This is a genomic window from Bacillus piscicola, assembly GCF_022458745.1.
In the GTDB taxonomy this organism is placed as follows: domain Bacteria; phylum Bacillota; class Bacilli; order Bacillales; family Marinococcaceae; genus Alteribacillus_A; species Alteribacillus_A piscicola.
This window is the reverse complement of record NZ_JAJJJF010000001.1, coordinates 1-115,343: the sequence shown is the minus strand read 5'-3', so window position 1 is coordinate 115,343 and position 115,343 is coordinate 1. Positions and strand designations below refer to the sequence as shown.

Below are 115,343 nucleotides of genomic sequence, written 5' to 3'. Positions count from 1 at the left end.
TATCTTTCCGCAAATATGGATTCTGTGTGTTTAAGTGTGGATATCCCTGTCCGAAGTCTAGATACTTTTCAATTTAGTATGGATTATTTGCGTGGGGGCACCCCGAAAATCCTCATTTTTCTTTCGCCTTCTTCCTGCAGGCCAGGTTTTCTTTTTTCCAGTAACATGTAGACAAAAAAAACAGCCGCACTGATTTATAGTGAAGCTGTCGAATCTATAAAATGGGGGTAACTCTGTACAACTAGGCCATAATGGATAACAAGACAGTTTGAGAAGAGAGCTAATGGGCATATGGAAGCATTATTTTGTGGATATTTTTAGTGATCGTGCTTGCCTTATTATGCTTTAGCCTGAAAAAGCTGTCTTTTCACAGAGTGGATTATCCTTTATTTAGTAACCTCTTATCTTTCTATTATTGCCGGGGTCGTTGTTGTAGAAGAAAATATGCTTGATTACCCTGTGAAATTTTTGAATGAATATTTCGAGTCTAATTTGCTTTATGAATACCTTTGGCTGCCAATGGCCACTATTTATTTTTACAAGACCAGGGTACACAAACCAGCACATTCGGGTGTTCAGTTTGATATGTCTCTTTCCAGGGAATGTCCATGTTTCTCCAGGTGCGGCCTGTATCGTCTGAGCGAAAGAGGCCGTGGTTGTTGAGGGCGTAGAACACACCGGCTTGGTCTGGGTGCGCGGTTAAGGTGGAAATGAGCATGCCCTCTGGACGGGGCAGGCCGGCGGTTACTTCTTCCCACGGCGCTTCGCCTTCTTTTCGGTAAATCGTGGAATTCGCGCGGCTCGGGACGTGGGCATACCACGGCGCGTCTGCGGCCCCAACGAGCACAATATCCGGATTCCCGGAATCGACCGCTAGTGTGTACAAATAGTGATTGCGAAGCCCTTCGTTTGGATGTTTCCACGTGGCGCCGGCATCGGTGCTTTCTGCGTAGCCGCGTCCTGCTTGGAAAAATCCGTCTCCGGTCGCGGCATAGATACGTCCCGGCGCTTTTTCATGGAGCGCAAACGTATGGGTATCGACGGGACCGTTGAATTTTCGATCCTCCCAGTGGTTTCCGCCATCGAGACTCCGCAGAAATGCGCCGAATTCGATGGCCACAAACAGCTGTTCTGGATCGTTCGGACTGGTTTCGAGCCAGCGAACGTGACTCGTATGCGGACGGGGCGGGTAGCTCCATATCGGCTTCGACGGCAGCGTTTGAATGTCCTTATATTCGTGCCACGTGTCACCGCCGTCGTCCGAATAATAAATCGCGCTCGGCTCCGTTCCCGCATACACGAAGCTGTAGCCTTTTTCGGACTGCTTGGCACTAACAGTCAGCGACAAAATATGCGGGGAATGAATCACGTCATCCTGCACCGGCATCCTAACGTGCGGCACCCCAACCGGCTCCCAGTTATCACCGGCATCCACACTTCGCCACAACCCGTGCCCATACGTTCCGCAATAAAGCCGCTTCGTATCGGAAGGATCCGATGCAAAACTGACCACTTGCAACCCCTTCAGAATCACCTCGGACCTGCCGCTCTCTTCATCCAGTCTGACAAGTTCATCATCCATGGAAAAATAAATCACGCTTCCATCCCGCCTTTCTGCAATTCTATTTAAAACTCGCGTCATCGCTATTCCTAAAGCCCCTTGCCCCAAGAAACAGCGCCCTTTTGGTACAATAGCCCGCCGCAGCGCGTGTCATGAGACCGGTTCTGATGGAAAATCTAGTAATCTTGGTCTTAGGAACCTTCCATAAGACCATTTGTGATGAAAACTCTAGCACTCCTGGTCTTATGAACATCCCATAAGACCACTTTTGACGAAAATGCTAGCAATCCTGGTCTTTTGAACACCTCTTAAGACCACTTTTGATAAAATATCTAGCTGTCTTGGTCTTTTGAACACTTCTTAAGACCATTTTTGATGAAATCTTCAGCTATCTTGGTCTTTTGAACGCTCCTTAAGACCAATTTCTGATAAAAATACCGACAGTTTGGTCTTTTGGCAGCTCCTAAAGACCACTTTCAACGAAAACGCTAGCTTCCTTGGTCTTTTGAACATCCCTTAAGACTGTTTTTCACCTTAGAACTGCCTTTTGCTTGAGCCCTTCATGAAGCCCCCGTGAAAATCCGCGCGTCCCCAGTCTTATGAATCCCGCTCCCCTTAGACCCCTTCTTTTTTCGGCAGGGTGAAGGAGAGGATGGCGGCGAGGACTGGAAAGGAGATGGCTGCTAAAAACATCGTATGCAGGCTGCTTTGGTCGGCGAGCCATCCGAGTGCCGGTGCCATGACGCCTCCTGCTGAGATGGCGATTCCGAGTGTGACGCCGGATGCCATGCCGATGCGGTTCGGTAAATACGACTGCCCCATGACGACCATGACGCTAGTAGGGGCGAACAATAAAACGCCGAGCGGGATGAGAAGGGCAGTAGCCACAAACACGTGAGTGACGGACAAAAATAAAATCAGCATCGGGATCAACAAAAGAAAAGACGCAGATACGACCGTCCTCCGTCCTACTCGATCGGCGAGATAGCCTCCAAGCAGCGTCCCTCCTGCGCCGCTTAACAATAACACCGTCAGGGCGCTGCCGCCGGCCACTTTGGATTGGGATAATTCATTAATCCAATACAGCGGCAAAAAGGTATTCATGCCGTAAAAGAGAATCGAGCGGGAAATGAGCAGGATCGTTAACCGGCTGAAGGGTCCCCATTGATCCTTTTCTGTTTTTTCCGTGACGGCTTGCTTCTGTTTGCTTTTTTCGAGGTTACTCGTTTTAAATCGGATCAACTGGCTGAACAACAGGATCGCGATAACAACTGCGAGCAGGATTAAGAGTAACGATCCGCGTAATCCTACTGCAGCGAGACAAGCGGTGGCAACTAAGGGGCCCGCCGCAAAACCGGCATTTCCGCCGACGGAAAAGATGCTCATGCTTAGTGATTTTTTCTCTCCTGCGACGCGGTTGACATTCCGCGCGGCTTCCGGATGATAAGCGGCAATGCCGACACCACTGATGGCCGTCAGCAAAAGAATAAGCCAATACTCGGAAAATAACCCGGTGAAAGCAAGACCTCCGCCAGCGAGTAAAACCCCTACCGGCATGAGCCAGGGAGCTGGATGCACGTCTGAAAACTGCCCAAACACCGGCTGCACAATGGAAGAAGTAACATTAGCCGCAAAAATCAATCCGGCCGCAGCCGCGTAAGTAAAGTGATGTTGTTCGATGAAAAACGGAATCAGCGCCGGCACCACACCTTGATAAAAATCGACTGTAAAATGCCCGGATGATAAGAGATAAATAGATGAACGTTTCATATCGCAAAATCCTTTAATTATTTTTTCTGAACCTATATGCAATTCTGATCACTTACTGACAGTATAAGAAATCCAGGCCACTTATGCACAGATAGTGACCTGGGTCTATAAAACAACCCATATATGGAAAATTTATTATTTTGATCACAACAACTATTGCACCATCTTATGTTCCACAACACTGAGGTCAATGACTCTTTTTAGTTTTTTACGTACCAAATTGCTTTCTCCAAATACAAAAGCACGGTATGTTTTTTCCCTGGAGTTTTTCAATATCTTTATTCTCTAACACACGTATACGCAGGGCATCTGCGTTGTATGAGGCAACTTTACTGGCGTCTTCGGGGTGCAGCAGGATGTATTCATACTGGCTCGTTCTAGCCGCGTCCTCCAACAGGTAAATCGCTTCGAGCGTACTCCCCTTATCCAGGTAGGTTTGCTGGAAGTTGTACCATTTTATGTATCGCCTCACGATGTACTGAATATCCGCAAAGTGCGGGTGCTTGGTATTGGCACGGTACATCTTTCGGTTTTTCACCTCGGACCGGATCAACAGTCCTGCCTCTGTTAAGCGGGTCAGCTCAACCCGCACCGCGTTCGTGGCATCCCCGAATTCCTTTGTAAGCTCGCGTAAATACGCTTCCATTTCTTCATACACAAAAAACTTAATTAACAGCCGAATTCTTGTTTTCGACGTAATAAGATGATCCAGCATCCCCTGCCACCCTCCATGTAATGGGTATTTTTAGCAAACCTCATTTAGTTCTTTACGCTTAACCATTTATACTTATTATCAGTAGTATCGACCATTTCACATAACTATTTACTAATACTTTTTTATGAAAGAGGGCAAGGACAAAAGAGTGTAAAAAAGACACCCTGCTCAGCAGGATGCCTACTTCCCTTCCTTCCATGATCAAGATTTAGTGAAGTACGCTTGCCGATCAAGCAAACTCTGTTTGGCAGCGGGGTTGCTGCAGAAAACTGGCTTCGTATGGCGCTTATGAGACCAGCATTGAAAAAGAGTACCGTGTCAGCTGTTATAAAAAAGCCAACCCTACGCGCTTTAGATGTAAACAAACGTTTGATTAAGATGGGAGTGCCGAGGGAGATCAAGTATGTTGCAGGTTTTTCTTCGGGATTAGATTCACTGCCAGGCGGCGCTGGAAGTCATGAGACTAAATTAGCTGCGAAACTCACGATATTCGGTCTTATGAGACGTTCATAAGACCAGATATACGAGGATTTTAGGGGAACGTGGTCTTATGACGCATTCATGAGACCTAGTTTGATAGATTTTTCCACAAATCTGGTCTTTTAGGGCGTGCATAAGACCAATTTGGCTGTACAAATCATGAAAAACGGTCTTTGGACGTGCTCATAAGACCGGATACACGGGGATTTAAGTAGATTTTGGTCTTTTGAACCGCCCATAAGACCAAATTTGATAGACTTTCCCACGAAACTGGTCTTTTAGGGCATCCATAAGACCAATTTGGTGGCACAGCTCACGAATATTGGTCTTATAAAGCGTGCATGGTACCTGATACTCGGGGATTCACGGAGGACGACACACATATTTGCAGGACACTCATATATATACCGTGAAACGAAAATTCTTTACGGGAGTGAAACAATTTGTATTATCCATATCCACACAACTATTATCCCCCTTACGCAGGGAGAGCGGAAATGAATATGCCGATGAATGACATGGACGACATGAAGAAAATGATGAGGGAACATATGAAAATGACCCAGGAGATTAAGCAGAAAGTCGATAGGATAGAGGAACGGTTGAGGAGAATGGAAGCACAATGCTGCTGTAGTGACTGAGCGGCTTACCGTTTTTCAGCCATAAACGCAAGGTCACGAAACCTTGGATCATCCACGGTTTCGTGACCTTGATTGTTATGTGTTAGCGTTCTCTTTCTCTTTTAAAATTGAATCGTGCACGTTTTCGTTTGTGTATAAAAATCGAGGGCTGCTTTTCCTTGTTCTCTCAAGTAGGAGCTGGACATCTTCATCCCGCCGAATGGTGCCTGGTATTCCACGCCGGATGTTTCCATGTTGACTCTTACCATTCCTGCCTCGGCTTCGCGTAAAAAGCGGTGGGCATACGCGAGGTTTTCGGTGAAAATAGCGGCGCTTAGGCCGTATTCCGTATCATTTGCGACTTCGGTTGCTTCTTCATAGTCTTTTACTTTATATAAAACAACGACAGGACCAAATATTTCATCCTGCATGAGGGAATGGGTGCGTGGGACACCGGTGACAATCATGGGATGGACGTAATAACCGTTTTCTGTTTCTCCTTCATGCTCCACGACCACTTCCGCCTCCGCGCGCGCAAGTTCAGCAAATTCACTGACTGTCTTGTACTGATCTTCTGAAGCCACTGGGCCTACATAAGTAGAAGGGTCCAACGGAGAGCCAACCTCCAAGGCAGCAACTTCCTTTTTCAAGCGTTCTGCCACCTCGTCGAAAATATCCGCTTCCACGATCATACGGCTCGTCGCTGTACATTTTTGACCCGCTGAACTAAACGAGGCGCTGATGAGTTTCGGTATCGTTTTGTCTAAATTAGCATCTTTCAACACAATCGATGGGTTCTTTCCTCCCATTTCGGTCTGACACTTAATATTCCGGCGCGCGCATGTTTCACTGACCCGTGTACCGGTAGCAGTGGACCCCGTGAAACTGACTCCATGGATATTTGCCTCTTCTAATAAAGGGTTCCCCACATGCCTGCCTCTGCCAATGACTAAGTTAAGCACACCGTCCGGCAAAATACCTTCCAAACACTTTACTAGTTTCACAGCGGTTAAGGAAGCGATATCCGCCGGTTTCCAGACAATCGTGTTTCCGCACAGTAAAGCAGGCGCCATTTTCCAGATTGGAATCGCGACCGGGAAATTCCACGGGGGAATGAGCGCCACCGTTCCTAACGGGGTTTTTGTTGTGAATTGATGGACATCCGCATGAGAGGAAGGGATCACACTTCCCTCTGCTTCGAGTCCCATCGAGGCATAATAGTGAAGCAACTGCACACCCCGCTTGATTTCCCCTCTCATCTCGGTAATGGGTTTCCCTGTTTCTCTCGTACCTAGAGTTGCAATCTCTTCCCCGTTCTCTTCCAGGGCCTGCGCCATCTTTGTAAGGTAAGTGCCGCGCTCCGCCCCTGAAAGCTGGGACCATTCCTTATAGGCAGCATTTGCCGCGGCGGTTGCTTGAAAGACGTATTCCGTATCAGAATAATAAAGCGTCCCCACGGTATCTTCAAGATTAGCAGGGCTTACGACATCCCTTTGACCGTGGTCCGGCTGCATCCATTCTCCGTTAATATAATTTTTGCTATTCATGACGATCACTCCTATTAGATTCCCTTTATATACATAGGCAAGATATTAGTTCACAATTTATGAAGCCGTATAAGTAAGCCATGAGAGAATTGCAGACGGTCCATCACCCGGAAACGTTTCGTGATTTTACAGGATGAGTTGTATTCTCTGCATTTAACTGTTCAATGTGTTGTTTGTCCGTACTTTGGACACCGTAATCTTCCTTCAACCATTTAAAGAGAGACATATTAATCAAGACAAAGATAAATAAAATCGGGAAACCTGTAATAACGGCTAGTGTCTGCAAGGCATCCAATCCTCCGCCATACAATAGAATCGTAGCAACGGAGCAAAGCACTCCTGCCCAAAACAAACGCACCCATCTTGGCGGTTCTTTTCCAACTTCGAAGGAAGGCATGGACACCTGTGACAGTGTGTACGCAGCTGTATCAATCGTTGTTGCCAAAAAGATGAAACAGAAAATGATAAAGAGAATGATGAGTGGTGCGCCGCCAATTGGTAACGCTTTGATAGTGGCAACGATAGCAGCCGGAGCACCCTGCGTATCCATGATATCCATTATCGGTACTATTTTATTTAACTGAAAATAAAGACTTGTGTTCCCAAAAAACGAGAATGCCAACAAACAGCCTATCGATCCTCCCCCACACATTCCCATTACTAATTGACGTATGGTACGCCCTTTGGAAATTCTTGCTGTAAACATTGCCATATAAGAGGCAAACGCGAACCACCAGCCCCAATAGAAAATGGTCCAGTCTTGTGCGAAAGTTGAACCTCCTACGGCGTCCGTTGTAAGACTCATCCGTATAAAATTCTGAAATAGTAATCCTAAGCTATCTACCGTCTTATTAATAATGAACAACGTTGGTCCAAAAACCAAAAAGAGTAAGAGAAATAATATATAAATCCATAAGTTGATATCACTTAAGACTTTCAAGCCTTTTTTAAGACCGAAATATAAACTACCTGAGAAAATCAATGTCCATAGTAAAATAATGCCGATGTCCAGCCATATGGAGCGTGGAATCGCAGTAACGTCAGAAATTGCTTCCGCCAGCATCGGCGTCCCTAACCCCAGGGATGTCCCGACGCCTCCTACAATACCAAACATGAACAAAACGTCGATACCTTTTCCCATCCAACCGTCTGCTTTGTCCCCGAGAACCCCTCTACAAGCAGAACTCAGTCGTAAAGATGGAATTTTCTTTATATATACGGCGTAAGCTAACGCAATCGAAGGGAGACAGTAAATAACGAATCCCATGAAACCCCAATGAAAAATTCCATACGTCGATGCCCAGTTTGCCGCTTCTGTACTTAGCGGTTCAACCCCGAATGGCGGCGGGGAACCATAATAGTGCGCCCATTCAATAAATCCCCAGAAAACTAAGCTTGATCCCGCCGTGGATGTGAAAATCATCGCAATCCAGCTAAGCGTGGAGAACTCTGGTTTGGTATTGCCGAATCTAATGTTACCGTATTTTCCAAACCCTAAATACATGACAATTCCAAATACCACCATCGCTCCGACCAAGTATAGTGCCCCAAAATTGCTGGTTAAAAAAGCTAGAACACTAGACAGCAACTGCGTGCCCTTTTCTGCGTTAATTAACACCGGGACCACGATAATAGCAATAAGCATAAGGGACGCAAAAAATATTCCCTTGTCAATTTTACCGGACTTCATTATATTCCTCCTTTATTCATTTAGTGAAGTTACGCTTTTTTCACAGTATAAAACGCTTTCACAATTTCATAAACGCCATCGTATAAGCGAAGACCACAGCACGAATCGAATGTGTGGCTGACTGACGTCACCTTATCGTCTCAGTTGCCACATGAGCGTCATCCTTCTTGCGACTGGTCATCTGGCATCTGAGACCACCGTGATAAAATGATAAATGATCAATAACGAAAACGTAAGTCTTGAAATAATCATTTCACAGGTTAGACTCCTTCAAAGAGCAAGGAGTCCAACCAGTACGGCTGCCTCTATCTAGAATTCACTGTCATTCTTCTTCATTTCTTTTTCATAATGTTGATGGAAGTGTTTTAACGCATACTCCGTAGGGGAATAGATCCCTTGTTTGAATCCTTCTGTGTCAAAACCGGACTGCAGGAGTTCGACCAGTTCAAAATCTTCTTCGCGAACCTGATCAACAAACCGGACTAACTCCTCTTGTTCTTCCGTCATTTCGTCTTTCTGGAAATAATAACTGTAAATTGCCAAGGAGCGGTTTGGTGAAAGCGGTAAAATTTGACTCGTTGTCATATTCCCGTCTTCCCCCGGGTAGATGCTGACCATCAAGTTCGGCCAAATCCAATAAAAGTTCGCCTGCTCCTCACTTGTTTCGTTCGATAACTTGGAGTATTGGCACGTATAGCCGTCATGCAAATCAATGTGATAGTTTTTCATGTCAAAGGTTTTTGCAAATTCCGGATGGGCAATCTTGCAATGATCACATTCTAAATAGTTGTCGATGATTGCTTTCCAATTGGCATCAATGACCTTCTCCGTCACCCGAATTCTTTTTAAGGAATCTAGAAAATCATATTTCGCGAGATCTTTCATCAGTTCATCATGCGTTTCTTTCATCGGTTTTGCCTCGGGGTCTAAGTTTACAAAGATCATCGACTGATAGACTTCGAGATTCACATGCGTCATACAGCTATGGTCGCCTAGATCATTCGTATCGAAATTCGGTGCTCTATTTAGATTACCATCCAGGCTAAACGTCCATCCATGATAGGAGCACATAAAAAGTTTTTTGTTACCTTGATCCTTCTTTTCTACTTTCGTTCCCCGGTGAGGACAAACGTTGTAAAACGCGTTCAGTTCATTATTTTTATCCCGGCTGATAATTAATGGCTGCCCGGCGATTTCAAAGGTAAAAAAGTCACCAACGTTCGCCACCTGACTCGTATGGCCGGCTAAGATCCAGTTTTTCAAAAAAACCTTATTTTTCTCTTCTGTAAGCGTTTGCGGATCAACGTAGGCTTTATAAGATAGCGTGTGCTCGAGCGCTTCCATTGTATCTGTTTTGTTCATTGTGATCGTGCCCCCTTCTGTTTTAAAGTTCCCAATTGATGAAATAGTCTAATCATATAAAATGCAATTCCCATGCCAACTTAAAATATTCCGTACTTTACGGCATTTTGGCTGAAATAGATAGCGTATTCGCGTAAAAATCCGAGTTTAAAAAAACTCAGTGAGTGTACATACACTCATCTTTTTATCCTGCCTTCGTTTTTTCTACTTGCTCTGCAAAAGGCTGTTCTGCCACCCTAATTGATTCGGTCGGGCATTCCTCATGGGCTTCTTCTACTTCTTCCACAAGACCTTCGGGGACTTCCACCGCCCCGTCATTTTGATCTAAGAGGCTGTAAGAAAGTCCGTCTTCATCATACGCAAACACATCCGGGGCAATCTCACCGCACGCCCCGCAGCTTATGCACGTTTCCTGGTTTACTCTCGTATACAACGTCATCATCCTCACTCCTTTAGTATCTTTAGTTTGCCAAAACCTTTTCTTTTTTCTTGTTTGCTGGCTGTTCCCCCATGACACTTGTACTGTGGGGAGCTTGCACTTTGGCGGTTGGGTCCATGTAAACCTTCGCGTTGCTGACCGCTATCGGCGCTTCCCCGAACCCGGTCGCAATCAAATTTACTTTTCCTTCATACGTGCAAATATCCCCCACTGCGTACATGCCTTCCACGTTCGTTTCCATTTTTGAGTTGACGACGATGGAGTTTTTGTCGATCTCGAGTCCCCAGTCTTTAATCGGGCCGAGCGACGCAACAAATCCATAATTCACCAGTACATCATCGACATCAAGCGCTGTTGTTTCTTCCCCCTTCGTCACCTGCAGAACGACTTTTTCAATCCTCGTATTTCCGACGAGTTCCACCGGTACATATGGGGTCATTTTTTCGACCGTCGATTGGTTCAGCGTTTCCACACTGTGTTCATGGGCGCGAAATTTATCCCGTCTATGAATGATCGTGACCTTTTCAGCAATCGGTTCGAGCATCAACGCCCAGTCAACCGCTGAATCTCCGCCACCAAACACCGCAACTTTTTTCCCTGCAAATCGATCCAAGTTTTGTACCGAGTAATGCAGATTTGCCTCTTCAAACTGCTCTTCATTGTCCAGCTTGAGTTTACGTGGCTGGAAGGCTCCATTGCCCGCTGTAATAATGATTGTTTTCGAATAATGAACGTCTTGATTCGTCACAATCTTGAAGATGCCGTCTTCGTCTTTTTCCACGTGTTCCACCGCCTGACCGAGGCAAGTTTCCACGTCAAATTGATTCATTTGCACAGTTAGATTATCAACAAGCTCTTGAGCTTTTACTTTTGGGAACCCGGCAATATCGTATATATACTTTTCAGGATAAAGCGCGGATAACTGTCCTCCCAGCTGCGGGAGGCTTTCGATAATCTTGACGGATGCCTGGCGCATGCCTGCGTAAAAGGCAGTAAACATTCCGGCAGGGCCACCGCCGATAATCGTCATATCCACTATTTCCTTATTTTCTTCCACGTTATCTTCCTCCTTCTTCTGAACAACACAGAGCGTTAGTAACAGAGTGAATGTACACAATAGTAGTTTTACATTTCTTACAATTTGAATTAGTATTATTTGTAAATATCGTGCCCGCCGCTCTGTTTCTGTTCCTGTTGGTGTGCTGGTTATATGTATTGCAATAACCATGCCAACAAAAAAACAGGGGAAATCCAGCATGGAAACGGTTAAAAGGTTTTATGTTGAACATAAATGAACTCAAATCGAGTTTAAAAAAACTCAATTTTAAAGTGAAGGAGGTCTTCTTATGCTCGGTCATTATGTCGATAACCTCGACCTGGAAACATTAACTCAGATTTTGGACTATTCGTCTGATGAAATTTTTGTCCTGGATGGGGACATGAAAATTATTTATGTAAATGATGCCTGTAAGAAGCACTACGGGTTAACGAAGGAAGAGGTCATCGGAAAACGAAGCAACGAGTTAGTGGAAGAAGGATACTGGACACCTTCCATTTTTCCGGAAGTGTTTGAGAAAAAAGAACCCATTTCGGTTGTCCAGACCACGATTCTCGGGGCAGAATTACTGACATCGGCGATTCCTATATTAAATGAGCGTCAGGAAGTGGAACTGGTCGTAACCACAGCTCGGGAAATACAAAGTTATAAAATGCTCAAAACAAAAGACGACCTCCCCACGCCGTCCGAGGAAGAAAACGATCAATCCACGAACATCATTACGAATAACGAAAAAATGAAAAACATACTGAAATTGTCTAAAAAAGTAGCCACAACAAATTCTAATATTTTAATACTCGGGGAATCCGGGACCGGAAAAGGAATGCTGGCACAATATATTCACGAGCACAGCCTCAGAAAGAACGGGCCTTTTCTTACCGTTAACTGCGCGGCGATTCCCGCTGAATTAATCGAATCGGAATTGTTCGGTTACACACCGGGCGCTTTCACAAATGCAAGCCGTTCGGGGAAGACTGGACTCTTGGAAGCCGCGGATGGCGGCACGCTGTTCCTGGATGAAATCGGCGAAATGCCAGCTTCCCTGCAAGCGAAAATGCTGCAATTTATCCAAGAGAAAAGGTTCATTCCCATCGGCGGCCATAAGGAAAGAAAAGTGGATGTGCGGATTTTATCTGCGACAAACCGCAACCTCGATGAGATGGTGAAAAACCAGACATTTCGAGAAGATTTATTTTACCGGCTCAATGTAGTGGATATTAAAATGCCTTCTCTCCGGGAGCGAAGAGAAGATATCATTCCCATCACCTATCATTTCTTATACAAACTTAATCGGATGTATGAAGTGAATAAACTCATTTCCGAAGACTGCCTGGAGCTGTTATCGCACTACTCATGGCCCGGGAACATCCGCCAATTAGAAAATCTCGTGGAAAGAATGGTGATCACAAGTGATGACGTGATTGACGTGTATGACGTACCAGAAAGAATTTACACAGAAAGTAAAAACGGATTGGAGCAAACCCCTTCCTCTTTAAACGAAGCAGTAGAACTGACAAAAAAAGAACTGGTACAGCGATCCTATAAGCTGCACAAAAGTTCACGCGCGGTAGCGAGCGACCTCGAAATCAGCCAAACTCAAGCATCCAAATTAATTAGAAAGTACTGTCACGGCGATTAAATAAAAAAAGCGCAAACACTCTGCAACACACAGAGCATTTGCGCTAAATCATGGTCTCCGTTGTCGTTCGGTCTACTCCACGACAACCGTAATTTCTTTTGCTTCTTCCCAATCATAAGCGTTTGGGATTATTTTGATATAGCCAGTGCCTCTTTTGATTGGTTTAATCGTTTTTTCATCTTGGAACGATAAAATTTTACCATTTACCAGCACTCTTTCCGTCGTATCATCTAGGAATGTAGGTTTTAACTTAATGGTTTGGTCTTTTTTTACGGTGATTTTGTTCGTATCCGGTGTGATGCTGACTACTTTGCCGTTTTGCATCTGATAGTCGATGACGACGTCTTCAGCTTTTTCTTTTTCATCCGCGGACAAGCGCAGGTCTTCGTTCAGCAGTCTTGACAGAATGATAGAAAATTGTGCCCGTGTTAGCGGCTCGCCTGGTTTGAAGCGAGTGTTGTTGTCATAACCGGAAATGACGCCGAGATTGTACAACTTGTTGATTTCACCGTACCCCGTCGTTTTTGTTGTTACGTCACGGAATGGGCTGGAAGAATCGGTGCCAATTTCAAACGCTTTTCCGATAATCGCTGACATTTGGGCTCTCGTGATAGTAGCGTTCGGACGGAAAGTTCCGTCTGGATAGCCATTAAGAACACCTTCCGAAGCCGCATACGCAATCGCATTCGCTGCATAATAGTCACGATCTACATCCGAAAAGTCAGCAGACGCAGAGGTTGTGTCCCAATCAAGTGCGCGCGCAATCATCGTAACCGCCTGGCCGCGCTTCAAATGATCGTTCGGATGGAACGTGCCATCTGGATAGCCTCCGATAATGCCCTGATCCGTTAAATACGTAATCGCATCAAACGCCCAGTAATCTTTTTTCACATCGAAAAAGGGTGTATCGTACTTCACAGCTCCGCGTACATTTTTCACGCGGAGGCCATCGCTCGTTTCAACAAGCGTCACCGTCCGAGTGCCCGCAGGCCTGATCATCGGACCATCTTCACGCTGAAAATATTCAGACACGACGATCTCTTTCCCGTTGTATTCGACATCCGTATTACGATTGTAACTAAAGTCCGGGATAAAACCGACCAGCGCATCCGTCGGAATCGTTTCCCACTTGCCGTACTGCTTCCAATACATGTGATCCACAAAATAATTGCTGTACTCTCTCAGGAAATGCGAAGAATACGCGTCCAGCAGGTCATCCTTCGTCTTGAACGGACCTGGCGTGTTCCACTGTTTGTGGCTCGCCTCCTGCAAAAACTCAAAAACATCCCCTCTTGAATAGTCACTTGATGCCGCGTACGCCTGCCCTACCGCCGCAAAGGCAATAGCAAACACAAGCGCCAAAACTGTTAAAACTCTCTTCATCCCATGTCCCCCTAGTCTTTTCAAAGTTTCAGAGCCTTTTCGGAGCCTTCGATATGTATAAAAGAAAACCACCAACATGAAGACCCCTGAATGGTTCATACGAAAATATTAGCAAAAAATGCCTACACTCTCAACTTTTTCATCTTTCTGACAGCATATCTTGCCCTTTCTCCCCCCTTGAAAGCCCCTTCAGCGAAAAAACTAGCAAACTTGTTCTTATGAAAGCCCCATAAGACCAATTTCAACCGCTCCTCTAGCATTTCTGGTCTTTGGAACGCTTCTTAAGACCATTTTCAATCGATTCTCTAGCATTTTTGGTCCTTTGAATGCTCCTTAAGACCAATCTCGACGACTCTTCTACCGTTTTTGGTCTTTTGAACACTCCTTAAGACTATTTTCAGCCGATTCTCTAGCATTTTTGGTCTTTTGAATGCTCCTTAAGACCACATTCAGCCGCTCCTCTATCGTTTTTGGTCTTTTGAACGCCCCTTAAGACCAATTCCGACGACTCTTCTATCGTTTTTGGTCTTTTGAATGCTCCTTAAGACCAATTTCGACGAATCTTCTATCATTTTTGGTCTTTTGAACACTCCTTAAGACCAGTTTCAACCGCTCCTCTATCACTTTTGGTCTTTTGAACACTCCTTAAGACCAGTTTCGACGAATCTTCTATCATTTTTGGTCTTTTGAACGCCCCTTAAGACCAATTCCGACGACTCTTCTACCGTTTTTGGTCTTTTGAGCACTCCTTAAGACCAGTTTCACCCACTCCTCTAGCATTTGCGGTCTTTTGAACGCTCCATAGGACCAAGTTGCTGTCTTTTTAACCTAAATGTGGTCTTATGATCCTTCCATAAGACCGGCTTCCTCTCTTTTCTACGAGAAACAGGTCTCATGAACGTTCATGAGACCTGTTATTCCTTCGCTTCCTTCTTTTTCAGTCATATAAAAATTCAAACAAGCTCACTCTCCTGGATGCGGCTTGACGGCACGTGTTTCCTCCTTTTTCCTTACTCTCTTTTCCATCTCGTTTGCCCGAGTCCGAAGAATCCGAATGAGAGAACCGCTAACACGCTCATGGCGATGAACGCGCCTCGGCTTCCTTGTAAAACCGCTTCCGGGTAAGGAACGGATGGATCGTTTGTACTCAGGCTTATCAGCGTCGTTAACAGTGTGACGCCGATTCCCATGCCGAATTGGCGCAGTGTCGTCACAATCGAGGTGCCATGTGCCAGTTCGGTACGCGGCACCCGGTTCATCGCTAGCGTTACTTGCGGCATCATCGTCAGCCCGATCCCGGCCATAAATATACAAAAGATACTGCTGATAAAAATCGAAGACGTCTCTTTATCAAACAAAATAAATAGAAAACAAGCCACTAGTAATAGGATAAACCCACTGGAGATGACAGTCTTGCCGCCGTATTTATCAAACAAGTGCCCTCCTAAAAGAGAAGTGATCGATAAGATGACCGTCCCGGGGAACAAGATCACGCCGGCGACAAAGGCACTGCTTCCTTGCGCATCTTGAGAGAACAATGGCAAAATCGTTTCCGCCGATAACAAAAGCATCGCAATAATAAAAACGGAGGCCGTAATCCAGGTGAATGATTTATTTTTCAGAATGCGTACATTTAATGTAGGAAACTTCAATGTCAACTGTCTCTGGACAAACAGCCACAAGCACAGCACCCCTGCCAACAGCGGAAGCCACACGATCCAATCGACAAAACCGACGACACTGATCATACTGGTACCGAATAAAATTCCCGTCAAACTCACACTGGATAAGACGACCGAGGGAACGTCCAGTTTGGTGGGACGCTGTTCGGTTATATTCCGCATATACACGCTTGCAAGGAGTAGAAAAAAACCAGCAGGCGGGAGAATAATGAAAAAGAGAAACGGCCAGGAATAAAAGTCGACGATCAAACCGGCGATCGACGGTCCAATGGCAGGGGCTACATTCATAACGAAACCAAGAAGCCCCATGGCGCGTCCCCGCTGGTTTTCCGGGTAGACCATTAATAAGATTGTCTGAACGAGCGGAAGCATAATCCCAGCTCCGATGGCTTGAATGATCCGCGCCACGACGAGTACGAGAAAAGAAGGGGCCAGCCATCCGATCAACGTCCCAATCACGAGCATCACCAGGGAGCTGACAACGAGCTGCCGCGTCGTGAATCGATCAATTAAATAGCCGGTCATGAGAATGAAGATAGAAGTCACCAATAAAAAAGCAGTAGTCAGCCACTGAACTTGTGTCGCGTTAATAGCATAGTCCCTCATTATCACGGGATACGCCGTAATGAGAAGAAACTGATTCAATAAAAACAAAAAATTAGCGCCGATGACGATAAAGATGATTAATCGTCTCTGTCTATTCGTTAATGCAGAAACCCCCATCCTCTTCCCCCTTTCCGTAAAAAACGCAAACAATATAATACGAATCTATTGATAAGATATCGCGTAGTTAAGTAATAAAAAGCTGTTCCCAGGCAACAATAACGGGGACAGCTTTTTGCTGTTATGGATTCTGATTTATTTTTTCACACATAGCTTCACAGCTAGCCACGCTGACATCTTTTTTTCTCGGCTTCCTCTCTACCATGATATCTTTTTCACCGCAGTTTTCAAGCGATACCCTTGTGATATACAAGAAATGAGTTGTATGTTACACTCATTTTCAATTATTTTATCGTTACGGCTCTACAGTCGAAAGGGGATTCTTATGAAAGCTCATGAAATCATGATCCGTGATGTATATTACGTGAACGAAACAGATACGTTACGTGCTGTCATTGAGCTCTTTATTCAACACGGCATTAGCGGACTCCCGATAATTAACGACCAAAAAGAAATCGTCGCGTATATCAGTGATGGGGATATTATGCGTTATATCGGCCGGCGCAAAGATATTGTGGTCGATTCCTTTTACATGGTGAACGTCATTCAAGACGCCAACATTCCTTTTAAAGAACGCCTGCAGCAGGTCCTCGAGTTACCTGTCATGGAAATGGCTGAGAAGAAGGTTATTAAAGTGGACGAGGCCGAACCAATTGAGGATGCGGCAGCATTACTCGGAAACAAGAGGATCAAAAAGCTCCCCGTGGAACAGGACGGAAAATTAATCGGCATCATCAGCCGCGGCGACGTGATTCGCAACGCGTTCAAAACGCTTCTATAAGAGACGCAAAAAAGACAGCCCAAAGGAGCAGGAGCTGTCTTTTTTCCAGGGAGGTGATGCATCATTGTCTTGCTTCCGTTATGACATCAGAGACTTCAGCTGCTCTATTCTCGACATGGAAAAGTTCCCGAATTCTTCCTGGCACAACTGCTCCTTGAGAAATTTTAGAACTTTCGGAGCTACTTCTGTGTTTGGATAATCGTTGATCCCTCCCCCTTCTATATGCGGTAAGATAGTAAACCAAAAGTGTCCTTTGTCGGGAACGTTGACCCGCTCCGTGTGAATGCCGGCATGTATCAGTTTTTCAGCAAATGCTTCTGACTGATCGGGTGGCACTACCTTGTCCGTCCCACCCCACGTAAGAAAATAGCTGGTGTCAAAAATCGGATGCTCCAACGCCCCCTCTATTCCATGAATCGGAGAGCCTTTTTTATAGATATCCGGGTCTTTCTCATAGGAAGTACCCATTAATCGGTGTAAGCGAGTGTGGTTGTCCGGGGAAGTCGTCCACAATTTTTCCAGGTCATACACCCCGTATGCTCCTACGACGGCCCTTACTTTAAAACTTGCATTTGTCGCATACGTAAAAGAAAACTGAGCAGCTAGGTGTCCCCCCGCGGAGTCACCCATGATACCGAGACGCTGCGGCTCGACCCCCCATTCATTTGCATGGCTTACAATGAAATTCACGGCCGCGTGTATGTCGTGTAGAACAGCGGGATAAATAGAATAGTCTGGTGTCATCAAACGATAATTCACAGCCATGGCTGCAAAGCCCGCTTCAGCCAGATAATACCCCCACTCTTTATACATTTCTTTCGACCCCGATTGAAACCAGCCGCCATGGATAAGGATGACAACCGGGATGTCTTCCCCTTCTCTAGGGCGGTACACATCAGCCGTTAATAATTCCCTCTCCGTTTTCCCATAGACTACATTTTTTTCCACTATTATTTCCTTACACATCATCTTCTCCTTTAACTAGTTATATCTACACATAACCTTTACGACGAACAAAAGCTAAAATTATTCTAATTAAAATAACGGATAGCAGCATACCTAAACTACTTACACCAATCCCCATTCCTAACCAAGAGCCAATCACAAAAGAGCTTAGGAAGACTGCCAGAAAAGCAACTACACAAATTAGTAAAGATCTTTCATTACTTTGCTTTAAACTTTTAAAAATAATAAAAATCATAAAATTTGCTATAAAACCAATACCAATGGGAATAAGTATATCCATACAACCACCTCTTTTTCCACAATGCACAATTACAACAAGCCGGTTCTTATACGCAAACCCCTTTTTAGACGCGTCGTGCCCAGTCGTATTTTCCCTAATTTGCAGTATATCGCTGAAAACAGTACGTATTCTTCTGATTTTTTGGTAAAATGATTATCTAGAAAAAAAGGGGAAGGGGGTACAAATTATTGACTGTTTATAGTCTTATCATATTAGTACACATTATTGCGGCGGTTTGCGGATTAGGTGCTACCTTTGCTTTACCTGTGTTAATGAATAAGCCCAAAACAGTAACACAAGCCCAATTTGCTTTTACCGTAAATGCGGGCGTTGAAAAACTTGCCAAAGTAGGAAGCATCACACTCCTTATTACCGGTCTTATGTTGGGGATAATGAATCCACATTTATTTACACAGGGTTGGTACATCATTTCCATCATTGTTTTTATTGCCATTCAACCAGTGGTCATCGTTGTTCTTCCAAAGAAAATGGCGAAACAAATGAAAATATTAGAAACACACGATGGTACGGAACTGCCTGAGGCGTACAAACAAATTGGAAAACAGCTAGCTCCTTTCCACAGCATGACCCATATAGCAGCCGTTGTTTTGATTATCTTAATGGTACTGAAACCTTTTTAAGTTCTGGGGGTACCTGTTACACGGGGTTCGTATCGTGATCAACTCACGGCACCGGCCTCTTCTTTTTTAAAAAAATTCCCTGATTTGACAGTCTGAAAGCTTTAATCTGTCTTCCTTTCAAAAATTAACTCAAAATAACTGGCAAGGCCGTAGGAACTAGTTCCAGGCGCAAAAATCTGAACCAACCTCCACCCGTCTTTGGCGTGTTCCCGTATAATATCGTGATAATCCTCTTTGGGCTTCATACGAAAGCCACCTTTCAAGTCCACTTTTTCAAATTTATATTCATACATGGTCATGACGTTCCTCCTTTTGTTTTGAACCTGGAAGGGGCGCGATATTTGTTCCGTTATCGCCTCCGTAGATTAGTCACGAATCTTTAATCCCAACATTGTTGCAAATACGATGGCTTGTTCCGGTGACACGGTACAGCCTTTCAAATTTTCAGCGGTATCCAGGTTGATTTGTTCGAATGAGCAAGTACTGATATCCACTCCATCAAGGGAAGTCTGCGTCAAATCAATGTCGTTCAACTCGCATTGGCGGAACGCAACCATGTGTAACCGACATTCATAAAAGTTAGCACTCTGCAAAGAGGAATGGTCAAATACTACCTGGCTCAACTTCGGTTCTATAAAAGAACTTAAATTCAGAATACAATTCTCAAAGCTAACGTTCTTTAAATAAGCTTTCGTAAAATCGCTGCCAAGCAATTTACAGTTTTTAAAAGTAACCCGGTGTAACGAACCACCCATAAAGCTGGTATTAGACAAGTCGCAGTTCTCAACATGCACATCCACCATGTCTATCTTTTCGAAGGTTGATTGGAGCAGTCTTGTGTTTTTAAAACACATCCTGGATAAAGATAAATTCTCGATTTCCTCATTTTCAATAAATGAATCCGTCACCGTGCCATCCATTAAGTGTGGTTCTTCTTGGTGAAAGACATCTTCAAAGTTGATCGTATGCACATTTTCTTGTTGAATTCTAGGAAGTTCTACTTTCACATTCTTTGCCATACATCCTGACACCCTTTCAATCGTATAGGACGGCTTCATCAGACACCTTTTTATATATTCTAACTGAAAACGGTCTCCTACACGATCCATAAGACCAATTTAATCAGCAATCCTCTCAGTTTTGGTCTTATAACGGCTTCATAAGACCAATTCGCTGAACAATCCCCTCGGTTTTGGTCTTTTGGCAGCTTCATAAGACACTTTTTGCATAAATTCAAACCTAAAACGGTCTTATGAGCGTCTCATAAGACCACTTTATTCAGCAATCCCCCTGGTTTTGGTCTTAAGAGCACTTCATAAGACCAAATTTTCACAACATCCCACTAAAAATGGTTCTATGAGCGCTTCATAAGACCATTTTACCCAGTAATCCCCTAAGTTTTGGTCGTATGATAGTTTCATAAGACGCCTATTTCATAGATTCCAACTGGAATCGGTCTCATGAGCATCCCATAAGACCATTTTAACCAATATTTTCCTGAGTTTTGGTCTTATGGTTTGTGTAAAATGCCTTGAAGGTGGTTCTGATAAACCATTGCCTCCCCCCTCCCTCTCGATTACGGCTGGTAGCCTAGTAAAAGAGAGGGCAGGTAAAGGGAGAGTTCCGGGATTAAGGTAGTTACGATCAGTGTCGGGATCCAGCCGAAAATGATCATAATTAGAGTGGGGGACAGCATCTGGTTGATCGGTGCTTTGCTGATTCTCCCGCTTAAATAAACGAGTGGCGCGGTTGGAGGAGTAACGTTTCCCATTCCTAAGTTCACGGCAATGATCGCCGCAAAGTGAATCGGATCTACTCCGAGGCCGACGACAACCGGGAGTAAGATTGGTGTAGCTAATAGCACGCCGCTAATATCATCCATTAACATCCCAATGATGATGAGGAACACATTGATCATGAGGAGCAGCACGAGTTGATTTTCAGAGATAGCGAAAAGAAAGTTTAGTATTTGGGAAGGCAGGTCTTCCATAATATATAAACGGCTTAAAATCATAACCGAGAATAACATCACCATGACGACACCGGTAGTAGTGGCGGATTCTACTAAGACACTTTTTAACTTCTTCCACGTCAACCCTTTATATACGAAAAAGCCCAGTGGGAGCGCATAAAAAGCAGCAAGACCGGCTGCTTCCGTTGGGGTCATAATCCCGCCGTATATGCCACCCAGTACTAAAAGGGGCAGGGTCAGGGCAAAGGAAGCGGCGTACGTTCTTTTTCCGAATGTCCGTACAAAGGCAGCTGGATCCATTTTCACTGATGTTTCAACAGCGGGGTTTTTCTTCATCATAAAGAAATTGATCACGTTGAGTAAGGTGATTAAAATAATTCCGGGCACTAACGTTGCCAGAAAACTCGCGAGGACCGATTGGTTACCGAGCCAGGCATACAAAATCATAATGGAACTCGGCGGGATCAACATCCCGAGAACCGAGGAATTTGCGACTAATGCAGCCGAGTACCCGAGTGGATAACCAGCCTTCTCGAGACGCGGGAACATAATGGAACCGATACTTGATAACGTGGCCGCCGCGCTCCCTGTAATAGAACCAAAAACAGCGCTGGACAGAATCGTCGCGGAACCTAATCCACCTTTCACCCGTCCCACAAATAGTTCAACTAAATCTACCAATCTTTTCGCAATACCGCCTTTTTCCATAATACCGCCAGCAATGATGAACAACGGAATCGCGAGTAATACGATATTCGTCATTTGGCTGTGCCCATACGGCAGTAAAAAGCTGGGAGCATAATCACCAGCGAAAATGAGATACAGAGCGGATCCGAAAAAAGAAAAGGGAACGGGAACACCTATCACTAATAGAAAACACAACAGGAGCAGAGCAATAACGACTTCCATGCTACAAATCATTCCCTCCATTAATCATTCATTTTTTTCCTTGCTCCTTGTTTGAAAAAACGCGATGACGTCCTGAATGAAGTTAATACTAAGATAAAAGGACATAAGAATAAAACCGATAAATATGGCACTTTGCGGAATATACGCGGGTATGTGAAGGGCTGGTGATTCTGCCCCTTGCTGGATCGCCCATACGATAAATTCCACCGCCCAATACGTGAAAACGAGACAGATGACGAGCGTAATAAGCGATACGACCGCTTTCACAAGCAGGCGAATTTTCTCATTCGTAATATAGGAATTGGTGATGTCGGCTGTAATATGGCTTCTCTCATAACTTCCATACGAACCGCCGATAAAGTAAAGCCAAAAGGCAAACACTACGATGATTTCTTCGATGCCAAATAGACTCTTTTCCAAAATGTAGCGAAAGACCACATTCAAACTAATTCCGATGATGATAAAGAGACTGCAGGTAATGAGGATGGTGCGCTGTATGTTCAGCAGAGATTTCCAGATGACGGTAGCCGCTGATTGCATCGTTTCCTCCTTTCTATAGTCCCCCTGTAAACTCCTTATCTTGGACGTACAGGGGGAATACGCTTTTACTCACACGCCCTGAAGACCTACTTTTGTTTACTGATATTCCTCTGTCAATCCGTTATAAATATCGTCCCCAAGCGTTTCTTTCAATTTCGGCCAGGTCGTTTCCCTTGTGTAGTCCGCGAGTTTTTTCAACTCCTCATCGGAGAAGGTGATGATTTCAATGTCATTTTCCGCCATTTTGTCCCGGTATATTTGATCATTTTCCTCCGCAATATTGAAGCTTTCTTCCATCATCGTTTGCGCAGCGTCTTGAATGATCTGTTGATTCTCTTCCCCGATGCTCTCCCACTTGTCCATATTCATCAGCATCGGTACCATTTCAAAGAAGTCATTGTACTGGTAATAATGGGTAATTAAATCACCGACATCATGATAGTTCGCAACCGGCGGACCCCCGGCCCAGCCATCTGCCACTCCTGTTTGCATCGCTTGGTATAATTCCGCATAAGGAATGCTGACTGTTCGGAATCCCAAGTCTTCGGCGGTTACCTTATACATTTCAATCGGCGGCACGCGAAGCTGAATTCCTTTGTCCACCCCTGGCTCTGTAGGTTTTTCTAACGCTTCCATCGCTCCTATCCCGCCGAAGCCTTCCACGTGAAATCCTAAATACTTAACCCCTGCCTCTTCATTTAATTTCTCGTTTGTTTGATAGAAAAAAGAATCCGGAGCATATACGTCTCTTGCGACATCGTATGATTCAGCCAAATAATTTACCCAGTTAATGGCTAAACGCTCATCGAAGTCGGTTGGAATCGAGATCAAGCCCATATCAATTGTTCCGCGCATGATTTCTTCATAGACCAATGTGTAATCCCCTAATTGTGCTGCCGGGTATAGATCTAATGTGATCGCACCATTGGATTCCTGTTCCACCGTTTCTTTGAATTTTTTTAGTGCCTGAGTATTGGGGTGGTCTTCCGGATACTGACCCGCCACTTTAAACGTAAATGTTTCTTCTGTGTCTGACGCAGTCTCCGCTGTTGCTTCTTCTTTTTCTCCTGTATTGCCGCCGCCACATGCCGCCAGCACAAAAATACAAACTATTCCAAAAACAAATAACATACCCTTCCTCTTCGTATACATAGGAAAACCCTCCTTTAATTATTGAAATCTCGTAAGCGAAAATGGAGACAATTCACAGGGACTATGAGCGCCGGCAATTAAATCAGACATCAGCTTTCCTGTCGAGAGCGACATGGATATGCCGCTCATCGCGTGGCCGGTTGCGATAAATACGTTCTTGTGGTCCGGTACTTTTCCCAATACCGGCAGTCCGTCCGGCGTCATCGGTCTCATCCCGGTCCAGACTCGCTCTTTACCTTCTATCGGGGTGGAAAAATATTTTTGAACAGAATGTCGTAAACCTTGGACTCGTTTTTGATCAATTTTCCCGTTGATCCCGGACAGTTCCATCGTACCTGCAATTCGCACGGCATGTTGGTAGGGACTGATCCCAATCTTTGAATTTCCTAAATAAAGCGGATTTGACACTTGTATGTTTGGTTCTGTAATCGTAATGCTGTAGCCTTTTCCAGCGGTCATCGGGAGTTTGACGTTTAACTCTTTCACTAGCTCAGCTGACCACACTCCTGCCGTTATTAAAAAAGCATCGCCTTCGATCACTTGCCTGCCACATCGCACCTCCTTCACCTCGCCATTCTTTTTCTTGATCTTGGTTATCGGTGTATTGGCTTTTATTTCAACATCATGACGCTTCAACCACTCCAACATTCCCTGTAGATAACTTTCCGGGCGGACGTGCCTTTCCGCCGGCAAATACAAACCACCTACTACGTCCTCTGACACAGTCGGCTCAAGCGCTGCAACCTCCTCTCGTGATTTTATTTCAGGAATCGGATGACCGATATCCGTGATCACTTTCAGTTTTTCATATTTCGCTTTAATCGCCTCTTCCTCCGTAAATAAAAACAGCAAGCCTTTTTGGTGCAACTCAAAGTTCACGTCGCCGTCTTCTTCCATCTCATTAAACAGTGGGAGGGAATTTTTGCTTAACTGCCTCATTGCTTTGTAACCGCTTTCGTAAGAATGTTTATTACAATGCCTCCAGAACTTGTATAACCAGGAGGTCATCGCTGGCACTTTTGTTGGTTTAATATAAAGCGGGCTGTCTCGTTGCAGCATCCATTTCAGGGAAGTCTGTACTAACCCTGGCGCCGGGACCGGTTCTGATAATGTCGGACAAATCCAGCCCATGTTTCCGGCTGAGCAGCCCTCTCCCGGTATACCTTTGTCGATCACGGTCACGTCGTAACCCCTTTTTTTTAAATAATAAGCAGAGGAAAGTCCGATGATTCCCCCACCGATGACTACTATTTTTTGTGTCAAAATCCCACCACCTTCTGCCCTGTTTTGAACGTGTCAGAGTTTAAGCGTTTGCCCAATGCCTTGGTTTGCGGCTGCTTCAAAAATGGCCTTTCCAACCATAATGTCCTCAACAGCCATGCCGATATTATTACCGATAACTAACTCATTTTCATGCTCCCGTCCTTTCTTAAGACCAGCGACTACTTCTCCTAACTCGCCGTTAATCGTGGGAATGCCAGCAGGATAATACCCATATTCTTGAAAAAGCTTGTTTTGTTCAATGCTGTCAACAAAATACTTATCCGCCTTTTTCATCGTTTTATCTTCGTAAAGCGTATGAAGATCACAGAGCAGAATCGTCTGCCCTTTTCGAATCCACTCGTCTTTTATTTGCGGACGAGGCTGCTCGGTAATAACGGTTGCCGATGCTACAATTAAACTGCTTTTCACCACTTCTTCCATCGATGCGGCTTGTATGATCTCGACTTCCATTTGCGGTTGAATCTCTTGGATCAACCGCTCCATCGCTTGCGGTGAGACATCATAGATGAAAATCTTTTTTAATTTCGGCAAGACATTGGCGATGAACTCCACATGTTTCCTTCCTACTTCCCCGCAGCCGATCATCCCGAACGTTTCCGAGTTAGTGTTACTTAAATACCGGGCGGCAACGGCAGTAACAGCAGCCGTTCTTACTGTCGTTATCCACGACGCGTCCATAACCGCTACAGGTAATCCCGTCTCCGGATCGTTAAGCGTGAGTAAGGCGGTAATTTGAGGCAGACCATACAACTCCCTGTTTTCCGGAAAACCCGCAGCCCACTTTATCCCACATGCTTGATGTTCTTGTATGTAGGCAGGCATCGCGTGAATAAATGTATTTTCCTTCGGATGGATGCCAATTTTAGCCGGCATCTCTACTTCTTTCATTCCGTGAATGGACAGGGACCGTTCTATTAAATGAATGATAGTTGTTTGTTTTCGTTCCATTCCTACAATGTCATCCCGACTGATATACAGCAAGTCCCGTCCCACTTCCAACCCGCAAAAATTCCTCATGTTCCTGTCACATCCCTGTATTGAAATGTTTGGTGCCTGTTCATTAGATTATATTTTATTTACTGAATTATTAGTATAGTATTAAGAGTATGAAATAAAAGGAGGGAATTTGTGCAATCTATACAAAATGATTGGTATTGGAATCTCCGGGAGGCTTAGAAACATGTTAGATCATCGTATGGCACAGAGAATTGCCGAAAAGACAACTGACATTTGTGGGTACCCCGTGACGATTATTGATTCGTCAGGACTGATTATCGGTTCGTCAGACAGATCAAGAATCAATACGATTCACGGTGGGATTGATGCAGTTTTTCAACATAAGCAGTTGATTGAGCATGATGAAGAGGAAGTGAAAGATATTCCCGGAGCCTATGCCGGCATTGCCTGCCCGATTGTTTTTACTGATAATGTCATTGGCGCTGTCGGAATACGCGGCAATCCGGACATCGTAAGAGGCTACATTCAATTAATAAAAAATCAGGTCGAAATGATGTACCAGCAGCGCTTGCATTTCGAACTCTCGAAGATCAGGTCCGATGCCTTTGATTTATTTATCCAAGAACTTCTATACGGGCAATTCAACAGTGGGCAAATGAAATCGTTAGCACAGGTGAACAATATCAACTTAGACCTGAGACGGTATGCCTTTGCCATTAAGGTCACCGATAAAACAGCAAGAACGCAACCGGACAACCTCGATCATGAAAAGTTTTTAGAAGTGATCCATAACGTCATAGATTCGATTACGGAGTTTTTACAAGAACCACAAACGATCGTTTGCCATACAAACAACGACATCGTCTCTATTTTTAAACGGCACCACGACGCTTCTACACCTATGGAAGAATTCGAGGAGCTGTATGAGTTTTTAAAAAGAAAACACGATCTGCAGTTCTTAGTGGGGGCAGGAGGAGAGTGCTGCGGAATAACAAGCATGCGATCCGCCTATCAGGGCGCCCATCAAGCGCTATCGATTGCGGATCGTCTCGGATACTCGGAAGGGATCCTATCGATTCAGGACCTGTTTGTGGAAAGAATACTATTGGAAGTAAAAAAAGAGGTGGTAGACGACATCACCCTAGACCCGTCTTTGATACAATTTCTTTCGCCTCGGAATAAAGGGCTCCACGAAACCCTTTACTGCCTTTGTGACAACGACTTAAATATTACCCAAACCGCAAAAAAACTATATATTCACCGCAATACCCTGCTTTACCGACTCAAAAAAATGAAACAAATCACCGGCCTCGACCCACTGACATTCCGCCATGCGATGACGTTACTGCTGTTGCTTCACATGCAAAAACTTTCTTAAGACATTTTCTCATAGATTCTGGCTGAAAAAGGGGCTCATGGCGACTTCATAAGACACTTTTTTCATAGTTTCTAGCTAAAGCCGGTCTTATGGAGGCTTCTTGAGACTTATTTTACACACATTTCAACCAAAAACGGTCCCACGGGTGCTTCTCGTGGGACCGGTTGACGTCTGGTTGATGCAAGCCACCGTATCAAATGGCTTTGAGGGCTGCGATTCCTTTTTTCTTCGCTTTCATCCATTGGAAGAAGACAGTGACTACGATAATGGCAAGCCCGATAGCGTCCTGGATAAGCGCTGGTGTCATGAACATCAGTGCTCCTGCGAATAATAGGATCCTCAGAATTGGATTCATATGGGTCATGAGGTAGCCTTCTGTCGCAGTGCCAAGCATGATGACACCGAGGACAGATGTCACGACAACAAGAATTCCTTCCCCTATCGTTGTATGAATCAAGAGCAGGGAGTCGTTAAAGACGAATAAATACGGTACGATGAATCCGGCAACGGCTAGTTTCATCGATATGAAGCCGGTCCTCATAGCCTGCCCTCCTGCGATTCCGGACGCAGCAAAAGCGGCAAGGGCCACGGGAGGCGTAATGTTGGCAAAGATGCCAAAATAGAATACGAATAAATGAGCCACAAGCGGTTCGATTCCAAGCTGTACGAGCGCCGGTGCTGCCATAGTCGCGGTGATGATGTACGTCGGGATACTGGGGAGTCCCATCCCTAATATAATACAAGCCACCATGGTAAAAAGAAGCGTGAGTAAAATACTTGCTCCTCCAAGAGTTACAATAGCATTGGCAAGTTTAATACCAAAACCAGTCATCGTAGCGACACCGACGATAATACCAACCGCCGCACAGGCAATCGCTACCGCTAAGGCAGTGCGGGCCCCGTCTTCCAGGGCATCCACAATGTCTCTAAACGACATTCTCGTCGTTTTCCGAAACATGGCCACGATAACGGTAACGACAATGGTCAGGAAAGCTGCAAAGATAATCGTGCGACCGCTAAAGAATAACATGTACAGTAAGAATACGAGCGGGATTAACAAGTGACCTCGTTCTTTCATCACTTGCTTAATTTGCGGTAAATTCTCACGAGAAATCCCTTTCAATCCATCTTTTGTGGCGCGCAGATGAATCTGAACAATACTGGCCACGTAAAATAACAGCGCAGGAAGCAACGCGGCTAAAGCTATATCTGTGTACGGGATACCGAGCATTTCCGCCATAATGAAGGCGGAGGCACCCATGATCGGGGGCAAAATCTGACCGCCGACGGAAGCGGCGGCTTCTACCGCACCGGCAAAATTTCTATTGTAGCCGATTTTTTTCATTAATGGGATTGTAAAAGCCCCTGTTGTTACGACGTTGGCAATCGCGGAACCGTTAATACTTCCTAAAAATCCAGAAGCAATAACACTTACCTTTGCCGGCCCTCCCTTAGACTGACCAGCAACCGCTAAGGCAAGGTCATTAAAAAATTGGCCCATCCCCGACTTTCCGAGAAAAGCTCCGAATAGAATAAACAGGAAAATATACGTAGCGGACACTCCGATCGCAGTGCCGTACACTCCTTCGGTTGTCACGTACATAAAACCGACTAAATCTTCCCACGTGTAGCCGCGGTGGCGGAATATTCCCGGCATCATATTTCCGAACATGCCGTACAAGAAGAAAAGCACGGCTAGTGCCGGCAAAGCCCAGCCAGTAACACGTCTTGCTGCTTCTAAGACAAGAAGCACAAGAATGGCTCCGAACAAGAGATCAGTCGAATTCGGCAGACCACCGCGATTCATAATGGCGGTATAATCAATGAAGAAATAGACCGTTGTTGAAAAGGCGATGAGTGCAAACAGGATGTCATATATCGGCACCTTTTTGGCAGTTGATCGTTTAAAAGGCGGGTACAAAATAAAAATAAGCGCGAGTACGACTGCCACGTGAAGAGACCGATGCTGCAATGTTTGCGGTGTTCCCACATACGACGTATATAAATGATAGACAGATAAAAACACAGCCAAAATGGTTACAATTTTCGGAACTACGGGATTCTGGAAGACCCGGAACCTTGATTCACTGTCATATTTTTTCAATACTTCCTCATCGGTTTCCATGTCGGCGGTCAAATGAGGAGTATCATTCCCTTTATACACTTCTTTCTCCACATCCCTCACCTGCTTTCTACACATATTTCTACCGCTTCATGGTGCGGTATTTCTTTACTAAGTTGGCGGTTGTCGTTTATCGTAACCGTGTGTTCGGCTTCATGAGAATGAATCCACTGATAACACGCCAGTTTTTTATTAAGGTTCTTATATACAATGTTCCCGTCTTCCAAAACGACGTCCTCTTTGCTTTCGTGATCCACTCCTGCTCCGTACGATTGAAAGCGGGTTTCGGCAAGGATCAATTCTCCCTCGTCATTCACGAGAATGGTATCCTGCCATTTTGTTTTTTCTACCGAATGAATCCAGCTTACGGTTAGCTTCATGCCGGCGACAGCTTCTTCTTCGCCGTACACCTCTCCGGTTCTCTGATTCTGGATCACCACTACCTCTTTTTCAGCAGTACCGGCTGACGTCAACAATACTATGACAAGTAGAAGGAAAGGCGCCGCTATGAAGACGCCTCTACCTTTCAGCGATCGGATCTTATTCAAGTACGCCTTCTTCTTCATAATATTTCTTCGCACCTTCATGAATGGGAATCACCACGTTTTCCGCTGCACCTTCCACGGTAATGTTTTTGGCGGCGTTATGAGCACTATGCAAAGAGTCCAGGTTATCAAATAACGTTTTGGTAATGTTATAGACTTCTTCCTCACTAAGACTTGACTTTACCATGAGAATATTTTGTATCATCGCCGTATTCACGTCTTCTTCGTTTTCGTACATTCCTGCTTCGATGACCCCTTCTTGGAAGAATGGATAGCTATCCAATAAGTACTGCATTTCTTCTCCTTCAATCGGCAGGATTTTCACATCATGTTGTGTGGAGAAGTCAATAACGGCGGAGTTCGGAATACCGCTGTTGATAAAAGCAGCGTCCACCATCCCATTCTTCATTTGATCCACCGACTCGGCAAACGATAGATAATCTTCTTCGATATCGTCATAGCTTAAACCGTATGCATCTAAGATAAGGCGCGCATTCAATTCGGTTCCAGACGCCGCCGCTCCTACTCCGACTGTTTTTCCTTTTAAATCGGCAACGCTTTCAATACCTGAATCAGCAGGTGCTATGACTTGTACGTAGTTTGGATATAAATTTCCAATGGCTGTAAGGTCCTCTCTTGGCTCCTCCTCTTCGAACGCACCACTGCCTTCGTAAGCTTGCAGGGCACTGTCAGACATAACGGTCGCCAATTCTGCCCGGTTTGTGCTTAATAGGTTAATATTTTCTACCGAGGCTCCCGTCGCTTGTACCGATGTATCCGCGACCTCTGCACCTTCAAGAATCTTGGCAATGGCCCCGCCGATCGGATAATATACACCGGACGTTCCTCCGGTTGCGATCGTAATAAAGCTGGAACCGGCCGCGCCGGCACTCCCCTCTTCTGTTGATTGACCTCCATCGTTCCCACAAGCTGTAAGTATAAAAGCTGCTGAAATAACTGCAGTCAACATTTTTTTCACGTTATTTCCCCCTTTGAATGTATTGTCCTATGTATAATGCAACCTTCATGCCATAATAAAACGCTTTCATAAAAAACGTGTGAAAACCCTTAAAACAGGGAAATATCAAATAACTACTAAAAATAAAGCATAAAAAAAGGGCGGCAATATTTGCCTGCCCGGCATATTTTGCCGCTTATGAATCGGTCACGTTGTACATCTTTACTTTGTCTCGTAAACTACGCTCACTAATCCCAAGCATTGCCGCGGTTTGCTTCCGGTGGCCGTCATTTGCTTTCAACGTTGCTTGAATAATCTGTTTTTCCGCTTCTTTCATCGTCGAACCGACAAAATAGGAGGCTGCTTCTTCTGCCGAAACAGGTGTCCATTTCTCCCCCAGTATGTACGGAGGAAGGTCATCCAATTCAACCATGTCACCATCAGACAACACCATAGCAGCTTCGATAATATTTGCCAACTCTCGAACATTTCCCGGGAAATGATAGCGAAATAAGGCACTTTCTGCTTCTTTCGATAATCCTTTTACATCCCTGTTTAGATCTTGATTAAGCTTTTCGAGATAATGCTTAATCAGATACGGCAAATCTTCTTTTCGATCACGAAGCGGCGGTAAGGGAATCTGAATCACATGAAGGCGGAAATAAAGATCCTCTCGAAATTCCCCTTTTTTCACCGCCTGCTGTAAATCTTTATTCGTTGCCGCGATGACACGTACGTCCACTTTTTCCGATTTATTCGATCCGAGCGGGGTCGCTTCCTTTAACTGCAACACTCGTAGAAGCTTTGCCTGCAAGGCTAACGGCATATCTCCAATCTCATCGAGAAAAATCGTTCCTTTATGAGCCAGTTGAAATTTTCCGCGTTTTTTTGTATCAGCACCCGTAAACGCTCCTTTTTCATATCCAAATAACTCGCTCTCGAGCAGCGCTTCGGGGATGGCGGCACAGTTAATCGTCTCCAAATGTTGCTGTCTTCTTTTACCTGAAAAGTGAATGGACCGCGCAACCAATTCTTTTCCGGTGCCGCTCTCGCCGGTAATTAACACACTCGTATCGACTTCTTTTACTTTTTTAATTACTTGATAGACTCTCTCCATTGCTCGGCTTGTCCCAATCATGCCTTCATAATTATACTTTCGCTCTAGCTCTCCGGTTAGGTACTCTACCTTTTTATTCAACTCCGTATAATGAAGCGCTCGTTCAATAACCGACTCCAACTCCGCCATGTTTATAGGTTTCGTTAAATAGGAATAAGCCCCCAGTTGTAAAGCTTTTACCGAAGAATCAATGGTACCGTAAGCGGTAATCATAACGACAGCTGTATCCGGCTGCTCTTTTTTTATTTTCTGCAAAACGTCAAGGCCATCCCGGCTCCCTATTTTTAAATCGAGCAGACAAAGATGAATCTGTTCTTCCATCAAGATCCGAAGGCCTTCGTCCGGATCCGTTGTACTTCCTACCTGGTACGCATCTTCTAAGGCAAATTCGAGCGCCGAACAAATGGAAGGTTCATCATCAATGATTAAAATATTGGCCACTTCTCGTCCCCCCTATCTTCGCATCCGTCGCCTGAGCGCGGCTTAAGCTGCTTGGAAAGTTAAATGGATAGTCGTTCCATCGTTTGTTCCCGTTATCGCCATCTGACCGTTATTTTCTTTGACATATTGGTACGCAACCGATAATCCCAAGCCAGTGCCTTTTTCTTTCGTCGTAAAAAAAGGTTCAAATGCTTTTTGTTTCGCGTCCTCCGCTATCCCCGGCCCTTCATCCTCCAGTACGATGTGAATAAGGTCCTCTTTCTGCCACGCTCGCATAGACAAGGTCAAACCTCTGTTATTCGTTTCTTCCATGGCATCGATTCCATTAATGATTAAATTAATAATAACCTGTTTCAACTGGTCCGCGTCTGCTTTCATATATAAATTTTCCGACCATTCTACATGCAAATCAAATCCTTTTTTCTCAACAGTTGCCTCAAATAACAGTGCACAGTCTTGCAGGACGCGCGTCACGTCGATTACTTCCTTTTGTTGTTTAGCCGGCCGGGCGTAATCAATCAGACCTTCTATCAGCTGATTCAGGCGGTCAATTTCCTGGGGCACAAAAGCCGTCATTTTCTCTCTAAATGTCATGCTCTGAAATTTCTTTGGCAAGAGCTCGACAAATGTCTTGATGGACGATAGCGGATTCCGAATCTCGTGCGCGATACCGGCAACGACCCTGACCAGTGCCTGGCTTTTTTCTTGTTCGAACACTTGCAGCCGCATCATCTGTTCTTCCGTATTATCTTCTAGCCCAAAAATAATTCCTGTCACACTACCAGTAAAGTCGTATAACGGGTAAACATAGTAGCGCAAATATTGCAGCTGATTGTCTGTTGTCATCCGTGTGGTTTCCAGTCCTAAATATTGTTTCCCCTCCCCTTTCAGCACGATAGGGAATTTTTCTTCTAATAGCTTTTTTAAAAAAGGATGGCTGGTAAACGCCTGACCTTCTATGTGTTCTTTTATACCGAGAATGTCTTGTGCCCGCGGATTCATCGAGGAAATTCGTCCCTTTTCGTTCATCGTTATAATCCCGCGCGGACTGGAATTTAAAATTTGTCGTTGAAATTCTGTACTGTTTTTGGTCTGTTCCATTTGCTCTTTCAACGATTCATTCACATCATGCAAGTCACTCGTTTTCCTCGCTACTTCCCTTTGCAGCTGCCGGTTCCAACGTACCCAAATAAGAATGATGATAATAGCAATCACGAGCAGCGTGCCAATAATGCGGATAGCCGTCCACAAATGTTCAGGCGCGAGTCCCGCTTCCTCGCCAAACCATTTCTCGTACAACTCGGTATACGTCCCGTCACTTTTCATTTCCCGAATACCGCGGTTCAATTGATTTAATAGTGTGTATTTTTCCTTTCCGACCCCAATCGAATACTCAAGCGGCAGCATGTGTTCTTCAACAAAGATATAGTTGTCTTCCCTATTATGGGTTTTAAGAAAATATTCCGCCGTTAACACATTGCCCGCAACCGCATCAGCCCTCCCCTGATCCATAACCTGTAGGGCCGTTACTTGATTACTCGTTACCTGATACTTAACGCGCCTGATATTTTGCAAAAAATCATACTCCACCGTATTCCGCTGTACCGCCACCGTGTGGGACGCGACGTCGGAGATCCCGTGAATGCTATCTGTGTCGGCGGGTACAAGAATGCCCGCAGCAGTGGAGAGAATAGAATCACTGAAATCCAGCACGCTGTCATGCCGTTCCGAAAAATTGATCGATAAAATCATGTCAATCTCATTCGCTTCGATCGCTGCAAGAGACTCCTCTTTCGACAGGGGGACATATTTTATCGTCATTCCTGTTCGCTCCGCAACGCTGTTTAACACATCCACGGAAAATCCCGTTAACTCCTTTCCCTCCCCCTCTATGTGCATCGGCGGCAAATCCGGATCATACGCGGCAATCCATACCCGTTCCTGCTCCTCGACATCCTCTTTGTGTGCCTTTGCTGCCTCCTGTTCCGCATCAAGCAGCGCCGGAAACGCAAACCAGCCGAGAACACAAAACAACCACACCCATCGTTTCAACAAAACCCGAGCCCCCTCTCCTTTTTGTCGATTTTACTATAAAAGACACTTGAATGGAGCGAAGACTTTCAAATACTCAAGAACAGGGGCTGCCGCACCCTCTCCGTTTACATAACCGCCCCGATTAGACACCAATTCATGGACTTTGGCGCTAAAAGCAGACTTATAAGCAACTCATAAGACCAATTTACCCAGTGATCTTTTTAGTTTTAGTCTTATAACAGTTTCATAAGACGCTCTTTACATAGATTCAACGCTGCCATTTTCTGCTTAGCAATTTTTCACAATCGTATACCGCTGCTATGATGTCGTTATTTTCACCAATCCGCTTTTTTACGACTGCATACACCCTCTATGACGCCGTTAACTTCACCAAGCCTCTTTTTTACGACTCCATACGGTCTCGATGATGTCGTTATTTTTCCCAATCCTCTTTTTCACGACCGCATACCACTTCTATGACGCCGTTAACTTCACCAAGCCTCTTTTTCACGACTGCATACGCCTTCTATGACGTCGTTATTTTTCCCAATCCTCTTTTTCACGACCGCATACACCCTCTATGACGTCGTTACTTTTCCCAATCCGTGTTTTCACGACTCCATACGGTCTCGATGATGTCGTTATTTTTCCCAATAATCTTTTTCACGACCGCATACGCCTTCTATGATGTCGCTATCTTTACCAATCCGCTTTTTCACGACTGCATACCACCTCTATGACGACGTTATCTTCGCCAAGCCCCTTTTTCACGGCTCCATACGGTCTCGATGACGTCGTTATTTTTCCCAATCCTCTTTTTCACGACTGCATACGCCTTCTATGATGTCGCTATCTTTACCAATCCTCTTTTTCACGACCGCATACCACCTCTATGACGACGTTATCTTCACCAAGCCCCTTTTTCACGACTTCAATCATCTCTCTCTGGTTATCGGTGTTTGTGGCTGGGGTGGCGTAAAATGATTGTTTTGGTACCATAATAAAAGAAGCGACAAATTCAAAATGGCTTTGTGGGTCACACGAAGTGAAAGAGGGACAGGTGCATGAAGCAGAGTTGGTCTATTTATCGTCATGATTTGAAAAACACTACGACAAACTGGGTGGCGCTGATTATCATCGGCGGGCTGATTGTGCTGCCGTCGTTGTACGCTTGGTTCAATATTAAAGCGTCATGGGATCCGTATGGCCAAACCGATCGAATCCCGGTAGGCATCGTGAACGAGGATGAGGGGGCGACGATCCGGGACCATGACATGAACGTCGGAAAGGAGCTTGTCGAAACATTAAAAGAAAACGACTCGCTCAACTGGCAATTCACCGACCGGAAAACGGCGATGGATAAACTGGAGTACGGGGATTATTTCGCGGTGATTGTGGTGCCGGAGGATTTTTCCGAAAAAATGGCAACCGTCATGAGCGACCACCCCGAGAAGTCCACGATTGATTATTATGTCAATGAAAAAATCAATGCGATTGCTCCGAAAATTACCGAAAAAGGAGCGAGCGTGATCGTCCAGAAAGTAAGCGGACAGTTCATCTCGACTGTTAATGGGGTCATTTTTGATGTGTTCAATAAACTCGGGATCGAGATTGAAAGTCAGCTGCCCGACATTGAGGCATTTGAAACGTACATCTTCCAAGCCGAAGAACAACTGCCCGACGTTTATCAGCTGCTCCAAGACGGTCTTGATGAAGCCAGCACGGCGCAAGGGATTATTGAGAAAGCCCAAGCGCGCCTTCCTGATGCCAAGAACGCGACAGAGGAAGGGTTACAGACCATTCATGACACCGAAGCGCTCCTGGCCAAAGCAGAAAATAAGCTCGATGAACTGGCGCCGAAAATCGAAGCCGACCTGAAAAAAGCACAGCAAACCGCAAGCACGGTCCATGACTTTCTAACTGACTTGACGAACACTGATATTAGTTTTGAGAAGCAAGAAGAATTAATGAACAAGCTTGACGCACGCGTAACAGAATCGGTGACACGTCTGAGTAAAGTGGAACAAGCGCTGGAACGGTTGAGTGAATTAAACACGGACAACCCGGACGCTTCTGCCCCAAACCGCCGGCAGGAAGCCGCTCAGGCCGTTCTTGATAAAGCCGCGGCCGACGTTGCTACCTTGCGTGGAGCCTTAGAGGAGATGCAATCGAATGCCGGTACTATCGACCAATTTATTACCGACAAACACGGGGAGGTCGATCAAGTACTTGCTAATCTTACAGAGCTGTCCGCCAACACGGATACCCGGATTGGGCAATTTCTCGAAGAATACCATCAAGACATCGAACCTGCCGTAAGAAAAAAAATGAATACAGCCAAAACTACACTCGCCACCGGAAGCGACGTGTTAACAGACATTCAATCAACGATTCCCGAAGTGGCTCAAGTGTTGGAGAATGCGGACACCACGCTTTCCGACGGGGAAGAAATGCTGCAAAAGATCGCGAACGAATATCCGTATATCCGCACGAAAATCAACGAGCTTGCGAACCGCATCCGTGACATTCAAGGGAAAACGGATATTCATGAAATCATTGAACTGCTGAAAAACGACCCAGACGCCGAGCGCAGCTTTTTTGAAGAGCCTGTAAAACTAAACAAAAATGAGCTGTTTCCGATTGCCAATTACGGTTCCGGCATGACCCCGTTTTACACCGTGCTGGCGATCTGGGTCGGGGGCCTGCTTTTGATCTCGTTACTCGCAACTGATGTCCATGACCCGTCGCCCTACACGGTGTCGGAACGCTATTTCGGCAAATTGTTCACGTTTCTGACGATCGGCCTGTTACAAACCTTGATCGTCACATCCGGGGACTTGTTCCTTTTGCATGTGGAGGTGCGTGAGCCGGTCTGGTTCATCTTGTTCGGTTTATTGATCAGTCTCGTATTCGTCACGATTATTTATACGGTCGTCACTATTTTCGGTGACGTCGGCAAAGCGGCCGTTATCGTCATGCTCGTTCTGCAAATTGCCGGAGCGGGCGGCACCTATCCGGTTATCCTTTTGCCTGAGTTTTTCCAGGCGATCAGCCCATTTCTGCCGTTTACGTATGCGATTGACTTGATGCGCGAAGCACTCGGCGGCATCGTGTGGGAAAGAGCCCAACGCGACATGCTTTTCCTCGCGCTCTTCGGTCTGGCCTTTCTTGTTATTGGCACCTGGCTGAAAAAACCGATCAACAAACAAACGGAAAAACTTGTGAAAAAATCACGGCAATCCGGCATGTTCCATTGATTCCAGCAGCCATAAAGGTAGCGCCCGTTGCATGAGAACGGGCGCTTTTACGTGCAGAAACGAATATTTTCCTTTCCGACAGCAAAGCATAAGCAAAACAACCAACATGGAAAGTGGGAAAGCACCATGAAGCACGTCATCAGCCTCGCGGTCAAAACGATACTTGTGATGCTTATTCTCGTCGTCTTTTTGTCTTTTTTCAATGGGTATGCGCTTTGGAAGACGCTGCTGTTATCCGCCATTGTCATCGGAGCTTCTTATTTGATTGGAGATCTGTTTGTATTTCCTGTCACGAATAATGTTGTTTCCACCATCGCTGATATTGTGTTAAACACTTTGGTCATTTGGCTCCTCGGTCCTTTCGTGCTGAATGACCCGGTTCCGTTCCTTCTCGCTCTCGTCGCGGCCCTTCTCATTGGAGCTTGCGAATGGTTTTATCACAAATACGTCGTGAACGCTCTTATTACGAAAAACCCGCGTGTTTATTCGTAAGCCGGCGCCCGTTCCTTCCACGAAACGGGCGCCTCTCGTTTCGTTCACCAAGGGACGGACATGCTTTTGAGGTAGTCTTCGAGCTCTCTCCGATGCGCCTGTTTTTCTGCTTCACTCCATTGCAATGTTTCGCTCATCCACTCTAATACTCGCTCTTTGTGAGTCAGCACCCAGTTTTTCTTCAAGTACATCGCACCGGTTCTTCGAATGAAAAAGTCAAGCGGGGTGACGGCCATTTCGTGTTCGATGGCGTATTGGAGTTGGGCATCGATGAGCCGCTCGGACTCGCTTTCGCCGCCTCGTTTTCGTAACTCTTCTAGGATGGCAAATACGTCGTCTACATTAGATCCGTAACGTCTCGCAAGCGTCTCGGCGTTTTCTCTGCTTAGCCCCAACTTGCTTCCGTCGTTTCCTTTTCGTTGGATAAAACTTTCAAAATGCACCGCTCCGCCAACATCGCCACCGGAAATCGGAAGGGATGCCGTCATGCTTGGTGAAAAAAGTTTGTAGCGCTCTTCTTTAAACTTTTTCGCGACGAGGTCGACGATCGTTTCGGCCATTTTCCGGTAGCCGGTTAATTTTCCGCCGGCGATCGTGATCAGTCCGGACGGCGATTCCCAGATTTCATCCTTCCTGGAAATCTCAGACGGCGATTTGTCTTCTTCCATTATTAATGGTCGTAATCCAGCCCAGCTCGCCTCCACCTCTTCCGCCGTAAGTGAAAGCGACGGGAACATCGAACGGACTGCGCGCAGAAGGTAATCACGGTCCTCCTCCGTCACGCGGGGACGCGCCAGGTCGCTCGTATATGTAGTATCGGTCGTGCCGACGTACGTTTTTCCCTCTCGCGGAATCGCAAACAGCATCCGCCCGTCCGCGTTATCGAAGTAGATCGCCTGTTTTAAAGGGAAAACGCTTTGGTCAAACACGAGATGAACCCCTTTTGTGAGGGTCAAAAACTTTCCTAATTTGGAATCGTCTTTTTCACGTAGTGTATCGACCCACGGACCCGCCGCGTTGACGATCTTTCTTGCATGTATCGTTCGTTTTTTCCCGTTCTGTTGATCGATTGCTGTCACGCCGGCCACTTTTTCTTTTTCATAAACAAACCCGTCCACCTTCGTATAATTGACCGCGTCCGCCCCGTAATTCACTGCCTGCTTGAGCACCTCAAGCGTTAAACGGGCGTCGTCCGTTCGGTATTCCACGTAATAACCCCCACCCACGAGTCCTTCCTGCTTTAACAAAGGTTCTTTCTTTACAACTTCCGCCCGCGACAGCATGTTCCGGCGCTCTCCCTTTTTCACCCCTGCTAAAAAATCATAGAGACGTAACCCAATAGCCGTGCTGTATTTTCCTAACGAGCCGCCGCGATAAATCGGCAGCAGCATGCCCGTGGGCGTCGTGACGTGCGGGCCGTTTTCATACACGACCGCCCTTTCCTTCCCTACTTCCGCTACCAGCCGTAACTCCCCGTTCTTAAGATAACGAAGCCCGCCGTGGATCAGCTTCGTCGACCGGCTCGACGTCCCCGCCGCGAAATCCTGCATCTCCACAAGCGCCACCTTCATCCCGCGGCTCGCCGCATCAAGCGCAATTCCCGCCCCGGTAATTCCGCCGCCGATCACGAGCAAATCATACGCCGTCTTTTCCATTTTCTCCAGCCACTCATCCCGCTGCAAACTCGAAAAACGCATACAATCCCCCTCCTTAGCCCGACGTGTCTTTCCTTCTACGTTATTCGGGCAACCTTAGCGATAGACTACCAAAGAAATCAAGGAATGCAAGAAAAAAACAACCCCGCGCCCGCGTATCGATTAGTTTGAATTCCGTCACGTGTTCATAAGACCGGTCTTCCCTCGAATTCCATGATTTTCGGTCACATGACATGCACAAACCCTGATCATCAGACACTTTCACGGGGGAAAACACGGAAATCTGGTCTTTTGAACGCCTCATAAGACTAATTTTTATCAAAACCACCGACGTTTTGGTCTTTTGAGCGCTCCTTACGACCAATTTTAATCAAAAAATCCGACATTTTGGTCTTTTGAACGATCCATGAGACCAATTTTTATCAAAAAACCAGGCGTTTTGGTCTTTTGAGCGCTCCATAAGACCAATTTTTATCAAAACCACCGACGTTTTGGTCTTTTGAATGCCTCATAAGACTAATTTTTATCAAAAAACCCGACGCTTTGGTCTTTTGAATGCCTCATAAGACTAATTTTTATCAAAAAACCCGACGCTTTGGTCTTTTGAACGCTTCTTACGTCCGATTTCTACTGAATTACGGAATTTTTGTTCGGATGGATTGCGCACTTTTTGTCGGGGCCGATGCTTCGTCTACATCCCTTCTTTCTATTTTTTCTGCCTGGGTGGTCAGGCACTACTAAATCCAATTTCTCGTGAATAGATATGAGACAAAAAGGGTGGTCTACTATTAGAAACAAAGGGATTGTGCTGCTGGCTATTATTTTCGTATTCGTCTTATTCCTCGCCCTTGCTTTCTTTTTTATAAAACCTTCGCCAAGTGAACAGGCCAAGAGCACCGTTGAGTCTTTCTATGATTACGAGCAACAAGGTGACTTTGCCCAGTCCTGGCAACTGTTTCATTCGGATATGAAAAATAAATTCACCAAAGGACACTATATCCAGGACCGTGCCCACGTCTTTTTGAATCACTTTGGGGTGAATACATTTTTCTATTCGGTCGGTAAACCGGAGAAAATCGAAAACTGGCAGATGGAAAAGGACGCAACGACGTTGGAGGAAGTGTACCAAATGGACGTCGTCATGACTTTTAAAGGAAAATACGGCCATTTTGACATCACCCAACCTGTATTTGCTGCAAAAGAACAAAACGAGTGGAAAATTTTATGGGACTACAAGAAATAAAGGCTTCCACCATCCTCTTCGGTACTTGAGGAACGAACCTCCTATTTGCATAGCATGGCTTAAAAAAGGGAATAATACATGTATCGAATTCTTATTATGTTGCTATGCAAACCCGGGAAGGAGGCAGGACGGGTGAACGAACATGATTTATATATGAAAATTTTTGAAAAGAAAGAGGAACTCGGTAGTCTGCTCAAGGAACATTGGCAGTTATACTCCAATATGGGGACGGGCTATTTTTGGATCAACCTCGCTACTTTTGTTGTCCCACTCATTGTCTGGTTTGTGTCGACCGGAAGAGAGTGTTTGAAATTGCTTTCTTCGGCTTTTTCATGCATGTTCTCTGGTATGTAGTAGGAAGTTTTTTAACGTCCCATAACTACTATAACTATGCCCACAGCCTATTCTACATGCTGCCACAGGGGACCTCGGTTGTCGCGGTGCTGTTCCCAGTCGTGTTTATGCTGCTTTATCAATATTGCACGAACCATAAAAAGAACTTCTGGATTTACTCGGCAATCGGTTGCTTTTTGTTTGCATATGGATACAATGTGCCGATGTCTGCCATTGACCTGGTCCGCCTTCATAAGGGGATGAATCTGTTTTATGTGGCTTTACTCGATGTGGCGGTTGTCTTTCTTTCTTATGGTGTGACCCATTTGTTTTTGAAATTACAGCGAAGAACCTAAAAGCCAAACTTTCCGCAACACTACCCCTTTGCTCGCCCTTTCGTTCAAAACTTTCAATTATACGATGACAAAAGAACCATTGTCAATAACAAATTTGCATTCTTTTCGATTATATGATACTATATATATAGAATAATACGGAGCCAGCATTCGCACAATCGTACGCAACTTCTTTCAGAAAGAATTTGAGTGCGGTTTTTTTGTTGACTACGTATAAGGAGAGTGTATTCGTGAATTTAATTGACGAGGAAGTAACCCATAAGGTTTTTGGGTCAGGTAATGTCGTAGATCAGGATGAATCGGTCATCACCATTAATTTTAATGAGAACATTAAGAAATTCGTTTACCCTGACGCATTTGGGAAATTTATTACACTAAACGACCAAAATGCTGCACACCATTTGAAGAAAGCCCTTATGAAAAAGGAAATGGAACAAGAAGCACTTGAAAAGAAACGCCAGGAAGAAAAAGAGCGGCAGGTGCTAGAACAGCAGCGCAAGGACATGCTGAAGAACCACAAAATTCATGAAAGCTCCCAACTTGTTTTCTGGCTGGACGAGGAAGAGCAACAACAAGTATTTACCGACTGGCAAGTATTTACCGGCGTGAGTCAAAGCGGGAAAAATAAGGGCCAGCCAAACAGAGCGGCTCGTTTGCGTCCAAACAGCGCCACGCTTCTGACTGCAAGAGCGTCGGATCAACCAGAAACTGACAGACGGATCCTCGGACTCTACATGGTAGCCGAAACATTCTCCGGTAACCTTAGCGAAGACGGCATTATCCCGTCGCACGCGGAATATAAAATCCAGCTCACCGAACAAGAAGCAGAGAAAATGCTATTTTGGAATTATTATATTAACAAAAGCTACCCTCATCGAATGACATGGGGATCCGGGAAATATCGTTATTTCGATAACGTGTGGACGGCGCAGATCTTAAAAGACATTGCTGCCTTAAAAACAGATGAAGAGGAAATAAAAGAGGTTACGAACTTCCTCGAATACTTCTGCCAAGTGAATGCCCTTGACATCGATAACATCCCAGAGGCGAGTGGCGGCTTGAAGCAATCCTAATCAGAAATTAGGACAATGCCCCCTCCCCTCCAACCAACTTCCTTTCCTAAGCTTTTGCTTAGAAAGGAAGTTTTGTGTTTCATGAAACTAATTTTAGCGAGGGAAATTAGGTTTGGGTCTTATAAACGATCCATGAGACCGATTTCAATGATAATCCTCAGTGTTTCGGTCTTATGGAGGCTCTAGAAGACCAAGTCTTGCTAAAAAACCCTGCAGATTGGTCTTCTGAATGCTCCTTAAGACCACTTCCTCTGTTTTCTTCGGGCGTTTTGGTCTTTTGAACCCTTTATAAGACCGATTGACACGACTTTCATCAATGTTTTGGTCCTTGGACGCCTCTCAAAGACCAAGTTTTACCCAAAAATGACGCCGTTTAGTCTTTTGAACGATCCTTAAGACCACTTCCTCCGTTTTCTCCGGGCGTTTTGGTCTTTTGATTGCTCCTTAAGACCAATTGGCGCGACTTTCATCAACAATTTGGTCTTTAGACGCTTCTCTAAGACCAAGTTTTACCCAAAAATGACGCCGTTTGGTCTTTTGAGCGCTCCTTAAGACCACTTCCTCGTTTTCCACTGGCGTTTCGGTCTTATAAATGAAAAACGCTCAATTAAGACCTATTCCACGCGACGGCCCAGTTTGTTTTTTACCAACAACAAGTCCTCGATAAACCGGGTGCGTAAATTGGGGCGGCGTCTGATGGCGAGTGGATGGTAGGCGACGGCGGTTTCGTATCCTTTTACCCAATGCCAACTTCCGCGCAACTGTTTCACTTCCGCTTCGGGGTCTTGAAAAAAAGACTGAACGGCCACGTTACCCAGGCATAATAGGAGGCTGGGTTTTTGCTGGGTAAGCTGTTTATCCAAGTGGGTATGCATACAAATGCTTCGCGCTTGCTCTTTCTTGTATGTTCGAAGGGGCTGCCTTTTTAAAATGTATGTCACATAAAAGGATTCCTTCTTCATTCCGACCTCGTGGATGGCCTCTTGAAGTGTCTGCCGGGTGCCGCATACGAAAGGGTTCCCTTCACGATCTTCGCGGGCACCTGGATTATCAAGAATCACCATGATTGGTGCCTCCGGATTGCCTTCTCCCCAAACCATCCGCGTCCCTTGTGAATAGAGCCCGCATTCCTTGCAGTTCAATTCGTCTGCCGGCGTCGGGTCTTCCGGCCAAATTTCCGGGCAAAATGGCATCATGCTCATCCTTTCTGTCACTCTTGTCTTTTTTGCTGCTGAATCACGGCCAACTTCTCCGTCAGGGCCTTGATGCCAATCCCAATTGCAATATAGATGGGAAAAGAATAAGAGTATTTCCATGTGATTACGTGGTATATGTGTAACCAGGAAAAAACAGGCTCAGCAACAAAGGCTCCAAAAGCAGCTAGGAGAGTAAGTATGATCACATAAGGTTTCCAGCTTGGTATCCGTTGATATACGAGCATATATATACATGGCAGTAAAGAAAAATTGACGGGGCTTAACATGGGAAGGACTTGCAAGAGTTGATTCCCATACGACCAAAGTGAAAAGGAGACCCCTACCATATCTAGAAAAGAAGCAATGATCCCCGCAAACAAACCGACGATCATTATTTCTAATAAACGTGATTTGTCCACTACTTTCAACCAAATCAGAAAGGGAAAAATCATGATAAAAACGAGCAGCCACCAGTTAAACGTGAAAAGAACAGCAGGTATCATCATGTACGAACACCGCGAGAAAGGCGTTGTAGAATAATAAGATTTACAATCAAGACGAGAAAAATAACAGGGTATTCCATCGTGGAATACAACAGCTGCCATCCGTTGTAATAGAGAAACCCGCTTTGGACCGCAAAATGTTCATATGCACTGGCTAGGATCACCCACATCACAAGATAGCTGATCTTGCGCCCTGCACTTTTTTTGACAACCCCCTGCCATCCTGTTAAAAAAATAATGTTAGCCGCGGGGAAAATGCCGAATATATAGACAAGCCCCATGAAACCATCTACCCCTTTTTCAAAATAACCATACAGATCCCATTCGAAATCAAAATAATTATCCACTACCTGCTGAAACAAGACGGCAAAAACGGAGGTCGCATATAGCTGCCATGTGGGGAGGTTTTTCGGAATGACAAAGGCACCGATATTTAGCAAGATGATAGTACTCCAAAACAAAACCATGTTGTCGGCTGCTCCCTTTCGCTGGCTTTTCCTTTCAGATTTTTACGGTCAGCACTTCAGACGCATGTAATCTATAACATAGCTTCGGTCTCGCTCTGTTCCCACAGAAGTCAATCGTCCCTATGCTCCCATTCCTGGTGCAGGACCCGGGGTAAGTGCGTATATTGCAAGAAAACATGGCAGTATAAAAAGTGGTGGAAGGTCGTGTTTTAGCTGATATGGGGAAGGGATTTTTTCTTTTTGTGGAAAAGCTGCGCGTTTTCTTTTAACGAAACCTCACGCCTGGCATCAGGTTTGAAAGATGCTTAATTTCAATCGAGACGCCAGCTGCTGCAACAGTTGCCTCCCTGCTATGCTGATACTGTCCGCATCTAATGATGGCCCGTATATGCCGATCCCCATTTTTCCCGGCACGACAGCGAGGATCGCACCGGAAACACCGCTTTTGGCGGGTACCCCTACGTTCACGGCAAATTCACCGGAAGCATTGTACATCCCGCACATCGCCATCGTGGTCGTGACGATTCGCGCCACCGAACTTGGTAAAATTTCCTCGTTTGTATCCGGGTCCACTCCGTTATTTGCGAGTACGTAGGCGATACGGGCCAAGTCCTGACACGAGACCTCGATCGCGCATTGCCTGCAGTACAGATCCATCAGCTCATCGACATCACCTGTAATAATGTCCTTTGATTTTAGCAAGTAACAGAGCGCCCGGTTGACGTGCGCCGTTTCAAATTCAGAAGAGGCGACGCTGCTATTCACCTCAATCGCAGGATTGCCCGCCATCCGCCGGACCAAGGTGAGTATTTTTTCTAATTTCTCAGCCGTCCCCTTCCCGCTGATCATGTTAGTAACAGCGAGTGCCCCGGCATTAATCATCGGGTTCAACGGTTTGTTGTGGTTATAACTTTCCGTGACGGTATTAAACGATTTGGTACTCGGTTCTACTCCGACTTTCTGATACACGGGGTCGAAACCGAGATCATCCAGGACGATCGCAAAGGTCAGGATTTTGCTGACACTTTGCAGCGTGAATGGTTGCTCCGGCGCCCCGGCTGCAAGCATGTCGTTACCCGAGACCATCGCTATCGACAGATCCCTTTTATTCGCGTACTTCAATGCCGGTATATAATCCGCTACTTTCCCTTCGCTGGCGTAATCCTTTGCTTGCTCCACCAGGTCACTCAGTTCCGTTTCGCTTATGTATCCCATCTCATTCACACCCCCGTTTATTCAAAATCACCCTATGTCGTCCGTTTATGTGGTGGAACGGGCAAGGATCGCATGAAAATCCACGCCCGCTGCACCCCAAACTATCCCAAACTATGCCGAACTATCAGTGGGTTCCTTCTGGTTCCTTATTCATTTTCTTCCGTATGCTTTTTCTTTCTTCATGCCACCATAACGCCTCTTCCGGTTCTTTTAATACTTCTTTGATCTCCTTCTTATTTGCGACCGCCGGCGAAGACCCGCGCAGTGGTTTTCCTGACGTTTCCTGGACAAAGTATGTGACCACCCCGATACCGATCAGGGAAGCGAACATCATATAATAAGCGGGGATAAACCGGCTCGCTGTCAGACCGATCAGCCAGGAAATGAGCATCGGGGCCGTCCCGCCAAACAAAGAAGCGGAAACGTTATAGGTGATCGCCAATGCTCCATTTCTAACATCTGTAAAAAACAACGAAGGCAAGAGCGCCGGCATCGTTCCTTGAAAGGATGCGGAAAAAACAGCCAAAATCAATAACCCTACAAACACAAGCCAACTGTTTCCGCTGCCAATTAACAGAAAGGATGGGATCGATAAAAACACCAATCCAATTAAACCGCCTTGAATAATACGCTTCGCACCAACTCGATCACTGAAGTACCCCATCGTCAGCACAAGCGGTACCATAATCACCATCACAATCACAATTAACATCAAGCCCTCCGTTTCCCCGTAATTCAGGACTGCCGTTAAATGCGAAGGCATATAAGTTAAGATGGTATAGTTGACGACATTATAAAAGAAAACCACGATCAATCCGATAAGAAGAGGTTTTTTATGATATATTAAAATATCTTTGACAGACGCATGGGCATCCACATCGCTTTTTTCTTCTTCCATCGCCTGAAATGCTGGCGTCTCTTCCAAACGACCGCGTAGATAAAAACCAATGAATCCTAACGGAGCCGCAACAAAAAATGGGACACGCCAACCCCAGTCCAGCATCGTTTGCGGGCCAAGAATAAACGTTAGAAAGGTAACGAGACTGGCACCGGCAATGTAACCGACGAGTGTCCCCACTTCCAACCCACTTGCCAAAAATCCCCGTTTCTTGTCAGGGGTCGACTCGGCAATAAAGGTCATCGCCCCGGCGTATTCGCCACCTGTCGAAAATCCTTGCACGAGTCTCGCAATGAGGAGTAAAACAGTGGCAGTTGTACCAAGGGTTGCGTAGCCCGGGATCAAGCCGATACTTAACGTAGCGGCCGCCATCATGATTAACGTAATGGCGAGCACCCTTTTCCGACCGATCCGATCTCCCAGCATCCCAAAGACGATTCCGCCGATAGGCCGCACGAGAAAGGCGATCGCGAACGTTGCAAACGAGTAAACCAATTGCATCGTCCCGCTGGAATGAGGGAAAAATACTTGGCCGATCGTTGCCGCCAAATACGCATAAATTCCAAAATCAAACCATTCCATCGCGTTCCCCATCGCGGTCGCAACTACCGCCTTGCGAGCAGACTTTGTGTTAACAACCGTGACATCCTCTTTGCTTAAGCTCTGTTTTGATTTATTTTTGAAGGAAAGCCGTTTTTTTCCACTCATCGCGCGTCTTCTCCTTATAGCTTACATTTTCTCTCTTTAATATGCGCGACTCCCCTGCAAATATAAATCCAAATTTTTCTCTAAACACTCCTAACCCCACCGGTACGAAACAAAAGACGGCTGATTTTGTATCAAGCGGGCACTTTTGCGCCCTCCCACACCTATTTCGGTCTCATGAGCGCTTTATAAGACCAGTTTCTAATAGAAACACCGTCAGTTTGGACTTTTGACGGCTCCTTAAGACCGATTTCTGATAAAATAACCGAATATTTGGTCTTTTGACAGTCCCTTAAGACCAAGTTCTGATAAAAGCAACGCCAGTTTGGTCTTTTGAACGCTCCTTAAGACCAAGTTCTGATAAAAACAACGACAATTTGGTCTTTTGACAGCTCCTTAAGACCAAGTTTACGCCCATTCCCCTGGTTTTTGGTCTCATGAACGCTTCATGAGACCGGTTTTTTTGATAAATACGTAGTTTTTGGTCTTATGATCGCCCCATGAGACCGATTTTGACACGGATGCCTACCATCACCCAGCTTTTAAATCATTTTCGTATGGATCCAATCTCCGACAGCTATCAGTTGTTCTTCGCTGTACAGATCCCCTACGATTTGCAGACCGATGGATAAGTGGTTCTTATCAAATCCGACTGGTACTTGTAACGCTGGTAGGCCGCTTACGTTAAAAGGCCCTGTGTAGCGGGATAATGTCATTAGAATATCCTCTTCGTCCTCTCCCCACGTCTTTTTATTTTCTGTAAGCTTGGGAGCTGTTATGGGAAGAGTGGGGGTAAGAAGAATATCGATGTCATTAAACATATGTTGAAAATCCCTGCTCATCCTCTCTCGAATTTTTAATGCTTCGATGTATTCCGTATGGGAAATCGTTGCACCATGTTTAAAATACTCGTAGTTCTCTTCTTCGTATTGATTTTTATGTTCTGCCAATTCCCTTGCATGAACGTAAGACGCTTCTACCCCTATTACCTTTTCTTGCACGATCGCTGCCTGTTCCACTTTTGGTATGTTCACCTTTTTAATGGCAGCCCCGTTCTTCACGCATAGGTCAATGACTTCTCTTATTTTTGTTTCTACTGTTTTATCAAGTTTTTCAAAAAAGTAGGTTTCTGGGATACCAATAGTCAATTGATTCATATGTACGGGCTTTGGTAAATAGGTCGTGTCTTGCTTTGCACCTGGTGCGAGAGCGTGAAACAACACCGATAGATCTTGACAATCTTTAGAAAGAATCCCCATATGGTCTAAGGACCAGGACAACGGCGTCACACCGTCAACGGGAAGCAAATTATATGTCGGTTTTAGCCCGACAATTCCACAGCAAGCCGCCGGAACACGCACTGAACCAGATGTGTCTGTTCCAATTGCACCATAAGCCAAATGAGCAGCAACTGAAACGGCGCTTCCTCCACTTGATCCGCCAACACTATAATCAGCATGCAGCGGGTTTTGAATCGTTCCATAATGTTTGTTTTTCCCCACCATATGATTGGCATATTCATCAAGGTTTGTCTTCCCTATGATAATAGCTCCTGCTTGTTGAAGCTGTTTGACAATCGCTGCGTCGTTTTGACTTATACTACTTTCATCAACCATAGAGCCATTCGTACAACGTACATCCTTCACAGAAATATTATCTTTCAAAGCTAGGGGAACACCGTGTAACGGCCCTTTGTTATTCCCGTTCACTATATCTTTTTCTGCCTTTTTTGCGTCCGCCATTGCCGTTTCCCTCATTACGGTTATAAAGGCGTTATTCTTATTGTTTTGCGTTTCTATTTTGTTTAACATGTTGTCCGTGATGTCAACGGGGGAAAGTTCCTTTTGGCGGATCATGGTTGACAGCTGTAAAAGGCTTAATTCGAAAATGTCATTCACCTATTACCCCTCCCGATTCTTTGTTTTTTTTCAAAACGGAGCTGTCCCAAGTTAGGACAGCCCCGTTATTACAGGTCTAGTCAATATTATATTAACGTGCACAAGTGTCCGCTTTCCAGCCTTTACATGATAAGGCCAAGACCAAGAAAGATGAAGAAAGATAGAAGCAATCCAAACAATGCATATGGAAAAGAAACTTTAATTTGCGACATATTGTCCACTTGGGTGGAGGCACTTGTTAACGTTACGGCATCGCCAAAGAAGCACACCTGACTACCGAATACCCCTCCGGAAACCATGGCACCTAAAACCAAAGGAACACTTACATCACTTAATTGCGTAAGCGGAAGAATAATAGGTAACACGATTCCCATCGTTCCCCAGTAGTTTCCGGTAGTAAACCCTAAAAATGCCACAACGAGTAATGTAATCCCAGGCAATAGCAAAGGTGTAATAAGCGGTTCCACGGAATGAATCACAAATTCGATCGTCCCAAGGTCTTCATTCACCCTTACCAGTAGAAAGATTGCGATGATTAACACAATCAATTCCACCATATCCTGAACACCTTTCACACTCGTTTCAAACAACTCCGAATAGGTCATGGTGCCATTTACTCGATACAAAATAAAACAAGTTGCAATAGCGATGATAACTCCAATAATTAAATCCATGTCGAACACAATTGTGCCGGCTACCAACATAATGATCGGCAAAATAAAGTTAATCAATCTAGGCTTTTTCGAGTTTGCCTGGTTTTGTTCCAGTTCCTCTTCAAAACCTTCAGAATCGGCATGACTTCTATCTGGGAACAGCTCCCCTTTTTCTGCTCGAGCCGTCGCTTCTTTCACGTATTTTGTCATCGGTACTTTGTTAAAAATAAACAAGAGAACAATAATCAACATGACGATTGGATAAACCATAAAAGGGATACTTGAGACATAAGTAGAAAACCCGTCTCCCTCCAGCAGCTCACTTGACCCGTAAAGCCCCATCAAAAACACAGCCCAGCTGGAAAAAGGAAGCAAAACAGATACCGGTGTTCCTGTAGAGTTTGTAACATATGCTAAAACTTCCCTAGGAACTTTAAATTTATCTGTCAGGTTTCTCATCGTGCCGCCAATTAGTAACGCATTCATGTATTCATCCATGAAAATAATGATTCCAAATATATACGTGGCGAATAAGCTGTTTTGTTTAGTTCTCACATATTTTATAGCTATCTCCCGAAAAGCTGTACCTGCGTTAGAATTCCCAAACATAGCGATCAATATTCCAAACAATGCCGGGATGACCATTGTCCAAACAACATCGGGATCACTCATCGTAGCTAATAAATCCCCTACCCAGTTTGGAAAGAAAGAAAAACCATAAAGCAATATCGCACCTACAATTGTTCCTACTATTAATGGTTCAATAACCCTCTTTGTAATAATGGCAGTAATGACGACAACAGCTATTGGGAGTAAAGATAAAAGTCCATATGTTTCGCCCACCATCCTTACCTCCTTTTTATTCAATTCATGGTCAAAAAAGTAAGCTACATGTTAGTCTCTAATAGTAATGCAATATTTATGCCAACTAGTCCCCCTGCCTCACGATCCCTTTTAACGAGAAAAAAGATTCAACTATGAATCGATCGAGGATTCTCAATTCACAGTTGAATCATTTGATTCATTTTGAATTAATATTGTATTTTTTTAAACGACGCACTACCGTAGGCTGGCTTAACCCAAGATAGGTCGCCATGTCATACGTCGTTTTATATTGCTTATACGCCCGTTCCAGCCATTTTTTTTCAACTTTTTCTAATACTCCCTGTAACGTTAAGCCTTGTTCTTCAAAAGAATCTAACTCCCACTCTTCATCGTGCAGCACGGCAGCACCCATTTCTTTCGCAAACGGCAAATGGTTTGGATAGATGCCACGTCCTTCCGAGACAACCACCAACCGTTCTATTAAATTTTCAAGTTCACGCACGTTTCCAGGCCAGTTATATTGCAGCAAAGCATCGAGCGTGGAAGTAGGTAAATACTTATTCGTTTGGTATTTCTCATTAAAGTGCCGCAAATAGTACAGCGCTAAATTGTATATATCATCTTTTCGCTCACGTAAGGGGGGAATAGTCATTGGAATGACATGTAACCGGTAAAACAAATCCTCTCGGAACTTCCCTTGTTTCACAAGTTGTTCTAAATCTTTGTTTGTGGCAGCGATCAGACGAAAATCGATCGCTTTCGCTTTTGCCCCACCTACTCGCGTTACTTTTTTCTCTTGTAATACTTTTAATAACTTTGCTTGAATGGCCAACGGAAGTTCAGCCACCTCATCCAAAAATAACGTTCCCTGATCGGAAAGTTCTATTAGACCTTTTTTTCCCTGTTTACTTGCCCCTGTGAAGGAACCCGCTTCGTAACCAAAAATTTCTGATTCAAAAAGTGTGTCAGGTATTGCCCCGCAGTTTACTTCAATCATCTCGTGTTGGCTTCGTTCACCGTTTTCATGAATGGCTCTTGCGATCACATTTTTACCCACACCGGATTCCCCAAAAAGAATAACGGTAGCATCTGACGTCGCAACACGTTCCACTAGTTCTTGTATTTGCTTCATTTCTTTGCTTTTAACCACGACATTGCCTTTTTCTAGTCCTCGTAACTCTTCAATTTCTGATTCATAACGTGTCATTTTTTCACGAAGTTGTTCATAGTCCTCTTTTATTTGTTGAATTTCCGTTAAATCATGAGAAAAACTAATAATGCGCACCATTTCTTTCTTATCATTAAATAATGGAATTCCAGTTGCCATTACCACTTTACCTGTAAGTGTTCGTTGCATAACCTGGACTTCTTTTCTTTCTTTCATGACGATCGCGGTAACGGACGGGGAGAAAATTTGTTTTTCTTCCAATTCAAACACCGTTTTACCGATCAATTCGTCTTGGTCTTTCCCATATATAGTAGGACAATTGGAGCTGACTCGAATCACCATGCCTGCCCCATCCGTCATGACGATATTATCATAGGAAGCGTAGAGGATACCTTCAAGTTCTATCTGAAGCATGTCACGTTCTTCCTTCATCAAAAGACCCCCTTCCATTATTCTAGTATAACATGAGCATGTACTTGTTCGCGTTGGGTGTTACACGTCATCGCTCTTCTTAACAAACAAAAAACCTATCCGCATATGGGTCGGGATAGGTTTTTTTGGATACCTTTTGCCTTGGCTGTGATTCGGCTAGACGAAAAAAGGCAGCTCTGGTTTGATTTTCGTTATTTTCGAAAAGCTGGGTGTTCCCAGTAGTCTTGCGCGATGTTCGGGATGTTATCGTGCAAGAAGTTGTCCCAGTTTATTCGCTCTCGTGTTTCTTTGTCAAAGGATGACTTCATCACGATGTCGGTGGATTCTCCGCCGTACTGGTCTACCATCGGAAACTGGATATTGAAATCGACGGTATCAATCCCTTCCACTCCGTCCAGGTCCTCGAGGACGCTCGCCGTATCGATCCACATGCCCGTTTTAATCATATTTGTTGTTAAATTATCGCTGCCCAACACCCTGATCAAAACATAACGGTTCTCCTTGTTGTAGGTAATGACGTCAATCGTGTCTTCCCCGAAATGCTTCGTCACTGCCCTTTTTACTAGATTCTCCGGTTTTCTGGCTTCTGCCTTTTTCTTTGCTTCTGCCTTTTTCTTCGCAGCTGCTTCTTCCTTTTTCTTCGCTTCCGCTTTTTTCTTTGCCGCTTCTTGCTCTTTGCGTTCTTTTTCCTTCTTCGCTGCTTCTTTCTCTTTCGCTTTTTGTTCTTCCGCTTCTTTCTGTTTTTTCTCTTCTGCTTCTTGTTCCTCTTTCTGCTGCTTGGCCTTTTCTTCTGCTTTTGCCTCTGCCTCTTCTTCTTCCGCTGTTGCTACTTCTTCGGACTTCTTCTCCGCCTCCATTGCCGCTTTTTCTTCGTCCGTTAACTCCGGTGCGGCAATCATCGACGCCACGAAAAGCACAATGACGGAGAGTCCCCCGATCTTCAGCACCCGCTTACGAGAATCCATGCGGAAAATCCCAGGCTTCACCAACCCAATGACTAAAGCAAAAATAGATAATAAAAATAAGATCAATAACAAATCAAACAAATGACACCCACCCCTTCTGTAAATTCAGGTCCCTTTAGGAATAAAGCCTCGATTCGAACCTTTCTTATTCTATCACCCCGCCTCGTTATCTTCCATCCATGAATTCTATTTCATCCTTTCACCGGCTCCGCAGACGAATCGCCAAAAAAAAGCAGCCGCCAAACGGCCACCACTCTAGGTATCTATCTGTTTTCAAGACCACTCCCTCACGGTTTCCAGCTAGTATTGGTCTTTTGACGGCTTCATAAGACCAGTTTCTAATAAGATCATCAGCCGTTTGGTCTTTTGAGCGCTCCTTAAGACCAATTTCTGATAAAGTCACCGACAGTTTGGTCTTTGGCACGCTCCTTAAGACCACTTTCTGATAAAATCACCGACGTTTTGGTCTTTTGAGCGCTCCTCAAGACCACTTTCTAATAAAAACACCGATGATTTGGTCTTTTGACAGCTCTTTAAGACCGTTTCCTGATAAAATTACCGGCGATTTGGTCTTTTGCACGCTCCATGAGACCTGCTTTGCGCAGCTTCCCGCTTTTATTGGTCTTATGCATGACGCGCGCGCTGCGACAACGGGGTTAGCGATGCTTAGGATTGTTTCAAAAAGTCTATTTCGACCTCGTTTTTTCGTGGTTCGCGTTTAAACAAGTAGCCACCGTTTCTCACGGATGCCAGTACTTCTGCGCGTTCGCGGATGGCTTCATACGGGTCTTGCGCGTCTAACACGATAAAGTTCGCGGGTTTCCCTGGTTCGATGCCGTATTCGTCGTTCACTCTCATCACGTTCGCCCCGTAGAACGTGATCAAATCAAGGGCTTTGTTGATCTCATCGATATGGGTATAATGCGCCAAATGGATGCCGTTGTCTAAGATGTTCATCATATTTCCATTTCCCAGTGGATACCAATAATCCGCGATGGAATCTTGGGCAAAGGCTACGTTATTCCCGTTCTGCAACAGTTCTTTGACTCGCGTTAAGCCGCGGCGTTTCGGATAACTGTCGCCGCGCCCCTGCAAATGGGCGTTTTCAGTCGGACACGAAATAAAGTTAATCTGTGATTCTTTAAACAACCCTAACATTTTATTCGCATAACTATTTTCCACTGAACCGAAACTGCAGGTGTGGCTTGCGGTGGTGAATGGCCCGTACTCCTCTTCCATCACAAGCGCGTTTAACACTTCCAAAAAGCGACTATTCGGATCATCGTTCTCGTCACAGTGAATATCAATCATGACGTTATATTTGATCGCCAGGCTGACAATCCGTCTCAACGATTCCACACCATGTTCATAGGACATTTCAAAGTGCGGGATCCCTCCTGCGGCGTCCGCCCCCATGTCAAGGGCCTGTTCCAGCAAACGTTCCGCTCCTTTATAGCGGAAAAAACCTTCTTGCGGAAACGCCACGAGTTGCAAGGTAACGATATCCTTCAATTCCTCACGCAGTTTCAGTAGAGCTTTCATCCCCGTTAAATGAGGGTCCGTAATATCGACATGCGTCCGAATGAATTGAACGCCTTTGCTCACTTCCTTTTGAATCCCTTTGATCGCGCGCTCCCGCACCATGTCTTCCGTCAACGATTTCTTATTATCACTCCAGCGCTGGATTCCTTCAAACAACGTACCCGACACATTGGCATTCCCTTCGCCAAGCCCGGAAAAAATATAATCCAAGTGCAAATGAGGATCCACATAAGGCGGCAGCACCAACCGACCTTGTACATCAATCACCTCATCCGCATCCTGCAGCCCATTCCCAATGGCTTGAAACTGACCATCTTCCACGACAAACTCATGAGATTCCGGATCTCCATATATGGTCGCATTCACAAATTTCTTCATCTGTACCTAACTCCTTTATCCTAGCAATGAAACGTATGGGATTGGAACGATATGTATTGCCTTATCTATTATAACAAGAATGTACTCTAAAAAAGAACGGGGGTACCCTAATAAGACATCCCTGTTCCGTCATCACCTGTAAGGAAGAGGATCATATCCACACATGCACCCATCTTCTTACCGCATACGTGCTTTTTTTAAAAAAGTAAACCCTTCCTCTCTTTATAATTAAGTAATTAGACAAATTAAACCCACCAAGTAGTCGATAAAACTAATGCTAGCTTAGTGGGTGGAAGTTCTATTTTCTACAAACCCGCTTCCTGCTCTTTCTCCATATACTCCTCCCGTACCTGTGAAAGTGTCTTTCCAGTCTCCTCGTGAACAGCAAACACATAAGTCTGAATACTAGACCAACCAAAGAGATCCTTTAGCCATTTTTGATGGAGATTTCTTCGCCGTTCACTTCTACATTTCCATTAGCCAACAACGTACCTTCCTCATCTCGGCCTTTTGCAACTACCGTGTCCCCTGCTTTCACAACACCCCATTCAAGCATCTCATCAATTTTAGGGAGTGACCTCCGTGTAATACCTTTTTTCTGTCCACTACTTTTTATCGGGTTATCCAGAAAATTTACGTAGTAATCTTTACATGTATGTAATGGCAGAACTTTTTCCATGTTTATAAACACTTCGCCATTGATCTTATAGGGGATCATCTTGAAACAACTAATATCAACGTTATTACTATTTAACCATGCAACAGCTGATAAAGTTTGTTCATCATAATCCGAAGCAACCAATATTATTTTTTGGTTCCTATTAAAGTTAATCTCCGCACCATTTTCTCTTAAAAACTCTGTGAATTTTCTATTACCAAGTTCCGCGCTCGTCAATGAACCATCTCCAGAAAGGACTGCAGCAGCCTATGTAACAAAAAAGCACCTCCTGAAATAGAGGCGCTTCACAGACATGAAGTTAGCTATGATGCAATGTATGCAACTGACTGAGGGTGTATCCGACCAGCGTCTTTTCAATAATTTCAGCTCCGTAAAGTGTCTCGATCCCTTTTCTGATTTCTGCTTCAGAGAATCGCTCCGCTTTATCATTAGACCATGCTTTAAACACTGCAACAATTTCGTCCTCGCTTAGTTCTTGATTATCTTTTAGAAGGTACGTGATCGTGGCGACACATTCCAGTTCATGATCACTTGTTAATTTATTGACTAACGCAGCTGCTCCCCTAATAAATGGCCGCAACGTTCCCAGTTTCGATTCCACATGATCACTGACCAATTTGTTGTATAATATCTGATAAGCATCATCCGTTTTCTTCACGCCATGGTAATCCTGGAAGGCTTTTATATCTCGACTGATAATAGGAATCGCATTGTCATAGGGACCATACTTGTGTTTTTTAAAATTGAAATATGGTTCTCCAGATAAAACATCCATGTAAAAAGCGGTTTTCTGTAAGCGCAACTTATTAAACTTCTGCAAATGATGTTTAATGTCCATTAGCACAAGTGCAGATAAACTCAGCTTTGGCTCTTCTTTCGGCTGGGCTTTATAGTTTTGGGATGGCTCATAAATGTAAATCGTCACTTTATCGTCTATTGCAGCAAGTTTTTCTTCCATGAGTTTCTTTACATCGTGCCAGACAAGACCCCCATTGCCACTCCCTAAAGGTGGGATCGCAATCGAGGTAATCTTCATTTCATTAACCAATTGAATAAGCGCGTTTAATCCCTTTTCAACATACTCCATCTTTGATTTCGCACGCCACTTATTTTTTGTAGGAAAGTTTATGATAATTTTGCCGTTTTCTTTAAAATAATGAAGAGTTCCGATGCGGAGTTCACCTGATTTTACGGCCTTGATATAATCTTTATTGTTTTCGGGGAATTTTAATTTGAACTGATAGGCGATCCCTTTTCCCATGTATCCTTCACAGTTCACCGTATTCACAAGAGCCTCTGCAGAAGATTGGAACAAATCACCTGTGGTGTACCTAATCATACCGTCACCTCACATATTAAATATCAAACCATTTTCCAATGTCCACAAACGGAGGTTTCTTAGTAACACCATGCTCCTTAAGTTTCTGTTGAACCCATTTCCTGGTTTCCTCACTCTTTACATATATACATTGGAAGTACTTTGGGTGGATTCGTTTATGAGTTAAGCACTCAGCCATTTTGACGTGTTTCTTGTGCTCAGTTTCATTCCCTGGGGTATGCATCACATCCCAGTCAATAGCTTCAAAACCTTCATCGTAATGATAAAGTTTATATTTTTCATCTGCTAGCGGATGTTTCGGAAGTATTTTAAAGTCATTTTTTCTCGCAAGTTCTCTTTTGATGCAAATATAAATAAATTCTTCATCGGAATGCTTACTCTTAACTGCTTTATCAAATGCAGAGTACGGGTGGAAGTGAAACGGAACATAATCCTGCAGGCCAAGCAGAGTTCGTTTGGAAATAATATCAGGATCCGCCACATCGCTAAAAGTAAGATCGTTATTACCAATCCTTTTGCGCGAAAGCAGACCATACTTAAGAATCGATTCTAAATTCGATAATCTAGTCAAATGGTAAAGCAGTTTCTGGTCTTTTATATTCTCCATTACCAAGATTAACTACCACCTTAATATAATTCAATGCCGGGTGCAATCGCGTTCTTTACCTACATCGATTATATCATGACGGGACCTTTGACAGCAGTGATAACATCCATTTTAGAGGATCAACATCTTCGTGGTAACCGCTTGCACCGTCGTGCTATTTCTGGCGATCAGGAAGACGGCCGCTGCGTTGATCGTAACGAAAAAAAAGAATAGCAAAGTATGGAGGCACTCCTTAATCTGTGCCGTTTTCGTCTTTCATGAGACTGGATTGCGAATAAATGGATGGTTTCTGATCTTATGAGCGCTTCATAAGACCAGATATACGTGCAAATCTCTGGCTTTTGGTCTTATAGCGCCTTCATGAGACCAAGTTTACTACTATCCACCTCGTTTTTGGTCTTATGGCATGCTCATGAGACCTCTTCATCTACTTTTCTAGCTAATATTGGTCTTATGAAATCTTCATAAGACATGATTTCCGGATACATTACTCCCAGTTAGTTGAGTATCAACAGAAATCTACCCGCCACCGTTTTACAAGATAATTGCTATTGTTTCCCCCTGATTCCTCCGTCTACATGGAATATTACCTATTCCTCGGCACTCTGTGAGCTCGCAAAGATAGGTTATCGATTATGCCGCAGTTGGCAGAAGACATCCTTGGTGCAGCTAATCAACCCTAATCGAAAATAATTAAGAGGATGAAAAAAGCCAATGCACCACTCACATCCGCTCACAAATCTTATGAAGTGTGTACTGTGGAAGCTATAGTAGATCGGTCCTTTAGGGAGTAAAGTCAGTCATTTTATACACCTCCCTCCATTACAACCATTAACAAACAATTCGCGATACTATCTGATTATTTTCACACCCTGATTCTTCCGCTTTCGCCACTGCTTTTTAAATTCTTTATTCGCTTCGTTGTTTCCCAAAATAGTAAGTGATGTGGCAAATTCATCTTTATTGATAGAGCGGTATAACGTATTAACCTTTCGCTTTATATAGTTTGCAAAATAAAACGTAAGAATAGCTGTATTACACTCAAAGTCTCTATTCTTTATAAACCAGTCAACTAAACGCTCCACATGAATTTCATCCGGCATTAGAAACGTTCCATCCAGGTATTGAGCTGAGCCAATAATTGTATCGACTGCATTAGTTGCTGACATAACACAACTTGCGCCGAGTTGGTTGTAGTGTTTTTGTCCTTCGTACTGGATAGCATAATGTTTCACTAATTTGGTCGCTTCGTCTATGTCTGTTTTAATATTTTGTATATCCACTGGTGTTAGTTTTATGGCTTCACTCATTTTTGAATTCCCCTTCTGATTACAGGTATTTGGTGTTACCAATGTGACATTCTAGTATTAATTCGCAGTTGAAGCATGAAAATTAAACTCCCAGATCTTTCTTAATTTCCTCTTCAGAAAGCCATTCATCTTCGGTCTTTATCGCTTTCTCTGCTTCCATAAGTTTAGAAAGAAGTTTAATCGTAGCTTGATTTCTTTCATACTCTTCAATATCTACAATGGCAAACCTTCCTCGACCGTTTTTTGTTAAGAAAACAGGTTCTCCAACTGTGATATCCTTTAATACTTCATTGTAATTCCTTAAGTCAGAAACAGGCTTACTATTTGGCATCATATCAACTCCTTTTCGCCGTTGTTCTTATACCTTTATTTTAAGTAAAATAATTCGTAACATCACTCCACACTAAACCAATGTAACTGCCAGACTAAACGTCAGTTTCCGCTTGATGGAATTGAAAACTTTTTGATACCAAATGACCTCCTGTCGACTTTCTTAGATCATGATCTTTCATTTATCGTTTTTCCTTTTATCTATAAAACTGTGCCATAATAAATGAAGCAGTCAAACGCAGGATAGGCATAGGCCACTCCCCTACAGATAGAGGGTGGTCATAGTGGTTACATTCGAAGTATGTATTACCCTCTAAAGAAAATAACCTATCCTGCGTGTAATCGGAAAGATACGCTAGGATAGGTTATTTATAAATAGATGAATCCTGTTCGTATGGGTTAAACCAAGGATCGTCCTTACAATTCTAGTTTCATGAATATTCACATTACTGAAAAAATACCCATGCGACGTGTGCGTGCTCTTTAAAAATTATTGTTCCTGCAGTACTCCTTTTTCTTTATAGTATTTCTCTGCCCCTGGGTGTAGAGGGATATCCGCTATTCTTTTGGTAGCGTTCTCTAGTTCCATGGTCTTTGAGGCTGCGATTGTATTGTGCAGTGGTTCTAAGTTTTCCCACATTGCTTTTGTCAGCTCGTAAATAACGTCCTCCGGCATGTCTTTTGATGCAATTAGTACACTTGGCTGGGCAACCGTTTGGATGTCTTTGTCTAGTTCATCATATACATCGGACGATATGGTGTATTCAACCAACCATGAGTGTTCCTCGGTTAACTTTTCTATAGCTTCATCTGTTAGGCTTATAATCTCACTGTCCGTTGTAGATAACATTTCAATAACGGCGGAAGTGGGAAGGGCGGACATTACTTGAGCACCGATTGCTTTTCCATCTCTCATTAAGTCCGTGGCCTGTGAATACCCTACAAATTGTGCCTTTGTATCGTCAATTGTCATGTCATAAGCCTCGAAAATTACTTCTGTAAGGTCTTTAGCTCCACTACCCGGTGCGCCGGGCACAAACGATTTTCCAACTAAATCTTCAACTGATTCGACACCGCTGTCTTTTTTAACAACTACTTGGCCGGCATCAGAGAAAAGGGTAGAGACCACTCTCACATCTTTAAACTCTCGCCCTTCGAACTGGTCTGTTCCATTGTAAGCGTTGTATAAGACGCCGAGAGTGGACAGCCCCATCTTAATACTGCCTTCTTGCATTAAATTAAGATTTTGTACACTTCCGTCTGATGATTGGGAAGCTACTTTCACGCCATCCACTTCATCATTCCAAATGTTAGCCAGTGCAGCTCCCATAGGATAAAAGTTTCCAGTAGTTGTGGCGGTACTCAATTCAATATTTAATACATCAGATGATCCTTCGTCCCCGTTTGCCGATGTTGAACTATCCTCACTACAGCCAGCAACAGCTACTAACAATCCTGCCAGTAACATAAAAACAAGAGTCTTCTGTTTCAACATAACCCCTCCTAAAAAATTTTTATACAGAAATAGATGTTTCATCTGGGTTTCTTAATTGGTTCTTTTTTATGCTTTTCTTTTGCCAAAGGAAGATAGCTGTTACAACAATCAACGAAAGTAAACTAACAACGTAACTTGGTAAAATTAAACCAAAACCAGCTGCTCCCAATAATACTCGTTGTACGAAGTTAGGCTTGGTTAAAAACCAATTAGACATGGCCCCGGCCAAAGCAATAACCCCAATTATTCCGGTGATAATAGCAATAGAGCTGCTTACCACGCTTCCCTCTATGAAGAGTAATACAGGGTTATAGAGAAAAAAGTAAGGAATAATAAACCCTATCAGTCCAAGACGCACGGCTGTTATACAAACTCTGGTAAAGTTCGCCCCTGCGATTCCTGACGTAACAAGCGCTGCCAGGGCAATCGGAGGGGTGATCTCCGAAAGTGCGGCATAGAAAAAAGCAAACATATGACTGACGAGAGGAGGAACGCCCATTTCAGCTAAAATGGGGACAGAAATGGTAGCGGCGATGATATAAGAAGCCGTAACCGGCACTCCGGTACCTAACAAAATGGTAAGCAGCATGGTTAATATAGCTGCCAAAAGAATCGAACTACCAGCCAAACTTAGAATACTGTTGCCCACTACTAACCCTATGCTCGTTAAGGAAATCGTACCTACCACTATCCCGACAACCATGCAAGCAGCGCTGATGATTAATACATTCCTAGCACCCTCTTCTAGTGCACCTATAATATCTTTTAGCCCCATCCGCGTTTCTTTACGGATCCAGCTTGCGATAACTGTTGTCACGATAGCTCCTAATGCAGCATAGATAGGTGTGACTCCGGTTACAAGCATATAGACTAATACCACAACAGGCAGTAGCAAATGACCTCCATCTTTCATAACGTCTTTCAATTTCGGGATTTCTTCTGCTGATAAACCTTTTAATCCTAGCTTTTTTGCTTCAAAATGAACGGACGTAAAACACATCGTAAAGTAAAGAATAGCAGGAATGATTGCAGCCAAAATGATAATCCGATACTCCACCCCTAAGAAAGTTGCCATGACAAAACTAGCAGCACCCATAACTGGGGGAGCAAGCACGCCTCCTGTTCCTGCCACTGCCTCGACAGCTGCGGCAAAGTGAGACTTGTAACCTGTTCTTTTCATCATTGGAATGGTGAAGGTTCCTACGGTTGAGGCGTTGGCAATACCACTTCCATTTATCATTCCCATCATTCCACTGCCGATTACAGCAACTTTTGCCGGTCCCCCTGCTGATTTACCGGAGATGGTGAGTGCTAGGTTGTTAATAAACTTTATAAATCCGCTTCGTCTTAGAAAAGCCCCGAATAAGATGAACATCGAAATATAGGTAGCGGCTACGCCGGCAACAACCCCGAAAACACCTTCTGCTCCCCACCACATGACGTCAATAATTCGTTTCAGGTCGAATCCTACATGACCCAGAGATCCCGGAATATACTGACCAAATAAATTATAAAGCAGAAAAGTAGCGGCCAAGACAGTCATCGGTAAACCTGCTGCTCTTCTTGATGCTTCAAAAGTCATTAGAATCCCTATTGCTCCAAACCAATAGTCCGGTAGAATATGCATACCACCACGTTCTAAATAGGCGTCATACATAAACAAAAAATATATAACAGAGGAAACCGTCGCGATGATACAAACAAAGTCCCAAGCTGTTGGAACTTTTCTTTGTTTTCCTTTCTTACTCTTCACAGCCGGGAACAGTAAGAAAATCAACACTGCCATAAATCCAAAATACCAAACACGATGTTTCACGGCTTCGAGAGAACTAAACCCTGTTATATAAAGTTGAAACAACGACCATAAGACAGCGACAATCGTAACTATTTGAACCATCGGACCTACATATTCGCGAAATTGCGAGAAATGGAGAGCTACTCTATCTTCCTCGCTATTTTCATTGTTTTGTTTCTTTTCTTCGTCAGTGATAGTACTCACAATACTTCCCTCACTTTCCTTCGTGCCAGTATTGCTACGAGTTTTTCTGAAAGGGGCTTCATTGTGAGGTTTTGATTAAAGTAAACGCTTACATTATAATTTGATCACACTTGAGTCAATTTCATAATTCAAATACAGTGGTTTAAATACGAATGATTCGAAAAAGATTGCACTGCTTTTTTAATTTTCACTGCAGGCGGACGCTTTCCGCGGGCATGGCTTAAGCCCTCCTCAGGCCAACACGATGTTGGTCACAAAGGCGTTGCCACAGGACGTGGCGTCTTTAGCCTTTGAACCTTAATCCCGCTACCTGCGGGGTCTTAAAGCTCATGCTATTCCCGCAGGAGTCGCCGCCTTCCGTTACAATCAATAATAGATAATCATGAAACTAAACGTATAATATATTATTTGTTTGTTTTATTGTTCGTAAATTTATTCTAAATAAGCACTTGTAAAATTGATTCACTTCATTTACTTTTGGTACTTACTCAAGAATTTTCCTTATCTTGGTTTTTAATTATATGAGATTTGGGAGCCCCGATCGGTGATTCGCGAAACCACGTACCCATTTTTGAGACAACCGGCACATCCTGAATGGTATAGAAAAGAGCTTGCTCCGTTTCTGACGTGTTGCAGTGCTCATGTTCAGACCAAGGGGAAGCAATAAACACATCTCCCGCCTCCCATTCAACCTTTTCACCATCTATAATGGAATAGCCCTCGCCTTTCACAATAATGCTTAAGGCCAGATTCGTATGTCGGTGTGGTTTGTTCCGTTCACCTGGTTCAAATATTTGGGCTACCATATTCATCGTGGGGGATACCCCGTATGATTCACCTGTATCCTCATGAACTAAAGCAATCGTTCCTCTCCCATCCCCCATGAAGTCTTCAGACAACGATTCTTGTAATTTCGCTTCAATATCTTTCCATTTCCAAATATGAGGGCGAACATAAGGCTTCTTTGATTTTTCCAAAAATTCCTTGTAACTCATCATGTCTCGTTTAGGTTCATTCAACCATAACTCCCCCTTTTTCAAGATGACGTACACCAATGTTACACCCTATGAAATATTAGTGTACTTTAGAACAAAAAAAGCTTACTGTATAAATAGTTTCCATACCTTTTTACATTGTTTTCGAATGAAAGAAAGGGAGAGAGGATTTAGTGATAACTCATTTCTTTAGACAACCTGGACGTAATTTCTTTTAGCTTTTGAACCTCTTTTGCATGCGGCTCTGTACGTAAATTCCCTGAAAAACCGATTATAGATATTACAGCTAACATACTCCCTGAATCACTAAAAACAGGAGCGGTAATGGCTGAACCACCAGGAACACCCTCATGCACGGTATCTCTTAACGAATAGCCATTTTCTCTGATTTTTTTCAGTTCATTCTCAACCGCTGCTCTGTCTAAGTTGTACTGTTGAATTTCCTTTTTTATAAATTCATCTATTTGGTCAGACTCCATAAAGGCAGCAAAACATTTACCCGTAGCACTTCTGAGAATAGGTGGTCGATAGCCGACCTGAATTTCCACACTTATCGGTTGCCCACTGGACTCATATTTCACAACGACAGGGCCCTCTTGTGTCCAGATATTCAACGCAGATGATTGATTTAATTCCCTTCGTATTTCCTTTAAGTAAGAATCCGATATGGAGACAATATCGTTATCACGTAACGCCTGTAAGCCTACTTCCAGCAGCTTAGAACCAAAACGATACGTATGCGTTGTTTTATCTTGCACCAATGCCTCCACCCGTAAAAAACTCACGATGTACTTCTGTACTCTACTTTTTGACATATTCGTTAAGCGGGCGATATCCGACAATGTTAAAGGTTCAGGGCTTTGTTTAATGCAATCTAAAATAGAAAAAGCATTTTCTACCGATTGAATCCCTTGAATCTTTTTCTCCTTCTCATTATTCACGGACAATTTCTCCACTCTCCCTGCTTTTACTTTTCCATTTGGCTTATTACCGTTACTAAAAAGACGGGCCTTGGCCTTGTGAGCACTTCATCAGACCTCTTCATCTATCTTTCTAGTTCATACTGGTTTCATGGACGCTCCATGAAACCTAGTTTCCGACTAAATGGGTAGTTTTTGGTCTTATGACGACTCTATGAGACTAAGTTTACGCCTATTCCTCTGGCCTTTGGTCTCATGGCACGAGAAGACATACGGTGCTGTCGACACTTTCTTTTTTTAGAACGCTGTTTACGAGTTCTAAACTTGTAAAGTTTCCATACCTCCTGCTGCACATTGGTCCAGAACGCGGGTCAAAAGTCTCCATTCGGGTTGGATGAAACGTACCTGCATGCCTCGGTAAGTTAAATAGTCGTGTTTTTCCACCTTCGTGTTTCATTCTCCGGAAGAATGTATTAATGTATAGAATAGTTTAAAAAATATTTTAATTATTTAAAATTCAAAGGGGGATTACATTGAGCCAGGATAGTACGTTACGTTTAATGGCAATACGTCCAGCAAAGTTGAAGATGAGGCAGTTTCTTAGGGATAAACAGGTCACTCTTTATGCAGGTGAACGAGAAATAACCGGCTTGTACAAAGAAATGAGTGAAATGATCAAGAATCGTGTCAATAAAGAAAAGCTGGTGGACAAGGCAAAAGTATTCAAAAAGTCCACGAGCTACATAACGAAAATCGATCATTTAGATTTTGACATCACCCCCTTGCTTGAGTGGTCAGAAGATCATCGCGATGATTTGGTAAAGACGATTAATTTCAAGGAAGAACTGTCTAAACTTTACAGCAGTAGACCACAAGAAATTATTGATTCCCCATCCTTTACTACCTCTTATACTCAGGTAATGGACACCTTACTTTCTAACAGCATTGACCCACCCCACAACATGAACAATGATGAGATCATGACAGCATTAAGGCTGATGCATTTGCTGAAACAGGCGGCTACTACTGATATCAATCAACAGTTCCCAAGTCATTTGACCCTTAAACGATTATTAAGTGATTTACACGTCGTACTTCCGACGGATATCGATCTGCAGAAAGTAACACCCTCCTCTAGCGACAAAGAGGAAACAGAAGAAGAGGAAACAAATGATAACGAAAACGAGTTGGAGGATCGGCGGCTGAGGGAGCGGTTGAAAGATTTAGAAACAGCACATCGTGAACTGTCGAAAGTACCGATAGATGAAAGGTTCATAAGTATCCCAAAAATAGACAAACCGCTTATTTCTAAAATAAAGTCCATGGAAGAAACGATCACCAAATTGGAGATAGAAAAAGAGAAATGGTACGCAAAGGAAAAAATGGATGATAAGAATTCTTCGTTCGGCGAAAACGTTGTGATGAATAGTAACGAAGCCGAAGAAATGGTACTTTCAAAACAAGGCATGCAGCAACTTAATGACACCACCAAAAAGCTACTACAAGAAGTAAATGTCGATATCGAAAGGATAAATCCTATAAAAGCAGTACATAGGATTGAAGAAGAAATGGCGTATACAAGTTCTCTCGTCAAGTCAGAGAAGTCATTTTCCACGCAGCTGGCCCTAGGCGGAATTTATTTAAATAAACAGAAGTTTGGCGAATCAATCGGACTTATGCCAAGGAAGAAAACATCTTTCATTCCTACATTTCCCATAGAACAGTGGACATTCAAAGCAGGAATTGGTGACTTATTGAAAGTAAAACAAACCATCAAGACATATGAACTTGGGGAGTTTGCCCATATTGAAAATGTACTAGCCGGTGAGTCCAGAGAACGGTCTCATCGTCGTCTTCACGTACAAGAAGAAACAATGTTCGTGGAAGAAGAACGTGAAACGACAAGTGAACGTGATTTACAAAGCACGGAACGTCATGAATTACAAAGTGAAGCAGAAAAAACGATTAAAAATGAAATGGGTATGGAAGCAGGCCTCCAAATTAGCGGATCTTATGGCCCTGCCGTAAGTTTTTCATCTTCGCTAAATGCGAGCTATTCCAACTCGATCGAAGAATCACAACGGAAAGCAAGCTCTTATTCAAGAGATGTCACTGAAAAGGCCGCTGAACACATCAAGGAACGTATTCAGGAAAAACAGAAGCAACGACTCATGGAAGAGATAGAAGAGACAAACATACACTCCATCGATAACTCTGAGGCAGCTAATGGCCATGTCCGTGGTATGTATCGGTGGTTGAATAAAATCTATAATGCCCAAGTTTTCAAATATGACCAGCGAATGATGTACGAGTTCATCATCCCTGAACCGGCTGCTTATTTTTTATATGCCCTGGTAGAAAATCCGCCAACTGATTTGGAACTGGAGAAACCGGAGATTCCAGATTATGATGGCAAGCCGCTTAAACCTGAAAATATAACGAGATCAAATTACCAGGGCTTCGTTAGTAAATATCAAGTGACTGACGCCCCAGAACCTCCATCCGCTTTTAGAGACGTCGCTTATTTTGACAAACAGGACGGAGAAACGATAACCGACTACGGTCGTTCCGCTAAAATCGAAATCGATCCCGACTACGAAGCATACGCAGCGACCGTTATGAGTGATTATATTTTCCATAAAGACAAAGAACACCATTTCAGAGTGATGATCGGTGGCACCAGGTTCGATGTATCCAATGCTTGGGGATCCCAATACAAATCATTTAATGGACGACGAAAGGAGCTCTCCGTCGCTGTTCACTTATTTCGCTCATCCAGCTTTGCCTTGGCAATCGATGTTCATTGCCGCTTAACGGGGGAGGGTTTTTCTAAGTGGCAGCATGAAATGTATGATGCCATTATGCAAGCATATCAACAGCAACAGATGGATTATGAGGAAGCGGTAGCCGCGAAATCAATCGAGCAAGGCGTGCAAGTACTGGGACGAAATCCTCTAGAGAATCGTCGTTTGGAGCAAGAGGAACTGAAAAAACTTGTGATCATGATGTTATCTAAAACTACGAATATAAGTAAAGACAGCTTTCACCCATACTCCTCTGAGCCTCTCATGGATCTGGATCAAGCTTATAAAAATGGATCTTCTATACGTTTTTTGGAGCACGCCTTTGAGTGGCATAATTTACTGTACGTGTTGTATCCGTACTTTTGGGGACGAAAATCCCGCTGGATTTCCGCTTTACATTTCACAGATCCCGATCCTGATTTTGCGGCCTTCTTGAAGGCAGGAGCAGCGCGGGTGCAGCTTCCGGTACGGCCAGGGTTCGAACGTGCTGTGGCCCACTTCTGCCAGTTTGGTGAAGTGTGGGAAGGAAACGACATTCCATTACGGGATGACGAGTTATACGTACCAATCGTGGATGAAATTACGGAAAGCTTAGATAAGCCACAGGGGGAAGTGCCATATCCAGAAGATTCCGAGCCATGGGAGGTAACCATTCCAACATCACTTGTTATGTTGCAAAACGTAGAAGATGTTCCTGAAATCCGAGACATCATGACAGGGGAACCAGTTAATATAACAAAAGCGCAGTCTTAAGTCACCCGGACATCTTCTATTATCTAGTTGGGAAAGGATGGACAAAAAGGATATGGACCACTATATACTTGTTGCTGCGGTTGATTATGGATTTGATGGTGGCACATCCGACTTTAGAGTGGTGTGTGACAACCGGATGAAAAGGCTCATTGCTCGAAATAAAAAAAAGAAAGACATGACATTTCATATTTATGATTTTCTACGCGGGGAGATCGTCACCCATGAAGTAACGTATAAGAAAGGAAACAAGAAACAAAGCAAAAAAGTACAAAATAAGTACAACCGAATCTCAAAAGCAAATTATCGTTCCGTGAACCATGGAACGTACAACAGTTATCGCTTTAGAGATGGTCAAGATAACGTTATGTCTATAGTGGATGTATATAAGGCAGTACAAGACATTGGGGACCATTCCCCTGGCACCCTTATGGAGCTAAGTTTCTTTTCCCATGGGTGGATGGGAGGTCCCATTCTTGTGAACAGTTACGACGACAGAGAAGCAAACATTCAATTGCACCCCTCTCTCCCAAGCTTCACACACAGTTTTCGCGGAGCTTCGTCACGTGATCCCGACGACAAAGATCCGCGTGGGGAACTTGATTTTATCCCGCCAACCATGACCAACCAAAATTTACAACACTTTCAACATGCGTTTCATCCTGATGGGTATGTATGGTTATGGGGATGTGCCTTTCCCCGTACCATCCACCAAATTTTATACAGAATAGAAAAGCATTCTATGTACCGGGCGAACGGTGTAGGAGATGAATCCCTTTTTGAGTTTACGACCTTTACAAAAGAAGAAATAAGTCTACTAGAAAGCTACTTGCAGTCTCACAACCAGCGGTTTCCGAACAAAGGAAAAGTCGAAATAAAATTTAAATATTTAAAACACTTCTTTTGCCTAGCCAGCCAAAACACGTACGCCTACCAAATTGCCAGAAATGCTAATGTGAAAACCTATGGAGCAGTACTCGGGACGTACTCCATATACGAAAAAGGAAGATTACCTCTATTAAAAGTAGATGGTTCGTTCAGACGACATTTTACATTCTATAAAAATTACTTAGGGTTCGACTTTGATCCGGAGGGCAGAAACTACGGGGAATACCTCCCAGGAATGGACTGCCCTTCCCCAGCATCCCCATAATTACAGATGTCCTGCACGAGTCTACTCTTTAGGTGCGGGCAACCTTTTCTTTATTAGGCTTAATAAACGTCTCCCGGTCAGTTTTGGTCCTACGACGCCTTCATAAGACCAATTTTACGATCTTTCCACTGGTTTTTGGTCTCATGACTCGTTCATGAGGCCTCTCTCTAGTTCTCTAGCAATTTTTGGTCTTTTGGGCGCTTCATAAGACCGGTTCTTCCGATAAAAGAGCGGATTTGGTCTTTGGACAGCTTTATAAGACCAAGTTTACGCTCATTCCCCTGGTTTTTGGTCTTTTGAGCGATCCATAAGACCAGATTCACGTGTGAATCCCTAGCTTTTGGTCTTTTGGCGCCTTTATAAGACCTCTTTCTCTCGTTCTCTAGCAACTTTTGGTCTTTTGGGCGCTTCATAAGACCGATTCTTCCGATAAAAGAGCGGGATTTGGTCTTTGGACGGCTCTATAAGACCAAGTTTACGCCCATCCCCCTGGTTTTTGGTCTTTTGAGCGATCCATAAGACCAGAATCACGTGTGAACCCCTAGCTTTTGGTCTTTTGGCGCCTTTATAAGACCTCTTTCTCTCGTTCTCTAGCAATTTTTGGTCTTTTGAACGCTTCATAAGACCGATTCTCCCGATAAAAGAGCGGGATTTGGTCTTTGGACGGCTCTATAAGACCAAGTTTACGCCCATTCCCCTGGTTTTATTTTGACCCAGTCTTTTCTACAATATCGGAGGTTAGGTGGGGCCCTTGTTTGTAATACCCTTTATTGATGAAAATTGAAATAAAAATTGTTCCAAGAATAGCGGCGATGACAAATGACCCTAAGTTTAATCCAACTCCTACTAATAGGACATAGCCAATTGCACCAGTCATCAGAATATAATAGGATGCCGGGATAATCACTTTCCTAATAACATTTCCTTCTTTTCCAACTAAGCCCACTGCAGCTGAAGCCATGATTACATTATGAACACTAAACATGTTCCCCGCTGCTGCCCCAACACACTGAAGCGCCACAACCCAGGATGGCGTTAAATTCGAACTTAAGGCCATTTCTACTTGGAATTGGCTAAACATCAAGTTGCTAAATACATTACTTCCAGCAAGAAATGCTCCCATGGCGCCGATAACCGGTGCGATAAAAGCCCATGAATTTCCGGCGAAAAATGTTAAGCCGCTTGCTAGAGTAGAGGGAATACTTTCGAATCCTGCTGCACCGCCTCCACTTTGAAGAAACACCTGTACCATGGGAACCGCGAATATTAATGAAGCAGCCGCCGCGCCAATTGTCACAATGGATGACTTCAAAGCCTTTTTGTAGGTAGGCCAATCGATACCATGCAGCCAAATGGTAAGAATGGAAACGATTACAAAAACGGTGCCAGGTGATGCTAATAAATCAATACCTGTGCTAATATCGGTTCCAAAAAGATTAGTAAATACAATGGTTGTTTTTCCTAACCATGAGGAAACAGGCAAAAAGGATACGTTGCTGATAAATAACAAAGCGGCCATGATAATATAGGGCAGCCACGATTTAAAAGTGGAAAATGAAGCGATTTTTTCTTCTTCTACTTTCAACACGCCAATCCACTCTTTTTCCCAGTTGGATTTATCACCAAATTGCCACACCGTATCTTTCGGCATGAACCACCCTTTTTTCGCCGCTATTACTGCGGGTATAAGTCCTAACAGTCCACCGAATAAGGAAGGGAACTCAGGACCTAGGAACATCCCTGATAGAATGTAAGGTACAGATACGCACAATCCTCCGAAAATAGCAAATTTCCACGCCCCGAAGCCCTCTTTAAATGATTTGTTTTTTCCAAAAAAACCGCAAAGCAATACAACCATAAATAAAGGGACAAATATCCCTACCGCGCCATGAATGAGTGCTACTTTTTCTCCCATTTCCAAAAGAAATTGGTCCCAAGAGGAGACGTTGAGAAGAGAATTCATCCGTTCATCCCGGCCGCTTCCCAATCCATCACTTACCCCAATCCAAATAGGTGCTCCGGCCGCACCAAAGGATACAGCTGTACTCTGGAAAATCATAACCATCAAAGCAGCCGACATGGCAGGAAAGCCTAGAGCTACTAATATGGATCCAACCACTGCTCCTGTAGATCCATACCCAGCCGCACCTTCTAAAAAAGCACCGAAGACCCACAAGAGAATGATCACTTGAATTCTTCTGTCTTGTGTAACACCTGTAATACTTTTTCTAATTACACCCAATGCGCCACTCTCTTTCAATGTATTGAGCAAGAGTAATGCACCGAATACAATATACAAAATGCTAAACACAGTAGTGACCCCGTCCACACTAGCGGCAGAAATTTGATTAACAGGTATCTGCCAAACGAAAGTAGTTATAAGTAACACGGATATAAAGGCGAGCAACATGGAAGTTCTCGCTGTCCAGCGCAGAACCACTAGCAATAAAAACAATATCATGATTGGTATAACTCCAATAACACAAAGCAACCATAAATCCATGGTATTCCCCCCAAGTATGTGATAAAAAACTTCCTTACATCTGATTATTCAGTAAATTTAAGCGAAAGGGGCATGATTAACTGACTCAGGTTTGCGTTACACCAAGTCAGTTAACTCATGCCTTACATGAACATGAAATTCTTATAACCTTGAACGCTTATTTTTCCGGCAAAATAGAACTCTTGTCGGCTACTTCATCTTCCACAACGTGCTGAGTTTTTGTTCCGACAGGTTCCTCTAAAAACCATGCTCCCATACCAGAAACAGTTGGAACATCTTGAATGGTATATAAAATAGCATTTTCAGTGTCAGAGGTGTTGCAATGTTCGTGCTCAAGCCACGCTGGAGAGAAGAATACATCTCCTTTTTCCCATTCGATCTTCTCGCCATTGATGACACTATATCCTTCTCCCTCAAAGACGACAAAGATAGCAAAATTACTGTGTTTATGCGGATTATTATGTTCGCCCGGTTTCAATACCTGCACCAAAGCATTGATATTAGGCGAAACACCATAAGCGTCTCCCGTATCTTTATTGACAAGCGATACTGCGCCTCTGCCATCCCCCATAAAATCCGAAGAAAGAGAAAGATCTAAGTGTTTCATGATATCCTTCCCTTTCCAAATACAAGGGCTCACCGTCGGCTTTGTGCTTTTTTGAAGAAAATCTTTGTAATTCATAAAATCTGCTTTTGAATGACTCATTAATAATAGCCTCCTTGTTGTACACTAATGGTTAACAATGTACGCCATTAGTGTATTTGAGTGTAATTCTACATGGGACGCGTATAAAAATCAATAATTAATTAACAATTTCATGAATTCTATTTACGTGTTATCGCCCATTTATTGTTCTGTTCCTTGATAAACCTGATGAGATTTAGAGATATGTTATAATTCATTTACAGTTTTTCGCAATTCCTGCAGGGTGAGACAATAGGCCCCTGCCTAAGTAAGCGGTATTGTTTTTGAGATAATTGTCTTGTATGCTAATCTGAATCATAGTAATAAATAAAGTGATGGTGAGTAGTCTTGAAGGAGAGGGCTTTAAAAACGAAGGGGATCCAATCCCTTGAGCGTGCGGTGTATATTTTAGATGAAATAAAAAATAATCAGGGTCCCATAACACTTACAGAGCTTTCCCATAAAACATCCATGTCGAAAAGCAGCCTACAGAAATACCTTGTAAGTTTTATGAAGACGGATGTATTACTTTACGATGAATCGACAAGAACATACAATCTAGGTTCCAAATTGATCGATCTTGGCTTACATGCACTAAATAGAATGGATGTTATCTCTATCATTGACCCATTTTTAATAAAAATCAAAGAAGAACTGAATCAATCATCCATCCTTTCCTTATGGACAGAGCAAGGGCCAATGATTGTGAAGTATCAAGGCAGCGGAAGATCAATAAATGTAGAAATAGAAATAGGCTACCGTCCTCCCCTGCTCGTCAGCTCAGTCGGAAAATGCTTCGTTGCATTTTTACCGGAGCCTGTCACCAAACATTTAGTGGAAAAAGAGATCGCCACTTACAACTTAGACGAAACAGCGGTTATGAACGAGATAAATGAAGTGAGAGAAAAGGGGTTTGCGTCGAGGGATAGGCAGTTTGGTGATTTACCAGGAAACCATACAATCGCATGCCCAGTCTTTGATCACACAGGAAGAGCTGTGGCTGTAATAGGGTTAATAGGCTTTACTCACGATTTCAATACAGCACCAAACACGAAAGAAGTCATGAAGTTAAAAGAAATTTCAAAAAACATTTCCGAGCTACTGGCACACCAAATGTGACGGAAAGAATATATGGTTCAATGACTAAGATGGTGGCGTGATTTTACTCCACCATTTTTTTGTCAAAGATGTAAGGGACCTGCCAATTCCTGCCCTTAAAAAACATCAACTAGACTTATAAGACCGCTTTGTCTTGTTTTCTAGCATTTATTGGTCTTTTGAATGCTTCATAAGACCGGTTCTTCCGATAAAAGAGCGAGGTTTGGTCTTTTGACGTCTCCATAAGACCAAATGTACGACCTTTCCCCTCGGTTTTGGTCTTTTGGCAAGCTCATAAGACCACTTTGTCTTGTTTTCTAGCATTTATTGGTCTTTTGGGCGCTTCATAAGACCAGATGTACATGAAAATCTCTGACTTTTGGTCTTTTGGCGCCTTCCTAAGACCGCTTTGTCTCGTATTCTAGCGATTTTTGGTCTTTTGAACGCTTCATAAGACCGACTCTCCCGATAAAAGAGTGGGATTTGGTCTTTGGACGGCGCTATAAGACCAAGTTTACACCCGTCCCCCTGGTGTTTGGTCTTATGAACACGGCATGAGATCCGTTTTTCATGTAATCCGATGTTTTTTGATCCTTCTTCCTTTTCTTAGCTCCTCCGCCTGATCTTGACAGCCTTATGGAAAGGTGACTGATCGAGTGAGCATGCCGGGCGCACCACAAAAAAAAATCCTTTTCACAAGGATTTTGAGCCTGGTATTGCTTACATGGTTTCGTGATTTTCTATAGCTAAAAGGTCGTTCACTCTTCAGTTTGTTGCATTTGAGCTACGAAACGGAGTACCTCATCCTTGGATATCCCCAAATCTCGTGCTTGTTTTATTAATTCTATCCATTCTTTTTCCTCCACCGCCGTTTCACTTTTCCCCATCCCCATTAGTCCTTTCATTTTGGTTATCATGACTAACAAATCACTCCCCATACCATACAGAGTACAGGACGAAGTTTAAAATTAGGTAAAAATTTTAAACATTTTGAATAAATTTGTACCCAAAACCTCGTACGGTAACAATATACTGTGGCTTAGATGGATTTTTTTCGATTTTCTTTCTGAGACTGCTTACATGAACGGACACGACTTTCACATCGCTGTCGTTCTCGAGGCCCCAGATGGAATCATAAATATGCTCCACACTGAACACTTGATTGGGGTTTTGTGACAATAACAGCAGAACTTGCATTTCTTTGGCGTACAGGTGAATGTTCTGTCCCGCTCTGGTCACGGTATAACCAATGGTATCAATATGAAGGTCTCCAAATTGTAACGAACGGTTGGATGAGGCTGATTGTTGAACTTTGGTGACGTAGCTACGGCGGAGAAGTGCTTTCACTCTCGCGACCAATTCTCCAGGATCAAAGGGCTTCGTCAAATAGTCGTCAGCTCCACGCTCCAACCCGCATATTTTGTCATCCGCCTCTCGTTTGGCGCTTACACATAAGACAGGGGTGTTTTTATCCTCTTCTCTTAGTTTTTGACATACTTCAAAACCGTTCATTCCAGGAAGAAGAATATCTAAAATAACTAAATGCGGAGAGTGTTCTTCTACTAACTGCAAGGCCTCTATGCCGTTAGCCGATGTGATCACGTCATAGTCCTTTTGCAAATACAACGTAATCAACCTTTGAATGTCCTCATCGTCCTCCACAACAAGAATTGTTTTTCTAGTCATTTTTCCCCTCACACCTTTCTACTGTCAACCTCTCCTATAAAGAGGAAGGGTGAAAAAAAATGAACTTCCCATCCCTTTTATGCTTTCAACCCAAATGTGACCCCCGTGGTATTCAATAATTTCTTTGGAAATCGCAAGCCCTAATCCGACATTGCCCCCGCTTACCTGTCGGGACGAATCCTCGCGGAAAAAACGTTCAAACACAAAGGGCAAGGATGACGCTTCTATTCCCGTCCCCGTGTCATGGATCGCGATCACCATCTGTCTGTTTGTCTGTTTCAGCGTTAGAGAGGGAACAACAGCAGCAGTCGTCTCTTCCATGCGTTGGTTGGCTATGTCGCCTTGATTCTTCACGGTTTCCTCTGCTACTTCAATCGTAATCACGCCATTTTCATTGGTGTACCTGATCGCATTGAAAACTAAGTTGGTCATCACCTGCTTCATTCGATCCAGATCAACATACACGAATTCATTTCTTTCTGTCATATCTACATGATTTTCCAAATGAAAATGAATATGATGTAAGGTGACGTCCTCGTTAAAGCTTTGTAAAAAATCATGAATAAAATCATGTGTTGGCATATCGTTCCACTTAAATACTAATTGGCGCGTCTCCAAGTTTGATAGCTGATACAAGTCCTGAATTAAACGATCGATAAACAATATCTTTTCATACACGATCCTAAGATATTTTTCATTTGATGCATCAATGATGCCGTCCATCATTGCCTTGATGTAACCAAGTAATGAAGTCATTGGTGTCCCCAAGTCGTGGGAAATACTAGATAAAAGATCTCGGCGCGAGCTTTCCGTCTTTTGTAACTGTCGAGTCTGGATCGCTAATTCTTCTGTTCGCTCCTGAACACGTTGTTCGAGTTCCTGGCTAAGCAGCTCCAGCTCCCTATTCACTTCCAGGATGTCTTTCACTGCTTGTTGTAACGTAAGATGCGTATGCACTCTCGCAAGTAGTTCTTCTTTATGGAAAGGTTTGGTTAAGTAATCATTCGCGCCAGCTTGAAACGCTGTCACGATATCTCCGATTTGATTACGAGCGGTTACCATTAATATCGGAAGTTCTGTCAGGGAAAACCGTTCTCTCAGTCGTCGGCACACCTCATAACCGGACATGCCTGGCATCATGACATCCAGAATGACTAAGTCAAAAGAAGAGGATTCTTTTACTTTTTGTAATACGTCGTTGCTCTTTTGCACGGTAACGACTTCATAGCCTGCTAATAAAAGATGATTGGACAACACCTGAATATTGACTGGTTCATCATCTGCAAGTAAAATTCTCCCGTCTTTTTTGATGGTCGGCCTTTCTAACGGTATTAAAGCGTCTGTTAGATCCAACGCTTCCTCGTTCTTGGCTGCCGGAACAGAGAGTGATACCTCCCCTTCCTTTTCTGCCGAGATCGGCAAGCTGAACGAGACACGCGTTCCTGTTCCGAATTCAGAATCAATCGCAATGCTGCCTCCGTGTAGCTCTACTAGTTTTTTTGTAATAGTAAGACCTAACCCGGTTCCACTTTGCGATAAGGTAGGAGAGTGTATTCCTTGTTCAAACTCATTAAATACTCTGCTTTTTTCTTCCTCTGTCATGCCAATCCCTGTATCGGAAACAGTAATGGTTAGAATATTGTCGTTCTTTTCAGCTGTCACGGCAATCGTGCCGATTTCTGTGAATTTTATCGCATTGCCGATCAGATTATGCAAAATTTGCTGTAACCTTTTTTCGTCTGCTTGAACGAAAGGAAGTTGTTCCGGAATACGATTGCTAAGTTCGACTTTTTTACTTGTAAGTAACGGCTGTACAATGGATAGGACAACATCTGTCATGTTCTTCATACTGATGGGCTTTGTTTTGAGTTTCATTTCTTTATGCTTTAATTTCGAGTAATCAAGCAGGTCGTCTACTAAGTGAGCTAAATGACGGCCGCTGCTTATAAGAATAGATAGGTTTTTTTTCATGGTGTCATTTAACGGACCCGCGGCCCCGTCACGAAGCGATTCCGCAATCCCGATGATGCCGGTTAACGGGGTACGCAATTCATGGGAGGTATTGGCCAAAAACTCATCTTTCAATCGATCTGTTTTCTTTAACTGTTCTACTACTATTTCCTGGCTTTCTTTTATCTCTCTTTCTGCTCTCTCTTTTTCTTTCCGTAACGTAGTGATTTTATCTGCCAGCGCAAAGGAAAATAAAATAACTTCCAGAGCTGATCCCATTTGCGAGGCATATTTGGTAAAAAAAGTGATGGGGATCACACCTGCATCTGCCAAGGAAGATATTAGGACGCCGACTAAAAAAACAACCCATCCGACTAAAAAGTAGCGCGCCGGCTTATACCCACGTTTTAAACATAACCACGCAACGGTTAGGATGGCAAATACGAGTGTAATCGTTGATCCCATCACCACATTTAATGCGATATCATACCTCCAAAACAATACACCAATAAGGAGAACCTGCACCAAGATGGTCCAATTAAAAAAGCGGTCAAACCAGGGCACGTGCTGGCGTGTCATTAAGAAGCTTTTCGTAAACAATATGGCCATGATACTCGTTACCGCCATAAAAAATACGATAGCCCGGTTGTTCCACCACGGAGCTTCCGGCCATAAAAATTGATACGCCACTCCGTTTAACGTCATGTGTGTAAAAACGAGCGCTAAAATGAATAATACATACCATATGTAACTACGCATCCGTAAGGAAAAAAACAAAAACAAGTTATATAAAATCATGACAGCAGCAAGTCCAAAGTATAACCCTAACAACAAGTATTCGAGCATACTTTTTTCTGAGAAAGCTTCCTCCGTCCACAGTAGTATCGGAAGCTGCATGGATCCTTCACTATTAAACTGTGCATAATACGTATACATTTCTCCTTGCGGTATGGTAACTTCGTAGGTAATGTGGCGGTGATTTCTATCCCGGCGAGAAAACGGAAGCAAATCCCCTGCTACTTCCGAGACAACATGATTACCTTTTGGTTTATACAAGGTTATCTCATCATGAGGCGGGTATGGAATTTCAAGTACAAACTCCTCCCGCTCCGTACGGTTTTCAACTTGAAAACGAACCCAGTAAGTAGAGGTCGTATAACCAAAGTTTGGGGGATTCGCCTTGTTCCGTACGAATTGTTTCAAGACAGCAGCGGATTCCATGTCTGCGATCGTCCACTCTTTTTCTTGATCCTCAAGAATTTCCATTTGTTTCGTAAGGGAGTAGCGTTCCCTATCTTCATGAATTTCCACAACAGCCTCTGCCTTATTGACATGTATCAAATAAAAAAGGAATAACAGGGTCCACCCATACCACTTTCCTCTCATAGGGAGCCTCCTTAACGCCAGAACATGAAAGGTCTTTGATAGTAGTTATTCTTCTAAGGCTCCCGAATATCCTTTATATTTTGACTATTTTCGCAACAGTTGGTAGGCCCCATTGATGGTGTAAGGTGTTAATTTACCGTTTCTTATAGGAAACGCTTATAAACGCTCCCTTTTTAGCGGCTGTCCATACGTTGGAACCCGGGTAAATGAGCTCTCCCTTTTGATTTCGTTTTTGGAGCAGTTTCACTTTTTCTCTTATATAACCAAAGTTGCACAATCCTACGTATTTTTCATTGATATACAGCTTACAAACATCGGAATGCAAATAAACTAATTTGATCTCTCGTCCATAAAGGGACGTATAATAAATACCTCCTTGTAAACGTATCATCTTTTCTCTTCCTTTCTTGGCGGAAGAATAACCCCATCGAACATCGCACGCTCTGTTAGGAGTGGAACCAGGTTATCAAAGATGTGCGTATTGTTTTGATAAATGGAGTAGCCTCCAACATATTTTGCGTGTTTGCGAGTGTTGCGAAATGTTGTCATTTGGGCAAACAATTTTTTGGCTAGCTCTTCTTCCTCTTCTTCTAATGCATATAAAACCAGCCACCCATAAATAGCGGGGGATTCATACGCGACAATTGGCTTTTTACTAGTTCTGTTATATTGTCCGTATATGATTCCGTTTTGTCGCAGTTCCCTTTTTAAAAATTCTAAAAAATGTTCTGTTGCAAATCCTGCTCTAGCCCGGTACAACGCGACAAGAGCTTGATCTATCATATTAATGTCATTGTCAAACATATACTTGTTTCTCTTCACGTCGTAGGATTTGGGGTAGAAAACCTTGTCAATGGGTGCCAGCTGTAAAATGGTTCTCATGTTGTAATAAACGTTATCATCTATTAATCCCCGATCCTTCATCTTCTCTAAGGCGTTAGGTTCGATGTAAGATAACGTGATAACATCACTTGCATAGCGGTCTTTTTTTTCATAATAGTCCGTTAATACTCCTTGATTATTATTGTGGTGAGTAATATAACCTGCAATTAACGCTGCCGTCTCTTCGTATCGAGGACTCCCCCATTTCTCCCCTGCCTGCAGTAACGCATGAATAATCCGTAAGTCATCTACTAGAGCGTTGGTGGAGACTTCACTAGCGCCTTTTTCTGTTAACTTCCAATGAACAAAACCGTTCTCTTCTAAAAAGTAACGATGCAATTGCCGAACCGCGGTTTCAAAAGCCTCTTGATCTCCTTTTTGTAACACATACTCCATCCACAAGCCGAGAGTTTCTGACAAGGTTTCTCTTCCCTTTACCAGATCTATATCTTCCGGACCTTCATCTTTCAAATACGTCGCAAACGTTCCATTGTCATTTTGAAGCCATCTTTTAATAAAGCTCTCCGTCACAAAATTCTCCTTACTCGTTTCACACGCGTAATAAGTGAAAAGGAAGATGACACCTATGAACCCAGCAATTAGGATAACGTATATTTTTTTCACTTCCTTACTTCCTTTTCAGTAGGTTACTGACTTTTTTCAGGCAAAAGAAGGTCAACTGCAATCTTGTGTTGGATCGTTTCCTTGATCACACGGACGATTTGTTCGGATGAGGTTCCGTCTCCATAAGGATTTCGAACCTTTTCCATTTCTTTGTATAACGATGGGTGTTGAATCAGCCGATTGCATTCTTCAAAAATGATCTCTTCTGATGTTCCGACTAGGCGGAGCGTCCCGGCCCTCACTCCTTCTTGGCGTTCCGTCGTCTTCCGGGCAACAAGAACGGGCTTTCCTAACGCGGGAGCTTCTTCCTGAATACCCCCCGAGTCTGTGATGACGAGATAGGACTGTTTCATGACGTGCACAAAATCTTCATAATCTAACGGTTCCACGATGTGAAGGCGTTCGTTCATTTGTAACTCTTTCTTGACTTTTTCTCGGATCACGGGATTTTTATGCACAGGAAAGATTACGTGCACATCAGGATGAATATCTACTAAGCGATTCACCGCCCGATATACGTGCTTTAGTTCCTCAAAATTTTCTCGGCGATGGGTCGTTAACAATATCGTTTTGACGTAAGGATCGTCTAAGAACGGTAACTTTTCTTTCAACGGATTGGGTCTATCAGCAACTTCCAACAATGCATCAATCACCGTGTTTCCCACTACGAAAATATCTTCTTCCTTGATATTTTCCATTAACAAATTCATTCGATTTTGCTTCGTCGCCGCAAAATGGTAGGTGGCCAGGCGTCCTACTAGCTGACGATTTAGCTCTTCCGGAAACGGCGAATAGGGATCGTAGGTTCTCAGACCCGCTTCTATATGAGCGACTGGAACCTTTTGTAAAAAAGAGCTATACGCACCTGCAAAAGTTGTCGTTGTATCACCATGTACGAAAACGAGATCAGGACATTCTTTTTTTATAATAGAGGAAAGGCTTGAAATTATCCGGGTCGTTAATTCTTCTAATGTCTGGCCTTTTCTCATAATATCTAAATCATAATCAGGACGGATATCGAATAACTCTAGCACTTGGTCTAACATTTCGCGATGCTGGGCGGTGTTTACTACAAGACATTCCACGTGTTCCTCCTTTTTTAATGCATTTACGAGAGGGGACATCTTAATTCCCTCCGGACGCGTCCCAAAAATAGTCAATACTTTCATATCCTTCACCGTCCTTCTTTATAATTGCTCCGTTTAGGCGGAACGTTCTTTGTTATTTGTGTCCTTCTTATAGCGTTCCGTTTTGTACCATTTCACTTCCTGCTTATACAGAGTCCGTTTTATTTCTAAAAGCGCCGCATAGCCGACAAGGAACATCCACATTTGCGAATAGGTGAAATACATCAGCAAGATAATGAAGAAGTTTTTGACCGTAAATTGTTTCTTTTCCATACTTATCGCTAAGGCTACTTCGGTAACGAACAGCAGAAAACCGACAACCAGCAACACGTAGGAGACACTTCCAATCGTCAGCTCTAGATCTACAAACAGGTTCGTTACAAATACCAAGTGGGACAGCCATACGCCCCCAAAGAACAAAAAGTAAGTAAAGAAAAAGTAAAACAAGTCAAGAAACACTTTTTTATTGGTAAGCTGCTTCCAGCTAAATAAATATTTAAAAATGACGTACTGATTGCCTCGCGCCCACCTTGTGCGCTGCCGCCACCATACTTTCAGATTCTCCGGTTCTTGTTCCCACGTAATCGCTGCCGGGAAAAACCGAATATAGTACCCGAGATTATAGACCCGAAAACTGAGCTCTGTGTCTTCGGATAACGCTTTCTCATCCCAGCCTCCTAACTGATCAAGAATGGATCGACGGATCGCGAAATTTGTTCCGGGAATGGTCGTCATCTTAAACCAAAACCAGCGACCGGCTTGAGCCAGCCATTGAAAGGTAAGGGTTTCAATGTTAATCAAACGTGTGAGCAAATTTTTGTTTGCGTTGACTACACGGAATTTCCCGACGACAGCACCAGCTTTTTTGTCATGGATTAGCGCTTTTGCAAGCAATCGAATCGCATCTGGCTCTGGTGTGTTATCCGCATCATAGACCGCAATGATTTCGCCGGTTGCTTGTTTCAAGCCTTGATTTAAAGCGCCTGATTTACCTTTTCCAGCAAAAGGAGGTTTCGTATGCACCGCTTTGACAAACGTACAGGTGCTGGCAAAACGATCAATAATAGCACCGGTTTGGTCACTGGAATTGTCGTTAATCACGATAACTTCTAGTTTCTCTTTCGGGTAATGCAAACGAATCATCGACAATAGTGTGTCTTCTATGACGACCTCTTCGTTATGAGCTGGGATTAAAATACTGACTGTCGGCAAGTCTTGATCATCTTTGACTACTTTCTGTTGATACTTTTTATAGTTAATAGAATGTATATAGCCTCCCAACATAAGAAACGCATGATAAAACAACATGAGCCAAATTAGAAATAGCGATATATACAGTATTAGATCTCCCATGCTATCACCCTCCCACTTTCATTCTTCTTCTGTTGACCGCAATAGTGAAGACGGTGAAGGCTACTACTGCCGCACCTCCTGCAACAGCAAATCCCCATACAACACGTTGAACAAATTGTTTGATGTGATATAGCGGGAAATCAATGGAAGAAAAGAGTAGTTTCCCTCTATCTATTTCTGTCACTATCTCCCCCTCGTCTGTCGCAATGGTAATGTTATCCGTAGTCACCGTGATATCGCGCTGTTTTAAATCGATCCAGGAAAGGTTGGGTAATTTCTCCATTTCCGTCACCAACTCTTTTAATCCATCAACTCCTAAATACGGATGATAAAACGCGGCTACCATTCCTCCTTGCGTGAGTTGGTGTCGTTTGGCATTCTCTATCATCTTTTCAATAGGCTGGGAATCGCTCTTTTTAACAAAGCCCATCGTTTCCGGAAGCAGCTCCATTCCATGTAAAAAAGTCGGGGACGTAATGTACGGGGTGCTTCCCATCAACTCCCAATCGTCATCACTTAATTGCAATTGCCCCACGTACGTAGAAAAATACTGAGATACAATTTGATAACCGTGCTGGGACATCGTGTAATGCGGGGCTTCAAAAGCAAGTGGATACAAGCCATAATTCACCAGCTCCTCAATCCCGCGCTCTATTTTGCTTTCCGTGTATTCTCGTTCAAATCTCTTTAACCCATCCACGTATTCTTCATATAAAGTGACGCTGCTAAAATCTTCTTTTTCTTTCATTTCTAATGTTTGATCTGCACTCGTGTAGACGGGTCTGTTATTATCTACATCCCAAAACTCAAACCCTTCCCCTGTTTCACTGGTTCTATATTGGTGCGTATAGCCATGTAAAACGATGCTGGCTCCCTCTTTCTGCATCTCTTTCAATATCTTTAGTAACTTAGGGGTGTCTGAAAAGTGATGCTCCTCCCCCGTAACGGGATTGGTATAAACCGGGATAACCGCAATCATGTAAGGGATCTTCTTCTCCTTTAAGTAATCTGCGGTCGCTTGCAATTTGTCAGGATCCACCAAAGGATGAACGTCCTCCAGTCTCAGATAAGCAGGGTTTACATCTTCTTCTTCTTCTTGAGCGGGAAAGATGTCTTGGAGTCCTTCACCGAACATAATATCCTTGTCATTTAGTAAGTTATCGAATGCAAAATAATATTTCTTTTTCTGTCTTACCATCACAGGATGAATACAGTCTTCTTCGACCATTCTTCCTTCCAATAACACGTCCACCTCGTTATCTAACAGCTCGATTTCAATCGCTTCTTCCGGACCTACGTCCAGCGTCTTTTCACTACCGTCCATGAGCACAATTTCATTGATTCCCACTTCGTGTAGTGGATCCATAAATTGAAAGGCGTCCCCCAGGTACTCGGAATTATATCCGAGCGCTATAAAATACCCTGTATAGTCATCAAACAACGTGATAAATCTCTTCGGTAGTTTTTCCTCTATTTGCCCGAAATAAAAAACATGGGTGACTTGTTTGAGATCCTTCTTTCTTACGTTGTGACTATTAATAAACTCAATATTTTTCGTAAATCCCCCTATTAACATATCCAGTTTCCGCTGGTGTTCGTCCATCTCACCATCTTTGGATGAATAGATAACGAGAACACGAGTATCCTCCTCTTGTTTCGCTGCTAGAGTAAGGGTTACAGGAAATATGGAGCTGACCGCTAACACCAAGGCTAGAATTATGACCAATGCCCTCTTTGGCTGTCGATATCTTGTCATTGGGTAATCCCTTCTTTGCTCTTTTATTCTTTATAACGAACAAAACGATTAAAAAATCCCATGTTAGTCTCTTTTGTCTACTTCTGTCGGCATGTAACGCACATATTTTTTGCGTAAACAGAGTTTTTTTATCGTTTTTTCATAATAGCTGGATAAAAAAATCAATAGTAACACACCAGCCGATGATACAATTCCGTACTTACTTGCAAGCCAATGAACCACATCACCAGCAAAAGGGAGGTGAAATGCGTATATTCCTACCACCGCATCAAAAGTAACAATGTGAGCATCCTGGATTGGATTAGCGTCGCCCTTTGTATAAAAGCCTGTTTCGGCCATGCTGCTTACCCGGTGCGTAACAAGCGCACCGTTTTCCGCAGCAAACATAATGATGGATCCTGTTTTGATTACCCCTGTTTCTTTTAAAAACAACAAATCCCCTTTGGAAAAAGTCGGTTCCATACTTCCGGACAGCACCTTCACAACTTGAAATCCAAACATTTTCGGTAACCTTTCCGGGTGCTGGATATGGGATACGAAAAAGAACATGGCATATAAGAAAATAAAAAGCGAGAAGACAGGTAGCCAATTTTTAAGGTGCTTCATTGCCGTCTCCCGCTTTTCCTTGACTGGGTGCTGAACTTTCCTTGTTAGACTGCGCCTTTTGTTCTGTGCTTGGCTTTTTATCTGTATCTTGTTTTTTCTTCGGTTCCTCTTTTTTCTCTGGCTTCTGTGTGGAAGTGTTCTTATTCTTTTCTTGCTTTGCCTTTTCCGTACTATTAGCTGGAGCTGTATTTGTGCTCTCCTCTTTAGTATTCATGTTTTTATCTTTTTCTTGTTTCGTTTTTTCCGTACTCTTATCTTTCGTTGTATTTTCGCTCTCTTCTTTATTCGTGTTCGGATTGGTGTCCTGCGTTTCTTTTTCTACTTCTTTGCTATCGTCCTTTTTGTCTTTCGGCTCGTTTTTATCGCTTCCCTCATTCTTTTCTCTGTTCTCGTTGGTGTCAGCATTGTCACCCTCTTCACCTTGTTTCTCGTTATCCTCCCCGTCTTTCTCCGTATCGCTGTCCTCTCCTTCTGAATCTGTTTCACTGTCTTCCTCTTCATCAGGCGGAGGGTTATTTACAACCACTCGAGATTGATCAGAAAAAACCCCTTCAAAAGCTGTCACATCAAAAGAAAGCGACTGTCTGTGACAAAATGTTCCTTCTCGATCAGGTGCTTTAAATGTTCGGGAGGTGCTTTCGTGACCGGATAACGAGATATCACCATCTGTGTGTCCCACTACTTGGGCTGCGGTTTGAATGGTAATGTCGTTTACGTTCACATGTGTTTTGTTTCGAATATCAACGGTTATGTTACATCCATTTACTTTCGTCTTAATGTGAAGACCGTCCGCTGGAATATACGCCCTTACCTTTCCGACAGAACTTGCTGTGTCATCAATAAAGTAAGAGAAAGCCCCGAACCCGTTCAGCACGATACTGATAAGAAGGACACTGGTTACAAGGAGGGACATCCATCCTTTCAACTTCATACCTCCCATCTGCGTTTCTTAGGTAAGGCATACAAAACAGCCAAAAGCCGGCTGTTTTGTATGAAATATGTCAGCTTTTTACTGAGGTTGAGGGGTTTGCGTTTGGTTCTCGTATTCTGCACCGTCCACTGTTTGCTTCCCTTCAACGATCAGCTTTCCAGTAAGGTGAGATCCTTGGTATTCATTGCCGGCATCTTTATTTAGGTACACATCAAAACTAACATCAAAGCTGTCCCCAGCGCCTAACTCATGTATAAAACCATCATCACTCGGGAACCACGCTGGATCAATGAAATCTCTACTCAAAAATGCCGAAACGGGCTTCGTAATGCTTTCTTCCCAGTTCATGTCATTTCTTTTAAAATTCATCGTTACCATATACTCGTCAGTAAGTTGCGGCGCAAGGTTCCAGTCGGCATCACGGACTTCTACGTCTAGCCTCAGGCGCGGAACCATATCAAGTGATCCCGTATTTTGCACGTTGATCGTATCACCTTCCACGATCATTTCAGGATTTAAGGTTGGATCAATCGGCTGAATATTTTCATGGCTGAACACGCTGTACTCCGAAATATCGTTTAGTAATAAGGTTCCAGCATCCACTTGTCCTTCAGAAGAAGCCTGACTCGCTGTGAACCAAGAAAATGTTCCAAACCCTGCCCCCACTGCCAATACCCCAGCCATTGTTGTTGCAATAAGTACCTTTTTGGTTTTCTTCATTATTAAATCCCCCTTCATATTTGTTTCATTTGACCATCCTTGCCTGCATTCGTTTCCTACCAACGTTTACGAACTGTTATGCATAGACTGGGTCACCTCCCTCGTATAATAAATTCCCCGTAAGAAATGGTTGTTGTTTTTACATAGTAGAATGTTTTTTGTCCTTTACATCCGTTTCAGTTTTCCCGAGTTTTTCGTATACCGTAATACCTACTAGAGTGAACAGCGGTATCACAATAAAAATGACCATTCCCAGTGGACTTCCTAAAAACTGGGCGACGTATCCTCCTTTCGGAATTGTAAAGTCAACAACACCCATTACTTGGTCTGGCATCACTTGATAATCATCTGCCACATTATTGTTGTCTCCTTGCGTTTGAAACACGGTTTCTTCTTCTGTTACCTTTTCTATCACTCGGTGAGTAATAATCTGATCACGCTTATCTCTGTACGTAATAATGTCACCTTGTTCAATCGTCTCTGGGTCTACTTCCTTCGTTAACACCATGTCCCCAGCTGAAAAAGCTGGCTGCATACTGTTTGATAACACTGTTAACGGATGATAACCGAATATCGACGGAACTTGATCGGGGTTTGCTTTTTCTTGATAAATAAAAAACACACCGATTAGAAACAGGACAAACAACAAAACTAGGAAACTATTTAGTATAAAATGACCGAATCGCTTTACCAAGCCTCCACCCCGTCTCTTTTGTTCGTTTTAAAGAATATGAACACAGTATATATCGCACAAGATTATTTTCAAAACTCGAAAATAGTCTCTTTTTTCCATATATCGAACAATAGCTGTTCTTTATAACGTATATTCTCTTGTTTTCTCTCTTTTTCGTTTTTTTACATTAATTTTTTTTTTTATATAATGAACTATAATCTTGGTTACGTATTTGGAGTTAGGGAGGGAGGGGAACTATGCTCGGTGAAAAAATAAAAAGGTACCGGAGAAAAAAAGGGCTCTCCCTGAGTGAATTATCCAGAAGAGCTAACTTATCAAAGTCATATATCAGTGACATGGAAAGAGACATAAAGAAAAATCCATCCATTGACGTCTTAAAAAAAATAGCGGCCGTTTTAGATGTATCCATTGAGGAACTGATCATGGAAACTTCGCTAGGAAAGGGAAAACAGGCCGATCCATTGGACGAGGCTTGGAGGAAATTGGTAACGGAAGCGATTGCGTCCGGCCTTAGTAAAGAACAATTCAAAGAATTTAGTGAGTATATCAAGTATACAAAAGGGAGAGAGAAGCAGGATGAGTAGCAAGCCGAAGGGCACGGGTAAAAGAACACAACCGACATAAAAAAAACACTTCTTTTACGTATCACGACATAAAAAAAGTGTTCCATAATCCCTATTGATTTTTAGACCGCCATTTGTAAAACTCCAAAAACTCTTTAAACTGCTCTTTGGAAACACCCGAATTCATTGCTTCTTGTACAATCGCCAACCAATCATCATCTAATTCCTTATCATCGCTTTCCGCTTCCTCATTTATTAACACATCTATTGGGACATGTAAGACTTTCGATATTTTTTCAAGAAATTGAATCGAGGGGTTTATCTGTAAATTTCGTTCAATTGCACTTAAGTAGGACTTCGCAACATCAGCTCTTTCAGCAAGCTCCGTTAAGGACAGCTCTCTTTGCTTACGATACTCCTTTATACGGTCACCAATCATGAGAATACGATCTCCTTTATTCGATGTACTGTTTTTTTATGATTATAACATAGAACGAATGCATGGTAGAAAGAACAATTATTCTTTACATGAAAAAGTTTGCGCTAAAAAAGAAAAGCAATGTAGCACATTTGTATACGTATTCAACCCCATTTCTTTTGCTACTGAAACGAGTATGAAAACGCGGGACATTTGCACTACGAGCATGGACAACCTTGTTGCTTTTTGCGTTCCAATAAGATCTGTAAGTGGTCTTCTTGCTAGCTACAAAGAATCAGTTCTTTTGGCTTTGTTTTTATGTAGGTTGCCCCCTTTTTTACGAGGGAGCTGTCGTTTATTTGGTGTCGAGGAGTTCTCTGATTTGCTGTGTGGTGGCTTCGTTTTGTTTGCCTATCACGACTGTCAGGCCGGATATAGACGCTTGCAGGTCCTTCACGATTGGTTCAAGCCGGATGAGCAGGTAGGACGCAACAGCGATCGGGAACCCGACGTTCGATATGAGCGCGATCAGTTCTTCCAACGTTTTCACCCCCTTGTTAGAAAAGAAGGCAGCCGCGTGCGTTGGCTGCCTGTCTTTGTTCGACTTACGCTAACGGAATCGGCTCCACCGCACGGGAGACAATCCGCGCTCCTTCCTTCGTTTCCAACACACTAGCACTGCCGGAAAAAACGGAATGTGTAAGCATTTCATCCATCGCAGCAGATACTTCCTGCGAGGTCAAATTCTCTTTCGGTTCCGGTAGACGAATCGTGACAATTCGCTTCTCTTCATTTAAAAATCGCATTTCTAACGTTTTAGCTGGCATGGTTTTCCCCTCTTTTTATATATTTTGTTTTGTACTTAGTAACGGTTATCTGTCGCATAACAATTGGTCGCTTTCCCCACTTCTTGTATGCTCGAGCACCGTCCCAGCTTCCCCATCTTGCTTCGTCCATCGAGGCTCCTCTTGGCTGGTCGGTGCCCGCTTCCTTCATCCAAACATTATCTTTCCATACTATTACCCCTAAAAAATGTTGCTGTTTTCGGTGAGGGACACGTTGATGATCGGGTTATCGGTAAGCGTCGAGAAGGCGGCGCCTACTGCGTGGAGCGCATCGATTTTACACGGATAACCGCTCCGGCGTGTCATCGTTTTTCCGTCATCGTCCAAACCCATGTCAAACGTCAAGTTTAAGCGGGCTGCATACGTCTCTTTGGTAGCCATATTGGTCACCTCCTTTCCCAAGATAGTCGTTTATTCCCCCAATACCGAGGCATTCAGGGCCGGTGAAACGCGTCGGTTCCGATTGGGAATAAAAAAAGCCGATAGGTCTCCCCACCGGCTACCTTGAGTATATGTTAAGGTTATGAAATAGTCAATATAGTTTTAAGAATATTACCAATAGTTATTAAAAAGGCGTGATTGTGCAGATAGTCAAAGGGGAAACTCCTCTTCCACGACGTCGCCTTCACCTAAACGGGTCTCGCCTTCTTCAATAAGGTCTTCATCTTTCAGGTCATAGACAGGGGCTGTGGGACTGTCCAAGAGCATGTCGTCCGCTTGTTGTTCGTTTAGTTGCGCTGGTGGCGCGTCCCGCTGTGCGGATTCGATTGAGACATGCACGATCTCGTCGGGCCGGAATTTGCGCAGCGCGATAAAGTTGTCGTTGTTGAGCTCGATGTCGCCGAGAATCACGCGGACGGACTGGTGCCACTCCTCTTTCTTTGTCACATTCATGATTTCAATCTTTTTGATACTTGCTTTTAACATAGACGCTCTCATCATCTATCGCTCCTCTGTTTTTTAAAATCGCGGATACCACTCGTCTGAATCCCCGTGACGGCGCTATGACGTCGTTGTTTTCACGTTCAGTGCTTTTCACTACTTCATACACCCTCTATGGTGTCGCTATTTTCAACTTCATTCGTTTTCATGGCTTCATACACTCTCTATGACGCTGTTATTTTCGCCAACAGCCCTTTTCAATACCTCATACAACCCCTATGACGTCGCTATTTTCAACTTCATTCATCTTCATGGCTTCATACACTCTCTATGGCGTTGTTATTTCTACTATTGCTGCTTTTCATGACTTCATACACCCTCTATGATGCTGTTATTTTCGCCAACAGTCCTTTTCAATAACTCATACAACCCCCATGGCGTCGCTATTTCCAACTTCATTCGTTTTCATGGTTTCATACACTCTCTATGGCGTTGTTATTTCTACTATTGCTGCTTTTCATGACTTCATACACCCTCTATGACGTTGTTATTTTCGCCAACAGTCCTTTTCAATAACTCATACAACCCCTATGGCGTCGCTATTTTCAACTTCATTCGTTTTCATGGCTTCATACACTCTCTATAGCGTTGTTATTTCTACTATTGCTGCTTTTCATGACTTCATACACCCTCTATGACGTTGCTATTTTCAACATCACTCATTTTCAGTACCTCATACACTCTCTATGAAGTCGTTATTTCTGCCAATGCTGCTTTTCACGACTCCATACCTCCTCTATGATGCTGTTATTTTCGCCAACAAACCTTTTCAATACTTCATACAACCCCTATGACGTCGCTATTTCCACAAACACCAATTTTCATGACGTCAATGATCGGAAACACAATACGGGTGTAGGGTAATATTGTACAGCACCATTCCTACACCGGCTTTATTTCAATGTGTGTGTTGGTTCCGAGGTGTTTTTTCACTTGGTTGTAGACGTTGTCTTTCTCGGCATAGGCGCCGATTTGTTTGCCGTTGATGAGGACGCGGTAGGTGCGGGTGGCGGGTGCGGAACCCACCGCAGCATCCCCGAGTTTCAGCAATCGTTTGAAGCCGTTGACGTGACTGGCGGCGATCCGCTTTAACATGGCGGGACTGCCGAGTATGCGGCTGTCCACCAGGTGGTCGATAAATAAATTTTCTGTGAGCAGAGCCGGCATTTTCGTCTCTCGCAGGACGGCAAAGTTCGCTTGTTTCATGCCCCGGTCGCCTCTCCCTGCCGCAACGGCGACGTGCTGATGAATCGCGGATTGGTAGATGGCCGTGTGCGGTCCTGCTTTCGGATAGATGAACGACTCAAAGCCGCTCCCGCCGCCGGCATTGATGTGAATCGACAAAAAGTAGTCCGCCTTCCAACTGTTCGCCAGCCGAATCCGTTCGGTAAGCGAGAGGTACGTATCCGTGTCTCGTGTCAGGCGGACGTCCAGCCCGTGAATACGCTTCAGCTGCTCCGCGATATGGCGCGCAATCGTGAGTGTCAGTTGTTTTTCTTCCACCCCCGCCGACACAGCTCCCGGGTCTTTGCCGCCGTGGCCGGGATCGATCATAATTTTAGTGGTTGACATTATATTTTCCATCCTTTCGCTGTTGGTTTCGGTAACGTTCGAGGCGGTAATCCTCTCCGAAGACCGGCACGACTTCCGTTTCCTGCATCATCCGCGAAAACGTGCGCGGACCTGCCTTCCGCGACAATTCGCGCCCGTCCAAATTCGTAGTAAAAATCGTGTGCTTTCCGAGGCGGCTGTCCACCACCTCAAACACCTTCGACATGCTCCAACTTCCGCTTTGTTCCGTGCCGTGTTCCGCGCCGATATCGTCCAAGACCAAGCAGTCCACCTGTTCCAAAATAGCGAGAATATCCGCTTCCCCCCGACCGCCTTTCTTCCCGTACGTCGCCTTCAGCCTCGTCAAGAGCTTCGTCACGTTGATAAAAATGGCCGAATAGCCCCGCTCCAGCAGGGAATGGGCACAAGCCATGGCGAGATGCGACTTCCCAAGCCCATAGGAGCCGGTCATAAGCAAATTCCTCGGCTCCGCAAGCGAAAAAGTGCGAGTATACAAGATGGTGTTTTTTTTAGCATCGGCCTGCGACTGGTGACGCGGCACGTAGTTATCGAATGTGCACCTTGTCATATCTGCATTCACCAGGCTCTCCTCCGCAAATAAATCCAACGAACGTTGTTTCTTCCGTGCTTGTTGATTGCGCCGCACACTTTTCTCCAGCTCCGGATCGGGACAGCGACAGCCGCAGTCAAGCTCCTGGCGCTCCCCTTTCGCTGGTCCAAATGGCATCACGATACTTTTCACGACAACAGGCTCCTCACAGCCCGAACACGTATACCGGCGAACAATCACCGCAGTAGCCGAAACACTTCTGGAATACGGTTGATGACGAATTCGTTTTGTCATGAAACTTCCCCCTTTCTACGCCATATCAGTAAAATTGATACGAATTATTTATTTGTTTCGTTTTGTTTTGTCTTGTTTTATTTTGTTTAAATAAGGGGGAAACGTTGTCTGAAACATTGTCTGAAACATTGTCTGAAACATTGTCTGAAACGTTGCCTGAAACGTTGCCTGCAAAATAGTCGGAAAAAGCATGCATGGAATAGAGTGCCATCTGACGTCCAGACCGTTGCTCCACCTCGATATACCCCTTATTCTCCAAGTCATTGCGCGCATTGTAAAAACTTCGTTCCGTCACTCCCGCTTTCTGATAAATCAGCGGCGCCGATGCTGCGAACTGCGGCGGCCAGCCCGCCCGGTTGTTGATTTGCATCAGCGCGTGCCACACCGAAATCGCGCTCGCCGTCAATGGCTCCGTTTCCAAACGGTTGTAAAAGGCGTTAATCATTTTTAAGTAATTCATGTTCCGGCCCCTTTTCAATTTTGATAAGTTGCTAAAAAGCTATAGTAAAAAAGAAAAATAGACAAAAAATTAAGAAATTTTTACGTACACCGGGGAGAAAAAACCATGCTGTCTAAAAGCCATATGTACGTTACGAGGAGTAATAGCATCATGCTGTCTTGGTAACAACCCTGTAAAAACTAAGCCCACTTTCTGTAATTCGCATAAAACAACCATTCGACTGTCACACCAAAGTACTCGGCGAGCTTGACCTTGTACTTGCTTCTTGGTTCTTTTGTTCCTCCTTCAATATGCGCGATCATACTTTGAGATAGGCCAACAAGGCGCCCCAGCTCCGTTTGCGTCAATTCATGTTTGTTACGCAAATCAATCAGCCGAAGATTCCGCAAATCCATCCCCACTACCTCCTCCCTAGCACATTTTGTGTACACTTGTATCATATAATAGTCTTGCAGAAAATCAATCCTTATTTTTTGAAAATTTTTATTACTAAAAGAGATACTATCGTATGTGAATATAAAGTCCTACCTATTTTCAAAGGAAAAAAACGACAAAAAATCATCTGGAAAAAGGTAGGGTGAAAACAGAAGAATTGTCAAAAAACTAATAAGCAACAAGCGCTTCCAGCGCCCGCTCCGAGGTGTTTTATCAGGTAAACGGAGAAGTCCAGAATTAACAGAAAAAGGAAAAAGCTCGTAAAGCGAACATATGACCGCTAATGATAAAATGTATCTTAAGGACTATAAAATTTACGTGAAAAATTTCCAGTAAAAGGGAGACAGCCCCTCTCTTTTACCAATAAATGGAACGTGATGTGCCGCCCGTTTCCGCCCGAATGGCTCCCAGTTTTATGACTTATCACTCAAAATAAACAAGCATCTTTTCACATTATTCGATAATGTGAAAAGATGCTAAGCCTTCCCCCGGTTTTTGGTCTTTTGACGCCTGCATAAGACCAGATTGGCGATCGTTCTCCTGGTTTTTGGTCTTTTGGCTTGTCCAAAAGACCATTTCGCCTGCTTTTCTAGCTAATATTGGTCTTGTGGACGCTCCACAAGACCTTTTTGTCTTGGTTTCTAGCAATTTTTGGTCTTTTGGGAGCTTCATAAGACCGCTTTACTAGATAAACAAGTGGGGTTTGGTCTTTTGACGCCTCCATAAGACCGGTTTCCTGTGGGGGCGGGTGGTTTTCGGTCTTATGGGTGTTTTATTGCGGGGAAAAGGGCTAAAAACAATGCCGGTCACCATTTATTTAGTGATGGATTAAATTTCAAACATTTCAAACATCAATTGGCTGGTTTTTCTATAGATAGGGGCAGATAAAAAACTCATGCTCTGACTCTTACTAATCGATTGTTACATCCTTTGCAAACGAATAGGATATAGGACTATTACTTACTGTATGCTTATATGCTTCTTCTTCATGCATCTTATGAACAATCTCATCGGTAGTTAAACTGCCAACCTCTGAAATTACATCGTCCAGTGTTTGTATTTCCTCTTCTGTTAACTCTGTAATTTGAAACCCTGGGGATGGGTTAAACTTATACCCAATATTTTCACCGTACTGAACGGTATCAAACTGAACACCATCTAATAACACGATTTGGTCGTAACCCTCAGGAACAGCCCCCATTCGACGGGCATTATAGACAAGACCACTAATTGATTTTTCTTGCCTCTTAAAGTGTACTATATCCGAATACCAAAGCATTTTCATAAGCTTTACTTTGTGAAGGTTGTTTACCTTTTCTGAAAGATAATTAATCATTTCAACAACTTTTTTTAAATTGAGGTCTGCATTCCCCCTGATTAGTGGGTCTTCATAATTCGCATAACTAGCGTAAATTGAATCTATAAGGTATTGATTTTTCTTTTTTTTATACTGTTCCTTTGCTTTATGCAATGACTTCACATATGCTTTTTCCGATATTTTATCTTGTTCCTTAGCTTCATGTAATTTTTCTATAAGCCACTTTGGATCGGAGCTAATTTTCCTTAATACATCATCATGAGCACGATCTTGGACTTGATGATTTTCATACCTTGTAATGGTTGCTCTTCCCCAACCTAAGACTTCAGAAAAGTCTTTTTGGCTAATATCATATTTCTTCCTAATATCATGGAGCTCACTAGAGGTTAACAACCCTAATCTTTCCCGGTATGCATCTTTCATCGCTAAACTATTCGCTTTTATCATTTCTTCCGACTCTAGAAAATCTTCCGTAGCTGAACAATACTCATATTGAGCGGTAAAGCTAACTTCTTCGCCTTTAAAAGTCTCATGATCAGTCACTTCAACAGTTTCAACTACATGCTCTTCCATACAAAGCAGGCAAAGCTTCTTTTCACTTTTTAATATTTTCATTATACTCACCTCAACTTTCTATAAGGAAAGTCATCTTCTTTCAATGGAATCTCTGCGAAATGAAAGGACATAACTAAAATAAAGCCATCACCCGCAGCATGCGTAATATTTAGTAGTTCCACTCTGATTTTTATATAAACGTCCTCATTAACATATTCCTTTCCAAATACTCGCATCTCTGAATAACTGGGGAATCTGAGATCCTTTACGGTTTCCATGTAATCTTCAACTGTTAAAAGTGAAAGTTCTCTTTTTAAAGCTTCAATTTCATCCTCATCAGGAAACAAATAGGCCATTGTATATCTGTTGGTATACTTTCTGTCTCTTGTCTCATCCACTCTTCGATTTTTTTGAAAGTTAATTTTTACTGAACCGCTCTCTATAGCGTATTTTAACCGGTCTAAATATGTTTCAACTTCAAATTTATCTTCAATCCGTTTACTTAGTCTTGACTTTTTGTTCATTTATTATAACACTCCTAATATCCATTAGCAACGTTTTTGGTATCAATTGATTCCTATTATGACAACATATACCCTATATAAAATTACAATGCAGGTTATCACATAAAATAATGTTCAAATACAACTGACATAACAATATTCCACCGTCAGATAACTCCGTTTTTGTGTTTTTCTTGGTCTTATGATTCATTCATGAGACCTCTTTATCTCCTTTTCTAGCTAATATTGGTCTTATGGACGCTCCATAAGACCTTTTTGTCTTGGTTTCTAGCAATTTTTGGTCTTTTGGGAGCTTCATAAGACCGCTTTACTAGATAAACAAGTGGGGTTTGGTCTTTTGACGCCTCCATAAGACTAGATTGACGATCATTCTCCTGGTTTTTGGTCTTTTGGCTTGTCCATAAGACCATTTCGCCTGCTTTTCTAGCTAATATTGGTCTTGTGGACGCTCCACAAGACCTTTTTGTCTTGGTTTCTGGCAATTTTTGGTCTTTTGGGAGCTTCATAAGACCGCTTTATTAGATAAACAAGTGGGGTTTGGTCTTTTGACGCCTCCATAAGACCAGATTGACGATCGTTCTCCTGGTTTTTGGTCTTTTGGCTTGTCCAAAAGACCATTTCGCCTGCTTTTCTAGCTAATATTGGTCTTATGAACGCTCCATAAGACCGGTTTTCTGTGGGGTTGGGTGGTTTTTGGTCTTATGGGTGCTTTATTGCGGGGAAAAGGGCAACATCATCGCCCAGAAGGCACCTCGCGTTACGATCCGAGCGTGTGTTTACTAGCCCGGCTGGCGAGGAGGGATAGGATGAGGGCAAGGAGGGCGAGGAGCGCGATGACGATGCTAAAAACGATGCCGGCTGTTTGGATTCCTGTCGCCTTCGCAAGCAAGCCGACGCCAATGACGGGAAGGGAGATGGCTACATACGCGACGATGAAAAAACTGGAGGCTACCTCTCCGCGTTCATGGGCAGCTGTTTTGGCATTGACCGAAGCAAGTCCGGCACGAAAACTAAAGGCTTGGCCAACTCCGGAAACAATCGCCCCACCCAGTAACACAAGTAAGGAATGCGTATGCAGGGCAAGCCCTACCAAACTAATGCCAATGACTAAAACGGCAGAACCTAACTTCAGCACCAGCTGGTTGGACGCCTTTCGTAACAGCGACTGCCCGGCTGCAGACGCACAAAAACTTGAAAACACAATCACCCCTAAAATGGCCTTATTCTCAACGTGCAGCACTTTTTGCAGAAAGGAGGGCGACACGGCCGTAAACAATCCAAGCATCGAAAACCCTGCAAACACTGGAATAACGCCACGAATAAAAGTGGCGCGCACTTCCGGCGGAACCCGCAATTTCTGAACTGTCCATTTCAGCTTTTGCCGCTGTTTCACCGGTTCCGGCATATACCAAATCGCCAGGAACGCCGGCACAAGGATGACAAGATGCATGATAAAAACGAGACGCATGGGAGACGGCAGATACTCGGCGAGAAGTCCTCCAACAAGCGGTCCCAGCCCTAACCCCAGCATATTAACCGTACTTGCAATCATCGACGCTTTCCCCTGCTTCGAAACGGGCGCTAGATTAACCAACGTGGCGGTTGCCGTACTCGTGAACAGCCCCGCCGATAAACCAGACAACACCCGTCCCACAAATAAAGGAAAGAGACTACCCGAAAACAAAAACACAAGCGAACTGAGGGCAGACGCCAGGACACCGGGAATCAAAATATACCGTCGTCCCATGCGGTCGGAAAGATGCCCGAACAAGAGCAGTGCTGCAATCACGCCGATCGCGTAAAACGCATAAATAATCGTGATCATCAACGGTGACAAGCTATATGTATTCGCGTAGACGGGATATAGCGGCGTTGGCAGTGTGGTTCCTAGCATCACGACGATAAACGCATAGGCAACCCCTTGAAAAGCCCTGCTATTTCCAACTACTTCTTTTTCTCTTTCTCTTATTGCCGACATGTCGTACCCATCTCCCATCACTCCTCGTACGATAGAGGTCATTTACTTAAGCATAGTGGTTGATTTTCACTGCAGGCGGACGCTTTCCGCGGGCAACGCCTCAACTTCCTCGGAAGCAAAGTTCGCTTCCTGCGGGATTTTCGGCTGTTGCTTTTCCCGTCGGAGTCGCCGCCTTCCGTTACAATTAACGAGTCCATAATTATTTTAGAGTTTTGTTAAATTGATTATCATCCAATTAAGTACTAATGTAATGAACTCCACTAGTTTTATTTTAACAAACTTTGTATGCAGTTAACTAAAAAAAGAACCCCCAAGAGGCCTGTATCAGCCTTGAAGTGGATTCTTTCATTATATCTTCGCCATATAATAGCTTATCGAAGCGGAGTATATTCTAGAAAAAAGTGTTCAATTCTATCAACCGGTAACTGGCTAAGTTTAGTCTAGCAGTTACACTTTCAGCGGGTTGCTTTACAGCTTTTTTATACTTCTGCTATGCATTTCTCTTACAATTCAGCAATTGCGGTTTTAAGTTCGTAATCGACTACGTCAGGAATGGCTGAAGAGCATCCGACTAACGTATAATAAAATTCTTTTAATGCTTTTTTATTATTCTTTGCCTTCTCCACATCAATATCGAGTACCAAAAAGTAATGTGAATCTTTCATCCTGCATACTGGCAACAGTTCAAATAATATAAATGGGTCAAAATGGTAAGGTACAAAAATTTCAAATGATGCAGATATTAAAATTGATTCTTTTTTCCATAACGGATGAAATTGTTCTTTTGTAATATACCAACTCTCTGGCATTAGTTGTATATATGTCTTTCCTGAATCTTTATGAACCTGGATTAATCCCAATTGTCTTGCTTGGTCAAATTCAACGGATGTATTTGAAATAACCGTAATATCAACCCACTCTTCAGGAGTTTGTTGATACTCCGAAACTTTCTCCAAAAATAATAAAACTCGACTTATCGTTTGCTCCTCGTAAAATGATTCTAATACTGTATTTATCGGCTCCTTTTTCCATTTAGTGAATTTTGAAATATTAAGTTCATACAAATTTTTTGTTTTTAGTACCAACCCAGACACGACTAATGCATTTATTGCCTTCCAAATTGTTTCTTTATCCATAAACAGTTCTTCTGTTAGAAGACGAGTATTGTTATCATTTTTTCTCTGCGTTATCTTTACTGAATTCTCTCTTTCAAAATAATGAAGTAATAAAATGCATTGTAAGAAAAAGCTATGTTGAGTTTCTTCACTTTTTAACGGGAAGGTTTTTACAAACATTGACCTTGACCAGCGAATTAAACGATCCTTTAAATCACCTGTAAGTTCCCCCTCAATCAATATGCCATAATCGTTTAATAACTGTACTTGTTCATCATTTAATGGCTTGTTAATATGTGCAAATAAAAGTAAATCATTTATTGTTCTATCACCAAGGAAGGGAATAATTCGGTGAAACTTTTGTGTATCTTGATAAAATGCTGCTATATCTTTAGCAATCCATGTCTTCCTGGCACCTTTGAATGGTTCTATTTTTAATTTGTTGAGTATTGTATTTAATTGTTCGTAACTTAATTGTGAAAGGGCTTCTTTATGATTCAAAAAATTCCCCCCTATTTATTACTTCCTCGAATGTAAGAATTCTATATTGAAATCCAAAATTAACAAGCCTTCGTCTTCTTCTCGAATAATACCTTTCTTCATCCGTATTTAATGAAACTAGCGAGTATAATACCGCTTCTTCTTTCCATTCTTCTGCTGGCAATAGCTTACCCAATCTGAGGTATTCCTCTCTTTCTGATCCCTGTTGATGAGATAATGCAATCATTACTTCAACCATTTCGAAGGGCATATTTTCAATTAGTTTTGAAGGAGATATTAATTTATTAATTTTTCTTTCGTTAAATGCATTTATGAGATATTTACGCTGTTCTTCATCTAACTGAGTTGACAATGTTTCAATTTCAAATAATTCACTACATTTCGAAGTGACCTCAGTGAAAAAAGAAACAACAAGTAACCGCTTTGCCTTCTCTTTTTTTAATAAAATAGATAGTGCCTTGTACTTATTAGAATTTAATGTGTCCGGAGTCACTGATTTTTTGCGGTCTCTTGCCACGTATTCGCGCCATTCTTTCTTAGGTAAAGGAACTTTGATTTCTATGCACCTTACCGGAACTTGGTGGCCTTGATTTACTAACGTCCGATACAGCACTTCATACCACCTTGGTCCAATTAATGCTAAAACAAAATAACCATTACCATCAGACCTTGCAAGAGTTGAAGCTAAAGCTAATTTATTTTTTGCTTGAATATCAGCTGTTTTTTCATGCGTCGGTGTAGGAAGGTTATGGGCATCATCATAAATTATAAATCCAAATCCTTCCAAATTATCTACATGCTTAGCGAAAGTTTCGTATGTTCCTATTGTAATTGGCTTTAATTTTGTATCTTCCTTACTAAAGAGTGTGATGTTACTCTTAGCAAGATCTGTTTTTTCGATAATTTCATTCTTCCATTTTTCTGCCCTGTGTCTATCTTCAGTAATAATGAGTGTAGATGTTTTTAATTCCTCAATAATTTTAATTCCCACTATGATTTTCCCAGAGTTTGGAGGCATCATTATTGTTCCGCTTCCACCAGCTTGGTGACTATAAGTTAAATATGAGTTAACAGCCTCAAGCTGGTAGTCCAGTAGTTGATTTTCAGTGCATGTGATATCTACTTCCTCACCAATTTCATAAACAATATCCTTAGCAAATAATTCATGTTCGAAAAGTAGTTTCTTGATCTCTTTTCTGTAACGAGCTCTAAACAATAAAGTCTTAGAATCTGGGTATCCTATAGTTTTACTATGAATCCCTTCAATAGCTTTAATTTCGTTTATTAAATCTTCCGTTCTTGCCTTTAATAGCAAACTATCATCTTTCATTGAAAATTGTAATGCTCCAAAGTGGTTCATATTTTTTTTAATAACCGTCTGAAACCATTCAGGTACTATATTTTGAGAATGTTGCTCTAAAAAACTAATAATATACTCTGGATCTATCCCTTTCGCCTTTGCCGTCCATAGGGCATAAGGAGTTAAGGCATATGTATGAACTTGTTCTGGCGCTTGGATTAAGTCTGCAAACTCTATCAACTGTTGACCAACATTCCCCTCTTTATCTAGTGCTTCCAAAACGTAAATATTCCTACTCTCTGGGTGAATAACTAATGGCTTCATATACATTTCACCACCACCTTCTATAAAGAATTGATAATATGCAGCAACTCAAATAAAATATGAACAGTTGAAACAATTAACTCTGCTGTTGATTGAACCAAATAGATATGTAGCTGACCAAGTATAAAAACAAAATAAAACAAGAGAAAAGTAAAGATGTAGAGTAGTATATCCTCTGTTAAACTTCCTGTTTTGTAAGCAAAAGGGGGCTTAGCATAGTCTGTGTTAAATGGGGCAAGAACAGGAATACTTCGTACTGAGAAAAAGTCTCCCAATAAATGAAAGAAGTACCCTAAGGAAATCCCTACTGTTAAGGGGGATAGATAAATAAAAGAAATCAATGAAACAAGTATCCAAGCAAATATACTATGTGTAACTCCTCGATGACCGTATCTATTTTTTACATAATTAGCGATACCAAATGATCTTCTACCAATGAAAGATTTTGGTTCATCAATATCAGGTAATAAACTTCCAAAGCTTATCCCAATAACATAAGCAATATGGAAAGGATAACTTAAAATAATTGAAAGACCTGCACCAAGGGTCAACGAGCTTACGATGTGTGTTTTATAACGCAATTTTACCAAGCTCCCATATAGTTTATTTAATGGATATGCTTGGCACTTATTGTTATTACTTTTTTACTGTTAATTGTTACGGGCAGTACCAAAAAAAATACCTCTGCTTTTAAGCTAGAGGTACTCATTTATTTAATCGATTAAGCTGTAATACCCAAAATTTAAAGTGTCATCAATTGTTTTTTTACCTAAAACATGATCTAAGTTATCAATTAACATCTTTGTCAAACGCCAAATAAAGCATCTCCTGATAATAAAAACAAGGCACGAAGCTCACCTTTCATGCATTCTTCATTGTACCTTTCACCTCTAAATTTTATATAATTTATTTACAAAACAAAAAAACCACCTTTAAAACAACCCCTTGTCAGGTGAATGGTTGATTTAAGGCAGTTTTTTGAAAATGCGCACCCTCGTTTAATCGGTCAAAGATGACAATGATGGAGCACCCAAGTCTTTTTCAATACAATTGCTTCACGGAAATATCATTCATGAGTCCTGTTGAAAATGGTGAATTCCCCTCATCGCCTATCAGTTATTATAATTTATTTAAGCTGGTCCTTGCTTAATATTTATAAGCAAGGACCAGCGATGAAATGTATTTTAAAAGAAGCTATTTGCTTTTGTGAAAAAAACAACACATGGCGTAAAACACAATTAACGGAAAAAAATTGTTGATTGTAAATTCGCCCACATTGATTTCTAATTTTTGGATAAGAATAATAATAATTAGTTCATTCACGATGATCCCTCCTGGGGTCATCGCTGGTCCATGACAACTAGTTTACCATTAGAGACGCATTTGTCAAATGCTGTTAATTGTGGAGTCTTTATTATAATTTATGTTTTTATTTCGGTCATGAGAGTTTCTCTCCCAATTCACTTTGGATATACAGAAAGAATAAATCCATCATACAATTCCTTATCATTGTTACCAGCATCTTAAGAGTTAAATTTTTTATATTTTCTGACTACCATTTACAAAATAGGATTATTCCGATAGTATATGATTAAATAGAATGGGGGAATGGGTATGGGTTTAGTAATTAATCAGATTGATCCGAAGAAAACGGCTTTGTTGGTTGTTGATATGCAGAATGATTTTATGGCGTCTGGTGCGCCGTTGGAGACGGCTATGGGGCAGGAGTTTTTGCCAAGGCTAAAGGAAGTTCTGAACTTCTCCAGGGATAAAGGTATTTCGGTCATTTACACGGCGCATGTGCACCGGGAAGATGGTTCGGATATGGGGTTGTATGGTGAGATTTATCCTCCGGTTGCGGAAAGAGCCTGCTTAATTGATGAAACGCCGGGAACGGAGATTTACCCGGAAGTGGCGCCATTAGAGAATGAGCCTGTTATTAAAAAACATCGATACAGCGCTTTTTTCGGTACTGACCTGGATATCATTTTACGGAATAAAGGAATCGAAACGGTTGCCATTGTTGGGTTGACCACCGAAGACTGCTGCTTTGCTGCTGCGCGAGATGCGATGTACAGAGGATACAAGGTCGCGTTTTTATCCGATGTGACAGGAACGTATGACTACGCGGATATCGGGTTTGGTGTGGTCCCTGCCGCTGAAGTGCACCGGGTATGTCTAACGGTTTTGGGCGGATCCACGGCTCACGTGATGACAGCAGAAGAATATATGCAAAAAGTGAAAGAAACCGAAAAAGCCGAACAAGCATAATTCTCCATTCTTGAGACAGCAGCTCGTTATAGAACTGCTGTCTCAAGTGTAATAACCTATCCCGCGTATCTTTGAAGGGCACGCCGAGATAGGTTATTCGCTATTCGGTGTTATAGTCATTATGCTATAGCTACGAGACAGTATCCATTTATTGTGTCTTCTCTATAGGGTACATGATAAAGAAGATGGGTAAGTGGATTTGTTCTATTAAAATTCACCACTCTAAATATCCAGAGTCCATCCGCTCGTGTGTTTATAGATTTATCTGTTCCCCCGGTTCAATGGTGTGGTAGTCGCTTAGATGGCGAGATTCATAGGTACTCGCTATCTTTAATAATTTGGCTTCTTCCCATTTATTACCGACAAGCTGCACTCCCACAGGGAGACGTTCTTTGGACAAACCGACAGGCATGGACAAGGCGGGATGCCCCGTAAGACTGAAATACGACGTGTAGCGTACCATACAATTAAAGATGGGCTCTACCTTACCGTTGATCTTTACTTCTTCCTCTCCTATTCGTTTTGGAAGAGCGGGTAACGTAGGTGTGAGAAGAAGGTCCAAGTCGTTCATCACCTCATTGAACATTGTTTCTAACTGTTTCTTTTTGGCTATGGCACCGATATAATCAACAGCAGTAATCATTTTACTTGCTTCCATTACGCTTTTTACGTACTTTCCATATTCATCGATGTGATTATCTATCCGTTCCTTATGATAAAAGCCGGCTTCCCCAGTGGCAATGGTTAGAATTATAGGAAATACCTCTTCTGCTTGCGGGACATGTACATCAATTTACCGGTGGGTCAGTCCGTATTCCAGTCGCTTGCTACGTACCGAAAGAGACGATTTTTTTGTGTGTTTGTAATAAAAATGTTGGATTGTTTTTTCGTTCCACTACTTTGAATGGCGATCAGGTGAGACGCCTGTGGGAAAAGCAAGAGCTGAATATCCACCGATGGTGGTCTTCCGTCGGTTAACTGAAGCCTTGCCCGCGACAAGCGAACCTGAAGAGCCATCTGTGTGAAAGGGTATTAATTAATCTTAACGATAAATCTTATAGAATTGAAAAAAGGGCTGTCAAAAGGTTATTTTTTATGACCTTTTGATACAGCCCCGAGCACAAACCACAAGGAGACCACTTATTCATTTACACCAGATGGTCTATATGCTACATGTGCACCTAAATATAAACCTGAATTATTCACTATCTTTACTGTACTTTTTTATTAACTCCTGCATTTTGTCGTAATACTCTTCGGTAGGATAACCTTCACTTTTCAACGCCTCTAAGTGTTTCTGTTGTACTTCTTGCAAACGCTTATCCCACTTCTGCTTTTCACTATCAGTTAGTTCAACAATTTCGTGATTATGGTTTTCCTTACTCCATTTAACAGCATCCTGGATATGTTGATCCAAATACTGTCCAGTAAATTCTGTCATCTCACTATTTAATTCATCAATAACGTTTTGAACATCTTCAGGAAGACTCTCCCACTTTTCCTTTGACATCACCGCAAAGAAAGTGTACACACCAAGAGGATAGTCCGTCGTATATCCTACCATTTCTGCTAATTTGGTGTCTTTTAGAACTTCTCTGGAGGACACGGTACCGTCAACAATACCAGTCTGCAGAGCTTCTGGTACCTCTGCTTGCGTCATTCCAACTGGTGACGCACCTAATGATTCTAACACTGGTATCATTTCTCCTCCCACCCGTAGCTGTTTACCTTTTATATCATCTAAATTGGTGATTGGTTTAGTGCTTTGAATAAAAGAAGGTTCTGTGGCAAAAGTAGTGATGATTTTAAAATCCTTCAAAGTTTCTGGCGGATACTCTTTCGTAAGATCTGCCATTACTTTACTGGCTGACTCGGCATCTTTAAAATCAGAGGAATAATAGGACATGGAAAGCATTGGGAAGCGCCCAGCTTCATATGCTGTAGTAGTCAGACCAATATCCGCCGTACCGTTCTCCACTCCCTCAAACATATTATTCGCTTCTAATAATGTCCCACCAGGAAAAAGCTCTACTGTGACTTTCCCATCCGTTCTTTCTTCGAGGCGCTTTTTCCACTCCTTCATCTGAACAGCCGGGAACGTAGACTCAGGGGCAAAGAAAGCATAAGTCAGGGTGATTGTCTCCTCTTGGCTTGCTTCAGTGTCAGTTGTATTTTGACTACATGCTGCTAACATGAGAGTGAAAAACATTAATAATAATAGCTTTTTCATCTGCACACTCCTTATCTAATTTTTTATGTTTCAAGATTCAACATGCATGGCATCTATCTGATGAAAACCTATTTCAAAGGGAATACCCTGAATATAATTGGGTATTCCCCATTACTTAGCTCAGTTGTTTCTTGCGTGGGAAACCATTACGACCAGGAAATTCAGGGGCAAGCTCTCGAGCGTTTGGCATTTTAAGCCAAAGCCTCAAGAGATGGCGTTTAAGTGCTGGGTCTTCATGATCCTCAAAATGAGTACGGGAATGCAAAACCATGTAATTGTTTGCAAATTGAATATCTCCAGGTTCCAATATCATATCCAAACGGTTGTCCTCATCATGGAGTAATGAATCAATGAGATCCAAAGCTTCTATTTCTATATTTGACAGTTGAACATCTTTCATCTCTTGACCCAGTTCAATATATTGTCGCATATATCGACAGCTCAACTTATCCTTGTGGTAGCTGAAAATCGGTGACAAAGTAGGTAACTCTTCGCCGAGATGAGCAAAGTAGATAGGACGATAAAGAACCCCCAAGTACTCTGGATAATTTTCTAAAATTTCATTGTAAATGGTAATTGCACTTACCAAGCTACTTTCCCCGCCAGTTTTCGCTTTTCGAAGAGATAATAAACCAACGACATCAGACAAATCTGTATGATATGGAAGATATGAGTTTGTTTGATAAACTCTTGTCTTCTTGTCGCTTGGATCACCTATGGCAGTCACATTTCCTAAAAGATCACCTTTAGGATTCTGCGTCACTGGTTTACCCATGTGCAAACCGAGACCATAATAAATAATACTTGCCTCTTCATCAGTATATCTTTCCATCGGCAGACCACGAAGTAACAGAAAACCTCTCCCGTTTTCTAATTCGTCAATAAAATGCGAAATTTCATCAGTAAGTTTGTCGATTGGGAAGTCTTCTTTATTGAAATCAGGTGCTTTCAACCCCTTTTTTTGGACTTCTCGCATTGCCTTTTCAAATTCATTAATAGTTTTATCGGATAAATAATAGATCCAGGAATCACTTCCAGATAGTTCGCTCCCTTTCCAAGCAGCCGGACTTTGAATTATTTCCTTTTTCATAGTTAACATACATAATCCTCCTAAACATATTTCATTATTTTTGATAAATTAAAAATTTTATTATAATAAATACCTGTGAAATCGATTGAAAACTAAGTTAAGAGGTCTGGCTGTTCTTTAACAATTCGATCGTAAAGTAAATTAAACTGAACCTCACCAGCCCAGGAAGCTCCCACTTGCTGTGAAGCAAGCTTTGCACTTTCGTGGTTGATGAGCTTTGGCTTCCCTACAGCCTCAGCCATCAGTTGAGATTGGCAGCATCTTTCCATGCTGATGTACCACCAGGCTGCTTCCTCCACTGATTGACCAACCGTTAACAGACCATGATTACCTAGAATAATTCCCTTACGATCCCCTAACGTTTCTACAATCTTCTGACCCTCCTCATCTTCATACACAACACCACTGTAGTCATGTAATATAGAGTGGTCCTCGTAAAAAGCACAGGCATCCTGACTAATTGGGTCGAGTAACCTGCCTAATGATGACCATGTCTTTCCATATAAACCATGTGTGTGTGCTGCAGCCACAACGTCGGGTCTTGCTTTATGAATTGGGGTGTGAATGGCAAGGGCAGCTTTATTTACATCAGTGGTTTTCCCTTCTACCACCTCACCCACTTCATTAACTAGAACCAAGTCAGATGTTCGAATTAGGCTGAAATGAATTGCAAACGGATTCACCCAAAAGTGATCTGTATACTCAGGGTCTCGTACCGTTATATGTCCAGCTAGTCCTTCATCAAATCCAAACTTTGAAAACAGACGAAAAGCAGCGGCCAACCTGTTTTTTCTATGTATCCGTACTTCCTCTACATTCTTAAGCTTAGGAGCCGTTATTAGTTCCTCATTACCCATAATTAAATCCCCTTCCATTTTTAAAATTTGTCTTACTTGCCTTGTGTAACCGCTTATTCTACGAGAAATGGTTTATCCTATAAAGCTTTAGAATCAGATCACTTTCCCAATCAACGGTTTCTCTTAGTACATGCGCGTTGTGATCTCCACATTGATAGCCGTACCTCTTTGAAAACCGTTTTGCTCTTTAGGACACCGGTACGCCAATTAAAACTTTTCGAAGCAACCCTCTATCCCTCAACCCCTTTGTAATGCTGAATGTTTTGAATATTTTATAATCAATCTTATTTCACATTTTATTTTTAAACAATAACAGAATAGGTTTAAATATTTATAATTTTTAGACATTAACATGCTAAATAATTCTTATCTTGCTATACTCGCTCTGTTTTTAAGGGATGATATTGAGATTCCAATAATGTAAAATCTCATAAAAATAAGTTTCCTCACTGGTTAAATTGTGAGTTTACAAATCTATTAATTAGCGGGGGATTAGTAACTAGCATTATACAGAAATTGGGGAGTTGCTCCATTTTTTGTGAAAACCTTGAGTTCAAGATGAAATTGAGTCGAACAATCATATCAACAGAATGCGCGGTGGATAAGCAGATCAGCGTTTAACAAGCCTTCAAATTGTATGGTAATTGTTATAGATTGGCTTGAATTGCGTTCCACAAGTTTATTAGTGACGTGTTGATATCTTCCCATGTAATATCGTCGGCATAGCTATTCTTTCTTTGGTAGTTTAACCAGTGTCGCTCTAAACCTTTATCCAACCTAACTTCTTCAAGAATAGCTTGTCCATCCGGTAAAACAGAAACAGATCCTCTTTTTTCAGCAGTTTTTCGTACAGCCTCACCTAATAATTCACGCTCTATTCGATAACCTTGTAACTTAACGAGAATATAGATGTCATAAAAATCCCTCATTCTTGTATTCGTTATGTTTCTAGTTAATATCGTTTCAATCTTTTCAGCAATAACTGTTTCTATATTGTATGCGAGGATATCTATACTTCTATTTTCCAGCAATAAATCAAATGTATAAATAACTTCTTTAGGTGTTATTTCATCACCAGTTGTAATATCAACTTTGATTGGGACTCTTGCATTGTCCATAACCGCTTCTATTGACACACGAAAACCACTATATTGATCCTCATCCTGGATCTCATCAATCCGCTTCAATGTCATTTCTACTCCATCGTCTATCGGCATATCAAGAATAACCTTACATACAGCTTCAATAGACTCCTGATTCATAGGAAATGATTTAATAGTGGCATCCATATCGATTGTCGACCGCATATCTACACCAACTAGGGCAGCAACCAACATGCCGCCCTTTAGGATGAAATTGTCTTTATACTCAGATATGGAGATTCTCTCTAGAAGTCTTTCTAACATATAGTTTCTTAAAAGTATTTGAGCATTTATTTCCTTTTCTTTTGCAAGGTTTCGTATCAAGGCTTTTATTTGAGTAGAACTTTTCATAATAGAATCTCCATATAATTTCTTAAGATATTTTGAACCCGTAACTCTTTAGCGTATTTCATTAATAACGATACATTTTTATCTTTACTTCCAAGGTATCTCTTTAAAGCCTCATGTAAAATGGCAACGTCCATGTTATTTCGATTTCGGACAATATCACAAATAGTCCGTTCTTTATTATAAGCTGTAACTTTTCTACCAAACAATGTTTCTAAATCAGTTGTCCCCATTACATGTAGTGATCTTTTAACAGTATATACCTGAATACCTTCATCCCTTAAATTAGTAGCATTGTAACCGGACGGAACGGTAACCGACCACTCGAGAGGATCCCTATCCGTTAAGTCATGTAAAAATAATGCTGTTTCATGGGAAAATACCACCTTAGGCTTTGTCATCTGAAGCATATACATCTCATCTTCAAATGCATCGGGCGTTACGTAAATCCCACGGGACACTCGTTCTAGTTTTCCCTCTCTTAAAAGAAGTGTTAAATAATGGCGTGGAATACCGCGATTCTCTACCTCATGAGTAATTACGATTCCATTGTTATCCGCAATAAGGTTTTCTAATTGTTCACGATAACTCATATAATCGACCTCTTTTTTTGCTTTTGTGCTTTAATTATACATTATTAAAGCATGTACGCAAAAAATAAACCCCCATCGGCATGAGCCACACCCTCTTCCCTACGGTTTAACCGAGCGGTCCCATTAATCAGATTAATCCTAAGAAAACGCACTAATAGTAAAAGCAGTCCTGTTTATACTACACTGAGTCTAGTTCAATTTTGAATTCCAATAATCGACGAACGCCTTATACCCTCGTTCCTCTAAGAAAAACGGTATAAGTTGCTCCCCCTGCAGTTTGTATGAATCCATATATGGAACACCGGCTCGGTACGCTTTTTCCATTCGGTGGTTTCCATCAATGATAGAATAAATCCCCGGCCTAATTTCTGCTTGTATAACCGTCTTCCTGACATCCACCGTTTTTATGTGATCTTCATTTATAGTTGGGCGATAATGAGTGGTAAACCACCTCTTCACCTCAATCCTTTCCCTTTCAGCACGAAGGGAGCCTGAATGAATGTACTCCATCATACGGGAGATATTAAAATTAAAAATTCCATTAGGGAATATCTCATCCCCCTCGTAACTTGGAAGTGGCACATAATTTTCGTTATAACGCAGATATCTCTTTTTACTTAGATTCATCACGTTTCTCCTTCATGAAGAAGTTTCGTCTCACCAATCTGTTTTTCTTATTCTCTTGTCCATTACTATTGCAAAAATATAGGAAGGTGCTCTAAAGCTTTTCTGCAACGGTGTTGTGTTTTCAAGTGGAACTAGTTTTAAAGCCTCCTGAAAACTTTTTTTATAAATAGACTGAGTTGTACGGCTCAAATCAATTTTATTCCCATTTACTGAATAGGTAAATTCCCCGCCTTTTATTTGTTTAAAAGTTTCCCCCTCATTATCTATAATTCTCTCCCACACGATATCAATCACAGTGAGATACCCCCTTTTCATTTGCTCTCCAGAAATTTTTTATCTATATGTTGTTAATATCTTTGCCATGAGAGTACGGCGAAAAGTTTTTACCAATTCTGCGGTCCTTTTTACCACCTTTTGCGGAGCTTTGTACCATCTATTGCAAAAGTCTTTACCAAACTATGAGCCCTAAAAGGCAAAATAGCCAAAACCCGAAGAGGTTAATCGCTATTCTGTGGCTATATTGTGCTATTGTATTTCTGCTAAAACTGCGAGTCAGGTTCATAAGAACGGGTTTACTACCCTATCCGGTGGTTCAACGGTTGATTTCCACTGCAGGCGGACGCTTTCCGCGGGCAACGCCTCAACTTCCTCGGAAGCAAAGTTCGCATCCTGCGGGATTTTACTTCCGCAGGATGCGGTGGCTTCTGCGTTGCGAACAGGACGTTCGCGCTTTTAGCAGAAGTTCCTCTTCACATGCTTTTCCCGTCGGAGTCGCCGCCTTCCGTTACAATCAACGAGTCTGCATTTATTTAGGCTACTATTTAAACAAAGATTTTATATTACCACCTTCACCATACAGCTTAACGGAGCGGAGTAATAACCCAGAAAGATGTGTTCAATTCTATCAATCGAAAACTGGCTAATTTAAGTCTAGCAAGCATGTTAGGACATCCTTTTACGTGGTTAAAATCCTTCTTTTGACATTTGTTTATTATGCATGCTCAAAGTAATCCATGCAGGTATCGCAAAAACTGACTCCATCCTTATCACCATATCTTCTGTAAACAATTTTTTCATTGCATCTTGGGCCAGGACATGTTGTTAATTCATCCTGGATTGGCCTAGCTCCACAACTTAAACAAATATATTGGTTTCCGCCTATACATAAGAAAGTTTCCATATCGCAGTCTGGGCATTCATACAAGGGTCCCTCTCCGCCATCACTCACATGAGTATAGCTATCAACAAAATTGTCGATATACTTCTCGCGAAAATTATCGATATTTCCACCACAAAAATGGCAAAAGGCATCGAACTCATCTATAAATTCAACCGTTTTCTGAATACAAACTGGACAAGGTAAAATCAATTCAATTTTGTTAATATCAACCTGAACCATTTCAAGTCTCTCACGTACATATTCATCAAATTCATTTAAGTATTCCTGTATCTCAACAAATCTTTCATTATCAGCTTCTATGTAATTCACATCAATCATTTCAGACTTAATAAAAGGGAGTAGATATGTAAATAGCTTTACAATATTTGATTTGAGAACATTAGCAGTCACTACAAATTGGTAATGTTCTGTCTTATTTCTTTCTTTTCGTAACCAATCCATCTTTTTAAGAAGATTCTCATCAAAATTAATACCACTGATATTCTGTAACCTTTTTATTAAAGTATCGTGGTTAACACTTAAAAAGTCTCCAGATAACAATTTTTCATTATCAGCGTTCTCTATCTTCTGGAAAATAAGCACCCAGTGCTCCTGGTAAAGTATCTCTTTCAAAAGAAGCTGTATCCCCGCATGAAGATTAATTAGTGAGTATTTTAAATCTTCATCTGACTTATCAATGGTTTGTAATGACTTTAAAATAAAATCCAATCCATTCTCAACCATATTTAAATTAATCCGATCACTCAATTTTACCCCTCTTTTTGACTAGTTATCTATTTAAGACCTACCACTAGTATCTCACTTTTTAAACCATCAGTTATTAATTTTTCTTACGTCTATCAAAAAAACTAAAACGAAACCTAATTCTGTTTTAACTTCTAAACTAAATTAGTTTCTGGAATATCTTTGAAAGTAGTTAGACTATTATCTTTTAAGATCGGTCATAGGCATTTTAACGAACAAGTACATTAAAACAGATCTTAATTTTATATTTTGTACATACTATACAATTCTTTCAGTTTGATTCCAATTCCGCAATCATTCAACCTAGTTTGTCGTCTTTTAAACAATGCATCTATAATATCTCTCTTTTGCTCAGAAATTGCATGGTGTAATCTTTTATGGCAACTTACACACAATGATACTACATTCGCCTCAACATCCAAGCTATACTTGAATCTATCCTGAAACTCTAATGGTATCATGTGGTGCGCCTCAACATAATTCCTATTAGTAAGTTTGGAGTTGAAATTTTTATGCTCCGGATTTACTTCACATAAATAGTCAGCAAAAATAATAGCTTTTTTAGCAACAGTTGTATCCCTTTTTACCACTTCCCTGTTCGCTCTATTTTTGCTTGGCTTTTCTTTTGGGCTATCCTTTATGTTTATCTTTTTATTCATCCAAGTATTTTCTATTTGATTTTGAAATTCATCATCTGTCATACTGCTGTTTGTCAGTAAATTGACCATGGTGTACTTGGTTTTTATTTTTTCCCTGGTCTCTACCGACCTTCGATATTCATAATAAAGCATAGCAGGGTTGTTGATTTCATCAAATTGTGGGTCCCTTTTAAATATTTTTATGAAATAGTTTATTGCTTCTATTAGCTCCTTCTCATTTTTTTCCTTCCAAAAAATCCTATTATGGAATACTGGGTCTATTTCAAAACCATGTCTTTTCATTTTTTTGATAATTTCTTTCCCGTCTGTGTAACTGTTAGCGAGGTCAAATAATAACTCATACATTTCACGATTAAATTCATGGCCTTGCTCTTCTAATTCGTTTGTTATTACTTTTACTTCCTCAAAAGTTCCCGTCTTTGAAAGTAAATATGAAAACAAGTCATAGTTCGTTGCTATTTTACTTGAAGCTATATGTTCTAACTCCTTCAATATTCTTTCCATTTTATCAGCCCACCAATTTGAATAGTGAATAATAAGGCCAGTTAGACAGATCAAAGTGAAATTTTTATTCCTCTTTCACATTACCACACTAACACTTTACACTTTAGCTGAGAGGGAATTGACCCCCGAATACAATATATACAGGACATTTGCTTCGCTTTTACGATTTCGCGTAAGATCTATTGAGTAGAAGGCCGTCCCTGCTAGTATTGGGAATTATTTATCAAAAATTTGCTTTTATACCAACTATCTCGTCACGAATTTCCTGAAGCAGTTTATTGGTTTCAAATATATTGTTGGAATCTGAGCTTAAGAGAATTGAATAAATTGAAACCACTATAGCAATTATACTCAGGAAGAGACTAAACAATTGCATTCTTCGATTGTTAATTTCGCTTAACTTTCTGTCCCCTACTGTAATTATACGTTGCTCTAGCAAATCAATGTACCTTAATTGCTCATATAGTGATTGAACATTGTCATCTTTAAATAGTATATCTGTACTGAGCATATAACGATTGTATTCAGCAATATCATGTCGGAAATTATCAATATCCTCATGACATTCTTTTAGTAATTGAAGTACCTCAAAAATTTCCTTTTTATTCAGCTTTTTATTACCAGAGTTTATTTTGTTATCAATTCCGAGAAGATGATCAGTTAATATTTGTCCTGCCTTATACAAGTGGCTAAACCAAAAACTAAGTCGATCATTCTGATGAACTTTTTTTAATAGACTTGGATTATGGTGATTTGATTCTTCAAGAGGGTCGAAAGATTCTTTTGGCTCTTGTTCAAGTGATTTATTAAAAGCACTATGTTTTTGGTACAACCCAGCTCCCATGTAAAAATCCCTCGCTTAGTTAGTCTATAAGTATTGGAAAAAAGTCACTCTTTTTTGTTAAGTATCCTATCGGTGATCGCCGCCTTTACCAGCTGTTAAGGTGGTGTGCATCTTGATGGCGGCCTACACCTATTTACATCTCTATAATGAAATCGGATTTTATCAGTAGAGTGAACAGG

The 115,343-nt window shown here is 42.7% G+C and carries 104 protein-coding genes and 1 pseudogene; 18 read left to right on the top strand and 87 right to left on the bottom strand.

Annotated elements, in window-relative coordinates:
• Positions 1-378 precede the first annotated feature (378 nt).
• A pseudogene (locus LOR49_RS17675) lies at positions 379-495 on the top strand (CBO0543 family protein); the annotation flags it as partial.
• A gap of 31 nt (positions 496-526) precedes the next feature.
• Here LOR49_RS17675 and LOR49_RS00525 read toward each other — a convergent pair.
• From LOR49_RS00525 to LOR49_RS00515, 3 genes are all read right to left on the bottom strand, one after another.
• Positions 527-1,669 (bottom strand): WD40/YVTN/BNR-like repeat-containing protein, encoded by a 1,143-nt coding sequence (locus LOR49_RS00525; protein WP_240374044.1) that lies wholly within the window; start codon positions 1,667-1,669, stop codon positions 527-529.
• A 507-nt stretch (positions 1,670-2,176) separates the two neighbouring features.
• Positions 2,177-3,331 (bottom strand): MFS transporter, encoded by a 1,155-nt coding sequence (locus tag LOR49_RS00520; RefSeq protein ID WP_240374043.1) that lies wholly within the window; start codon positions 3,329-3,331, stop codon positions 2,177-2,179.
• 208 nt (positions 3,332-3,539) lie between these two features.
• Positions 3,540-4,046: a hypothetical protein gene (locus LOR49_RS00515; protein ID WP_240374042.1), complete on the bottom strand. Its 507-nt coding sequence runs from the start codon at positions 4,044-4,046 to the stop codon at positions 3,540-3,542.
• A 222-nt stretch (positions 4,047-4,268) separates the two neighbouring features.
• Here LOR49_RS00515 and LOR49_RS00510 point away from each other — a divergent pair, with 222 nt between their 5' ends.
• Complete coding sequence (locus tag LOR49_RS00510) at positions 4,269-4,559, top strand: hypothetical protein (RefSeq protein ID WP_240374041.1); 291 nt, start codon at positions 4,269-4,271, stop codon at positions 4,557-4,559.
• Positions 4,560-5,023: 464 nt separating this feature from the next.
• Positions 5,024-5,167 carry a hypothetical protein gene (locus LOR49_RS00505; RefSeq protein WP_240374040.1) on the top strand — a complete coding sequence of 48 codons (144 nt, stop codon included), beginning with the start codon at positions 5,024-5,026 and terminating at the stop codon, positions 5,165-5,167.
• A gap of 101 nt (positions 5,168-5,268) precedes the next feature.
• Here the strand turns inward: LOR49_RS00505 and LOR49_RS00500 are convergent, their stop codons facing one another.
• From LOR49_RS00500 to LOR49_RS00480, 5 genes are all read right to left on the bottom strand, one after another.
• Positions 5,269-6,693: an aldehyde dehydrogenase family protein gene (locus LOR49_RS00500; RefSeq protein ID WP_240374039.1), complete on the bottom strand. Its 1,425-nt coding sequence runs from the start codon at positions 6,691-6,693 to the stop codon at positions 5,269-5,271.
• A gap of 103 nt (positions 6,694-6,796) precedes the next feature.
• Positions 6,797-8,383 (bottom strand): BCCT family transporter, encoded by a 1,587-nt coding sequence (locus tag LOR49_RS00495; protein ID WP_240374038.1) that lies wholly within the window; start codon positions 8,381-8,383, stop codon positions 6,797-6,799.
• A 309-nt stretch (positions 8,384-8,692) separates the two neighbouring features.
• Positions 8,693-9,745 (bottom strand): aromatic ring-hydroxylating oxygenase subunit alpha, encoded by a 1,053-nt coding sequence (locus LOR49_RS00490; protein ID WP_240374037.1) that lies wholly within the window; start codon positions 9,743-9,745, stop codon positions 8,693-8,695.
• 184 nt (positions 9,746-9,929) lie between these two features.
• Positions 9,930-10,184: a ferredoxin gene (locus LOR49_RS00485; protein WP_240374036.1), complete on the bottom strand. Its 255-nt coding sequence runs from the start codon at positions 10,182-10,184 to the stop codon at positions 9,930-9,932.
• 22 nt (positions 10,185-10,206) lie between these two features.
• Positions 10,207-11,241, bottom strand: coding sequence for an NAD(P)/FAD-dependent oxidoreductase (locus LOR49_RS00480; RefSeq protein ID WP_240374035.1), 1,035 nt, complete (start codon positions 11,239-11,241; stop codon positions 10,207-10,209).
• 289 nt (positions 11,242-11,530) lie between these two features.
• Between LOR49_RS00480 and LOR49_RS00475 the strand changes: the two genes are divergently transcribed.
• Positions 11,531-12,880, top strand: a complete 1,350-nt coding sequence (locus LOR49_RS00475; RefSeq protein ID WP_240374034.1) for a sigma-54 interaction domain-containing protein — start codon at positions 11,531-11,533, stop codon at positions 12,878-12,880.
• Positions 12,881-12,952: 72 nt separating this feature from the next.
• Here the strand turns inward: LOR49_RS00475 and LOR49_RS00470 are convergent, their stop codons facing one another.
• Positions 12,953-14,263 carry a DUF3993 domain-containing protein gene (locus tag LOR49_RS00470; protein WP_240374033.1) on the bottom strand — a complete coding sequence of 437 codons (1,311 nt, stop codon included), beginning with the start codon at positions 14,261-14,263 and terminating at the stop codon, positions 12,953-12,955.
• A gap of 1,010 nt (positions 14,264-15,273) precedes the next feature.
• The gene (locus LOR49_RS00465) at positions 15,274-16,668 is read right to left on the bottom strand and encodes a DHA2 family efflux MFS transporter permease subunit (RefSeq protein WP_240374032.1); all 1,395 of its coding nucleotides are present in this window, start codon (positions 16,666-16,668) and stop codon (positions 15,274-15,276) included.
• Positions 16,669-16,993: 325 nt separating this feature from the next.
• Here LOR49_RS00465 and LOR49_RS00460 point away from each other — a divergent pair, with 325 nt between their 5' ends.
• Positions 16,994-17,449, top strand: a complete 456-nt coding sequence (locus LOR49_RS00460; RefSeq protein WP_240374031.1) for a CBS domain-containing protein — start codon at positions 16,994-16,996, stop codon at positions 17,447-17,449.
• 78 nt (positions 17,450-17,527) lie between these two features.
• Here LOR49_RS00460 and LOR49_RS00455 read toward each other — a convergent pair whose 3' ends face one another.
• Positions 17,528-18,397, bottom strand: coding sequence for an alpha/beta hydrolase (locus LOR49_RS00455; RefSeq protein ID WP_240374030.1), 870 nt, complete (start codon positions 18,395-18,397; stop codon positions 17,528-17,530).
• 43 nt (positions 18,398-18,440) lie between these two features.
• On the bottom strand, positions 18,441-18,695 hold the full coding sequence (locus LOR49_RS00450) for a hypothetical protein (protein ID WP_240374029.1): 255 nt from the start codon (positions 18,693-18,695) through the stop codon (positions 18,441-18,443).
• Positions 18,696-18,883: 188 nt separating this feature from the next.
• On the opposite strand from LOR49_RS00450, the gene LOR49_RS00445 reads away from it, so the two are divergent.
• Complete coding sequence (locus LOR49_RS00445) at positions 18,884-19,336, top strand: DUF2269 family protein (RefSeq protein ID WP_240374028.1); 453 nt, start codon at positions 18,884-18,886, stop codon at positions 19,334-19,336.
• A 101-nt stretch (positions 19,337-19,437) separates the two neighbouring features.
• Here the strand turns inward: LOR49_RS00445 and LOR49_RS00440 are convergent, their stop codons facing one another.
• From LOR49_RS00440 to LOR49_RS00410, 7 genes are all read right to left on the bottom strand, one after another.
• On the bottom strand, positions 19,438-19,629 hold the full coding sequence (locus LOR49_RS00440; protein ID WP_240374947.1) for a DUF4177 domain-containing protein: 192 nt from the start codon (positions 19,627-19,629) through the stop codon (positions 19,438-19,440).
• Positions 19,630-19,701: 72 nt separating this feature from the next.
• Positions 19,702-20,355, bottom strand: a complete 654-nt coding sequence (locus tag LOR49_RS00435) for a pentapeptide repeat-containing protein (RefSeq protein WP_240374027.1) — start codon at positions 20,353-20,355, stop codon at positions 19,702-19,704.
• A 557-nt stretch (positions 20,356-20,912) separates the two neighbouring features.
• Positions 20,913-22,217 (bottom strand): TRAP transporter large permease, encoded by a 1,305-nt coding sequence (locus LOR49_RS00430; RefSeq protein ID WP_240374026.1) that lies wholly within the window; start codon positions 22,215-22,217, stop codon positions 20,913-20,915.
• 24 nt (positions 22,218-22,241) lie between these two features.
• Complete coding sequence (locus tag LOR49_RS00425) at positions 22,242-22,757, bottom strand: TRAP transporter small permease (RefSeq protein WP_240374025.1); 516 nt, start codon at positions 22,755-22,757, stop codon at positions 22,242-22,244.
• Between the two features lie 96 nt (positions 22,758-22,853).
• Complete coding sequence (gene dctP / locus LOR49_RS00420) at positions 22,854-23,909, bottom strand: TRAP transporter substrate-binding protein DctP (RefSeq protein ID WP_240374024.1); 1,056 nt, start codon at positions 23,907-23,909, stop codon at positions 22,854-22,856.
• 18 nt (positions 23,910-23,927) lie between these two features.
• Positions 23,928-25,172, bottom strand: a complete 1,245-nt coding sequence (locus tag LOR49_RS00415) for an NAD(P)/FAD-dependent oxidoreductase (RefSeq protein WP_240374023.1) — start codon at positions 25,170-25,172, stop codon at positions 23,928-23,930.
• Positions 25,173-25,205: 33 nt separating this feature from the next.
• Positions 25,206-26,210 carry an ornithine cyclodeaminase family protein gene (locus tag LOR49_RS00410; RefSeq protein ID WP_240374022.1) on the bottom strand — a complete coding sequence of 335 codons (1,005 nt, stop codon included), beginning with the start codon at positions 26,208-26,210 and terminating at the stop codon, positions 25,206-25,208.
• A gap of 163 nt (positions 26,211-26,373) precedes the next feature.
• Between LOR49_RS00410 and LOR49_RS00405 the strand changes: the two genes are divergently transcribed.
• Positions 26,374-27,528: a CdaR family transcriptional regulator gene (locus LOR49_RS00405; RefSeq protein WP_240374021.1), complete on the top strand. Its 1,155-nt coding sequence runs from the start codon at positions 26,374-26,376 to the stop codon at positions 27,526-27,528.
• Between the two features lie 193 nt (positions 27,529-27,721).
• On the opposite strand, the gene LOR49_RS00400 is transcribed toward LOR49_RS00405, so the two are convergent.
• The 5 genes from LOR49_RS00400 to LOR49_RS00380 all read right to left on the bottom strand — a co-directional run bounded on the left by LOR49_RS00400 (position 27,722) and on the right by LOR49_RS00380 (position 34,766).
• A complete protein-coding gene (locus LOR49_RS00400) occupies positions 27,722-29,653 on the bottom strand; it encodes a TRAP transporter permease (RefSeq protein ID WP_240374946.1) in 1,932 nt (643 codons plus the stop codon).
• 56 nt (positions 29,654-29,709) lie between these two features.
• Positions 29,710-30,198 carry a DUF1850 domain-containing protein gene (locus tag LOR49_RS00395; RefSeq protein WP_240374020.1) on the bottom strand — a complete coding sequence of 163 codons (489 nt, stop codon included), beginning with the start codon at positions 30,196-30,198 and terminating at the stop codon, positions 29,710-29,712.
• Entirely contained in the window at positions 30,191-31,165 is a 975-nt protein-coding gene (locus LOR49_RS00390; RefSeq protein WP_240374945.1) for a TAXI family TRAP transporter solute-binding subunit, read from the bottom strand. The genes LOR49_RS00395 and LOR49_RS00390 overlap by 8 nt, the downstream gene beginning before the upstream one ends.
• Before the next feature lie 184 nt (positions 31,166-31,349).
• Complete coding sequence (locus LOR49_RS00385; protein WP_240374019.1) at positions 31,350-32,711, bottom strand: sigma-54-dependent transcriptional regulator; 1,362 nt, start codon at positions 32,709-32,711, stop codon at positions 31,350-31,352.
• A 42-nt stretch (positions 32,712-32,753) separates the two neighbouring features.
• A complete protein-coding gene (locus tag LOR49_RS00380; RefSeq protein WP_240374018.1) occupies positions 32,754-34,766 on the bottom strand; it encodes a transporter substrate-binding domain-containing protein in 2,013 nt (670 codons plus the stop codon).
• 1,043 nt (positions 34,767-35,809) lie between these two features.
• On the opposite strand from LOR49_RS00380, the gene LOR49_RS00375 reads away from it, so the two are divergent.
• Positions 35,810-38,002: a YhgE/Pip domain-containing protein gene (locus LOR49_RS00375; RefSeq protein WP_240374017.1), complete on the top strand. Its 2,193-nt coding sequence runs from the start codon at positions 35,810-35,812 to the stop codon at positions 38,000-38,002.
• Positions 38,003-38,053: 51 nt separating this feature from the next.
• Positions 38,054-38,494 carry a DUF2512 family protein gene (locus LOR49_RS00370; protein ID WP_240374016.1) on the top strand — a complete coding sequence of 147 codons (441 nt, stop codon included), beginning with the start codon at positions 38,054-38,056 and terminating at the stop codon, positions 38,492-38,494.
• A 44-nt stretch (positions 38,495-38,538) separates the two neighbouring features.
• On the opposite strand, the gene LOR49_RS00365 is transcribed toward LOR49_RS00370, so the two are convergent.
• Entirely contained in the window at positions 38,539-40,191 is a 1,653-nt protein-coding gene (locus LOR49_RS00365; RefSeq protein ID WP_240374015.1) for a glycerol-3-phosphate dehydrogenase/oxidase, read from the bottom strand.
• 721 nt (positions 40,192-40,912) lie between these two features.
• Here LOR49_RS00365 and LOR49_RS00360 point away from each other — a divergent pair.
• The 3 genes from LOR49_RS00360 (at position 40,913) to LOR49_RS00350 (ending at position 43,154) form a co-directional block, all read left to right on the top strand.
• The gene (locus LOR49_RS00360) at positions 40,913-41,392 is read left to right on the top strand and encodes a hypothetical protein (RefSeq protein WP_240374014.1); all 480 of its coding nucleotides are present in this window, start codon (positions 40,913-40,915) and stop codon (positions 41,390-41,392) included.
• Between the two features lie 302 nt (positions 41,393-41,694).
• Complete coding sequence (locus tag LOR49_RS00355) at positions 41,695-42,081, top strand: hypothetical protein (RefSeq protein WP_240374013.1); 387 nt, start codon at positions 41,695-41,697, stop codon at positions 42,079-42,081.
• A gap of 230 nt (positions 42,082-42,311) precedes the next feature.
• Positions 42,312-43,154: a malate synthase gene (locus tag LOR49_RS00350; protein WP_240374012.1), complete on the top strand. Its 843-nt coding sequence runs from the start codon at positions 42,312-42,314 to the stop codon at positions 43,152-43,154.
• A 614-nt stretch (positions 43,155-43,768) separates the two neighbouring features.
• Here the strand turns inward: LOR49_RS00350 and LOR49_RS00345 are convergent.
• From LOR49_RS00345 to LOR49_RS00280, 14 genes are all read right to left on the bottom strand, one after another.
• Positions 43,769-44,350, bottom strand: coding sequence for a uracil-DNA glycosylase (locus LOR49_RS00345; protein ID WP_240374944.1), 582 nt, complete (start codon positions 44,348-44,350; stop codon positions 43,769-43,771).
• Positions 44,351-44,364: 14 nt separating this feature from the next.
• Entirely contained in the window at positions 44,365-44,856 is a 492-nt protein-coding gene (locus tag LOR49_RS00340) for a CBO0543 family protein (protein WP_240374011.1), read from the bottom strand.
• Positions 44,853-45,320: a hypothetical protein gene (locus LOR49_RS00335; protein ID WP_240374010.1), complete on the bottom strand. Its 468-nt coding sequence runs from the start codon at positions 45,318-45,320 to the stop codon at positions 44,853-44,855. The genes LOR49_RS00340 and LOR49_RS00335 overlap by 4 nt, the downstream gene beginning before the upstream one ends.
• A gap of 288 nt (positions 45,321-45,608) precedes the next feature.
• Positions 45,609-46,535: a glutaminase A gene (glsA, locus tag LOR49_RS00330; protein ID WP_240374009.1), complete on the bottom strand. Its 927-nt coding sequence runs from the start codon at positions 46,533-46,535 to the stop codon at positions 45,609-45,611.
• A gap of 124 nt (positions 46,536-46,659) precedes the next feature.
• Complete coding sequence (locus LOR49_RS00325) at positions 46,660-48,141, bottom strand: MFS transporter (RefSeq protein WP_240374008.1); 1,482 nt, start codon at positions 48,139-48,141, stop codon at positions 46,660-46,662.
• 539 nt (positions 48,142-48,680) lie between these two features.
• Positions 48,681-50,036, bottom strand: coding sequence for an amidase (locus LOR49_RS00320; protein WP_240374007.1), 1,356 nt, complete (start codon positions 50,034-50,036; stop codon positions 48,681-48,683).
• Between the two features lie 122 nt (positions 50,037-50,158).
• Entirely contained in the window at positions 50,159-51,535 is a 1,377-nt protein-coding gene (locus LOR49_RS00315; RefSeq protein WP_240374006.1) for a Na+/H+ antiporter NhaC family protein, read from the bottom strand.
• Between the two features lie 175 nt (positions 51,536-51,710).
• Positions 51,711-53,114, bottom strand: coding sequence for a sigma-54 interaction domain-containing protein (locus LOR49_RS00310; RefSeq protein ID WP_240374005.1), 1,404 nt, complete (start codon positions 53,112-53,114; stop codon positions 51,711-51,713).
• Positions 53,115-53,305: 191 nt separating this feature from the next.
• Positions 53,306-54,160, bottom strand: a complete 855-nt coding sequence (locus LOR49_RS00305; RefSeq protein WP_240374004.1) for a hypothetical protein — start codon at positions 54,158-54,160, stop codon at positions 53,306-53,308.
• A gap of 118 nt (positions 54,161-54,278) precedes the next feature.
• Positions 54,279-54,503: a hypothetical protein gene (locus tag LOR49_RS00300; protein WP_240374003.1), complete on the bottom strand. Its 225-nt coding sequence runs from the start codon at positions 54,501-54,503 to the stop codon at positions 54,279-54,281.
• A gap of 242 nt (positions 54,504-54,745) precedes the next feature.
• Positions 54,746-55,999 (bottom strand): amidohydrolase family protein, encoded by a 1,254-nt coding sequence (locus LOR49_RS00295; protein WP_240374002.1) that lies wholly within the window; start codon positions 55,997-55,999, stop codon positions 54,746-54,748.
• 427 nt (positions 56,000-56,426) lie between these two features.
• Positions 56,427-56,894, bottom strand: coding sequence for a hypothetical protein (locus LOR49_RS00290; protein ID WP_240374001.1), 468 nt, complete (start codon positions 56,892-56,894; stop codon positions 56,427-56,429).
• 82 nt (positions 56,895-56,976) lie between these two features.
• A complete protein-coding gene (darG, locus tag LOR49_RS00285) occupies positions 56,977-58,017 on the bottom strand; it encodes a type II toxin-antitoxin system antitoxin DNA ADP-ribosyl glycohydrolase DarG (RefSeq protein WP_240374000.1) in 1,041 nt (346 codons plus the stop codon).
• A 16-nt stretch (positions 58,018-58,033) separates the two neighbouring features.
• Positions 58,034-58,624, bottom strand: a complete 591-nt coding sequence (locus LOR49_RS00280; RefSeq protein WP_240374943.1) for a DarT ssDNA thymidine ADP-ribosyltransferase family protein — start codon at positions 58,622-58,624, stop codon at positions 58,034-58,036.
• 87 nt (positions 58,625-58,711) lie between these two features.
• Here LOR49_RS00280 and LOR49_RS17385 point away from each other — a divergent pair, with 87 nt between their 5' ends.
• Complete coding sequence (locus LOR49_RS17385; RefSeq protein ID WP_275899433.1) at positions 58,712-58,837, top strand: hypothetical protein; 126 nt, start codon at positions 58,712-58,714, stop codon at positions 58,835-58,837.
• A 638-nt stretch (positions 58,838-59,475) separates the two neighbouring features.
• Here the strand turns inward: LOR49_RS17385 and LOR49_RS00275 are convergent.
• From LOR49_RS00275 to LOR49_RS00250, 6 genes are all read right to left on the bottom strand, one after another.
• A complete protein-coding gene (locus LOR49_RS00275) occupies positions 59,476-59,934 on the bottom strand; it encodes a hypothetical protein (protein ID WP_240373999.1) in 459 nt (152 codons plus the stop codon).
• An 82-nt stretch (positions 59,935-60,016) separates the two neighbouring features.
• Entirely contained in the window at positions 60,017-60,265 is a 249-nt protein-coding gene (locus LOR49_RS00270; RefSeq protein WP_240373998.1) for a type II toxin-antitoxin system prevent-host-death family antitoxin, read from the bottom strand.
• Between the two features lie 489 nt (positions 60,266-60,754).
• Positions 60,755-61,756, bottom strand: coding sequence for a TAXI family TRAP transporter solute-binding subunit (locus LOR49_RS00265; protein WP_240373997.1), 1,002 nt, complete (start codon positions 61,754-61,756; stop codon positions 60,755-60,757).
• A gap of 22 nt (positions 61,757-61,778) precedes the next feature.
• The gene (locus LOR49_RS00260; RefSeq protein WP_240373996.1) at positions 61,779-63,758 is read right to left on the bottom strand and encodes a TRAP transporter permease; all 1,980 of its coding nucleotides are present in this window, start codon (positions 63,756-63,758) and stop codon (positions 61,779-61,781) included.
• Positions 63,759-64,246: 488 nt separating this feature from the next.
• Complete coding sequence (locus LOR49_RS00255) at positions 64,247-64,777, bottom strand: cupin domain-containing protein (protein WP_240373995.1); 531 nt, start codon at positions 64,775-64,777, stop codon at positions 64,247-64,249.
• Between the two features lie 146 nt (positions 64,778-64,923).
• Entirely contained in the window at positions 64,924-65,694 is a 771-nt protein-coding gene (locus LOR49_RS00250) for an IclR family transcriptional regulator (protein WP_240373994.1), read from the bottom strand.
• A gap of 512 nt (positions 65,695-66,206) precedes the next feature.
• Between LOR49_RS00250 and LOR49_RS00245 the strand changes: the two genes are divergently transcribed.
• Entirely contained in the window at positions 66,207-69,230 is a 3,024-nt protein-coding gene (locus LOR49_RS00245) for a hypothetical protein (protein WP_240373993.1), read from the top strand.
• Positions 69,231-69,282: 52 nt separating this feature from the next.
• Positions 69,283-70,380 (top strand): hypothetical protein, encoded by a 1,098-nt coding sequence (locus LOR49_RS00240; protein WP_240373992.1) that lies wholly within the window; start codon positions 69,283-69,285, stop codon positions 70,378-70,380.
• Between the two features lie 357 nt (positions 70,381-70,737).
• Here the strand turns inward: LOR49_RS00240 and LOR49_RS00235 are convergent, their stop codons facing one another.
• From LOR49_RS00235 to LOR49_RS00225, 3 genes are all read right to left on the bottom strand, one after another.
• Positions 70,738-71,001, bottom strand: a complete 264-nt coding sequence (locus LOR49_RS00235) for a hypothetical protein (RefSeq protein WP_240373991.1) — start codon at positions 70,999-71,001, stop codon at positions 70,738-70,740.
• An 82-nt stretch (positions 71,002-71,083) separates the two neighbouring features.
• Positions 71,084-72,883, bottom strand: coding sequence for an L-lactate permease (locus LOR49_RS00230; protein ID WP_240373990.1), 1,800 nt, complete (start codon positions 72,881-72,883; stop codon positions 71,084-71,086).
• 157 nt (positions 72,884-73,040) lie between these two features.
• Positions 73,041-73,589, bottom strand: a complete 549-nt coding sequence (locus LOR49_RS00225; RefSeq protein WP_240373989.1) for a cupin domain-containing protein — start codon at positions 73,587-73,589, stop codon at positions 73,041-73,043.
• Positions 73,590-73,916: 327 nt separating this feature from the next.
• On the opposite strand from LOR49_RS00225, the gene LOR49_RS00220 reads away from it, so the two are divergent.
• Positions 73,917-74,687 (top strand): IclR family transcriptional regulator, encoded by a 771-nt coding sequence (locus LOR49_RS00220; RefSeq protein WP_240373988.1) that lies wholly within the window; start codon positions 73,917-73,919, stop codon positions 74,685-74,687.
• A gap of 737 nt (positions 74,688-75,424) precedes the next feature.
• Here LOR49_RS00220 and LOR49_RS00215 read toward each other — a convergent pair.
• The 12 genes from LOR49_RS00215 to LOR49_RS00150 form a co-directional block, all read right to left on the bottom strand.
• Entirely contained in the window at positions 75,425-75,583 is a 159-nt protein-coding gene (locus LOR49_RS00215) for an anti-repressor SinI family protein (protein WP_240373987.1), read from the bottom strand.
• 64 nt (positions 75,584-75,647) lie between these two features.
• The gene (locus tag LOR49_RS00210) at positions 75,648-76,352 is read right to left on the bottom strand and encodes a response regulator transcription factor (RefSeq protein ID WP_240373986.1); all 705 of its coding nucleotides are present in this window, start codon (positions 76,350-76,352) and stop codon (positions 75,648-75,650) included.
• A gap of 24 nt (positions 76,353-76,376) precedes the next feature.
• A complete protein-coding gene (locus tag LOR49_RS17380; protein ID WP_275899431.1) occupies positions 76,377-79,688 on the bottom strand; it encodes a 7TM diverse intracellular signaling domain-containing protein in 3,312 nt (1,103 codons plus the stop codon).
• Positions 79,689-79,821: 133 nt separating this feature from the next.
• Complete coding sequence (locus LOR49_RS00190; RefSeq protein WP_240373985.1) at positions 79,822-80,079, bottom strand: hypothetical protein; 258 nt, start codon at positions 80,077-80,079, stop codon at positions 79,822-79,824.
• On the bottom strand, positions 80,076-81,194 hold the full coding sequence (locus tag LOR49_RS00185; protein WP_240373984.1) for a glycosyl hydrolase family 8: 1,119 nt from the start codon (positions 81,192-81,194) through the stop codon (positions 80,076-80,078). The genes LOR49_RS00190 and LOR49_RS00185 overlap by 4 nt, the downstream gene beginning before the upstream one ends.
• A 23-nt stretch (positions 81,195-81,217) precedes the next feature.
• Positions 81,218-82,363 carry a non-hydrolyzing UDP-N-acetylglucosamine 2-epimerase gene (gene wecB / locus LOR49_RS00180; RefSeq protein ID WP_240373983.1) on the bottom strand — a complete coding sequence of 382 codons (1,146 nt, stop codon included), beginning with the start codon at positions 82,361-82,363 and terminating at the stop codon, positions 81,218-81,220.
• 33 nt (positions 82,364-82,396) lie between these two features.
• Positions 82,397-83,674 (bottom strand): glycosyltransferase family 2 protein, encoded by a 1,278-nt coding sequence (locus LOR49_RS00175; protein WP_240373982.1) that lies wholly within the window; start codon positions 83,672-83,674, stop codon positions 82,397-82,399.
• A 4-nt stretch (positions 83,675-83,678) separates the two neighbouring features.
• Positions 83,679-85,430, bottom strand: coding sequence for a polysaccharide deacetylase family protein (locus LOR49_RS00170; protein WP_240373981.1), 1,752 nt, complete (start codon positions 85,428-85,430; stop codon positions 83,679-83,681).
• A gap of 63 nt (positions 85,431-85,493) precedes the next feature.
• Complete coding sequence (locus tag LOR49_RS00165) at positions 85,494-86,036, bottom strand: signal peptidase I (protein WP_240373980.1); 543 nt, start codon at positions 86,034-86,036, stop codon at positions 85,494-85,496.
• Positions 86,023-86,961, bottom strand: a complete 939-nt coding sequence (locus LOR49_RS00160) for a hypothetical protein (protein ID WP_240373979.1) — start codon at positions 86,959-86,961, stop codon at positions 86,023-86,025. The genes LOR49_RS00165 and LOR49_RS00160 overlap by 14 nt, the downstream gene beginning before the upstream one ends.
• A gap of 84 nt (positions 86,962-87,045) precedes the next feature.
• Positions 87,046-87,687, bottom strand: a complete 642-nt coding sequence (locus LOR49_RS00155) for a TasA family protein (RefSeq protein ID WP_240373978.1) — start codon at positions 87,685-87,687, stop codon at positions 87,046-87,048.
• Positions 87,688-87,826: 139 nt separating this feature from the next.
• Complete coding sequence (locus LOR49_RS00150; RefSeq protein WP_240373977.1) at positions 87,827-88,381, bottom strand: signal peptidase I; 555 nt, start codon at positions 88,379-88,381, stop codon at positions 87,827-87,829.
• A gap of 236 nt (positions 88,382-88,617) precedes the next feature.
• Here LOR49_RS00150 and LOR49_RS00145 point away from each other — a divergent pair, with 236 nt between their 5' ends.
• Positions 88,618-88,965: a helix-turn-helix domain-containing protein gene (locus LOR49_RS00145; protein WP_240373976.1), complete on the top strand. Its 348-nt coding sequence runs from the start codon at positions 88,618-88,620 to the stop codon at positions 88,963-88,965.
• A gap of 91 nt (positions 88,966-89,056) precedes the next feature.
• Here LOR49_RS00145 and LOR49_RS00140 read toward each other — a convergent pair whose 3' ends face one another.
• The 16 genes from LOR49_RS00140 to LOR49_RS00065 form a co-directional block, all read right to left on the bottom strand.
• A complete protein-coding gene (locus LOR49_RS00140; protein ID WP_240373975.1) occupies positions 89,057-89,383 on the bottom strand; it encodes a helix-turn-helix domain-containing protein in 327 nt (108 codons plus the stop codon).
• A gap of 334 nt (positions 89,384-89,717) precedes the next feature.
• Positions 89,718-89,903 (bottom strand): YvrJ family protein, encoded by a 186-nt coding sequence (locus LOR49_RS00135; RefSeq protein ID WP_240373974.1) that lies wholly within the window; start codon positions 89,901-89,903, stop codon positions 89,718-89,720.
• A 64-nt stretch (positions 89,904-89,967) separates the two neighbouring features.
• Positions 89,968-90,189, bottom strand: coding sequence for a DUF2922 domain-containing protein (locus tag LOR49_RS00130; protein ID WP_240373973.1), 222 nt, complete (start codon positions 90,187-90,189; stop codon positions 89,968-89,970).
• On the bottom strand, positions 90,179-90,319 hold the full coding sequence (locus LOR49_RS00125) for a hypothetical protein (protein WP_240373972.1): 141 nt from the start codon (positions 90,317-90,319) through the stop codon (positions 90,179-90,181). The genes LOR49_RS00130 and LOR49_RS00125 overlap by 11 nt, the downstream gene beginning before the upstream one ends.
• Before the next feature lie 68 nt (positions 90,320-90,387).
• On the bottom strand, positions 90,388-90,588 hold the full coding sequence (locus LOR49_RS00120) for a DUF1659 domain-containing protein (RefSeq protein WP_240373971.1): 201 nt from the start codon (positions 90,586-90,588) through the stop codon (positions 90,388-90,390).
• A 210-nt stretch (positions 90,589-90,798) separates the two neighbouring features.
• Complete coding sequence (locus tag LOR49_RS00115; RefSeq protein WP_240373970.1) at positions 90,799-91,134, bottom strand: hypothetical protein; 336 nt, start codon at positions 91,132-91,134, stop codon at positions 90,799-90,801.
• A gap of 897 nt (positions 91,135-92,031) precedes the next feature.
• Complete coding sequence (locus tag LOR49_RS00110) at positions 92,032-92,721, bottom strand: N-acetylmuramoyl-L-alanine amidase family protein (protein WP_240373969.1); 690 nt, start codon at positions 92,719-92,721, stop codon at positions 92,032-92,034.
• Positions 92,708-93,565 (bottom strand): ATP-binding protein, encoded by an 858-nt coding sequence (locus tag LOR49_RS00105; RefSeq protein WP_240373968.1) that lies wholly within the window; start codon positions 93,563-93,565, stop codon positions 92,708-92,710. Before LOR49_RS00105 ends, LOR49_RS00110 begins: the two co-directional genes overlap by 14 nt.
• Before the next feature lie 25 nt (positions 93,566-93,590).
• Positions 93,591-94,025, bottom strand: coding sequence for a hypothetical protein (locus tag LOR49_RS00100; protein WP_240373967.1), 435 nt, complete (start codon positions 94,023-94,025; stop codon positions 93,591-93,593).
• A 179-nt stretch (positions 94,026-94,204) separates the two neighbouring features.
• Positions 94,205-94,420: a helix-turn-helix transcriptional regulator gene (locus tag LOR49_RS00095; RefSeq protein ID WP_240373966.1), complete on the bottom strand. Its 216-nt coding sequence runs from the start codon at positions 94,418-94,420 to the stop codon at positions 94,205-94,207.
• 950 nt (positions 94,421-95,370) lie between these two features.
• Entirely contained in the window at positions 95,371-96,393 is a 1,023-nt protein-coding gene (locus LOR49_RS00090) for a type II TA system antitoxin MqsA family protein (RefSeq protein WP_240373965.1), read from the bottom strand.
• A gap of 5 nt (positions 96,394-96,398) precedes the next feature.
• Positions 96,399-96,857 (bottom strand): hypothetical protein, encoded by a 459-nt coding sequence (locus LOR49_RS00085; RefSeq protein WP_240373964.1) that lies wholly within the window; start codon positions 96,855-96,857, stop codon positions 96,399-96,401.
• A gap of 757 nt (positions 96,858-97,614) precedes the next feature.
• Complete coding sequence (locus LOR49_RS00080; protein WP_240373963.1) at positions 97,615-98,835, bottom strand: MFS transporter; 1,221 nt, start codon at positions 98,833-98,835, stop codon at positions 97,615-97,617.
• Positions 98,836-99,338: 503 nt separating this feature from the next.
• Positions 99,339-100,451, bottom strand: coding sequence for a hypothetical protein (locus LOR49_RS00075; RefSeq protein WP_240373962.1), 1,113 nt, complete (start codon positions 100,449-100,451; stop codon positions 99,339-99,341).
• On the bottom strand, positions 100,441-102,081 hold the full coding sequence (locus LOR49_RS00070) for a helicase-associated domain-containing protein (RefSeq protein ID WP_240373961.1): 1,641 nt from the start codon (positions 102,079-102,081) through the stop codon (positions 100,441-100,443). The genes LOR49_RS00075 and LOR49_RS00070 overlap by 11 nt, the downstream gene beginning before the upstream one ends.
• A gap of 14 nt (positions 102,082-102,095) precedes the next feature.
• Positions 102,096-102,656: a metal-dependent hydrolase gene (locus LOR49_RS00065; RefSeq protein WP_240373960.1), complete on the bottom strand. Its 561-nt coding sequence runs from the start codon at positions 102,654-102,656 to the stop codon at positions 102,096-102,098.
• A gap of 1,033 nt (positions 102,657-103,689) precedes the next feature.
• Here LOR49_RS00065 and LOR49_RS00060 point away from each other — a divergent pair.
• Positions 103,690-104,346 carry a cysteine hydrolase family protein gene (locus LOR49_RS00060; protein WP_240373959.1) on the top strand — a complete coding sequence of 219 codons (657 nt, stop codon included), beginning with the start codon at positions 103,690-103,692 and terminating at the stop codon, positions 104,344-104,346.
• Between the two features lie 253 nt (positions 104,347-104,599).
• Here LOR49_RS00060 and LOR49_RS00055 read toward each other — a convergent pair whose 3' ends face one another.
• The 11 genes from LOR49_RS00055 to LOR49_RS00005 form a co-directional block, all read right to left on the bottom strand.
• The gene (locus LOR49_RS00055; RefSeq protein WP_338021118.1) at positions 104,600-105,139 is read right to left on the bottom strand and encodes an amidase family protein; all 540 of its coding nucleotides are present in this window, start codon (positions 105,137-105,139) and stop codon (positions 104,600-104,602) included.
• A gap of 405 nt (positions 105,140-105,544) precedes the next feature.
• On the bottom strand, positions 105,545-106,576 hold the full coding sequence (locus tag LOR49_RS00050; RefSeq protein WP_240373958.1) for a TRAP transporter substrate-binding protein: 1,032 nt from the start codon (positions 106,574-106,576) through the stop codon (positions 105,545-105,547).
• Positions 106,577-106,691: 115 nt separating this feature from the next.
• On the bottom strand, positions 106,692-107,675 hold the full coding sequence (locus LOR49_RS00045; RefSeq protein ID WP_240373957.1) for a TauD/TfdA family dioxygenase: 984 nt from the start codon (positions 107,673-107,675) through the stop codon (positions 106,692-106,694).
• An 83-nt stretch (positions 107,676-107,758) separates the two neighbouring features.
• Positions 107,759-108,523: a class II aldolase/adducin family protein gene (locus tag LOR49_RS00040; RefSeq protein ID WP_240373956.1), complete on the bottom strand. Its 765-nt coding sequence runs from the start codon at positions 108,521-108,523 to the stop codon at positions 107,759-107,761.
• 647 nt (positions 108,524-109,170) lie between these two features.
• Entirely contained in the window at positions 109,171-110,016 is an 846-nt protein-coding gene (locus LOR49_RS00035; protein WP_240373955.1) for a nucleotidyl transferase AbiEii/AbiGii toxin family protein, read from the bottom strand.
• Complete coding sequence (locus LOR49_RS00030; protein ID WP_240373954.1) at positions 110,013-110,606, bottom strand: type IV toxin-antitoxin system AbiEi family antitoxin domain-containing protein; 594 nt, start codon at positions 110,604-110,606, stop codon at positions 110,013-110,015. The genes LOR49_RS00035 and LOR49_RS00030 overlap by 4 nt, the downstream gene beginning before the upstream one ends.
• Before the next feature lie 189 nt (positions 110,607-110,795).
• Positions 110,796-111,233 carry a ParB/RepB/Spo0J family partition protein gene (locus LOR49_RS00025; RefSeq protein ID WP_240373953.1) on the bottom strand — a complete coding sequence of 146 codons (438 nt, stop codon included), beginning with the start codon at positions 111,231-111,233 and terminating at the stop codon, positions 110,796-110,798.
• Positions 111,234-111,263: 30 nt separating this feature from the next.
• Positions 111,264-111,527 (bottom strand): hypothetical protein, encoded by a 264-nt coding sequence (locus tag LOR49_RS00020; RefSeq protein WP_240373952.1) that lies wholly within the window; start codon positions 111,525-111,527, stop codon positions 111,264-111,266.
• A 697-nt stretch (positions 111,528-112,224) separates the two neighbouring features.
• Positions 112,225-113,160 carry a hypothetical protein gene (locus LOR49_RS00015; protein WP_240373951.1) on the bottom strand — a complete coding sequence of 312 codons (936 nt, stop codon included), beginning with the start codon at positions 113,158-113,160 and terminating at the stop codon, positions 112,225-112,227.
• Between the two features lie 239 nt (positions 113,161-113,399).
• Positions 113,400-114,320 (bottom strand): HNH endonuclease, encoded by a 921-nt coding sequence (locus LOR49_RS00010; protein WP_240373950.1) that lies wholly within the window; start codon positions 114,318-114,320, stop codon positions 113,400-113,402.
• A gap of 223 nt (positions 114,321-114,543) precedes the next feature.
• Entirely contained in the window at positions 114,544-115,164 is a 621-nt protein-coding gene (locus LOR49_RS00005; protein WP_240373949.1) for an emp24/gp25L/p24 family protein, read from the bottom strand.
• Positions 115,165-115,343: the final 179 nt, after the last annotated feature.

What these genes read in the sequence shown, in the direction of transcription:
- LOR49_RS00110 (WP_240373969.1), bottom strand. Translation starts at nt 92,721, where the DNA reads ATGTCAACCACTAAAATTATGATCGATCCCGGCCACGGCGGCAAAGAC.
- LOR49_RS00130 (WP_240373973.1), bottom strand. Translation starts at nt 90,189, where the DNA reads ATGCCAGCTAAAACGTTAGAAATGCGATTTTTAAATGAAGAGAAGCGA.
- LOR49_RS00500 (WP_240374039.1), bottom strand. Translation starts at nt 6,693, where the DNA reads ATGAATAGCAAAAATTATATTAACGGAGAATGGATGCAGCCGGACCAC.
- LOR49_RS00045 (WP_240373957.1), bottom strand. Translation starts at nt 107,675, where the DNA reads ATGTTAACTATGAAAAAGGAAATAATTCAAAGTCCGGCTGCTTGGAAA.
- LOR49_RS00515 (WP_240374042.1), bottom strand. Translation starts at nt 4,046, where the DNA reads ATGCTGGATCATCTTATTACGTCGAAAACAAGAATTCGGCTGTTAATT.
- LOR49_RS00145 (WP_240373976.1), top strand. Translation starts at nt 88,618, where the DNA reads ATGCTCGGTGAAAAAATAAAAAGGTACCGGAGAAAAAAAGGGCTCTCC.
- LOR49_RS00215 (WP_240373987.1), bottom strand. Translation starts at nt 75,583, where the DNA reads ATGATAACCAAAATGAAAGGACTAATGGGGATGGGGAAAAGTGAAACG.
- LOR49_RS00315 (WP_240374006.1), bottom strand. Translation starts at nt 51,535, where the DNA reads ATGGTGGGCGAAACATATGGACTTTTATCTTTACTCCCAATAGCTGTT.
- LOR49_RS00010 (WP_240373950.1), bottom strand. Translation starts at nt 114,320, where the DNA reads ATGGAAAGAATATTGAAGGAGTTAGAACATATAGCTTCAAGTAAAATA.
- LOR49_RS00140 (WP_240373975.1), bottom strand. Translation starts at nt 89,383, where the DNA reads ATGATTGGTGACCGTATAAAGGAGTATCGTAAGCAAAGAGAGCTGTCC.
- LOR49_RS00325 (WP_240374008.1), bottom strand. Translation starts at nt 48,141, where the DNA reads ATGAGTGGAAAAAAACGGCTTTCCTTCAAAAATAAATCAAAACAGAGC.
- LOR49_RS00475 (WP_240374034.1), top strand. Translation starts at nt 11,531, where the DNA reads ATGCTCGGTCATTATGTCGATAACCTCGACCTGGAAACATTAACTCAG.
- LOR49_RS00275 (WP_240373999.1), bottom strand. Translation starts at nt 59,934, where the DNA reads ATGAGTGAAGCCATAAAACTAACACCAGTGGATATACAAAATATTAAA.
- LOR49_RS00105 (WP_240373968.1), bottom strand. Translation starts at nt 93,565, where the DNA reads ATGACAAAACGAATTCGTCATCAACCGTATTCCAGAAGTGTTTCGGCT.
- LOR49_RS00400 (WP_240374946.1), bottom strand. Translation starts at nt 29,653, where the DNA reads ATGGAAACCGATGAGGAAGTATTGAAAAAATATGACAGTGAATCAAGG.
- LOR49_RS00165 (WP_240373980.1), bottom strand. Translation starts at nt 86,036, where the DNA reads ATGAAGCACCTTAAAAATTGGCTACCTGTCTTCTCGCTTTTTATTTTC.
- LOR49_RS00465 (WP_240374032.1), bottom strand. Translation starts at nt 16,668, where the DNA reads ATGGGGGTTTCTGCATTAACGAATAGACAGAGACGATTAATCATCTTT.
- LOR49_RS00375 (WP_240374017.1), top strand. Translation starts at nt 35,810, where the DNA reads ATGAAGCAGAGTTGGTCTATTTATCGTCATGATTTGAAAAACACTACG.
- LOR49_RS00505 (WP_240374040.1), top strand. Translation starts at nt 5,024, where the DNA reads ATGAATATGCCGATGAATGACATGGACGACATGAAGAAAATGATGAGG.
- LOR49_RS00410 (WP_240374022.1), bottom strand. Translation starts at nt 26,210, where the DNA reads ATGAGGAATTTTTGCGGGTTGGAAGTGGGACGGGACTTGCTGTATATC.
- LOR49_RS00100 (WP_240373967.1), bottom strand. Translation starts at nt 94,025, where the DNA reads ATGAATTACTTAAAAATGATTAACGCCTTTTACAACCGTTTGGAAACG.
- LOR49_RS00125 (WP_240373972.1), bottom strand. Translation starts at nt 90,319, where the DNA reads ATGGACGAAGCAAGATGGGGAAGCTGGGACGGTGCTCGAGCATACAAG.
- glsA (WP_240374009.1), bottom strand. Translation starts at nt 46,535, where the DNA reads ATGGGATACATAAGCGAAACGGAACTGAGTGACCTGGTGGAGCAAGCA.
- LOR49_RS17380 (WP_275899431.1), bottom strand. Translation starts at nt 79,688, where the DNA reads ATGAGAGGAAAGTGGTATGGGTGGACCCTGTTATTCCTTTTTTATTTG.
- LOR49_RS00235 (WP_240373991.1), bottom strand. Translation starts at nt 71,001, where the DNA reads ATGAAGCGTTCAAAAGACCAAAAATTGCTAGAGAACGAGAGAAAGAGG.
- LOR49_RS00175 (WP_240373982.1), bottom strand. Translation starts at nt 83,674, where the DNA reads ATGGGAGATCTAATACTGTATATATCGCTATTTCTAATTTGGCTCATG.
- LOR49_RS00280 (WP_240374943.1), bottom strand. Translation starts at nt 58,624, where the DNA reads ATGGAGAATATAAAAGACCAGAAACTGCTTTACCATTTGACTAGATTA.
- LOR49_RS00470 (WP_240374033.1), bottom strand. Translation starts at nt 14,263, where the DNA reads ATGAAGAGAGTTTTAACAGTTTTGGCGCTTGTGTTTGCTATTGCCTTT.
- LOR49_RS00390 (WP_240374945.1), bottom strand. Translation starts at nt 31,165, where the DNA reads ATGTTGACTGCAGTTATTTCAGCAGCTTTTATACTTACAGCTTGTGGG.
- LOR49_RS00225 (WP_240373989.1), bottom strand. Translation starts at nt 73,589, where the DNA reads ATGAGTCATTCAAAAGCAGATTTTATGAATTACAAAGATTTTCTTCAA.
- LOR49_RS00090 (WP_240373965.1), bottom strand. Translation starts at nt 96,393, where the DNA reads ATGAAAATATTAAAAAGTGAAAAGAAGCTTTGCCTGCTTTGTATGGAA.
- dctP (WP_240374024.1), bottom strand. Translation starts at nt 23,909, where the DNA reads ATGTATACGAAGAGGAAGGGTATGTTATTTGTTTTTGGAATAGTTTGT.
- LOR49_RS00025 (WP_240373953.1), bottom strand. Translation starts at nt 111,233, where the DNA reads ATGAATCTAAGTAAAAAGAGATATCTGCGTTATAACGAAAATTATGTG.
- LOR49_RS00060 (WP_240373959.1), top strand. Translation starts at nt 103,690, where the DNA reads ATGGGTTTAGTAATTAATCAGATTGATCCGAAGAAAACGGCTTTGTTG.
- LOR49_RS00240 (WP_240373992.1), top strand. Translation starts at nt 69,283, where the DNA reads ATGGACCACTATATACTTGTTGCTGCGGTTGATTATGGATTTGATGGT.
- LOR49_RS00005 (WP_240373949.1), bottom strand. Translation starts at nt 115,164, where the DNA reads ATGGGAGCTGGGTTGTACCAAAAACATAGTGCTTTTAATAAATCACTT.
- LOR49_RS00340 (WP_240374011.1), bottom strand. Translation starts at nt 44,856, where the DNA reads ATGATGATACCTGCTGTTCTTTTCACGTTTAACTGGTGGCTGCTCGTT.
- LOR49_RS00170 (WP_240373981.1), bottom strand. Translation starts at nt 85,430, where the DNA reads ATGACAAGATATCGACAGCCAAAGAGGGCATTGGTCATAATTCTAGCC.
- LOR49_RS00115 (WP_240373970.1), bottom strand. Translation starts at nt 91,134, where the DNA reads ATGTTAAAAGCAAGTATCAAAAAGATTGAAATCATGAATGTGACAAAG.
- LOR49_RS00030 (WP_240373954.1), bottom strand. Translation starts at nt 110,606, where the DNA reads ATGAGTTATCGTGAACAATTAGAAAACCTTATTGCGGATAACAATGGA.
- LOR49_RS00520 (WP_240374043.1), bottom strand. Translation starts at nt 3,331, where the DNA reads ATGAAACGTTCATCTATTTATCTCTTATCATCCGGGCATTTTACAGTC.
- LOR49_RS00440 (WP_240374947.1), bottom strand. Translation starts at nt 19,629, where the DNA reads ATGTATGAATATAAATTTGAAAAAGTGGACTTGAAAGGTGGCTTTCGT.
- LOR49_RS00460 (WP_240374031.1), top strand. Translation starts at nt 16,994, where the DNA reads ATGAAAGCTCATGAAATCATGATCCGTGATGTATATTACGTGAACGAA.
- LOR49_RS00490 (WP_240374037.1), bottom strand. Translation starts at nt 9,745, where the DNA reads ATGAACAAAACAGATACAATGGAAGCGCTCGAGCACACGCTATCTTAT.
- LOR49_RS00310 (WP_240374005.1), bottom strand. Translation starts at nt 53,114, where the DNA reads ATGAAGGAAGAACGTGACATGCTTCAGATAGAACTTGAAGGTATCCTC.
- LOR49_RS00495 (WP_240374038.1), bottom strand. Translation starts at nt 8,383, where the DNA reads ATGAAGTCCGGTAAAATTGACAAGGGAATATTTTTTGCGTCCCTTATG.
- LOR49_RS00190 (WP_240373985.1), bottom strand. Translation starts at nt 80,079, where the DNA reads ATGATACGTTTACAAGGAGGTATTTATTATACGTCCCTTTATGGACGA.
- LOR49_RS00070 (WP_240373961.1), bottom strand. Translation starts at nt 102,081, where the DNA reads ATGTATATGAAGCCATTAGTTATTCACCCAGAGAGTAGGAATATTTAC.
- LOR49_RS00435 (WP_240374027.1), bottom strand. Translation starts at nt 20,355, where the DNA reads ATGGCAAAGAATGTGAAAGTAGAACTTCCTAGAATTCAACAAGAAAAT.
- LOR49_RS00405 (WP_240374021.1), top strand. Translation starts at nt 26,374, where the DNA reads ATGTTAGATCATCGTATGGCACAGAGAATTGCCGAAAAGACAACTGAC.
- LOR49_RS00425 (WP_240374025.1), bottom strand. Translation starts at nt 22,757, where the DNA reads ATGCAATCAGCGGCTACCGTCATCTGGAAATCTCTGCTGAACATACAG.
- LOR49_RS00040 (WP_240373956.1), bottom strand. Translation starts at nt 108,523, where the DNA reads ATGGGTAATGAGGAACTAATAACGGCTCCTAAGCTTAAGAATGTAGAG.
- wecB (WP_240373983.1), bottom strand. Translation starts at nt 82,363, where the DNA reads ATGAAAGTATTGACTATTTTTGGGACGCGTCCGGAGGGAATTAAGATG.
- LOR49_RS00120 (WP_240373971.1), bottom strand. Translation starts at nt 90,588, where the DNA reads ATGGCTACCAAAGAGACGTATGCAGCCCGCTTAAACTTGACGTTTGAC.
- LOR49_RS00335 (WP_240374010.1), bottom strand. Translation starts at nt 45,320, where the DNA reads ATGGTTTTGTTTTGGAGTACTATCATCTTGCTAAATATCGGTGCCTTT.
- LOR49_RS00050 (WP_240373958.1), bottom strand. Translation starts at nt 106,576, where the DNA reads ATGAAAAAGCTATTATTATTAATGTTTTTCACTCTCATGTTAGCAGCA.
- LOR49_RS00035 (WP_240373955.1), bottom strand. Translation starts at nt 110,016, where the DNA reads ATGAAAAGTTCTACTCAAATAAAAGCCTTGATACGAAACCTTGCAAAA.
- LOR49_RS00155 (WP_240373978.1), bottom strand. Translation starts at nt 87,687, where the DNA reads ATGAAGAAAACCAAAAAGGTACTTATTGCAACAACAATGGCTGGGGTA.
- LOR49_RS00450 (WP_240374029.1), bottom strand. Translation starts at nt 18,695, where the DNA reads ATGGATATACTTATTCCCATTGGTATTGGTTTTATAGCAAATTTTATG.
- LOR49_RS00085 (WP_240373964.1), bottom strand. Translation starts at nt 96,857, where the DNA reads ATGAACAAAAAGTCAAGACTAAGTAAACGGATTGAAGATAAATTTGAA.
- LOR49_RS00270 (WP_240373998.1), bottom strand. Translation starts at nt 60,265, where the DNA reads ATGCCAAATAGTAAGCCTGTTTCTGACTTAAGGAATTACAATGAAGTA.
- LOR49_RS00365 (WP_240374015.1), bottom strand. Translation starts at nt 40,191, where the DNA reads ATGCGTTTTTCGAGTTTGCAGCGGGATGAGTGGCTGGAGAAAATGGAA.
- LOR49_RS00295 (WP_240374002.1), bottom strand. Translation starts at nt 55,999, where the DNA reads ATGAAGAAATTTGTGAATGCGACCATATATGGAGATCCGGAATCTCAT.
- LOR49_RS00430 (WP_240374026.1), bottom strand. Translation starts at nt 22,217, where the DNA reads ATGGAAGTCGTTATTGCTCTGCTCCTGTTGTGTTTTCTATTAGTGATA.
- LOR49_RS00485 (WP_240374036.1), bottom strand. Translation starts at nt 10,184, where the DNA reads ATGACGTTGTATACGAGAGTAAACCAGGAAACGTGCATAAGCTGCGGG.
- LOR49_RS00345 (WP_240374944.1), bottom strand. Translation starts at nt 44,350, where the DNA reads ATGATGCCATTTTGCCCGGAAATTTGGCCGGAAGACCCGACGCCGGCA.
- LOR49_RS00095 (WP_240373966.1), bottom strand. Translation starts at nt 94,420, where the DNA reads ATGGATTTGCGGAATCTTCGGCTGATTGATTTGCGTAACAAACATGAA.
- LOR49_RS00360 (WP_240374014.1), top strand. Translation starts at nt 40,913, where the DNA reads ATGAGACAAAAAGGGTGGTCTACTATTAGAAACAAAGGGATTGTGCTG.
- darG (WP_240374000.1), bottom strand. Translation starts at nt 58,017, where the DNA reads ATGATTAGGTACACCACAGGTGATTTGTTCCAATCTTCTGCAGAGGCT.
- LOR49_RS00210 (WP_240373986.1), bottom strand. Translation starts at nt 76,352, where the DNA reads ATGACTAGAAAAACAATTCTTGTTGTGGAGGACGATGAGGACATTCAA.
- LOR49_RS00080 (WP_240373963.1), bottom strand. Translation starts at nt 98,835, where the DNA reads ATGTCGGCAATAAGAGAAAGAGAAAAAGAAGTAGTTGGAAATAGCAGG.
- LOR49_RS00230 (WP_240373990.1), bottom strand. Translation starts at nt 72,883, where the DNA reads ATGGATTTATGGTTGCTTTGTGTTATTGGAGTTATACCAATCATGATA.